We start from the raw sequence: 115,343 nt of genomic DNA on the forward strand, positions 1-115,343 counted from the left end.
CCCATGGCATTATTCATAGAAGGCATACCAAAAGGCCTTGTAGTCTCCATATTAGCTCTTTGTCTTGAATATCCTTCTGTATTAGCATTGGCTACGTTGTGACTTGTTACGTCTAGTGCTTTTTGTTGGGCACTCATGCCTCTTTTCGCTACATTAAAAGTTCCGAACAATCCTGACATTTCTTTCACCTCAACCTTATACTATTTTTTTACTTTACCATATGCATTGTAAGTCGCTACTTCTCTTGATGGATTTAATACATTTAATATTCTATTTGTAAAACTAAGTCCTTGTTTTATAAGTAACTCGTTTGTATCTTTTTGAAGTACAACTTCTTGTAATAAGTTGTTTATTTTAAAAAAATTCTTTTCAAGCTCTTTATCTTTAAATTCTTCAATTATGGACCTCATAGTTTTGCCTTCCGTAATTTTTCTTCGCTCAACTTCCATAAATGCTATATCTTTATTAGCTTTTTTAATCTTGTCTACGCAAGCTTCCATTCCAAAAATATCATTAACAACTATACATTTGTGTTGCTCTTCAAGTCTTAATAAAAGAGTTGTAATAGCTTCTATTTCATGTATTATGACGCTATTTAGTTTTTGCCTCATAACTAAACCTCTCTATCCTTCATAATGTCCATCATTCTAGTAGCCGTTAATTTTGAGTCCATCTTGTAGGTACCCTGCATTACTTCATTTCTGATAGCTTCTATCTTTGCCTCTGAATTAACTGATTTACTATCCAATGATAATGCACTTAAACTTTTTCCTACTGAGGATAATTCTATGGTATCTTTTTTTGTAGCTGCTACCTTTGATTCTGTTTTAGGTGTATTATTTTTATAGAAACTAACTACGTTATTTTTTACTCCATCTATTTTCATTCATAACCACTCCTAGCTTTTAATATCTTTATACTAAATTCACTTCTAGTTTGTTCTATCTATCTCTATTATCGTATATAATCTTTCAAAGTTTATACTCCATTTTGTTATTATCCAATATTAATAATTTGTTTACTATATGTATTTATTTTCATCTGCTTTTTCTAAGATATCATAAATATTTATAACACAAAAAAATAAAAAGGAATAAATTTTCTTTATTCCTCAAATAAAAAGGAATAAAGAAAATTTATTCCTTTTTATATCATATATATTTTTCTTTAATCTTTATTTTATATTCACTATTCAGCTATAACTTTAACTCTTTCTTCTCCACTAATTATACTAGTAATTCTAACTCCAAAATTTTCATCTACAACTACTACTTCACCGTAAGCTACCTTTTTACCATTTACTAAAATATCTACTGGTTCTTCTGCTAGCTTATCAAGTTCAATTAGTGATCCAGTTCCTAAATTCAAAATATCCCTAATGTTCTTTTTAGTTTTTCCAAGTACTACGGAAATTTCTAGTGGAACATCTAATATTAAGTCAATGTTTCTTGGAGAACTATAAACAGGAGCTTTTGTCAGCGGCGCAAAAGCTGCTTGCCTAACTTCTACTTGTGGCTGCTGTCTTTCAATAGGTTTTGCGTAGTATTCAGGTTGGGCCGGCACACTAGTATAAGCTGCTTCCTGCTCTGCAGATGTTTTAGCAGAAACCGGTTCTGGTTTTGGTGTTTTAATTTCGTTTTGCGTGTTCTCGACTTTAGGTGCCTCCGGAATTTCTTCTGTACCCATCATAATATCTACTATTTTTTTAGCAGTTTCAATTGGAAGAACTTGCATTATAGAACTATCAACTAAATCACCAATAGTCAATTTAAAAGCTACCTGAACAACTTGTTCATTTTCATCTATACTATCACTTAAGGGTGATGTATTATCATCCCATATCTTAGATTCGGGTGGTGAAATATTTACCGTTCTAGCAAACATTGTTGCCATAGATGTTGCCGCAGAACCAATCATCTGATTCATAGCTTCTGAAACAGCACTAATTTCGATTTCTGAAAGAGGTGGTGCACCTTCTATTTTCCCATCTCCACCCATCATTAAACTAGCTATAACTGCCGCATCAGTAGTCTGCATAACCAAAAGGTTTCCACCTGTAATACCACTTGTATACTTAACGTCTAAAGCAATATTAGGGATCTCATAGTTAGCTCTTAATTCTTTAAGTGTAGTTATTGAAACTACAGGCGTTGCTATATTTACTGGTTGGCCCGTTATAGTGGAAAGAGCTGTTGATGCTGAGCCCATAGAAATATTTCCAACTTCACCTAACAAATCTCTCTCAATTTCAGAAAGCTCAAATTTTTCTATAGGCTCTGAGCTCATGGCATTTTCAGAGCTTTCGCCTTGGCCTGAACTTTCGCCACCTCCATTTAAGAGAGCGTCGATTTCTTCTTGTGAAAGAAAGCCGTTACTCATAATTTTCCACATCCTTATCTATTATATCTAGTATCTCAATTCCTCTGTTTTTACCTATAATTCCAGGTTTACCTGTATAGCACAAATGTTCCTCTACAAATACTTTAATTGGACTGTCACTTGCATTATCCAATGTGATGACATCCCCCTCTGTTAATTGTAAAAATTCATTTACAGTGATGTTTGTAGAGCCTAGCATTCCTGTCATTGGAACGCTTACTATATTTAATCGATCTTTTAATTTATTTCTAGAATCATTTAGAATTTCTTCATTGTTTTCTCTAAACCAATATTGAACAACTAGTTTATCAAGTACTTTTTCAATACTTAAATAAGGTATACAAATATTTATAAATGTACTATTATTGCATAGTTCTACGGAAAAAGTAATTAGAGCAACTGGTTCATTTGGTGCTAATGTTTGATTAAGTGCAGGATTAGTTTCTACTGCCTCAATTTCTGGTTCTACTTCCAAAACATCTTCCCAAGCAAGTTTAAGATTAGCTATAAGCCCCGCATTTACATTTCTTAATATATTTATATCTATATCAGAAAACTCCTTGAGTTTAACTTTTCTAGTACCCATTCCTCCCAAAAGTATATCAATTACTTGAAAAGAGAACTGAGGATTAGTCTCAAATAATATAGACCCACTTAGTGGTGGCATTTTAAATATAGTTAAAATAGTAGGGTTTGGAATCGAATGAACAAATTCATCATAGGTTATTTGCTGAATACTTTCAATCTTAACCTTTACATTATTTCTTAGCTGTGCAGATAAATAACTTGATATTATTCTTCCATAATTATCGTGAATGAGCTCAAGAGTTCTCAAATGATCCTTTGAGAACTTTTGAGGGCTTCTAAAATCATATAACCTTATTCTATGTTTTTCCTCTTCACCCGGGAGCTGATCTGGTTCTATTTCCCCAGAAGAAAGGGCAGATAAAAGTGAATCTATTTCACTTTGCGATAATACTTCTGCCATATTCCTACCTCATTTCTCTGTATAAAGTATGATTAATATATATATATATTTCAGTAAGTGCTTACCATTTGGTAAGTGCTTACCATTTGGTAAGCTCTTATCTTTCGGTAAGCTCTTATCGTTCGATAAGCTCTTATCTCTCGATAAGCTTACCAATATCAATTAATGTAACTATTCTATCTTTAAAGTTTATAACCCCTTTAATATAGGTTTTTTTTCTGTCAGTTTCAACTTTTTCAATTAAATTTTCTTCAATTTCTAATACTTCATCAACTTGATCCACAGTTACCCCAACGGATTCTTCTTGTAGATTTAATATAATAATATTTTCTTGAGAGCCTACGCTTTTTTCAATATCTAAAAGGAGATTTATATCTAAGAGGGAAATTATATTACCTCTTAGATTAATTAAGCCCTTTATATAATCTGCGGATTTAGGTACCTTTGTAATTTCCATCATATCATTAATACTTTGAACAATAGACGCTTCTACTGCAAACTGTTCATCATTAACTTTAAATACAACTACTTGCATAATGTTATCCTCCTAGCCTATGACTTTTTTTATTGCTTCAAGTACTCTATCTGCCTGAAATGGCTTAACAATAAAATCTTTTGCACCAGCCCTTATTGCATCCATAACCATACTTTGTTGACCCATAGCGCTACACATGATTATTTTTGCAGTAGGATCAATTAATTTTATTGCTTTAACAGCTTCAATTCCATCCATATCAGGCATGGTGATATCCATAGTAACCACATCTGGTTTTTCTACTTTGTATAGTTCCACTGCTTTTAACCCATTGTTTGCTTCACCAATAACTTCAAATCCATTTTTTTCTAATATATCCTTTATCATCATTCTCATAAATGCCGCGTCATCAACAATTAATACTTTAGCCATTTTATATTACCTCCAATTAATTTACACCTAGTGAATTTAATATTTTTTCTAGTGATCCGGGCATCGGTATATAATAAAAATGCCCGCTTACCTTATGATTTTCTTGTAAAAACTGTGTTTCTAAATCAAGTACATACTCATCAAATTGACCTGATTCAATAAAAGTAGTAGAAAGTATTGCCCCCATCATGTCTACTGCAACAGCTGGCACAGAAGGCATAATAGCAAGATTGGTAAGCTTTGATATTGCATTCATAAAAGAGCTTGCAATAATATTTCCTATTTCACATAATGCCGAACTTCCAATTTCAGTTATCTCCTCCTGCTGCTCACGTAAAAGACTTGATATAATTTTTATTGCAGTTTCTTTATCTAGTGTAAACAGTATATTACCTGGTATATCTCCCAGGACTCTTACAATTACACCAATTACAACTTCTTCAACTCCATTTTTAGCAAAGATGTCATCAAAGGGAACAATATTTACTGCCGGCACGGTCATATCTACTTTTTCATTCAATAACTCAGATAAGGATGTAGCTGCATTTCCTGCACCAATATTGCCTACTTCTTGTAGTACGTCTAATTGCATAGCACTAAGCTCAGAATAATCCATATTATATCCTCCTATACTAAGGCAGCAGCATCTAGTATCAATGTAACTAGTCCATCCCCTAAAATAGTTGCGCCTATATATTCTGTTAATCCCTGCAGTGTTTTCCCTAGAGGTTTTATTACAATTTCTTGTTGTCCTAGAAGCGAATCTACTAACAGCCCTACTATTTTCTCTCCCACTCTTACAATAACAATGTATTTCTTATTTTTATTGGTAGTTTCTATTTGCAATTTTTTGCTTACCCTTACTAGTGGAATTACAGAATCATTGTAAACAATAACTTCTTTATTATTAGTTTTCTTAATCAGGTCCTCCTTGTAGTCTATTACTCTATCAATATAACCAAGAGAAATGGCCATAGTTTCATCACCAATTTTTATTAATAATGCTTGGATAATTTGTAGCGTCAATGGTAATCTTATAATAAAGGAAGTACCTTTGTCAATCTCACTTATAGCATCTACTGTTCCGCCAAGGGCAGCAATTTTAGTTTTAACAACATCCATGCCAACTCCACGTCCAGAAATATCTGTTACTTCCTCATTAGTACTAAAGCCTTGTGCAAAGATTAAATTCTTTATATCTGCGTCTGACATTCCTTCAGTATTTATACCAACTTTATTAGCCTTTGCCTTTATTTTATCAACAGCTAGCCCTTTACCATCGTCTTCTACCTTTATTATGGCCTTAGTGCCTTCTGCATAAGCTATAAGTTTAATCACACCAACAGGATTTTTCCCCTTAGCAATTCGTTCTTCACTAGATTCTATACCATGGTCTGCAGCGTTTCGAAGCAAATGGAGTAGTGGTTCACCTATTTCATCAATAACAGTCCTATCAAGCTCTGTCTCCTGTCCTTGTATTTGAAGATCCATTTCTTTTCCTAAATCTTTTGATAAATCTCTTATCATCCTTGGAAATCTATTAAATACTACTTCTAGAGGGAGCATTCTTATTTTCATAACTAAATCCTGCAGTTCTGAGGTAGCTCTTGCTACTTGTTCTAGTGTTTCATTTAAATCATTTAATTTATGAACACTACTTATCTGTTCTAGTCTTGTTCTATGAATTACAAGTTCTGAAACCATGTTCATAAACTTATCTAGTCTATCCAGTTCAACTCTCACAGATTGATGTGCTTTTTTGTGAACTACCGCTTCTTTTTTATCTTCTTTACCTTTAACCTCCATAGTTGCTATAGCTTTTGGAGATTCTTCTATACTTTTAATTTTCACTGATTTATCAGGCAAGTTATCATTACCAATTTCAACGTCAACATTTTCAACCATTACCTTTTCCACTTCAGAAATACTTAATAAATTATCAATAACTTCATCTTTTTCTTTATTAGTAATATAGATTAAACTTATTTCAAATTCAAAGTTTTCATTTTCTAAATCCTCAGCTCCTGGTATGGATTTTATTATTTCACCAAATTCTTCTAAGCTCTTAAAAATAAGAAACGCTCTTGCTGACTTAAGCAGGGTATTTTCACTTAGTAAAATCTTTATTTCATAGGCATTGTACATTTTATCCATAGCTTGTTTAATAACATTAATGTCATATTCATTAAGGGTAATTCGCTCAGCCCCATTATGATTACTATCCTTAGTTACAGCTATTTCTTTTTTCTGATTATCAGCAGTTCCACTTCCTTCTGCTATAGAATGTAGATCATCTATTATATCATCAATGGAAAGCTTCTCAGAAATCCCCTCTGATATATTATTTACCATTTTTTCTAGTGTATCTAGACATCTAAATAGAACAGTTACTACCTTTTCTGTTACTTTAAGCTCACCTTCGCGAAATTTAGAAAGAACATCTTCCATTTTGTGTGTTAATTCAGCCATTTGACTAAATCCCATAGTTGCAGCCATACCCTTTATGGTATGAGCTACCCTAAATATTTCATTTAGTTTGTCCATATCTTCTGGTTGTTGTTCTAAAATAAGAAGTGCTTCATTCAATGTCTGCAAATTTTCCATAGATTCTTCTAAAAACATTGACATATATTGTGATGTATCCATTTTTTCCCCTCCTTGTTGATTGTACTCCCCTTACATTTTTTTATAAATAAATGTTGATGCCTTTTCAAATCCATACTCTTTATAATTATATATACTCTCAGTGGCCCCAACGAAAAGTAATCCGCCTTTTTTTAATGACTCACTAAATTTTTTATATATTTTATCCTTAATATCTGCATTGAAATAAATAACTACATTTCGACACACTATTAAATCAAAATTATTTTCGTACTTATCCAGAATAAGATCATGTTTTTTAAAGTCCACCATTTTTTTTATGGCAGAATTAATGCAGTATTTATCCTCTTTAACTAGAAAATATTTTTCCATGAATTGTTTTGGCACGTTTTTAACTTCTGCACTGACATATTCGCCATTTTTTGCTTTTTGAAGTATTGTACTGTCTATGTCTGTAGCTACAATTTTATGATTCGCTCTTGGGTATAAATCATCCATAATCATAGCTAATGAATAAGGCTCAGCTCCAACAGAACAGGCAGCACTCCAAACTTTAAGCCCTCCATTACAGGTCAGTTCCGATTTAACTTTTTGTGAAAGTTCCTGGAATATTTCTGGATTTCTAAAAAATTCTGTTACGTTTATTGTAATGAAGTCTAAGAATTTTTGTTTTTGAAGAGGATCACTCTTTAATAAACTAATATACTCTTCTACAGACTTCGCCCCAACTCTTGACATTAAACTTAAAATTCGCCTATGTAATTGGTTAGATTTATAAGCGGCTAAATCTATCTTATATTCTTTCAAAACCCATTCTTGAAAATATATTAAATCCATTATTATAATCATCTCCCCATTACAATCTTATTAATTTCCTGCGCAACATTATCTAAGGGAACAACCTCATCTACTTTACCTGTTTCAAAAGCCGCCTTTGGCATCCCATATATGGTGCAAGTAGATTGGTGCTCTGCCATAGTTATGCCTCCATTGTCTTTAATTGCTACTGTGCCTTGCGCTCCATCTCGTCCCATGCCAGTAAGTATAACACTTAGTAGCTTCGGTCCATATACTGCGGTGGCGGACATAAAAAGTTTATCTACTGCTGGTCTAACACCCCAGATAGTAGGCTCTGTATTTAAATGTATCCTCTTATCTAATCCTACTTCCATATGATATCCACCAGGAGCGATATAAACTACATTTTTTAAAACTGCGTCGCCCTCCCCCGCTTCTATAACCTTCAGTGTACTATTTAAATTAAGTCTCTCTGCAAAAGCCTTTGTAAATCCCGTTGGCATATGCTGCACCACAAAGACTGGCACTCCTATATTATCGGGCAGTGCTGTTATTACTTTATATAGGGCTTTAGGACCGCCTGTAGAAGCTCCGATGACCACAGCCTCCACCTTGTGCATTTTGATGGCTTTATTGCCTGTAGTGGCCCCTATATTGGCAGTGTTTTTACCTTCTCTCTGCATAAAAGCCAATTTAATTTTTCCTACCAATTCACCTTTAACCTTAGCAATGTCTAGTGATATTGCTCCAGAGGGTTTTGCTACAAAATCAAAAGCACCTTGCTCAAGGCAGTCCATTGTAAATTCCGTACCACTTTTAGAACCACTACTAAGCATAATAACCGGTACATTAACATTGTTTTTTTTCAATTCCTTTAAGGTTTTTATACCATCCATTTGAGGCATTTCAATATCCATAGTTATTACATCAGGCATTTTACTGGTTATTTTTGTTAACAAGTCTTCACCATTTTTTGCTGTATCTATAACTTCCATTTCTGCCTCAGCATTAATCATATCAGAAATGATTTTTCTCATTAATGCTGAATCATCTACTACAATCACTTTAATTTTCTTTAACAATACATCACCTCATTAACTATGTATAAATCTAAATCTCTACGGTTCCCATACCTACTGTTCTAATAGCCAGCAGCCCACTAGCGGTATCAAATATTAAGGTTCTGCCTTTATTACCGCCAATGTCTTCTGAAAGTATTGGAATGCATAAAATTTTTAGAGCATTTTTTACTGCGATACCATTTCTACTGCCGATGTCCATTATTATACTTTTATCAGGGAAGTTAAACATTGAAGCTCCACCTGCTATTTTAGCCCTCATATTTTTAAGCTTTGCACCTTTTTTTATCATCTTCTCTACCAGGATTGGGATAGCTAAATCTGCAAATTTGATTTCGTTAGTTATTTTATTGAATTGGCTGCTATCTGGAAGCATTATATGTGCCAATCCTCCAATACCTATAGTTTTATCATAAATTGCAATGCCCACGCAAGACCCAAGCCCCACAGTTATTAATTTATCTGGCGAAAAAGTCACATTCAAATCCGAAATTCCTACTTTTATCTCATTATATTCCATATTTACACCCTATTTTATAATATTTCATTTTTTTCTTCTTCTGTTAATATAGCTGCAAGATTTAAATATATAATTATTTTACCATCAATCTTAATAAGCCCTTTGATATATCTTCTGGATATTCCAGAAATGATTTCTGGTGAATCTTCTATGCTATCTATCAATACATCCTTAACTTCAGAGACAAAATCAACTATTATACCTATTTTACTTTGGTCTTGTTTCGTAACTATTATCTTACAGCCTTCTTGTATTTCAGCTAGAGGCAAGTTAAATCTTTTTGACAATGCTATAACTGGCAAAATACTACCCTCATAATTTATGACACCTTCCACAAATTGTGGTGAATCTGGAACTTTAGTTGAATATTCATAATCCAGTATTCTTTCCACTTCCACAATATTTGTAGCATAATGCTCATTATTTATGCTGAAAATCAAAATCTTAATTTCTTCCTGCTTCATATTAAATCCCCCTACAACAGTAATTTATCAACAACTAGTTCTCTACTTTCATCTATATACGCATGAATGTTTTTGCTGGCAACATCTAGAATATATTCCCTAGTACCTATAGTAAACCTAGTATTGGGATAAGCGACTTCTGCCCATATATGGCCATGGTTTTCTACAATAAGTTTTGTTGCTACTCCACCCATTCCCCCAACTATTTTGCATTTAATTTCTTTTCCTGCTTTTATAACTCCACCCCTAGCTACGCTTTTATCCTTTTGAAATATTACGCTATCACTTGCTTCTATTTGTGATACGTATTGTCCAATACCGCTAAAGGTAATATTACCAGAACTCTTAATTATTGAGTCTTGGCAATAGTCTAGCGCTACATCCACAGGAAGAGTTAAATTCATAGATAGTAGAGAAATTTTATTATCAATAATTGACACTGCAGCATTTAGTTCCTCATAACTCTTGATATTAAGAGGACCAAGCTCCAGTATCCTATTTTTAATAATAAATACTAATTCATCTTCAGAATTTCCCAGCTTCAAAATTCTTTTAGCTACCTTAATAGAAGTTTGAGAGAGTTTTTTGAATTTAGTTTCCATTAAAGTTTTAATTAATTCACCATCACTAGTATTTCTTACTAAAAGATTCAAATCTTTTAATTGTTTTATGGAAGCTATTAATTTTGTTAGGTCGTCTTTCATGCAATTTAAATCACTTAAATGTTCTAAAATTAATACATCTTCTTTTCCAGCTGAAACGTTTGAGTGAATTACATTACCATTTATCACAACATCTCCATTAGCAGTAATTTCTGCTTCTGAAACATTGTTTTTAACTAAAATGCAATTACCAGACTCTACTTTCATGCCTTCCCGTACACTGCCATTTATAACTATATCCCCTACAAATTTAATATTTCCAGTTTTTAATTCCACATCTCCATTTATTTCATGAATTTTATAAACAAAAAACGTATTCCCCCTGGCTGAAGGTCTACCCTCGCTTGTAGCCACCACAGTAAATTCATCTTTAAGCGCACTACCCTCACCTGCACCTATAACTATTTTTTTCGCATTTTTAACTTTTATAATTTTACCTGTAATATCTATTCCATCTTCACCATTTTTTCCTGGATAGTGAATAGCTAGAACTTGTCCTATTTCTACTCCCACTACAGTACCTATAGCCTTGTAGTCTATAACCTTAACATTGTCATCTTGCAGGTCTTCTTTTTCATCTGTCTCATTATATTTAATATCCAACCTATCATCTATCTTGTCTATAGTTTTCTTCCCAGATGCTATAAGCAGGTCCGAAATTTCATCAGCCTTTGCACATTTAATAATGCTCATCTTCAAAATTCCATATTTTATATTGTGATTTAATAACTCATTTTTAATTTCTGATTCTGTAAATTTAGGCGGCATGATTTCTTCTTTTATGTCTATTGCCGTTGTCATTATGCTTGCTTTCTCAGCATCTTTTAATTTATAGACGGTACTGGGTTTGTATATAATACTAATGTACGCTTCCATCTTATCTTCACTTATTCTTAAGTTCATCTGCCTTTTAGCCTCATCTTCTTTAAACACAAATTCTATCTTGCTTTCCGAAGTGACAGGAGTACATTTATTAATCTTTTCCCCATTTATAATTATTGCAATGTTATTGCCTGAGGAAATTACTGCTGGTTTCCCACCTGGGCAAGGGTCTTTTACAATAATTCTACCCTGCTGAATTTCTATTGTTCCGTCTATTTCTTGCTGCTGAGCAGCTTTTTTAGAAACATCTTCTTTAAAAGCATCTTCTTCTTTAAGGTTTTCATCATCCAAAACCTCTATTTCATCCACAGAAATTATAGCATGTTTATTAAAAAAATGAGTTTTCTCCTCTAATATTGTATATTTTAACTTTTCTATTGGAACCCCCAAACTAAAACTTGCATCAGCTAAACATTCCTTTACATTCAAACCTTGGAATTTTTTTCCACATGCCTTAGTTACCAATTATACCACCCCTTTCTATAGAGAAATTATACCATATTTCTTCTATTCTTTTGCTTTACATTTCAATTGTTTTATTTGTTTATCGACCTATTTCCTATAAACTTTACAATTTTCTGTTTATCCTCATTTAATTCAGCTTGAAATCCCACTATTATTGAATTTATTATTGAATTTTTCGAGGAATTAAAAGAAAACTCATCCACACTTTTGATCGGCAGTACATTGGGTGAAGTTCCAGAAATAAAAAGTCCCGTTAAGGATTCAATGTCGCTTTCATGAACATCTCTTTCTTCAACTACTATATTTAACTTTTGGCAAGCTTTTATAATAAATTGTCTTGTTATACCAGGCAGAACATTCTCTACCTTGGAGGTTAAAACAATAGATCCTATAACCATAAAGATATTTGATCTACTACCTTCAGTAATAAAGCCAGCATCATCCACTAAAATTGCCTCATATGCGCCACTACTAGCAATTTTTTCGTTTACCTTGTCTCTGAACATATTATCCATAACTTTAGCATTGGGGTTATTACGTTCTACCTGATACATAATAGTTTTTACACCTTGCGCATATTGCTCTTTTGATGGATATGCATGAGGTATAAAATAGGCTAAGAACCTTTCATTTAATGTTTTATCCTTTTCACTATCAGCCACATTGGGCTGATAATTAATAACTAATTTTAGATTTCCATCACAAATATTATTCCTATCTATTAATTCAAGGATTCCATTTATTATTTTTTCCCTTGTAACACACAAATTATATTTCATAATTTTCGCAGAATTTTCTAAGCGGTTTAAGTGCTCCAGAAGAAAAATAGGTATTCCATCACTTATCCTTATAACTTCGTATAGTGATTTCCCTGTACTCACATTATAATTTTCAAATTCTTCCCTTGGCTTAAATTCCTCCCCAAATAAAAAGTATTCATTTATGCATTTGTCCATATATATCTCCCCCTTTTAATTTCGTGTATAGATATAATTTTCAGATTTTTATTTCCATCTTAAAATTTCAATTTTATGGTGGGTTTTCTTAAAATTTATTAAGTAAGGATGTCCTACCAAATTAAAAAGCGGCAAATCTGACAGAGAATCAGAAAACATATAAGAGTTTTCAAAGTCAACCACCATATTTTCCTTTTTCAAAACTGCTTTTAGTCTTTTTACTTTTTCTTCTCCCTTACAATTTTCCCCCAAGATTTCATTTCTATGTAAGCCATTCTCCAGGGTAAACCGCGTCCCTATTACTTTGTCTACTTCTTTTATGTTGTAGAGCTCATTTAAATAGAACTCAGCGGAGGCAGAAATTAAATAAATTTTGTATCCCTCTGCTTTCATTTTTTTTATCATTACAATAGCATCATTATATAATATTTTACTTAAACGTTTTTCATAAAATTCCTTGACAATTTTTTTCATTTCATTTTCCTCTATACCATCAATAAATCGTATAAAGGTTTTCTTTACTTTTGAAGCATCATGGATCTTCAAAGCGTAAAAAATAGATGAATATATACTTTTAGGTAGATATTTTAATAATCTAGGATTCTTTCTCATCATAAAAAAATAAAATTCTACCAGTGTCTCTCGTTTGGTTAGTGTGTAATCCACATCGAAAATAGCTAATTTTTCTTTCACAACGCATATTCTCCTTTAATTATACTTTTTTACCCATAGGCTACTCTTATTGTACTCTTATAATATTAATATTGTTACCATAAGTACACTATTAATTACTTTTTTTAAAATTAAAAAAAGCCGATGCAATTGCAACGACTCTTTTGTAAAACTATTTCTCTTCTTTAATCATTTCTTCATAATATGCAGTTACTTCTGCGAATTCTTCATCTTCAGGGATAATTAATTCGCCTGTTTCTTCATCTCCAATTACTTTGAAAAGATATATTGAATCGTCCTCAGGATTTTGAACTAATGCATATTCATTATCTTTATAAGTAAATCCATCTACTATTTCACATGGAACTACATTACCATTTTCATCTTCTAAATCTACAGTTAGTGCTTCTCCTTCTCCACAGCCGCAACCGCAACCCTCGTGTTCATCGTGATCATGACCACCACATCCACAGCCTTCATTTTCTTGGTCATTTGAACCACATCCGCAACCATGATTGTCTCCACATCCGCAACCTGAGTTTTCTTGGTCTACGGAAGGCATTTTTTTATCTTCATTCATAATGTGTTACCTCCTACATTTCAGTATATTCTATATTCTACCCTTAATTTGAAAATATTAAAAGAGTTTTTTCAAAATTTTAATGTTAAGTTATTGTTAAATCTTTTTTGTGTGTATTTTAATTACAAAAGAAGATGAAATTTAATTCATCTTCTTTTGAATTTGCAATTTTAAATAAAACCTTAAATACTATTTTTGGTCAGCAAGTCTTTTATAACTGTCTAATCTTTCCATAGCATCTTTTTCTGTTTTAACAAATAATGCTTCTGCTGTTTCTGGGTATATTTTTGCAAGTGAAGAATATCTTACTTCGCCCATTAAATATTCTCTAAATGAAGTAGTTGGTTCTTTAGAGTCTAATATAAACGGATTCTTTCCTGCTTCTTTAAGTTCTGGATTAAATCTATACATAGCCCAGTATCCAGATTCAACAGCTCTCTTAGTTTCAAATTGAGTACATCCCATACCTGCTCTGATACCATGATTAATACATGGAGCATAAGCAATTATAAGTGATGGTCCTTTGTATGCTTCTGCTTCTTTTATAGCTTTTAGTGTTTGATTTTTATCAGCACCCATTGCTATTTGAGCAACATAAACATATCCGTAACTCATTGCCATCATACCTAAATCTTTTTTCTTAGTTTTCTTACCAGTTGCTGCAAATTTTGCAATAGCTGCAGTTGGTGTAGATTTTGAAGATTGACCTCCAGTATTTGAATATACTTCTGTATCCATTACAAGAATATTTACATCTTCGCCAGATGCAAGTACATGATCAACTCCACCAAATCCTATATCATAAGCCCAACCGTCTCCACCAAATATCCATTGAGACTTTTTAACTAAATGATCTTTTTTACTGAATATTTCTTTTAATGCTTCATTATTGTCTTTTTCAGCTGTTAACAATGGTAACATTTTAGCTGTTGCAGTTTTTGAACCTTCTGCATCTTGTTTGTTTTCAATCCATTCATTAATAGCTGCTTTTAATGCATCACTTGTGTTTAAAGTTAAAGCTTTCACTGCTGACAATTCAACTCTATCTCTTAATTGAGTAGTTCCAAGGAACATTCCAAGTCCAAATTCAGCATTATCTTCAAATAATGAGTTAGCCCAAGCTGGTCCCTGACCACATTCATTAACTGTATATGGTGATGCTGGTGAACTTCCTCCCCAAATTGAAGAACATCCTGTAGCATTAGCTATGAGCATTCTATCTCCAAATAATTGAGTAATAAGTCTAGCATATGGAGTTTCTCCACATCCAGCACAAGCTCCACTGAATTCCATTAATGGTTTTTCAAATTGACTTCCCTTAACAGTTGCAGTAGTCATAGGGTTAGCTTTTTTAGATAATGATTGTTCGAATTTCCAATTTTTTATTAATGATGTTTGTGTTTCATATGGTTTCATAATTAATGCTTTTTCTTTTGCTGGACATACTTCTGCACAGTTACCACATCCAGTACAATCTTCTAAACTTATACCCATAGTGAAATTCATTCCTTCAAAATTCTTTCCACCAGTAGCTTTTTTACTTACATAACTTTCTGGAGCGTTCTTAAGTTCTTCATCTGTAGCTAAGAATGGTCTTATTACAGCATGAGGACATACATACGCACATTGATTACATTGTATACATTTATCTACTTGCCATTCTGGTACATTAACAGCAATACCTCTCTTTTCAAAAGCAGCTGTTCCTGGTTGTAATGTTCCATCTTCTATTCCCATAAATGCAGAAACAGGTAGTGAATCTCCTTCTTGTCTGTTCATTACATCAGCAATATTTTTAATGAAATCTGGTCTAGCTTCTTTTGAAGTATCCTTAGTGTCTACAGCTTTTTTCCAGCTTTCTGGTACATTAATTTTAACAACTGATTCAATTCCTTTATCTATTGCAGCATTGTTCATGTTAATAACTTTTTCACCTTTTTTACCGTAAGATGAAATAACTGCTTCTTTAAGATACTTAACTGCATCTTCTACAGGAATAATGTCTGCAAGTTTAAAGAAAGCAGATTGCATTATCATGTTTGTTCTTCCGCCAAGACCTATTGATTGAGCTATTCCAACTGCATCGATAATGTTGAAGTTAATATTGTGAGTCGCAATATATTTCTTCATTGATGCTGGTAAATGTATTTCTAATTCTTCTGGAGTCCATATACAGTTTAATAAGAATGTTCCATTGTCTTTAATCCCTTTTAGAACATCATATTTATATATATAAGATTGATTACCACAAGCAACATAGTTTGCAGCATTTATTAAATATGGTGATTTTATAGCTTTCTTACCAAATCTTAAGTGAGAAACTGTAATTCCACCTGATTTTTTAGAATCATATGCAAAGTACGCTTGAGCATACATATTTGTATGGTTTCCTATGATTTTTATAGCACTCTTGTTAGCTCCAACTGTACCATCTGATCCTAGTCCCCAGAATTTACATTCTTTAGTTCCTTCAGGAGTTGTTGTTATCTCAGGTCCTGTTACAAGTGAAGTATTAGTAACATCATCAACTATTCCTATAGTAAATCCATTTTTAGGAGAAGCTGCTTTTAAGCCTTCAAATACAGCAACAATTTGAGCTGGAGTAGTATCTTTTGAACCTAGTCCGTATCTACCGCCAACTATAACTGGTCTATTTTCTTTTTCATAATAAGCATTTCTAACATCTTGGAATAATGGTTCTCCAATTGATCCTGGTTCTTTTGTTCTATCTAATACTGATATCTTCTTAACCGTAGAAGGTATGTATTTGAAGAAATGATCCAGTGAGAATGGTCTGAATAAATGTACCTTAAGTACTCCAACCTTTTCTCCTTTTGCATTTAAATAATCTATAGTTTCTTCAATTGTGTCACAAACTGAACCCATTGCTATTATTATTCTATCTGCATCTGGTGCACCATAATAATTAAATAAATGGTAGTCAGTTCCGATTAATGAATTTATTTTTCCCATATATGTTTCAACTTTTGCTGGAAGAGCATCATAGTACGAGTTTGAAGCTTCTCTTCCTTGGAAATATATGTCTGGATTTTGTGCTGTTCCACGAGTTACAGGATGCTCTGGATTAAGTGCATGATTTCTAAATTCTTCTAGTGATTCTGTGTTTATAAGAGAAGCTAGAGTTTCATAATCCCAAGTTTCAATCTTTTGTATTTCATGAGATGTTCTAAATCCGTCAAAGAAGTTTACAAAAGGAATTTTTCCTTCAATAGCTGTTAAATGAGCCACTGGTGAAAGGTCCATTACTTCTTGTACGCTACCTGATGCAAGTAGTGCAAATCCTGTTTGTCTTGTAGCCATTACATCTTGGTGATCTCCAAAAATATTAAGTGCATGAGTAGTTAATGCTCTAGCAGCTACATGAAATACTCCTGGTAGTAACTCTCCTGCTATTTTGTACATGTTTGGAATCATTAATAATAATCCTTGAGAAGATGTAAAAGTTGTAGTTAATGCTCCTGTTTGAAGTGAACCATGAACTGCTCCTGCAGCTCCTGCTTCTGATTGCATTTCCATTATTTTAACTTTTTGACCAAATACATTTTTTGTTTCTTTAGCTGCCAATTCGTCACAATACTCTGCCATTGTTGAAGATGGTGTTATAGGATAAATTGCTGCCACGTCAGTATACGCATAAGCAACGTGTGCTGCTGCTGTATTACCATCCATTGTTTTCATTTTTCTCATAAATAAACCTTCTTTCATTAATAATATTATAAAAAAATTGTTACAAAGCATAACAAAGCTTGATAAAGCTTTATAAGCTATTTTTTACATTTTCTTGTTTAGTTTGACCCTAGGCCACTCTTTTATTCAAATTACAAACCAAGTAATCTATAAATGATTTATAAAGTTTTATAAATAACCTATAAATTACTTAGCTTTCAGATTTATATTATTTAACGTTATTTAACTAAATTTCTACCCATTTCTTCTGCTTCAACTAATTGCTCTTTAGAAGGAGCTTCATTAACGGTTAAGTTTTGTATAACATTAAACTCATAATCCTTCATTTGGCTTACCCATTTGTTCATAAATTCGCCATCATCCCATCCATAAGATCCAAATAATCCAGTAACTTTGTTGCTCAGTGGAAGTAATTTGAATTTATCAATGAAAGGTTGCATTTCCTTTTGTTCTATTCTATTGTTATCCATTGATGGACTTCCAAAAGCAACTGCATCTGCATTAGTTACATCTTCAACTTTAGCTTCACTAACTAGTTTAACTAGTACCTCAGCTCCGGCTTCTCTTGCACCTTTAGCTATACTATTAGCTAGAACTTCAACATTTCCATTATTGCTCCAATAAATTATTGTTAATTTTTTCATTACTATCACCCCATACTTTCATATTAATAGATAGTTTTAATTACCCCTTAATTATACATCAAAATGAAAAATATTCAAGTTCTTTGTTATGAATATTGTATAAATATTGCATTATACTATAATAATTACCAATAAACTATAAAAGCACTAATTTCCGCTATATTTCTTATAGTTTATATTTTTCCCCACTTTTAACAATTACCGAATAGTAAACTTTTGAATCTAATAGTTCCTTAAAACTTTTTTGAGCATCACTATCTCCATGTACAAGAAAAATACCTTTAGGTTTTATCTTCATATGGTCTATCCAATTAATTAAACCATTTCTATCCGCATGCCCAGAAAGTCCTTGCAAATTATATATTGATGCTGCTACGGAAATATCTTCACCAAAAATTTCAACCATTTTATTTCCATCCAATATTTTTCTACCTAGGGTTCCCTCAGCTTGATATCCTACAAATACTATAGAATTTTCACGAACCCATAAACTATGTTTTAAATGATGTTTTATTCTACCTGCATCACACATTCCAGACGTTGATATTATTATCATTCCCTTTTGAATGTCATTTAACTTCATAGACTCCTCTGCAGACTGAGTAAACTTAAGCCCCTCAAAACTCAGTATATTATTATCATGCTTTTCCATCTCTTTTGCCTCAGAATCAAAATATTCTCTATTATTCTCAAAAATTCTTGTTGCCTTTTCTGCCAAGGGGCTATCCACAACCACCGAGAGATTTTTAAGCATATCCTCATCAAAATAATTATTCAAGGCATATATTACCTCTTGGGTTCTACCTACTGCAAAGGATGGAATTATAACATTCCCTCCTCTGTCAAAAGTTTCTTTTACTATATTGGCAAGCTCCTTTAATACATCTTTGAAATTTTTATGTACTTTATCTCCATAGGTGGTTTCCATAATTACATAGTCTGCACACTCTATAAAGCTGGGATCATTTATAAGTGGAATGTTAACATTACCTAAATCGCCACTATAAACAAGTTTTACAGGCGCTGCACCTTTTTCTTCCAATTGCAGTTCTATAATAGCTGACCCTAATAAATGCCCTGCATCCACAAAGACAATTGTTAAGCCATCAAAAGGTTTTATTTCCTCATTGTAAGGATAACTTTTAAAAAGCTTTAAACACTCCTGAGCATCTTTTGAGGTATATAAAGGCACAACAGTTTGCAGGCCTTTTCTTTTAAATTTCCTATTCTTCCACGTAGCTTCCATCTCCTGAATATGACCACTATCTTGAAGCATCACAAGGCATAGTTCATTGGTAGCTTTTGTGCATATAATTTCACCTTTAAATCCATTTTTATATAGTAGTGGAATTCTTCCACTATGATCTATGTGAGCGTGGGATAATATCAATAAATCTATATCTTCCGGGTTAAATTCAAAATTCTGGTTATTACCCCCATCTCCATCGCGTCCTTGGTATAATCCACAATCTAATAAAACAGTTTTGTCTCCTACCTTTAGCATATGACATGAACCTGTAACACACTGGCAAGCACCAAAAAAATTAAGTTCCATCTTATTCCTCCTTTAATTTATATTATTATTTTTCTTAAATAATAAGCAAGGATATATTCTCATAATTACAGTTTACACTTTTTTTAGCTTTTCTATAAAATAAATAATATTTTAAATAGAAAAAGATGAAGAAATTTTACTTTCTTCATCTTTTTCTATATTTTTCTATTAAATCAACTATTAAATCAATGCTATCTTCTGCGTTACTATTTTTCATCTTCACAATATATTTTTCTGAGTCATTATACAATTCATCAATCTTCATTTGTAAGTATTCAGGTGTTAACTCCTCGTCTTGAATAACCATACTATACCCGCTTTTTTCAAAAGATTTAGCATTAAGTATTTGATCACCGCGACTTACCTTGGCAGATAATGGAATTAATAAATTAGGTTTTCTTAGTGCTAAAAGTTCAAATATTACATTTGCTCCTGCTCTTGCTACCACTAGATCCGCAGCAGCCAATAAATGAGGTAATTCATCCACTACATATTCAAATTGCGCATAGCCCATTTTGTTTTGCAGTGATTTTTCCATATTATCCTTGCCACAAATATGAATAATATTATATTTCAATATTAATTTTTCAAGCTTAGACCGTAGAGCTTCATTTATAGCTTTAGATCCTAAGCTACCACCAATCACTAGCAATATTGGTTTTTCATTTTTAAAGCCACATATTTCTTTAGCCTTTATTTTGCTTCCTAAAAATAATTCGCGACGTATAGGATTACCAGTTACTATCCCTTTTCCATTTTTTATTTCATTTAGGGCTTCTGGAAAAGTTACGCATACTTTTGTACAATAAGGCGCCGCAAGTTTATTCGCAAGTCCTGGCGTAATATCACATTCATGAGCAATTACTGGAATCTTGCAAAGGTATGCAGCAAGTACCACTGGTACAGAAACAAAACCGCCCTTTGAAAAAACAATATCTGGTTTTTCAATTTTCATTATTTTTTTTGCCTCAAAAAGTCCTTTAATTACTTTTAGTGGATCAGTAAAATTTTTCATATCGAAGTATCTTCGAAGTTTTCCACTTGAAATAGGATAATATTTTATATTTTCACCCTCTATTATTTCTCTTTCAATGCCCTCTTTTGTTCCAATATATTGGATTTCATAACCTAGCATTTTAAGTTTTGGTACAAGCGCAAGATTTGGTGTTACATGTCCTGCTGAACCTCCACCAGTCATTATTATTTTGTGATTTTCCACTTTAACACTCCTTTGAAAAGATGCTTTACTCAGTTTATTCTACATTATTATATACCAATTACAATAAAAAGTTCTACTGTTTATATAAAATGATGTTGTCCATAATTTTCTATACAGTATATAATTTTCAAAACTATCCTTGAACCCACTATAATAAAAATGCAATACCAGGATAAACTACTATCATACAAATAAACACAAAAATTTAAAGGAGGAATTAAAATGGCAAACAGAACATTAGTACCACAAGCTAGAGAAGGTTTAAACAAATTTAAAATGGAAGCTGCTCAAGAAGTTGGCGTTAGTTTGAAGAATGGTTACAATGGAGATCTTACTTCTAAACAAAACGGTTCTGTAGGCGGACAAATGGTTAAAAAAATGGTAGAACAATACGAAAAAAACCTTTAATTTAATGTTTTAAATCAGTTAAGAGGTATATGCTAGCCATATACCTCTTAACTCTGATATTTTATCTTATTCATATAACTATATTTTTTTAAATTCATAAAATAATAAAAATATGTTATTTTTTTTCATATAATTAAAGTTTTTCACATTATAACAAGTATTAATTTTAAATGATGCACTTGCCTTATTTCCCTTCAATATTCTATTATATATTTTAAATTTCTGCACAAGCTACTATCATAACACAAATAAAATATAGAAGGAGGTAATTAATAATGACAAGCAGAAACAGAGCATTAGTACCACAAGCTAGAGAGGGTTTAAACAAATTTAAAATGGAAGCTGCTCAAGAAGTCGGAGTTAATCTATCACAAGGATACAATGGAGATCTTACTTCTAGAGAAAACGGTTCTGTAGGCGGACAAATGGTAAAAAAAATGGTAGAGCAATACGAAAAAAATCTATAATTTTAATTAGTTTTTAAAGGATATATGCAAGGCATATATCCTTTAATTTTGCAGCGACCCAGAAGATGATTTAACCTGAATAATGGAAACACATATAATTTCTTTTAATTTAAAATTCACTTGCCTTAATTCCCTTCAATATTCTATTATATATTTTAAATTTCTGCACAAGATACTATCATAATAAAATAAAATATAAAAGGAGTGATTAACAAATGTCAAACAGAAAATTAGTACCTCAAGCTAAAGCCGGATTAAATAAATTTAAAATGGAAACTGCAAAAGAACTAGGTGTTAACTTTACAGATTACAATGGCGATTTAACTTCAAGGGAATGTGGTTCTGTTGGCGGAGAAATGGTTAAAAAAATGGTACAACAGTACGAAGAAAATTTATAATATAACCAAAATATAATATAGACACATAGACTTAAGTCTATGTGTCTATAAATATTTAACTGAGTTTAAATTCTATAATCTTTAATTGAATAGACTTTCGCCCATTGTACTCATTGATTTGAGGTGTAAAAATCAAATCTAGTTTCATGCTTCTTGGGTTATCAAAGTAGGTCATATAATCTTCTCCATAGGAATCTTTTAGCATTTCCATAAATTCCTCTACTCTGTTAAAAAATATTCCATCAATGGTTTTATTTGTTCCCGGCATTAAACACTTTATTTTTATTGTATTAGCACTTTTCCCTAATATATCTATTTTTAAAACGGGAATGTTTTTTTCGGCCAGCAGTGGTGAGGGATTACCTTTACCATAAGGCTCTAAAAGTTCCAATTCTTCAATTATCCCATAATTTATTTTAGTTAGTGGCATTCTTTCATCTATTCTTATTTTAGGTATAATATCTTCATCCGTTAGCTTGCAAATAGAATTTAACTTTTGCCTTAATTTTTCTATATTTTCCTCTTTGATAGAAAGACCTGCCGCCATTGGATGTCCTCCAAATTTTAAAAGTAGATCTTCACATTTTATTAATTCCTCAAATAAATTATATTCTTCAATAGATCTTGCTGAACCTTTAGGATTCTCTTTTCCACTAGTTAATATTATTGTTGGCACATTGAAAGTTTCCCTAACACGTCCTGCTACAATTCCTGCGATACTCTCATGGATAGTATCTTTATAAATCACTAATACTTTGTCATTTCTAAAAGTGGAATGCTCTACAAGTTCTATTACCTGCTGCACATTTTCCGTTGTCATATCTTGTCTTTTTTTATTAAGTTCATATAGTGTTTTAGCCAGTTCCACTGCTCTAGTTTCCTCTTCACATATAAGAAGTTCAACTGAAATAGCTGCTGATTCTAATCTGCCTGTAGCATTTATACAGGGTCCTATTTGAAACCCAACATGATAGGATTTCATCTCTTTATCCGCAATGTTTAAAATTTCTTTTAAACATTTTAACCCAAGATTTTTTGTATTTGTTAACATCTCTAAGGCATTTTTAGCAATTATTCTATTTTCATCAGTTAAATCTACCACATCACAAATAGTTCCTATTCCTGCTATTTCTATAAACTCTTTTACAGCTTCACTATTAATTCCAAGTTTTAAATATAGTGCTCCAACAAATTTAAGTGCAATACCCGCTCCACAGAGTTGTTTAAAGGGATAATTGCATTCTTTCTGTTTTGGATTAATAACTGCATCCGCTGGAGGAATCTTGAAGGTTCTCACTCCGCTGCTATCTTCCTCAAATGATAACTCATGGTGATCAGTTATTATAACAGTCATTCCTAGTTCTTTTGCTAGTTTTACCTGCTCCGTTGCGGCGATTCCATTATCGCAAGTTAAAATCACTTGAACACCTTCTGCGCAAAGTTTTCTTATCCTATCACTATTTATACCATAGCCTTCAAGTTCTCTATCAGGAACATAGTATTCTACCTGAGCACCACATTGTTTTAATGATTTATACATTATAACAGTACTAGTAACACCATCAGCGTCATAATCCCCATATACCACTATTTTTTTATTGTTTTCAATAGCGAGTTTTATTAACTCTGTAGCTTTTTCCATATCTTTCATTAAAAACGGATCATATAAATCCTCTAAACTAGCCCTCATAAATCTTTTTATATCTATTTCATTATGAAATCCTCTATTAATTAAAATTTTAGCTACAACCTCACTTACCCCAGATTTTTTTGCCAAGGTTTTAATGTCTTTAGAGGTATTTTTTATTAACCACTTTTTCTCCATACTTATCTCCTAATTAATTATTATTTCATATTTAGTGCTGAATTTTTTTAGCATCAAAACTCGCTGCCCACTATACCTTACTAGGCATCAAAACTTGAATAGTAGGATTAACTAAAACACTGTTTACTACTTTCATTATTTCAGCATCTTTTATGTTTTCCATCCCTTTAAATTCAGAAAAAATTACGGAGCCATCTCCATACATAATTTCATATACACATAAACTCATACTAGTTTGAATAGATTTCTCTAAGGCTAGCATCCTTCTTAATTTGTAGCTTTTACACAGTTTTAAAAGGCAATCCTTATCAAAATAGCCCTTTAACTTCTTAACTTCTTCAATTTGATTATTAATAATTTCTATGGTCTTATTTACATTTTCGTAGGAAGTACCTAAGGAAATAGTAAAAAGTTTTATTCCCGTCTCATTTTTAATTTTACTGTTTATATCATAAACAAGGCCTCTTTTAGTCCTAATTTCATCATATAGTATACTGCTTGTACCTTCTCCGAAGACTAAGTTAAATAGCTTTAGTGCACTAATTTCTCTATCATTTAAATCATGAATAGGGAAACAATATTGAATTTTTGCACCTTGCAAGTCATCTCTATATTGAAAGTAAGTTCCTGGATTATTATTTTCGTATATATACTGTGGCGTGTGGTCTAAATGATGCTCAGCATTAATTTCTTTATTGTTAAAATTACAAAGATATTTTTCCACTATGTCTGAAACACTTTTAAAACTCAAGGAAGATATTACGCTCACAACGCAATTATCTGAGGTATAGTGTTTATAATAAAAATTTTTAATTCTATCATTGGTTATGGAGCGAATTGCCTCCTCCGTGCCTATAATTAAATTTTTTATTCTTCGCATATTAAACCCATTATAAAGCAAGGAGTCTTCACAAAACTGGCTAGAATCATCTTTCCATTCTTTTAATTCGGCGCTGATTACATCTATTTCCTCTTTGAACCCCGCCCCTGGAAAAGTTGGGTTCAAAAGGATATCCGAGTAAATTTCAAAGCCTTTTTCAAAATCTTCATCTAAGGTGGTACCATAATATACTGCATAGGGATAATTAGTCATTGCATTACAAAATCCGAAGGTTTCATCACATAATTTATTAATCTGATATTCTGAGCGAGAAGTGGTACCTTTAAAAAGCATATGTTCTACCACGTGAGCAATTCCCAGTTCACTATTTCCCTCAATACCTGCTCCTGCATTAAACCCTACCGTAAAAGAAGTTAAATTATTCTCTGCTTTCTTATATAATAACTTCACTCCATTTTTAAGTACTATTTTTTCCATTTAATCACCTTCATTTTTATATTTTATTTATTTTCAATAAAAGGAAAACACGCTAAAACAAGTTTTATCTAACTTTTTATGCGTGTTTTTTATTTTTATTTAAAAGCATCTTTTACTTATTATTTTTGTGCAGGTGCTAAAGTAACATCCTCTACATAATCGTCTATAAGTGCATTGGTTAAGTTTTTACCTCTACCTGCTCTATTCTGAACGTTTATATCCTGAAGTCTTATAGTCTTCTTTTCACCTTTAAAGCAGCTCACGGTTAAGCTCATTTCTTCCTCAAATGTGATCGCTATTTCATTAGTATCTTCGGATTTTTTTGTTACCGCTGGTATTAAATCTACAAATATAACTTCATCATCTCTTAAGCTAATTCCTGTTACCCCTGAGGCAACTTTTCCCATAAAGTTAATAGTATTCACATTAAATCTTATACACATTGCCTTTTTTGTTACCATTAGTATATCTTTATCTTCATTATCCTTGTTAATTTTTACAGCGGTTAATTTATCTTCTTCTGTTTTTAGTTTATAGACCATTGCAGAGAAGAAATCACCTTCTAATTCACAAAGCTTAGTGCGTTTTGTAAAACCTTTTTTAGTAAAGAAATATATACTTATTTCTTCATTGAAATTATCGATTGACACAATATCTACTATTTTATCATCAATATTGAAATTGTCCAGTAGAGTGCTAATAAGTATACCACTCTTCTCAATATTCTGAATCATATAGCTAGGTAGCTTATGAACTGCACCTTTTTGCGTAAATATAAGCAGTGTAGAAGATGATTTAGTATAGGTGCTTAAATGTGTATTTGTCTTTCTACTAGATACTTTTATTGCTCCTTTTGCATTTAAACTAAGATAGAATTCTTTATAATCATAATCCTTAGCAAATTCTATTTTTACCACTTCATCCTCGCTTGTGAGATTAAATAACTGAGTACCAATTGTATTTCTATCAATATCCAAAAGCACTGGCTCTTCCACAGAAAATTCTAACCCTTCCTTTGTTAATACTTTGAAGAAATTTTCTTGCCTTTCCTTATCTATTAACCTAACATGAAGAAGTTTTTCATTTTCTCTTAGCCTTAAAGCAGATAATTTAGTATAACTCGTCATAAATTTATCCAAATCTGTTTTCTTTACATTCCCCTTATTAGTAAACAACATAAATTCCTTAGCCGCCGACAAATCTTCAGTTGAAAGTGTCTCAACAATTTTCTCTTTTGTTAAATCTATTCCGCGAATAAGGGTATCAAGTCTTTCACCTTTTTCCTTCCACTTATATTCTGGCACTAAATCGCCTCTTAATTGATACATATTTCCAAGGTCCGTAAAGATCATCAAGGTGTCTTTAGTACTTGTTCCAATTAAATATGTATTAAAATCTCCCTCCCTATACTCTATATCTTCTATATTAGTGTTAGACCTATTATAAGATTTCGTTGGCACTCTTTTTATATAACCATCGTTAGATAGTGTTATCATAATATCCTCTACCATAATTAACTCTTCTACATCTATTTTAGCTTCGTTATCATCCTCAATAATTTCCGAACGCCTAGGATCATTATATTTTTCTTTGATTTCTAAGATTTCTGTTTTTATTATTTTCAAAAGTTCCTTGTCATCTCCAAGAATTTTTTTATATCCCATAATTAGTGCTTCCAGTTTTTTATATTCCTTTAAGAATATTTTTATTTCAAGTCCCGTTAGCCTGTATAGCATAAGTTCAAGTATTGCATCACTTTGAATTGTAGAAAAATCAAACCTACTAATAAGATTTTCCCCAGCATCTTTTTTAGATTTTGACCCTCTAATTATCACAATAATTTCATCCATTACATCTACGGCCTTAATAAATCCTTGTACAATATGGAATCTATTTTCTGCAACTGCTAGTTCACTTTGAGTTCTTTTAGTGATAACATCCTTTTGATGATTTAAATAGTGCATTAATATGGTTTTAAGCCCCATAGTTTGAGGCTTTCCATTAGCCAGTGCTACCATATTAAAAGGTATATTACATTGAAGTTCTGTTTTTTTCATCAAGTATTTAAGCACCTTAGTAGCAGTTTCCTTATCTGTAGACTTTTTAAATTCAATTACAGATCTAAGTCCACTTCTATCAGACTCGTCTCTAATATCTACAATAGACTCTAGTGCTTTTGCATGTTTTTTATCCGCTGTCATATCAGAAATAGACCCAAGTAGCTTTGCCTTGTTTTTTCTGTATGGGAACTCCGTAATAACTATCCCAATGCGTCCACTTTCTAATGTTTCAATTTTCATTTTAGAACGTAGCGTTACCTTACCTTCTCCTGTCTCATAAGCAGCTTGTATAGCATTTTTTCCAATTAAAATGCCTCCTGTTGGTAAATCTGGTCCTTTAATATATTTCATAAGCTCTTTTGTTGTGATTTTCTCATTATCTGCGTAAGCGATTAGCCCATCAATTACCTCTCCTAGATTATGAGGTGGTATGTTTGTTGCTATTCCTACCGCTATTCCAAAGGTTCCATTTACCAGCAAATTAGGATATCTTGATGGCAATACGGAGGGTTCCTTCTCTGTATCAGAATAATTATCTACCATTTCCACAACGCCTTTATCAATGTCTCTTATCATTTCAAGAGCAATAGGTGAAAGCCTTGCTTCTGTATAACGCATGGCAGCCGCATTATCGCCATCTTGACTTCCCCAGTTTCCATGGCCATCTATTAGAGGCTTTCTTGTGGCAAAATCTTGGGCTAGTATTACCATGGCACCATAAACAGAACTATCTCCATGGGGATGGTATTTACCAAGAATATCTCCGACTATTCTTGCTGATTTATAATAAGGTTTGTCTGGAAAGGCCTTTAGCATATAAGCTCCATAAAGAATCCTTCTATGTACTGGCTTTAACCCATCTCGTACATCTGGCAAGGCCCTATCCCTGGCAACCTCCACGGCATATGGAAGGTAGTTATCTGGCATCGCTTCCTCTATAGGAGTCATTATTATATTATTGTCTTTAGGTACGTCAATTTTTTTTGCCATTTAATAAATCCTCCCTTTGTTAAAATTCAGCATATTTATACATGTAATTTTTTCTAGGTGCAACCACATCTCCCATTAGAAGCGAAACCATCTTCTCTGCCTTTGCTGCATCTTCTATAGTGACCTGCTGCAAAGTCCTAGTACTTGGGTTTAGTGTAGTATCCCAAAGTTGATCTGGATTCATTTCTCCAAGACCCTTATACCTTTGGATAAGAGCACCTTTTCCAATTTCTTTTTTGGTCTTAATTAGTTCTTCATCACTATAAGCATACTTAGCCACTTCACCATTTTTACCATTCTTATAAACCTTATAAAGTGGTGGCATCCCCATATAAAGGTGACCATTGGCGATGAGCGGTCTCATATATCTATAAATAAAAGTCATCCACAATGTTCTAATGTGATATCCATCAACATCTGCATCACTTAAAATAATTATTTTACCATATTTTAAATCTTTTTCCTTATAATTTTCTAAAACTCCTGTTCCAATGGCAGTATTGAATATTTTAAGTTCCTCGCTAGCTAGTACATTTTCTAGTTTTTGCTTTTCAGTATTCATAATTTTACCTTTTGAAGGCATAATAGCTTGGAATCTTCTATCCCTGGCTTGCTTGGCACTTCCACCAGCTGAGTCTCCCTCCACCACTATAAATTCTGTAAACTCTGAATCTTTTAATGTACATACTGCAATCTTCCCTGCAAGAGGAGCTGCTCCCTTACCTATTTTCTTTCTTTCAGCGTCATTAATCTTTTTTATTTTATCCCGTCTTGATGCAGCAGAAATAGCATTATTTATTATATTCGTTGCCATTTCTTTGTTGTCTTCTATCCACTCTGAAATTTTAGCAAAGCATAATTCATTCATCATGCTATAGGCCTCATTATTTCCTAGTTTGCTTTTAGTCTGACCCTCAAAGATTGGGTTGCTTATTTTAATTCTAGCGATAGCCGTCATACCTTCTCTTAAATCGTCACCCTCAAATTCCTTATCCTTCTCTTTTAAAAGATTAAGCTTTTTAGCACCTTCTTTAAAAGCCCTTGTCATACCTGTTTTAAATCCAGTTTCGTGAGTTCCTGATTCTGTAGTTGGTATATTATTAACGTAGCTCGCAATATATTCTGTAGTAGAATCTGTAAATTGTATGCACACTTCGCCGTATAATTGTATCCCATTTATTTCTTTTTCACCTTGAAAAAATATAGGGTCCTTATGCAAAACAGTTTTACTTTCATTTAAATAATCTATAAAATCTAGAAGACCCCGCTCTGAGTGATATTCTTTTGTAGGGTTCCCTTCTTTTCTATTATCTATAAATACCAGGGTAATTCCTTTATTTTGAAAGGCTAATTCTTGTAGCCTTTCATCAATAACATCTGTTTTAAATTCTAGCGTCGTGAATACATTTTTATCCGGCATAAAAGTAACTTTACTACCTGTATCTTTTGTTAACCCTACTTCCACCAGCTTGCTCACCGGTGTACCTGGCATAGGTCTTTTTAACTCCTTGTCATAAGAATATTCAAATCTTTGAGTGAAAACTTTACCCTTTTGACTTATTTCAACTAAGAGCCACTCCGATAATGCATTTACAACCGCAGCTCCAACACCATGAAGTCCGCCAGAAGTTTTATAATTCTTATTATTAAACTTTCCACCAGTATGAAGCTCAGTAAATACCATTTCCACACCAGATTTGTTTTTTATAGGATGTATTCCTGTAGGAATCCCTCTACCATTATCAACAATAGTAACACTTTTATCTTTATTTAATATTATTTCAGCTCTATCACCATAGCCATTAGCTATCTCATCTATAGCATTATCTAAAATTTCCCATATACAATGATGTAACCCTTTGCTACCTGTAGAACCTATGTACATACCCGGTCTTATTCTTACAGGCTCTAGTTTTTCTAGAGAAGTTAAGTCGGTTACATCATAGGTTTGAATTTCTTCCTTATCAAAACTCATATAAATCCTCCAGTAAAATTTTATTATCCATTTGTTATTTTATATGTTTACTTGCAAAAGGTAAAGGACTTTAAATAAAAAAACAGAACATTAGTTTCTGTTTTTTGGTATTTTTATTCTTTTATATAACTTTGAACCAATTTTCTATTTGCTCTGTGGCAGTTTTTATGTCTTCTACCATAATTTTTAATTCATAATCGTATTTACTCGCTGAATGCATATACATAGGATCATAATATTTAATCATAAGTTCGCTTACTACGACCTCATATTCTGATTTTAAAACGGCGCTGCAGTACATGTCAACATTTTTTTCTCCAATATGCTTTTCCAGTCTTTTTAAACAATCAACTATTTCGGTGTTACAGTTCCCAACTTTTGTATATTCATTAATAATAAGATTTGTTCTAAACTCAATATCTGCATCTACAAATATATGTCTACCACTTTTCATCTTTTGAAATACAAAATCAGGTATTGTAGTATTTCCTATACGTTTGCTTTCTGCTTCAATAAACACATAAGGACTTTTACAATCTCGTAACATATGATATATTTTAGATTCAAATGCCTTTTGACTAGTGGTTTTTCCAAGTCCTACTGTACCTAAAAGAGATCCTCTATGATTAGCAAAACCTTCAAGGTCTAAAACATCATATCCATCACATTCTAATTGTTTAAGTATTTCAGTTTTTCCAACACCAGTATTACCATGTAAAACAATATATTGGACACCATCATTAAGTTCAGGTAATTTTTCAATTACAAACTTTCTATATCCTTTATATCCCTCATTTATTCTCTCTGTATTTACACCAAGAGAACTAAGTAACATACCAAGTACACCACTTCTCATTCCGCCTCTAGCACAAAACAACACAATTTTATTGTATTGCTTATTAAGTTCTTTTATTTCGTCATAAATATGGAGTAACTTTTTAGATGCTACTTCTAGTCCAATTCTTTTTGCTTTATCAACACTTTCCCTTGTATATACGGTACCAATAATTTTTCTTTCTTCATCATCAAATAAGGGTATATTAATTGCCCCTTTTATTGTTCCTTCTTCAAATTCCCCTGGACTTCTTACGTCAACTAATACATAATTCCCCTCAAGTTCTCCATATTCTATGGTTTTTAACATTAATTTTCCTCCTTGGCTTGTTCCTTCTATTTGCACTATGCAATGGACAATGGACAGTTGAAAGTTGAGAGTTGAAAGTGGAGAGTTGATGAAATTTTCACTTTCGTAAAAATAAAATTCAACCTCCACTTTCCACTGCCTTCTGTCACCTGTCCACTGTACTCTGTCCCAGTCCACTGTACTCTGTCAACTCTCAACTGTCTTATTAGTTGCAGGAAGCATTGCTGCAGCTAATCTTATAATATATTTTATACTTTCTCTATCTATGTTGCTCTCAAAATTCAATAAACCAATAGCATCCTTTGCCATGTTAATAGCTTTTTCTTCTTTAAAGGTATTTTCGCTATTTTTATAGTTTGATTCTACATGCTGAACTATTCTTGAAACAATTCTAATAATTCTTTTTGCATTTTCAGGTGTAGACTCACTAGCAGATAGCCCACCAAGTATTACATAAGCAAGACCAAAATAGTCTTCCCTAAGATTTGTATCCCTATCCTTTAACAAGTAAACTAAATAGCCAAGGCCTAATACTAAAAGCAGTATTAAAACATATTGAATAACTATCTCTACCATCAAATCATCCCTCCTTCATTTGAATTTATACTACTTTATATGCCATTCAAATGCGAAAGGGTACATTTTTCAACTAAATATAAAAATAATTATGTTAGAGACATTAAAATAAATAACAAGTCAACTTTAATTTATAAAATCATCAACGATCAATGATCAATGTAACAATAATTATAATCTACTCCTGCTTATACGTCAACAGTGCTAACTTTTCATATATAAATTAATAAATAAGTTTATTCTTTCATCTACTCTATTTTTTTAAATCCTTATTTAGGTTACTGAAAACCCATTAAAAAGCATCTGTTGGGCAGATGCTTTTTATATTTAATATAAACTTTATATATTTAGACTAAGAATTATAGCCTTTTCCAATATACTAAAAGCTATATCAATTTCATTCTCAGTAACTATTAGCGGTGGATGCCAAGTTACACAATTCCCCGCCGATACTTTAAAGGATAGACCAAGCTCAAGCGATTTGTATAAAACCTTTTCTGTAAGTTCATCATACTTTTCTTTTGAATCTCTATTTTTTACAAATTCAAATGTAATTAATAAGCCTCGAATTCGTACTTCACCAATGCACTCATAAGTATTATATAACACGTCAGCCTTTTCTCTTACATACTTTGAAATCATCCTGCAATTATCCAGCAGATGATTTTCATCAATAAAATCTATAGTAGCACAGATAGCTGCACAGCCTACCGCTGGTTTTTCATGAGTATAATGCCCTAGAGAAATATCTCCAGCACAATCATACTTGGATTTTGTAAGCACAGCTGCTTGAGGTATTATACCTCCTCCAAGTCCTTTTCCAAGGACAAGTATGTCAGGCTCTACATCAAAATTTTGATGCACATAAAATTCCCCACTTCTACCCAGTGCTGTTGGAATTTCATCGAAAATTAGTAATATATCATTTTTATCGCATATTGCCCTAAGTTTTTGAAAATAACTTTTTGGAGGTATATGTGTATCTGTAGCTCTAATTGGTTCTAATAATATTGCGCCTATATCTCCCTCGTTTTTTATTATATATTCAATGTAATCCGTGCAAAACTTAGAAACACCATCTTCCCCTATATTTCCTAGTAGATTTCTATATCCATTATAAGGAATGGATCTTATGCACCCCGGCATAAGCGGTCCCATATCTTTCTTAAAAACATATTCTCCTCCCACAGAAATTGAGTCAAGTCCGGCTCCATGAAAGGATTCCCACATTGATATAACCTTATGTTTGCCTGTTGCTTTTCGTGCAATTTTAAGTGCTATACCTATAGCTGCACTACCTGATGGTGTAAATAACACCTTATAATCTTTTGATGTTGTCTTGTTTACTAATGCTGTTGCAGCGCGTACCACAACATCAGCTGTATATCTTCTTGGAATAAAGGGCAACTCTTCCATTTGTTTTTTAATAGCTTCAATAACATAAGAATTTTTATAACCTATTTGATGTATACTATTACCATGAAAATCTAAGTATTTTTTCCCTGACATGTCCTCTATATAGCATCCCTCTGCATTTACAATTACATTCATACAGGGGGTAGACATAGATTGTTTCATAAATACAGATTTATCAGCATTTAAAACCTCTTTACTGTTTTTATGGAGATCCATAATCCACTTTTCTCTATTCTGGCTAAAGTTCACATCACCTTCTCGATTTAATTCCACCTTATTTTGCATTTGGTCTAGTGCCAGCTGCTATTAAGTCATTAATTTTTCTGATTAACAATGGTAGTTCTTTCATAGAACTTATAGTAAAATCTGCGCCAACTTCTAAAAAACTTTCCTTTGTGCTTTTAATAATTTCATTTTTGTCGTTATCAGAAAGACTAATAAATTCCTCATAGTTTAGTCCCATCTGTGAGCTTCCAACAGCTATCCCAACAGACCAAACTCCAGCATTTACTCCTTCTTTAATATCTGCTACCGTGTCCCCTACCTTCACAACCTTCCATGAGGCTGAAAGTTTTAGTGCTTCAATATTTTTAAATATCATGTATGGATAGGGCCTACCAAAAGAGTTTGTAGAATCTGGTGTTACCCAAAAGTCTGGCTCGTACCCTTTTACCTTAGCACCCTCAACTACTATTCTCATCATTACATCTGTATATCCTGTAGTTGAACCAATTTTCATTCCCTGATCTCTCAGTAGTTTAACCGTATCTATAACTTCTGGAATTGGGTGCGTATACTCTTTTAATGAAGCTATAAGTAGGGGTTGAAATTCACCATATAAATCATCAATATCCACTTCATTAAAATCTCTACCATATTTTTCTTCCCACTGTTTCCTTATTCTAACCATTTCTAGAATAGCCACAATGTGATCTCTTTTAAGTATTCCCATAGGAGCTCTTGCTTCCTCCATAGTTACTTCTATACCAACTGCTTTAAATATATCTAAAAATATGTTAACAGGTGCAAAGCATCCAAAATCAACGGTGGTTCCTGCCCAGTCAAATATAACTCCTTCTACTTTGTTCATATTTTTATCCCCCTCATGTATTCTTGTATAATAAGGCATAACTTTTCCATATCTTCTTGGTATATTTCACCGATATTACCAATTCTAAATGAATCAACCTCTGTTAACTTACCAGGGTATAACACAAATCCTCTTTCTTTTACGTAATCATAAAAACTTTTAAAGTTAAAATCTTCACTGGGTAAAAGAAAGGTTGTTATAATAGGGGATTGAAGTTCTTCCTTTATGTATGAAGTTATTCCTATCTCTTTAAGCTTTTTTCTTAAAAGGTTATTGTTGTCCCTATAACGTTTGTTTCTACCTACAACTCCTCCTTCTTCTAATAGTTCATCTAAAGCCTTAGAAAAAGCAGCAACCACATGTGTTGGAGAAGTAAATCTCCACTTACCGTTTTTGTCCATATTTTTCCATTGGTCATATAAATCTAGCGATAAACTACTTGAATTACCTTCACACTTCAAAAGTTTTTGGACTTTGGCTATAATAAAGGAGAAACCTGGAACACCCTGAATACACTTATTAGCACTACTAATTAAATAATCTATGCCCAGCTCCTGAACATTAATCTGAATTCCTCCAAAGCTACTCATAGCATCTAGTATGAAGGTTTTATCATACTCCCCGCATAATTTTGCAATTTCTTCAATAGGATTCAATATACCGGTTGTAGTTTCTAAATGAACCATAGCTACATGAGTTATATCTCTATCACTAATAAGTATCTCTTTTATTTCAAAAGCTTTAGGAAAAGTATCATATTCCACCTTATAATTAACATAGTTAATTCCCATGCATTTAGCCATGGCTACAATTCTTTCTCCATAAGCACCATTGGTAATTATTAAACATTTGTCTTTTTTGCTAATAGCTGTATGGAGCACAGCTTCAACACCAAAGCTTCCACTACCTTGCATAAGAACTGTAGTATATACCTCAGGTGATGCTTCTGCTAAGTTAAGTATCTCCCTTCTAATTTTTTGAGTTATTCCATTGTATTCATCATCCCAAGTGCAACGGTCAAAGAGCATTTCCTCTTTAACTGTATTTGTAGTAGTTAGTGGTCCTGGGGTTAGTAGTTTATAATTTTTCATATTAAAAATCCCTCCTATTACTTATTTTGAAACTTTAAAAAATTCTTGATGTTTTGCAAGAAGTTCTACTGTTAATGGGCTTTCAAACTTTTTAGGATTTCCCGGTTTATTTAGCTTATCTATAGTCTCACCCGTGTAAAGTGCAACAGGATAATTTTTAATAAGTTCAGATCTTGATTTAGTTACTATAACCTTTGCCATTTCCATAGCAAGTTTTGTTATAGCTGTGTCTTTCTTTTTAACTACTGCTATTGATTCTGTAAGCGAATAATTCCCCTCTATTGGATCTATATAATCAATATCTTTTCCAGAAGTTTTATCAGCTACCGCTTGGTGACGAAGACCAAATCCCACTGCCGCTTCTCCAACTCTAACTTTTTTTATTGGACCTGATCCTGAAGTTTCAATATGGGGTCCACAATTTACAATAAGTTTATTGAATACAACGGTACCTTCTTTTTCCCCATATTCACTTATAATTGCCTGAATAAGAAGCCATGCAGTTGATGAATTCATTATGTTAGGGATTGAAACTAAACCTTTATATTCATCTTTAGTTAAATCTTTTATAGATTTTGGCATAGCAAGACCCTTTTCACTCATAACTTTTGTATTAACAAATATTGCACCTGTGTTTGCCAATATCGGTGTATAATAACTTGGATATTTTTCTAATGAATTAGTAGTAAAATTTAAGTTTTCAAACATATTGTTTTTTTTCTGTGCGCTGTCTATAAAATAAGAACTCATTGTTACCAAATTAGCTTCTATTTCATCGCCTTCAGCCATTAATTTTCCACCAAGTTCAGATGTTCCTTGAGTTTGTAATACGTATTTACCTTGGTATCCAGAGCTATCAAGACTTTTTTTCATAGATGCCACCGCTTCCTCGTCCGCATTAGTGTATATAACAACCTTTTGTGCACCTTTAGAACTACACCCAATAAGCGTAAACAACAATGAACATACCATTAAAGAAATTGCAATAATTTTAGAAGCTTTTTTCATAAAAAATCTCTCCTTTATTTTATATATTTATTAAATCTTCCACACTTATTTATGGATAGTTATTTTTTTATTAACTAAATTGCAGGCAAGTTTAATAAATATATTAGTTGAAAAAATAAGTATAGATAATACAAATACACCATTAAAATTTTGAAAATGTTGAAGTTCATTAATTTTGCTTGTTAAAAGAGATGTCCTTGCAGTGACCAGGAAAATAATAGCACTAATTGTAACCATTGAATTTATAAAATAATACCCAAACATTTCTACTATAGTGTTTATTGAATTAGGAATAATAACACGAGTTATAGTTTTAATCCAGTTATCACCCATTAATTCTCCTGTTGTTTCCCATGCAGGATTCATTTTAGAAAGGGAGTTTTTAGCCATTAGATAAGGTGTAGTAAAAAAATGTATTGTATTACAAATTACTATTATTGTGAAAGTTCCTTTTAAATCACTCTTATTAAAAAGCATTAAATAAGCTAGTCCTAAAACCATCCCTGGAACTGTATTAGTTATCATTGAAAATATATCTATTGCTAATTTAGCACTCTTACTCATATTAGAACGAGCATTTACAATAGCTGCACTATAACAAATTATAGTGCCAATAATTGCTGAAATAATAGAAACATAAAGTGAATTTCCATATACATCTAAAATGTCTCCTGATAAAACAGTATCTTTAAAAAGCCTAGGATTAAAGCTCATATCATAAGGATAGTTATTAACAAAGGGTGCTATAAACATTACTAAAAATATTAACATAATACCTACCACGGTGCTAACTGATACTAAACCAAAAGAAATGTCTCTGAATTTGTTTTTACTCAACTGGATTTCTGTAAATTTATCATAACTAAAATTATATCTTTCAATATAATTTAAGAAGAACACCGCGAAAACTGCAGGTATAAGCATGAGTATAGCTATTGCAGCGCCACCATTAAAATTAGGTATGGACCCCAGCATTACTTCATAAAGCTGTGTTGAAATTACACTATAGGTTCCACCTACAGAAGCAGGTATACCAAAATCTGTAAAGCTTAAAATAAAGCTAAGTACAAAGGCTCCTCCTAAGGTACCAATTAAGGGACGAAAGATTGTATTTATAAAACTTCTTAAAAAATTATCACCCATAAGCTTTGATACAACAATAAACTTTTTATCAATATACTCAAAAGAATTATTTATAAGAAGAAAAGCTGAAGGTAGTGTATAAATTACATAGCCTGTTAGAAGTCCATTGAAACCATAAATTTGAAATAACTCCCTTCCAAAAAGTTTTGTTAGAAGTCCTTGCCTGCCAAAAGAATATATTATAGCAAATCCATAAGTTATGGTAGGCAAAAGCATTGGTATAGATATTCCAATTTTTACAAAGTTTTTTATGGGACTAAATATTTTTGTACAGTTTACTCCGTAAGCTAGAATAAAAGCAGAAATTGTTGTTATTAACGCCGTAATCAAGGAAACTTTTATACTATTTCCTATGGCAATTAAAAACTCCTTATTATGAGTAACTAAATAATAATTAGAAAATCCCATACCATTTTCGCCCATAAATGAGTTCATTGAAAGTATTAGTAGCGGAATAAAAAGGAATGCTATAAAAAACAAGGTTATAACAGTAAAAATAATTTTTGTTTCAAGTTTTTTTCTATACATAACTCTCTCCAAACAAGTTATAAATATTATCTCTTTTTATTTTTAATTGGCGTAATATGAACTCCTCCACAAATTTATTTTTAGGTTGATGTACTACTTCCTTTGGCGAACCATATTGTGAAATCTTACCTTTCTCAATAATCAGCACCTTATCCGCCATAGTTAGTGCTTCTTCTGGATCATGAGTTACTATAATAGTTGTAAGCTTGTATTCCCTAGTAATAGCTTTAATCTTTTCCTTAATTGTCTCCTTTATAACTCCATCAAGAGCACTTAAAGGTTCATCTAAAAGAAGTATTTTAGGTTTTGTTGCCAGTGTTCGAGCTAATGCTACCCTTTGTTTCTGCCCACCAGATAATTCATGAATTTTTTTATATAAGTGAGTTTTTAATTCTAAAAAATCTATAAGTTCCTCAAGCTCTTTGGGTGATACTAAATTAGGTTTGTTTTTCAGACCATATACTATATTCTTATAGGCATTAAGATTAGGAAAAAGTGCATAGTCTTGAAAAACAATATTAAATCCTCGATCTTTCATGGATACTTTACTTATGTCAACGTCATTAAATATAATACTGCCACTATCCATTGGTATTATTCCTAGAATTATATTTAGCAAAGTAGTTTTACCACTTCCACTAGGTCCTAGCATAGACACAATCTCCCCATTTTCTATTTTTAAATTAATTTTATCTAATATTAATTTATCATCGAATTGCTTTGTTATATTTCTGAGTTCAAGCATTTAATTCACCTCCAAATTGTTTTCTTTTTTATTTCATCGCACTTTTAGTATACATTGACAAAGGTTAATACATATTATGAATAGGTTAAAAGTGTGTAAAGTATTACTATATGTTTATTATATTTATACTATATCACGACATACTTTGTAGACACATATGACAATTTCTTTGTTTATTCTCTAATACTTCCTTGTATATTGTCATGTTTTATGATAAGTTGTTTATATATTATGAGCAGAAAAATAAATAGACTAGTATACTTCCTTGGTGTTTATTTAAATGTTACACAATAAAAAACTATGTTAGGGTGATTTTATGCTACCAAGTGAAAGACAAAATAAATTTTTGGAATTACTTTCAACAAAAGATGTGGTTACAATCTCTGAATTCATGAGTGAGTTTGGCATATCTATAGAAACAGTTCGGCGTGACTTATCAATTTTAGAAAAACAAAATAAGATTGAAAAGGTATATGGAGGAGCAAAGATTAAAACTGCCACCTTAGGTGAATCAACTATGAAAAAAAGAATGTCTAATAAACTCCTACAGAAGGAATCTATTGGTAAGAAATGTAGTGAATTTATAAATGATGGTGACTGTATTTTTATTGACAGTGGTTCAACCACCTATCATATTGCAAAGAATATTATGAATAAAAAAAAGCTAACCATAATAACCAACTCCATTCCAGTTTTAAACCAATTATTAAATACCGAACATGAAATTATTATAATTGGTGGTAAGGTAAGGCATAATGAGAGGTCTATAGTATCTTATGACTATATCTTTAATTTTTCACAACTGAACATTCAAAAGAGTTTCATTTGTGCTGGTGGAATTACAATTGAAAATGGAATTTCTGATTTTAACATGCAGGAAGCAGTAATAAGAAAAACTATTATAGAAAGATCTAGAGAAATATTTGTATTAGCTGACAGTAGCAAATTTGGTAGAGATGTAACAATCAATATTGCTCCAATTAGCAAAATTAATTATATTATAACAGATTCTAATTTATCCAAAAGTACTATAAATAATTTTAATAAATTTAAATCAAAAATAATTATAGCTGAAGATTAAAATCTTCAGCTATTTTTTGTGATATACAAGATATTCTTCTGAAATATTAGTTTCTTTTTGCTGAAAATGCAATTGACTTGAACATACTATTAATCTTGAGATTTGTGAGGCCCCAAAAAAAGCATAGGTTATATTGCTCTTTTTAAGTTTGGTTGATTTCCGTTTAGTTTAGTGATCAAATCTATCTACTTTAAATAGGTTCATATCTTTATCTACTTCTCCAGAATATAATTTACTTAACATAATTCCACCTAGCATAGCAAATAATATTCCATTTGCCCCATAACCTAAGCAATACCATAATTTAGAATTAGTCGGATCTTTTCCTATAAAACCCAAATTATCTTGAGTAGATGCAAACGCTCCACAATATCTATATTCTATCTCTATATTTAAATTTGGAAATAAAGTTTTTAGCCTTTGTTCTAATATTTCATAACTTTTACTACATAATTTTTCATTATATATATCTGGTAAAAAGTTTATATCCTCCCCTCCAATTATAAACCTGTTATCTCTAGTTGTTCTAAAATAATTATAAGGAACTCTGTTATCTCTAATAACTACGTCTTTATAAATATCCTCAATGTTATCTATTGGCCTAGTTGCAATATTAAATGTAGTAGTTTTAGTTCCAAAGGCCCTTTTAGTGAAAAGCCCTGTATTATAACCTGTAGCTACAATAACAATTTTTCCTTTAACTTTATAACCGTACACAGTTTCTACAGTAACACCATCATTACAATATTCAACATCTATAACCTCTGTGTTTTCATATGCTCTTAACCCCTTTTTACAACTTACCTCAATTAGATGATGGGTAAATTTATAGGGATCAAATACAGCCCCTCCACCTTTACCTAATACACCACCCTTTACATCAAATAAAAATGGATTATTATCTTCATCAATAAATTCTACAGGTAATCCAGCCTCTTTTCTAATCTCATATTCTTCTTCCATCTCCTTCTTTTCTAATTTCTTAGCTGTATATAAAAAACTATCTACTCTTTTAAAATCACACTTATTCCCATATTTATCTATAAACTCTTGAATTTCATCTAATGCCTTTATACCCAACTTATATGATTTTATTATATTCTCCATACTTGTATGTGACTTTAGCTCTATAGCATTACTATCAAGCTCATATTCAAGTAATGAGGTTGTTATACTAGTACTGCCGTGACCTATTCTTGATTTCTCTAAAATAACACAATTAATATTATTTTTACTAAAATAGTATCCTAAAATTGCACCAGTGACTCCTCCACCTATTATTACTACTTCTGTCTCTATATTCTCTGTTAAATACTCATACTGTTTTATCGTTTTGTTGATTCTTGCAAATATACAATCTCCTTGTACATATTGTGTATTCATAATGACCACCTATCCTTTTACATATAATTTCAATTCACTACTAATTAATATTTTCTTTTACTGGTACCTCTAGGTAAGGTATATTTATTTTTTCCTAAATTTATCAAATATATTCTAGAACTACTAAAATATATTAAAGCTGTTCCATACTCTTTTTTAAATTTTAATAATTCATTAATACATATTATTTATACCTTTTCATGTAAAAAGGTATAAATAATATGTATTAAATGGTAATATAATAAACAGAATTAATATTTTGACAAAGGATAGTATATTAAACAAATAAATTTTTACATAAAATGTCGGTTATAACTATATTTACTATGAGCTTATCGATTATTCCGATTCACTCGTTTGGAGCTAAAAAAGAGATTAATAGGGCAAATGAATCCACATTGAAAGTGCTCAATTGTTTAAACAAATACCTCAAATAGAAAGGTGTGTTTAATTTGAAAAAAATCAAATTATCAATATTGATAATATTCTTTATAGTTTCGAATTTTTGGATACATGTCCTTCATTCTGAAAGCAATATAAACCGATTTGTTAAGGCGGGCGTTGCATCCACTACATCGACGATAATATTGGTGTTATGTTTTATTGTTTATTTTAAAAAGATTAAAAATTCATAAGTCCATTAACAATATTTAAACTTGGGACGAACTTATACTTCGTAAAAATATTTACCATTTTGATGAAAATCCTCTTGGACATAATAAAATTGCCACCATAAAATAATTTACGGTGGCAAATAGACAATTCAAATTAAATATTCACTTGTTAAACCCTGTTATACCTTCACTATGTCTACAATAGTCTCAATATGAGGTGTGTGTCTATATTTTGCATTTTATCTTATCTGTATATATTTTATAATACTCTGTGAGCATTGATATAATACCATATATGAGGTATATAATAATTTTCAAGCACTAAATTTATTTAATTATATCTAATCATATTTTATGTACCGGCGGAAAATGGTCGGAATTTCCACCACATCATTTAATTTTATGTATCTTTTAATCAATGCTTTTATATTAACTAATCCTATTTTAAACATAATAATTTCCTCCTATTATTCATTTGAATTATTTCTTTGTGAAAAAAAGTCTTAATCTTTTTAAACAAACTGTTAACTTTATAGTTTTAAAATTATAGACATAATAATATTTTTTTAATACCATTTCTAATAGTATCAATCATATTTAAATTAACCATTATTTCAAAAAATGAATTTTATTTAAAGAAATATTTCATAAAACTATTGACCAATTATAAAATACAAAGTAAAATGAAAGAAATGCAAAATTAAATATCATATAATCAATAGAAAAGCCTTGATGGGAAGAGTAGTTATTATGAGGTAGTCAAAGCGAATCAGTGGTGGTGAGAGACTGATACGAATCAAATAATGAAGAACATCCCGGAGCTTCCAAACGAAATTTATTAAGAGTAGTATTGGACGGAGCCAAACCGTTACAGCTTGGACAGTATCGAATTTATATTAATTCCGTGCTGATTAAAGTGAGCTTTATAAGCTAATTTAGGTGGCACCGCGGAAGTATAAGTCTTTCGTCCTATTTTTATAGGATGAGGGCTTTTTTTTGTATTTAAAATTAAGGAGGTATATTAATATGTGTACAATTATGTGTTATACAGGAACAGACATGAAACATGATAAATTTGCAGAAGCATTACAACGAACCGAATCGAGAGGACCAGATATGACAGAGATTCTTACTTTACCATCTGGTATTTTGGGGTTTCAAAGACTTTCTATTATGGATTTAAGTTTTAGCGGAATGCAACCATACACAAGGAATACAGATGCATCCATCTGTAACGGTGAAATTTACGGTTTCCGTGAAATTAAGAAAGACCTAATAGAAAAAGGACATAAGTTTATTTCTGATAGTGATTGCGAAATATTGCTTCCAATGTACTATGAATATGGGCTAGATATGTTTTCAAAATTAGATGCAGAATTCGCAACTATCATCTACGATGGAAAAAAGAACAGTTTCATTGCAGCACGAGATCCAATTGGAATCCGTCCTCTCTTCTATGGTTATTCCGAATCAGGTAAAATCATATTTGCAAGTGAAGCGAAAAATTTAGTTGGTCTTACATACAAAATTATGTCATTTCCACCAGGACATTATTATGCTGATGGCAAATTTACATGCTACTCTGATATCGCAGAAACTGAGGGTGATTATTGTAATGATGACTTAGAAGTTATCTGCAGCAAAATTCATGATAAATTTGTAACTGCTATAAAAAAACGTATGGATGCTGATGCTCCTGTAGGATTCTTGTTAAGTGGAGGCCTCGACAGCTCCTTAGTATGTTCAATTGCTCAAAAAATGCATCCTGGAAAACCAATTAAAACCTTTGCCATAGGTATGACAGGCGACGCAATTGATCTTAAATATGCACAGGAAGTTGCAGATTATATTCATAGTGATCACACCACTCTATATATGACAAAAGAAGAAGTGCTTGGATCACTTGAGCAGGTTATTAAACTTCTTGGGACCTACGATATTACCACAATAAGAGCAAGTATGGGAATGTATTTGATTTGCAAGAAAATACACGAGATTTCTGATGTAAGAGTGCTTCTAACCGGTGAAATTTCTGATGAGTTATTTGGATATAAATATACTGATTTTGCTCCAAATGCAGAAGAATTTCAAAAGGAATCACAAAAGAGAATAAGGGAACTTTATATGTACGATGTACTTCGTGCAGACCGTTGTATCAGCTCAAATTCTATAGAAGCAAGAGTACCATTCGGGGATTTAGATTTTGTAAAGTATGTTATGTCCATCGACCCTGAAAAGAAATTAAACAAATACAACATGGGTAAATACCTTTTGAGACATTCGTTTCAAGGAGATTATCTTCCAGATAATATTTTATATCGGGAAAAAGCAGCATTTAGCGATGCTGTAGGCCATTCTATGGTGGACTATTTAAAAGAATATGCAGAGTCATGCTATTCTGATGAAGAATTTGAAAAACTATGTAAAAAGTATAAATATAATTCTAAACCATTCACAAAAGAATCATTGTTATACAGAGAATTATTTGAAAAATATTATCCATTACAAGCAGAAATGGTAGTAGACTTTTGGATGCCAAACAAAGAATGGGAAGGATGTAACGTAAACGATCCTAGCGCCAGAGTATTGTCAAATTATGGTTTGAGTGGTAAATAATTAAGAAAATAAGGGTACCTTTTATAAACTGGTACCTATGTCAAGGACATTCTAAAAAAGAAGATTAAAAAACTAAGAAGCCCTGAACCTTCATGTACCTTTCCAGTATTTGTACCCCTATAATATCTTTCAAATATATGATTTAGCTCTTCCGTCTTAGCCTTATTTTATCTCTGTAAAGAAGTGTAGTAAAATTAGTTATTACTTAAAATTTATAAATAAACGCTATCATATCATACAATATAATAAGATGTTATGGTGAACTACCGTCTCAATGTGAGGAGTGTGTCTATATTTTGCATTTTATCTTATCTGTATATATTTTATAATACTCTGTGAGCATTGATATAATGCCATATATGAGGTATATAATAATATTTTGTGTAACGGTGGCAAACGGGTGGCATCGCCACCATAAAACTCAACTTTAATATTTAACCTACATACCATAGCTCAGCCCGTTGATATTTCTATATTTATACTTAATATTCTATAAAATAGAGCGTTCCCTTAATCAACAATAATTATAATCTACATCCTGCTTATACGTCAACAGTGTTAAATATAAATGATTCTGATAAATAAAGGTTTCATAAGGTAAGTTTCATTCCACTACTTTTCTATTATTAATTTTAAAAACCTTACCATCTATAGTAACTCCTTCTATTAAAGTTAAAGTTCGTATTAAATAAACAAAAAGTTTGTATATAACTTAATGAGGTTATGAAAGCTAGTAATATAGCCAAATTTCGTTTTTGCTTTGAAATACAAACTTTATAGATTTTAGTAGTTGAATATATTAAACCCTAATTAAGAGAGTAAAAAAAGGGTCTACTTATAGCACCTTTTTACTGATAATGTGTCCACATTCTTAAAATCTTAATTGTATTTTCTTTCTCATACACTTCATAAATTACTCTAACTCCCATGCCTAAAAGCAAGGGGTTCTTAGAAAGCTTTTTTAATAGTTCCATTTTCATTAAAGTTATTAGGATTATTAGTCCTACGTTGTCTATCTAATTTTCTTTGCAATATCATTTTTTCATGTTCAATATTTTCAACTTCTGGACATAATTCTAATAATTTCACTTCGTTTTTACTACTAAAAGCAATAGTTCTAGTTCCAATATCAATACCTACATTTCCTTCTCCTATTCTATGCCTAACCTCTCCAGTTTCTTTATTATATTTTTCAGGTGGAATTCCTTCTAAAATTAGTTGAATAAAATATTTGTACTTACCTCGAATGAACTTTCTAACTACTCTACAATATTTAATTTTATTTAATAATGATACATGTGCATATTCATCATTTTTATTTATAATTATATCTATCGCAAGTCCATTCCATATTAATTTATTATCTACAAATCTAAGTCCAGTTTTATTTGATTTACCCTAAACACTACTCATTTCGCCATATTTTTTGAAATAAACTTTATTACATTTATGAAGCATTAATTGCCCAAAAGCATTAAAACATCTTGTCGCTATTTTTTGTGTAGTGAAGCTATCTATATTATCTTTAAAATGTTTCTGTATAAGCTTAACGTACTTATGAAGTGAATATTCTGTCAAACCATTATTTTTATTTAATTTGTTAAATTCTTTATTACGTTCTTTGCCTTTTTTCATTTTAACTACTTTTCTATACTCTTTAGATTCTTTCATATAGTTATATCTTTTATATAATTCGCCTAGACAACTATTATAAATATTTCTACCTATTTCTAATCTTTTATCTAATATATCTTCTTGATATATTTCTGTAGCTAATTTTAATGTCAATATATAACTTGACACAATATTCACCTCTCTTCAACATTAGGTATTATTTTTTTCTTTTATATCTTGGACAAAATATAAAATTATAATTAATCAAAGATACAGTTGTTTTAGTTGTTCTATATTTATTTTTCATGAATTTATAATAGCATAGTTTATGTATTTTACAAATATATTATACACAAGCTATGCTATCCATCCCACACCTGAAGGAGTGGGCTTTCCGCACAAATATTGTAATAATTAGATATTATATGTTATATTCATAATATTTTTGTACACTTAATATATTAAAACCCACTTATTAAGACTCTTATCATTCCTCCATGTGCCACAACTGCTACATTTTCCAGGCCATTATTTATAATATCTTCAATAGCCTTTTTGGAACGGTTCCATACATCTCTACCACATACAACATAATAAAATGTTATGGTAAACCAAAATAAAGAACTATCTGAGCTCAGATAGTTCTTTATTTTGGTTTTAAGGTCCTTACATATAATTATTGATCTTATACAAATTATTGGTATACATTTTAAAAAACTTTTCCGACAGGCCTGAAGAACCGTCGGAAAAATTCATAATCTTATTAAGTTTTAAACATCTAAACCCTTGAACCTACTGATTTACCCTCACTATGTCTACAATAGTCTCAATGTGAGGTGTGTGTGGGAACATATCCATAAGTACTACTTTTTGAACCTTGTATCCGTTGTCCATCATTTCCTTCAAATCAACTACTAGACTTTTAGGGTTACAAGATACATATACTATATGTGGCGCATCAAACTTTATAACATAATCTAAGGCTACAGGATGAACCCCAGCTCTTGGCGGATCTAAAATAATACAATCTGGTTTATCCTTCACCTCTTTAATAACCTTTGCTATATCACCTGCTATAAACTCACAATTATCCAGACTGTTAATTTTTGCATTTTCATTTGCAGCATGGACTGCTTCTTCTACTAATTCAATTCCCAAAACTTTTTTTGCTTTAGCTGCAACAATTTGTCCAATAGTTCCAGTCCCACAATATAAATCAAACACTACTTTTGATTTAGCGCTCCCTAAGAAATCCCTAACTAAGCTATAAAGCTTTTCTGCACCATTTGTATTAGTTTGAAAAAAAGAAAAGGCATTTATTTTGAACTTAAGACCTAATAGTTCTTCCATGATATAATCTCTTCCGTATAATACGCAAGTTTTATCAGGGTGAACTGTATCTGCCAAGCCATCATTAAATGTATGTATTATTCCTGTGATGTTTCCAACGCATTTTAATTCCTTAAGCATATTAGTTATTTCACTAAAATCAAAATCTATCTGAGTTGTAGTAACAATATTAACTAATACTTCACCAGTACTTGTAGCTTTTCGAACAACTAAATTTCTTAGATACCCTGCATGCTCCATTACTTTATAGTGTGGTAACTTTAATTCTTTAAAATAGTTTAATACTAATTTTAAAATTTCTCTAAAATCACTATCTACAATTCTACAATCATCCACAGTAACTATACTAAAGCTTCTTCCTTTAAGATGCATACCTAGAGTTAATTCACCATCTTTTTGGAAGTCTCCAAAAGTAAATTCCATTTTATTTCTATATTCGAATTGATCTGGACTCGCCTCTATACCTAAAAACTCAAAATCTTTAATTTCTGCACCCTCAAACAACCTTAATACCTGCTGCTTCTTAAATTCTAGTTGTTTTTCATATGAAAGAAATTGATGACTACAGCCTCCACATAAATCTGTAATAGTACATTGCGGCTGAATCTTATAGTCTACATCCTCAAGGACACGTACAAGTTTCGCTTGAAATCCATCTGGTTTTTTCTTTAATACTCTACCAATTACCTTTTGGCCTGGTAGGGTATTTTTAATAGTAACTTTTTCACCTTCGTGAAATGCTATGCCCTGTGCTGGAAACTCCATATCTTCTATATAAAATTCATATTCTTTTCTTTTTTGCATAGTTTTTTCCATGTCTCCTATCCTTTTGTAATAATTAATCTAGATATTTTCTTACCAATGGTAGCGGATTTTTTACCACTTTCCATAATACTCATGTATAGTACCATAACCACCATAAAAATTATAAATCCCATTTGGAACTTTTGAGTTATAAAATATCCTGCTAATTTTAAAATTGCATCTGCCAAAAATACCCCTACTGCCGATATTCCGCCTATAATTACCAAATCTATTAGGTTAGCTTTTAGCGTATCTATAAAATTAGGTTTTATAGATTTGTACTCATTAGAATTTTGATTATTAACATCTGCACCTATTAATTCTTCGTTTTTTCCTACAGATTTATTATTTATATCATCTGATTCCTCAATAACACTTTTGTTTACATCTTTTTGTTCTAACATTGTAAATCCTCCTTCTCATTATACTATTATTTTTCAAAACCTTATTTTATTAAACGTAATGGGACAAATACATAAGATTTTTTACTCCCATCTATATATAATACGTACTTATGAAGTATAAATCAAGAGGCTATTATGTATTATCTAAAAATTTACAGGGTGTTTTTGTGTGATACCCTGACTTAGAGTGAATTTATATAGTTCTTTAATTTATATTCATAATCACTTATAATGATTATTAAACAATATATTTGCTGATGATTTAATAAAAATTAGGTAGGTGTTATATGATTACTAAAATTATTCTTCTATGCATGGCTGGTTTTTTAGCTTCTTTTGTAGATTCCATCGCTGGAGGTGGCGGACTCATAAGTGTACCAGCCTTTATGCTTGCAGGACTTCCACCTCATATGGTGCTTGGTACAAACAAATTTAGCGCCACTGCTGGTTCTTTTACTAGCTCTCTTGGATTTATAAAATCAGGTAAGGCAAATTTCAAACTTTTAAAATACCTTATTCCCTTTACTTTCGTAGGTTCAATGCTAGGTGTTAAAGCAGTACTAAATATAGACCAAAAATTTCTAAATACACTAGTATTAATTCTTATCATGTTTATCGGAATTTATACTCTTTTTTCCAAATCTTTGGGACTCCAAGATAAATTTAAGGGACTTACTAAAAAAAATGTACTCGGTGGTATTGTCCTCGCCCTTTCCCTAGGTTTTTATGATGGTTTTTTTGGTCCTGGAACTGGCTCTTTTTTAGTTTTTGGATTTATAAATATCTTCGGATTCAACTTTGTAGCCTCTTCTGCTAACGCTAGAATTTTAAACTTTGTAAGCAATGTAACAGCCCTAATTTTATTTGCCCTTAGCGGCAAAATAAATTATATGTTTGGAATACCAGTTGCAGTATCTATGATTTTAGGAGCTAAAATGGGGACAAGTATTGCCTTAAGTAAAGGTTCAAAACTTATAAAACCTATATTTGTAACCATGTCCCTGGCAGTTGCCTTGAAAATGCTTATAAATATACTTCAATAAATTACATAGAACAAACAAAAGTAGATGGCTAAATCAGGCCAACTACTTTTTTGTTGTTAAAGTTTATTTAAATGTATTTTTATGATTTCTCTCTTTTAATTTTTTATCTTAACTTGGCTAGGAAAGATAGGTTTCACTATGTTAGAATTCACCAGTTCAAATATTTTATCAATGTAATTGAATGCTATAAATTCACCATCACCTATCATTTGTTTAATTTGCTTTTCACTAGCCCATTTTGCATCTGCAACTTCTTCGTATTGAAGTTTTATTTCTTTCATATCAATATTTTGTCTTACAAGCCAAATATCCTCAAATCCACTAGAAAATTTAATAGTGAATAAAATCTCACCACTACTCATATCCAAATCAATGCCTAATTCTTCCTTTGTTTCACGTATTGCAGCGACTTTACTACTATCCCCAACTACTGCAGACCCAGCAGCAGAACCATCCCACATATTAGGCCAGCCCTCTTTCCAGGGTTGCCTCTTTTGAATTAGAAATTCTCCTCTATCATTAACAATCCAAACATGAACCACCAAATGATAATCGCCTTCCTTCACAGGAATACCTCTTTCATGTGTTCGTCCAGTTTTTTCTCTATGTTCATCATAAATATCCCATAATTCCATAAAAATCCTCCCCCTAACAAAAAGCAGATGATTTAACTCATCCACTTTCTTTCATTATTATATTTTTCCTTGTCTATAATATTCAGCCACAATTTTAAACCCTTGTTTTTCTAACTCCCTCAATACAAATTTTTGGATAATATCAGAATGAATACTATCCTTTTGATAATTTTTCAAGCTTTTTTCAATGTTCCTTGCTAAATTCTCAAGATCTGATTCATTAAGAGGTTGCCTAGCATCATCTGAAGCTCTATCTATGCTAGTTTTTATTTTACTTAAATCAAAATTTTGAAGTCTTCCATCGCTTTTGATAACTTTCATAATTATCATCTCCTATGCATAAATGTCACCTAATCATAATTTATGTTTATTACTACTATAATATAAGAAATTGTCGCAATTTTCAACCTTTTTTTCAATGTTTTCACGTGCAATGCACAATATAATTTAAGAATCCTCCCTAAACCCACTTATAGGAGCATAAAATGAATATTAAATTTCTCTTACTTGCCTTGCAAAAGAACTCTAAACTAGAAATTTGATTTAGAAATTCTAATTTCAACAGTTTTATCGTTTCTTATTGCAAGTCACTCCAGAGAAATTTAATATTCCTAATTCTGTTTTCATACGTCTGTTACCGTTAAAAATAATAGTAATTTTAGAATTATGTATTTTTTCTTAGATTATGCTAACAAAAGTATATATTGCGTAGAATGCGTTTGAACGTGCCTTAGCAATTCAAATTTATTTTATTTGCAGTTGCGTGAAGAAAAATACATGTTTGAGCGCTAGCGAGTTTGTATTTTTTAGCAACTGTGAATAAAATAAATTTTAGAATTACTTGGCAAAGTGAACGCATTTTAGCAATATATACTTGACCTTATAGCGTAATCTAAGAAAAAACTCTAAATCAAAATCATACTTAAAATTATTTTCCGATATCTGTTCTGTAGTACATTCCCTGGAACTGAATTTTTTTCATATCAGCATAAGCTATTTCCGTTGCAATTTCTAATGTCTCACCAAGACCTGTTATTCCTAGAACTCTTCCACCAGATGTCTTAAGAACACCATCTTCTTCTTTAGCCCCAGCTAAAAATAACTTACCTTGCAGTTTATCTTGCTCACTTATTTCAAATCCAGTATTGTAGCTACCTGGATAACCTTCTGATGCAGCAATCACGCAGCAAGAGTATCCACTATTCCATTGCAGCTCAAAGTTCTGGAGGTCCCCCTCTATAGCGCAAGTCACAAGCTCCACAAAATCACTTTTCATAAGCGGAAGAACAGCTTGAGTCTCAGGGTCTCCCAGCCTCACATTATATTCAAGGGAATATACCCCTTTACTAGTTATCATTATACCAAAAAATATTATGCCCTTATAATCCATTGCTTCTTCTTGAATTCCCTTAAGCGTAGGCCTTAATATATGTTTTTCAAACTCATCTAATACTTCTTTGCTGCAATAGGGATTTGGAGCTATAACGCCCATACCACCTGTATTAGGTCCAATGTCCCCGTTGAATATTTGTTTATGATCTTTTGATGATATAAAAGGAATTATTACTTTCCCGTCAGTTATAGAAAGAATAGATGCTTCTACACCTTCCAAAAACTCTTCAATTACAATTTTCTTACCGCTACCTTTAAATATATCCAATATCATAAAATCATTTATGCTATTTTCAGCCTGGATAAAGTCATTACAAATTACCACACCTTTTCCTGCTGCCAGACCATCTGCTTTAATTACTATTGGATATTCGCATTTTTTCAAATACTCTAAAGCTTTATCTTCATTTTCAAAGACTTCATAGGCTGCTGTTTTTATGCCATATTTCTTCATAAATTCTTTTGAATAAGCTTTACTTCCCTCAAGTCTGGCTGCCTTTTGACTAGGTCCTAATATTTTAAGTCCATTTTCTTTGAACTTATCTACTATACCTTGCACCAACAGTTCCTCTGATCCAACTATGGTAATATCTATTCTGTTTTCCAAAGCAAAAGATAAAAGCTCATCTATTTTTGTAATATTAATATTCTCACACTTATTTTCTCTCTGGGAGCCACCGTTGCCAGGAGCACAATACACCTTCTCAACAGAAGGATTTTCTGCAACTTTTGATACTAATGCATGTTCTCTTCCCCCAGAACCAATTATTAACACCTTCATAAAAACGCCTCCTAATATTTTTAATAAGCTCATGGTAGAATAACTATTATTCCACCATGAGCTTAATACCTACCAAAGTAGCTTAATGTTTAAAATGACGAATACCCGTAAACACCATAGAAATTCCATTTTTATCGCACATATCTATGGATTCTACATCCTTAATAGAACCACCGGGTTGAATAATGGATGTTATATTATATTTAGCAGCTAGCTCTACCACGTCTCCAAAGGGGAAAAATGCATCTGATGCCATTACATTTCCATTCCCGGCTCTTTCTAAGGCTTGCGTAGCTGCCCATATTCTATTTACCTGTCCTGCCCCAATTCCTTTAGTGACACCATCTTTTACTACTACAATAGCATTGGATTTAACATATTTAACAACTTTCATTGCAAATATCAAATCTTTCATTTCATCTTCTGATGGATTGTTTTGTGTAACTACTTTTATATCCTGAATTAATTTATCATCTGAGCTTTGTACCAGTATTCCTCCATCGACTTTAACCATTTGCATTTTATCAGTGGCACTATTTGAACATAGTATAACTCTTAAATTCTTCTTAGCTTTTAATATCTTTAAGGCTGCCTCGTCAAATTCTGGCGCAATAACCACCTCTAAAAAAATCTTTACAAGTTCATTTGCTGTTTCACTGTCTACCTTTTTATTAAAAGCAACAATGCCACCAAATATAGACATAGGATCGCAAGCGTAGGCCTTTTTATATGTTTCCAGTACATTATTACCTATAGCTACTCCACAAGGTGTATTGTGCTTTAAACCGCAACAAGCAGTTTCCTCAAAATCACATACTACCTTCCATGCAATGTCCATGTCTTTTATATTATTATAAGATAATTCCTTGCCATTTAACTGCTTAAAATCCTTCATAGCTCCATTTTCTGTTGTGTTAACATAATAAGCTGCACTTTGATGTGGATTTTCGCCATATCTTAAATCCATTTGTTTTTTATAAGAAACAGAAAGATACTGGGAATATGTATCTTCGCCAAGTAAGAAATTACTTATAGCAGCATCATAAGCTGATATTAAATTAAATACTTTACCTGCTAGGTATTTTCTAGTTTCAAAATCTACTTCTTCTTTAGCCTGCATTTTATTTATAATATTTTCATAATCACTAGTATCACTAAGTACAATAACATCCTTGAAGTTTTTAGCAGCAGCTCTTAGCATTGTTGGTCCACCAATATCGATAAATTCAACTTTCTCCTCAAAACTTATGTTTTCTGTTACTTTATCAAAGAAAGGGTAAAGATTAACTACTACCATATCAATAGGTTTTATTCCTTTAGCCTTGATAGTTGCCATATGCTCTTTATTATCTCTTATGGCTAAAATCCCACTATGAATAGTTGGATGTAGTGTTTTAACTCTTCCATCTAATATCTCTTCAAAACCTGTTATATCGGAAATTTCAACTACTTTTATACCATTTTCTTTTAAATATTTAAAAGTTCCACCTGTGGATATAATTTCTACCCCATTATTTGTGAGGGTTGTTGCAAGGTCTAATATATTTTCTTTATCAAAGACACTTATAAGTGCTGTTTTAATCATCCTTATTCCACCTCTCAAGTTAGGCACATTTATTTTCATGTGCCCAAGTAATAATCAAATACCTAGTACTTTTCTTCCAACAATTTTTATAGTTTTCTCACTTATATATTTAATAGCTTCTGAAAGTGCGATATGTTCTTGCTCTAAAACCCTTTTTTGAAGTTCAATAGCAGTATCTTCACCATAAACCTTTACAACCTTTTGAATTATAATTGGCCCAGAGTCTGTACCTGCATCTACGAAATGAACGCTGCATCCTGAAACTTTAACACCGTATTCTATTGCTTTTTCATGAACTTTTATTCCATACATACCTGGTCCGCAAAAACTTGGTATAAGGGCTGGATGAATATTAATTATTTTATTTTTATATACCTGAAGAAGATCCCCTTGAAGTATTGATAAAAATCCAGCCAGCACTATTAAATCTACATTCCCATCTAAAATTTTTAATATTTCATCTGAAATTTTTGCACCATATTGTTTTTTATCCACTACATAGGTTTTTATATTTTTGGCTTTTGCTCTTTCTATGCCATATACATTTTCCTTATCACTAATCACCGCTTCTATAGAGCAGTTTAAATATCCACTTTCTATATTATCAATTATAGCCTGAAGATTGCTTCCACTGCCTGATATTAATAGGGCTATTTTAAGCAAACTCCGCCACCTCCAGCTTCAACATGACCAATTTTATATGCTCTATCTCCTAAATCCTCAATGGTCTTTATAACCTTAAGTGTATCACTATTTTCAACACATAATACATAACCTATTCCCATATTATATGTATTGTACATATGCTGCTCAGTTACCCCAAGGGAAATAAGATGTTTAAATATATCTGGAGTGTTAAAACTATTTTTATCTACCACTGCTGTGAACTTGTCACTAAACATTCTTGGTATATTTTCATAAAAACCACCACCAGTTATATGTGCCATACCCTTTATATCAAACTTTTCTATAAGGTTTAGTACAGTTTTCACATAAATTTTTGTTGGGGTCAAAAGTGTATTCCCTATCTTATCTCCATTAAAATCAGTATCTAAATCTGGTATTAATTTTCTAACTAAGGAATAGCCATTACTATGAAGTCCCGAAGACTCAATTCCTATAAGGGAATAACCATCTTTAATAGCTGACCCGTCAATAATTTTATGCTTATCCACTATACCCACAGTAAATCCTGCCATATCATATTCGCCGTCTCTATAGAATCCTGGCATTTCAGCAGTTTCACCGCCTATAAGTGCACATCCAGCTTGAATACACCCTTCTGATACACCCCTTACTAGTTGTGCTGCAGTTTGTGCCTCCAGTTTTCCACAAGCTATATAATCTAAAAAGAAAAGTGGCTTTGCACCATGGCAAAGAACATCATTTACACACATAGCAACGCAATCGATTCCTACAGTGCCATATTTTTTCATCCTAAATGCAATATCAAGTTTAGTACCAACGCCATCTGTACCTGAGACTAAAACAGGATTTTTATAACCCTCACCTATTTCAAACATACCAGCAAAACTTCCTAAATGATTTAAAACACCCTTTGTAAAAGTACTTGCTGCTAATTCTTTTATTAATTTTACTGACTTGTAGCCTTCTTCAATATTAACACCTGCATCTTTATAAGTTATCATGAATATCCCTACCTTTCTAATCTATCTTTATCATTTTCAAAGGGAGCAGATACTGGGTATCTACCCTTAAAGCAACCTAAGCAAAATTCAGTATGGCCCAAGGATTCAAGAAGTCCCTCTATGCTTAGATATCCCAAACTATCTGCACCTATCTCTTGCCTTATTTGCTCTACGGATACATTAGCACCAATTAAATCTTTTCTATAAGGTGTATCTATTCCAAAATAACAAGGATATTTTACAACTGGTGAACAAACCCTAAAATGAACTTCTTTTGCTCCAGCTTTTTTTAATATTTCTACTAGTCTTTTGCTGGTGGTTCCCCGAACTATTGAATCATCTATGAGAATAACTCTTTTGCCTTCTACATTTATTTTTAATGCATTTAATTTTACAGATACTGCTCTTTCCCTAATTTCTTGAGTGGGACTTATAAAGGTTCTACCCACATATCTATTTTTTATAAGACCCATTCCAAAAGGTATTCCAGAAATTTTAGAATATCCTATAGCAGCCGCCATGCCTGAATCTGGAACCCCAACAACCATATCGGCGTCTACAGGTGATTCTTTAAATAATTGTTCTCCCGCCATCACTCTTGATGTGTACACATTAATTCCATCAATGGTACTGTCCGGTCTTGCAAAATATATATATTCAAAGGAGCAAGTTGCATTTTTAGTTTTTTCTGCGAAGTTTATTGATGTAAGCCCCTTTTCATCTATTATAACAATCTCACCAGGATTTACATCTCTTAAAAAATCTGCACCTACTGCGTCTAGTGCGCAACTTTCCGATGCAATAACATAACTATTTCCTATTGTCCCTAGACAAAGAGGCCTAATGCCATTTTGATCTCTAACCCCTATTAACTTTTCCTTTGTAAGCATTACTATTGCATAGGAACCTTTAATAGCTTGAATGGCGTCCACTACGGCCTTTTCCACACCTTTTTTTGCACCTCTAGCGATTAGGTTTAGTATAACTTCTGAATCTATGGATGTTTGAAACATGTGTCCACAATCTTCTAGTAGCTCTCTTATAACATCTGCGTTCACTAAATTCCCATTATGCGCAATAGCTATATCCCCTAGTTTAAATTTACTCAGTAGTGGCTGTGCATTTTTTAATTCGCTGCCTCCTGTAGTGGAATATCTAACGTGTCCAATGGCTGCATGACCCTTCATAGCTTTAATTTGCTTTTCATTAAAAACATCACATACAAGGCCCATCGCCTTTTCACAAACAAGGTTAACTCCATCTGAATATACTATTCCAGCACTTTCTTCTCCCCTATGCTGCAAGGCATAAAGGCCATAATAAGTTAAAGATGCTACATCTAAGTCTTTATCCGGTGAAAAAATACCAAACACACCGCACTCTTCTTTAAACTTATCTTCATCATTAATGGATACTTCATCTAAATTTATAATTTCATTCAAAGAAATTCCTCCTCGTTATTGCTCTCTAGCCTTTAGATATTATATCTTATTTACCACTAATTCTATTTAATATTTCCACATATGCCTCTGTAACATTGCCTAAATCTCTTCTAAATCTATCTTTATCTAATTTTTCTCCTGTTTTAACATCCCAAAATCTACAAGTATCTGGTGATATCTCATCCGCTAAAAGTATTTCTCCATTAAATCTTCCAAACTCTATTTTAAAATCTATTAAATTTATATCCTTTTGGAGGAAAACATCCTTTAGAATATCATTTATTTCCGAAGCTATATGGTATATCTCTAATAGTTCTTCAAAAGTTGCAAGTCCCATAGCTACTGCATGATAATCGTTTATAAGTGGATCACCTAATTCATCATTTTTATAGCTTAATTCAAAGACTGTTGTTTTTAGCTTTGTACCTTCTTCAATTCCATATCTTTTGGCCATGCTACCAGCTGCTACATTTCTTACAATTACTTCAAGAGGTATTATTTCAACCTTTTTACAAAGTTGTTCTCTGTCACTTAATTTTTTGATAAAATGAGTTCTTATACCTTTTTTCTCGAGTAATTCGAATAATGCAACAGTTATGCTATTGTTTAAAATTCCCTTATTCTCAATTTGAGCCTTTTTAACTCCATTAAAAGCTGTTGCATCATCTTTATAATATACTCTAATTTGGTCTTTATTATCTGTGCTGTACATTATTTTAGCTTTTCCCTCATATAACAATACTGAATCTCCCATTAATAACCACTCCTTAATATTTTTATTTTAAAATTCAACCTTTTCTTCATTCTCTGCTATAAATTTTTCTTTCATTTCTTTTCTATATTTTATTAATTTATTTTTAATTTCTGAGTCTTTAAGGGATAAGATTTGAACTGCAAGCATTCCAGCATTATAGCTATTATTAATGCCCACCGTAGCAACTGGAATAGCTTTTGGCATTTGTACAATTGAAAGTAGTGAGTCTATGCCTTCCATAGCCGCCTTAATTGGCACTCCAATCACCGGCATTACTGTCTGTGAGGCAATTACTCCTGGAAGATGTGCCGCAAGCCCTGCGCCTGCTATAATGCATTCTACACCTCTGTTTTCCATTTCCTTTATTACTTCTAATAATCTCTCTGGTACTCTGTGAGCTGATAAAATATGTACTTCGTACTCCACCTTAAATTCCTTAAGTACTATTGCTGCATTTTTCATTACCTCTTTATCTGATTTGCTTCCAAAAACAATTCCTACACTCATCTTTTTACCTCCAATTGAAATATAGTAATCACCTCTTATAATTTCCAATAAAAAAAGGACTATACCATAAAATATATTTATGAACTATTGTTATTTTATATTTTTATCTTAACATCTATTTTTTGCTAAGTCAATATATTAATCTTGATGTTGTTAATATTGTTCGTGTTTACATCTTCATATGTACAATTAATTAGTTATATCTTATTTATTGTTCGTGTTTTAAGGTTTTTGCTTGTCTCTTTTATGCTATTAATTTACAAAAAATTCAAAAGCAGTAAGTATAAAAGTACTATACTTACTGCTACTTCGTATGTTTCAAATTCTATTTAAAATAATTTACTCCTGCCTGGAATATTTTTTGATCTTTTTCACCAATAATGTTTTTCCCAATATTGGAGCCTACTCTTTCAGAGTGACCCATTTTTCCAAAAATTCTTCCGTCTAAACTAGTAATTCCTTCAATAGCCTGCATTGAACCGTTTGGATTAAAGTCTATATCATAACTTCGAGCGCCTTCAAAATTTACGTATTGAGTTGCTACTTGCCCATTTTCAAATAATTTTTTAATAACTTCGCCGTTCCCTACAAATCTACCTTCTCCATGGGATACTGGGATAGTATGAACATCTCCAACTTTCAAATGACTAAGCCAAGGAGACCTGTTTGAAACTACTTTAGTTTTCACCATACGCGATATATGTCTACCAATTTCATTGTAGGTTAAAGTTGGGCTATTTTCAGTTATCTCAGTTATTTTTCCATAAGGGAGTAGTCCAAGTTTTATTAAGGCTTGAAATCCGTTGCATATTCCAAGAATTAATCCATCTCTATTTTCTAATAACTCATGTATGCTTTCCTCTATTATAGGATTTCTAAAAAATGTAGCCATAAATTTACCGGCCCCATCTGGTTCATCACCAGCACTAAATCCTCCTGGAAGCATAACTATTTGGGAATTTCTTATCTTTTCTGCTATAACTTTTATAGATTTTTCAATATTCCCAGAGGATAAATTGTTTACTACCACTATTTCCACCTGCGCCCCAGCTTTTTCAAAAGCTTTCATAGAATCATATTCACAATTAGTACCAGGGAACACAGGAATTATAACTCTAGGCTTTGCAATTTTAATTGTAGCTTTAGATTTAGATTTAAACTCCCCAGCATTTACTTGAATTTTATCACTACAACTATTTATTTTTGCATTATTTACTTTTGTAGTAAATACACTCTCTAGCGTACCTTCCCAATTGCATAGCGCTTCCTCTAAACTAATAGTCTCTGAAAGCACCGTAATAACTGGCTCCTTTTGAGTATTTCCAAGTACTACAATATTTGCATTGTCTTTAATCAGCTCCTGAAGTACACTATTATCCATTTCCATTACTATACTGCCATAATCCTCTTTGAATATGTCCTCCACCTGAATATCCCTTGCAAATTTAAACCCTACGTTATTACCAAAACACATTTTTGATATTGCCTCTGCCAGGCCTCCAGTTCCTACTGCATAAGTTGATAAAACCTTCCCATTATCTATTAATTTCTTTACTAATTTAAAGTTTTGACCAAGCTTTTCAAGATCAGGTAATCCATCTTCGCAAATATTTGCATAAATTAAAACTACCTGACTATCATGCTTTTTAAACTCTGGAGATATAACCTTGTCTGTATTTACAAGGTCTACTGCAAAAGACACCAAGGTTGGTGGTACATTCATATCATTAAAAGTACCGGACATACTATCTTTTCCACCAATAGCTGCAATACCAAATTGTTTTTGCACATGGCAGGCTCCAAGTAATGCTGAAAATGGTTTACCCCACTTTTGTGGGTCTTTTGATAATTTTTCAAAATACTCTTGGAAGGTAAGTTTAACATTTGTATAATCTGCACCATTTGCTACTACCTTTGTTACAGAATCTATTACCGCATAGGCAGCTCCGTGAAAAGGACTCCATTTAGATAATTTAGGGTTGTATCCATAGGACATTATCGTACCAGTATTTGTATTTCCAAGGAGTACAGGTAATTTTGCTACCATAGCCTGAATTGGTGTTTTCTGAAACTTTCCACCAAAAGGCATTAAAATTGTCCCTGCTCCTATAGTACTATCAAACCTCTCCACTAAACCCTTTTGACTACAAACATTAAGATCTTGTAAAGTCTCATTCCATAATTTTTTTATTGATTTTTCAGAATTTATTTTTGTGTGTTTTGAAAAGTAGTATTCACTTTCACTTGGGGCTGATACTTTTACGTCTGAACACTGTTTAACTCCATTGGTATCTAGAAAGCTTCTACTTACATCAACTATAGTTTTTCCCTTCCATATCATTTTAAGCCTGTTGTCATCAGTTATTTTTGCTACTTCCACAGCTTCCAAATTTTCCTCTTCTGAAAGTTTTATAAATAACGCAGCATCCTGGTGTCTAACAACAACAGCCATACGTTCTTGAGATTCTGATATGGCAAGTTCTGTGCCATCTAGGCCATGGTATTTCTTTGGCACAGCATCTAAATTAATTATAAGTGCGTCTGCCAGTTCCCCTATAGCTACAGACACTCCACCTGCACCGAAATCATTACATCTCTTTATAAGTTTTGTAACCACTGGATTTCTAAATAGTCTTTGAATTTTTCTCTCTGTAGGTGCATTACCCTTTTGAACTTCTGCTCCTGAAGTTCGTAATGAACTATCACTATGCTGCTTAGATGATCCTGTAGCTCCACCACACCCATCTCGACCTGTTTTTCCACCAAGAAGTATAACGCTGTCACCAGCTATCGGCGTCTCGCGAACCACATTTCCATAGGGCACTGCTCCAATAACTGCTCCTACTTCCATTCTTTTAGCAACAAAATCTTCATCATAGACCTCAGAAACTAGTCCTGTAGCAAGCCCTATTTGATTTCCATAAGAACTATATCCATGAGCAGCTTCAAGAGTTATTTTTCTTTGAGGAAGTTTTCCTTTTATGGTATCTGAAATCCGGCCTCTTGGATCACCACAGCCTGTAACACGCATCGCCTGATACACATAGCTCCTACCTGATAATGGATCTCTTATGGCCCCACCAAGACAAGTAGCCGCCCCTCCAAAAGGTTCTATTTCAGTTGGGTGATTGTGAGTTTCATTTTTAAACATTACTAGCCACTTTTCCTTCTCACCCTCAATATCTGCTTCTACAATTATGCTGCATGCATTGATTTCGTCTGAAACATCCAGGTCCTGTAACTTTCCTTTTTTCCTTAACTCTTTCATTCCAATTACTGCCATATCCATCAATGTTACAGCTCTAGGGGTCTTACCGTAAACAAATTGTCTAGTATCTAAGTATTCCGCGTAAGCCTCTTTAATTGGTTTAGAATACTTACCTTCTTCTATATAAACATCCTCAATTACAGTATTAAAGGTAGTATGCCTACAGTGATCTGACCAATAAGTATCTATAACTTTTATCTCCGTTATGGTTGGGTCTCTCTTTTCAGTTTCCCTAAAATATTCTCTGCAATATTTTAAATCTTCAAAGCTCATAGCAAGACCCTTGTCATTTAAAAATTCTCTTAAATCCACCTCAGTCATATCAATAAAAGATTCTACTATAGCTACTTTCTCTGGTTCATCAAAAATTTGCTCTAAATCACTTTGCTTTTCTAGTCCTGTTTCTCTAGAGTCTACAGCATTTATGCAATATTCTTTAATCTCATCTATTTCACTTTTAGTAATATTACCTTTTAATATTATAATTTTTGCTGTTTTAACTATAGGTTTATCCTTTTGAGTTAAGATTTGTATACATTGAGCAGCTGAATCCGCCCTTTGATCATATTGACCTGGCAAATATTCAATAGCAAACACGCTTTCTCCCTGGCATACATTTAGCTCTTCATCATAAACCTCATCTACTGTAGGTTCTGAAAATATTGTATTTCTTGACTTTTGATACTGATTTTCTGATATTCCCATAATATCATATCTATTAATTAATCTAAGTCCTGTAAGGCCCACTATACCCAAATTTATTACTATATCCCTTAATAATTTTTCACCTTCAACATTATAGTTCGCTTTTTTCTCTACATATAACCTATATATCTTATTTTCCATGATTAATACCTCCAAAATATAAATTTATACGAATATTAAGCATTAAATGTTTTTTATAATTCGTTATATTTATAGTATAGTATATTTTCTCTAATTATAAAAGCTTATTTTACTATAATTCCATACTTTTATGATTTTAATGCCTTTTATAAGATATAATATAATGCAAAAACAGGATGGCACAAATATGCCATCCTGTTTTATTTTAAAAATTTCTATTACAAACTTTAGTTTTTCTTTTCAAAATCATCTTCATAATCATCTAAAGACTTTTTAACTAAAGCTCTAAGTCCTAATAATGCCAATAAATTTGGTATAACCATTAATCCATTAAATGTATCTGCCAGTTCCCAAACTAGTTCAACCTTTAGAGCGGAACCTAGTACTATAAATATAACAACTAAAACTCTATAAGGCGTTAATGCTTTTTTACCAAATAAGTATTTAACGTTAGCTTCTCCAAAGAAATACCAAGCTACTATTGTAGAAAAAGCAAAGAAGAATAGTGCTATAGCTATAAACGGACCTCCAAAACTTCCCATTCCATTACTGAAAGCCTTTTGTGTTAGTGCTATACCAGTAGTTTTTCCATCTAATGCTCCTGTAGTTAATATAACCATTGCAGTTAATGTTAAAATTATAAATGTATCAATAAATACACATACTATTCCAACAAGTCCTTGCTCTGCTGGGTGTTTAACCTTTGCAACTGCATGTGCATGCGGTGTAGAACCCATTCCAGCTTCATTAGAGAATAATCCTCTTGCAATACCATATCTCATAGCTTCTTTTACCCCAACTCCCATTACACCACCAGTAATAGCTTGAGGATTAAAGGCTCCTACAAATATCATTCTAAACGCTTCTCCTATATGAGCATAATTTACTAATATAATTCCCAAACTACCTACTATATAAAATAGGGCCATAACTGGGACTACTTTTTCAGTAAAGGCAGCAATTCGACCTACTCCCCCAATAAAAATCATTGCAGCTAATGCTGCAACAATAACACCAACCACTATACGAATATTAGTATTTTCACTTATTGCTGCACCTATAGAATTAGATTGTACCATGTTACCTATAAATCCCAAGGCAATTATTATAGTTACTGAAAAAAATGCTGCTAGCTTTTTGCTTCCAAGACCTTTACTAATATAGTAAGCAGGCCCTCCCGTAACTTCACCATCAACTGTCTGTTTGAATTTTTGCCCAAGCACTGCTTCTGCAAAAATGGTTGCCATGCCAAAGAAAGCACTTATCCACATCCAAAATATAGCTCCAGGTCCTCCTGATACCATGGCAGTTGCGGCTCCCGCTAAATTTCCTGTTCCTACTTGAGCCGCTATTGAGGTTGTCATAGCTTGAAAGGATGACATTCCATCTTTTCCTGCTTTATGTCCAAATTTAACTCCTCCAAACGTCTTTTTAAAGGCAGCTTTAAATTTTCTAATTTGAACAAATCTTAGAGTTACTGTAAAGTAAATTCCAGTACCACATAGTAGGAATATTAATACATACCCCCACAAAACACCGTTAATGCTTTTAATAATTGATAATAAGTCCATAAATACACGTCCCTTCTAGTTGTTTAATTTTTGCATAAAAAATTTATTCAATAAAAAATTTTATACTAATTAATATACTGTGAGACCATTATACTTTTAAAGCACACTAAAATAGAGATCAAAATGAAATGACCTTTTTGAAATAACCCTGTCCTTTTACCTGAGAGCTTCACTATTCAGAACTCAATCACATACAAATAATATGTAATTAAATAAGATTTAGCTTTCTCCTTCGGTGCTATAAAAGTCTCTCCAGAGGTTTGTCCAATATTAGTACTTTTCCAAATGGATACCTGAAAGCTTAACTTCTTCGGTGGATGTTATGGATTAAGTTTTAATTGTTAAATTACTTTTAAACTTAATTCCTTATACATCTCTCTCCTAATATTTTCATCCAATTATTAATTTGTAATCATTTACACTATTATACCATATTTCTCATGTTTGTTTCATTTTTTTTACAAAGTAATTGAAATTTCTTTATTTTCTTAATTTATATAATATATATACAACTGTATATATATTGTTTTTCATTTTTACACTTAATATATTTAAATTTATACTTTTCTATACAACAAAAAAAACATCCACTATAAAGTGAATGTTTTTTATTGGTACGAGCAAGTCTATAAGCCGAGTTCTGTATTAGACAATCATCTATCTAGGCCTATTGTTACCAATAGGCTCAAGCGATACACCCGAGAACGAGACGGGCAGTCCCATAATGTTCTCCTATTCGATCTTGCTCCAGGTGGGGTTTACATAGCCGCAAAGTCGCCATTGCGCTGGTGAGCTCTTACCTCGCCTTTCCATCCTTACTAGTATATTCAAAAGTTTAGCAAGCTAAACTACTAGAATACCTTTAGCGGTATATCTCTGTTGCACTGTCCTTAAAGTCGCCTTCACTGGGAGTTACCCAGCACCCTTGCCCTATGGAGCTCGGACGTTCCTCTCCGCAATATTGCGCAGCGATTGTCTGGCTTACTCGCAAAGTAATAATACCATACTATTAGATGAAATGCAAATGGTATTTTATACTACATAGTTTTATATGGATCTTGTGATATTTGAGAGATTATAACCTCATTATCGTACCCATTTTCTAATAATTGTTTTTTCAGTTTTCCTGCGAATATCTGTAGCGGCCTCCACTCTGTTGCAAAATGTCCCGCATCAATTAACGCTATATGTTCTTCTTTTAAATCGCAAGCACCATGATACTTAGTATCACCTGTAATAATGCAATCTGCACCTAATTTCACACTTTCATAAAAAAAGTCTTCTCCACTGCCATTTATAATAGCAATAGTTTTTATTAAATCATCTTGGTCACCTACATATCTTATAAATTCTGCATTAAATGCTTTTTTAACATTTTCACATAATTGACTCAGCATAATAGGATCATCTAAGCATACTAATCTACCTATACCCGAATGGCCATCATCATAATTAGAGTTTTTTTTCGGCTCAATAATCTTGAATTTATTAAACCCTAAAATCTCAGTGGCAATATCATTTAACCCGCCTTTAGCAGAATCTAAATTGGTATGACTAGCGTATACATTTATACCACTTTTAATTAGCTCAATAATTTTTTTCCCAACTAGGTTATCCCTAGTAATAGTTTTAGGTTTAATGAAAAGAAGAGGATGATGAGTCAATATAAAATTGCATTCCTTATCAAGGGCTTCTGAAATTACATCCATTGTGCAATCTAATGCAATTAAAATTTTTGTAACTGTTGCATCACTGTCCCCCACCATTAGTCCTACATTATCATAATCCTCTTTTAACCTAGCTGGGGCATACACTTCCATAATATCTTCAATAGTTTTTACTTTTAAAAACATTTTAAAAACCCCTTAAGTTTTTGTATAACATCATAAAGTTGAAGTTTCCTATTTTTAGATAGAATCGTATCATCATTTAAACTATAATACACTTTTGAATATTTCAGTAATTTATACTCTATAAAACTTTGCATTACTGCATTTTTCTTATCTAATAATATTTTGCTTATCTCATAATATATACTATCCACTGCTACAGGTCTAGTGTCATATTTGACCTTAATAATTTCATAAAACTTACCATCATCATTGCAAATTTCTTCATCAATGATATTATATCCTTTGATATACAAATACTCTCTTAAAACCTCAGCATTTTGAACTGGTTGAAGTATCATATACTTAAATTGTTTAACCACATCTAAGTCAGCTTCTAAGATATCTCTTATTAAATTACCACCCATTCCTGCAATAATAGCTATCTGGGCTTCTCCTATATTAACTGTAGATAATCCACTTCCCTGTCTACAACTAATTTGCGCAGGTAGATTACTTAGACGTACATTATTTTTGGCCTTCTCAACGGGACCTCTATTTATATCAGAGGCAATAGCACTTTTTACTACACCATTTTCCACTAAATATATAGGAACATACCCATGATCCGTTCCTACATCGATAGCACTCTCACATTCTTCTATCATACTTACAATTGCTTTTAATCTTATACTAAGATCCATAGTTTTCATCCTTATCTAAAGTTAATTAATATTTTAAACTGCATAATTAAAAATATCATGGCCACAACTAGTGACAAATAAATAAATTTATAGGCTGATTTTCTATCATATTTGGAACTAAAATAGCTTGCATAATACATACAAAATAGCAATGCCATATTTAATACCCCGTAAATCATCTGAGTAAATGCAAATTGTTTGCTTGTTCCCATTTTTATCGGGTTGAAATTTGCATCAAAGTTTAAGGGCATAATATTAGGTATCATATTTTTTAAATATAATATAAATGGATTCAAGGTTAAAATTATAGTTAATATACTAACTACCATTAAGGGTAAAATGAACTGTTTGTCTTTATGAAGATTATAGCTATTATTCACTTTATATTTCCACTCTACTCTATTTACATTGTGATATGCTAGTGCTCCCTCAAATTTTTCATAATCTACAGGAGATATGGCGTAATTCATATGCTCAGTTTTCAGATAAAAAACTTTCTTGTTATCTGTAACAAACATTCTAGATATGCCAATTTTATCAATTACAAATCTCCCCATGGCAAAGTTACTTGCGGCTATGCCATTAAGCTTGATCCCTTTAATTGTACCACTTGATATAGTATATCCTTCAATTTGATTTAAGGGTATAATCACTTTTTTTAAGGACCCAATAGCATAAATGCCAAGATTTTGGTCATCAATAGTGCATTTAAGTGATGAGTAAAGCAACATGTAGTATACTTGATATATATTACATGACACTAATATAAGCTTTAACAGGCTAGCTACAATGTATGAATTGGTAAATTTTAGTAATGTTAAGACTAGTATATTGTATAATGCGGTCATGAGCAACATAAACCAGAGCCCATGTCCTTCCTTAGATATATAACTATCCATTAAATCACCTTCTCAATCACATTATATCATATTTAAATCCACCTTGTAAATATTTATCCATAATTTTACACAGGAAAAAACACCTTAAATAAGGTGTTTAATCTAAATAATCTTTTAATTTTTTACTTCTACTTGGGTGTCTTAATTTACGTAGTGCTTTGGCCTCAATTTGCCTTATTCTCTCGCGTGTTACATTAAACTCTTTTCCAACTTCCTCGAGAGTCCTTGCGCGTCCATCATCTAGTCCAAATCTTAATCTTAAAACTTTTTCTTCTCTAGGAGTCAATGTATCTAAAACGTTGATTAATTGCTCTTTGAGCATTGTAAATGCAGCAGCTTCTGCTGGTGCTAGTGCATCATCATCTGGAATAAAATCTCCTAAATGACTGTCTTCTTCTTCACCTATAGGAGTCTCAAGTGATACTGGTTCTTGTGCAATTTTCATTATTTCTCTAACTTTTGCCACGGGCATTTCCATTTTTTCAGCAACTTCATCTGGCTGAGGCTCCCGTCCAAGTTCTTGAAGGAGTTGCCTAGAAACTCTAATAAGCTTATTTATAGTTTCAACCATATGCACCGGTATCCTTATTGTTCTTGCTTGGTCTGCTATTGCGCGAGTTATTGCCTGCCTAATCCACCAAGTAGCATAAGTACTAAATTTAAAGCCTTTTCTATAGTCATATTTTTCTACTGCTTTTATTAGTCCTAAATTACCTTCTTGAATTAGGTCTAGAAATAGCATTCCCCGTCCAACGTACCTTTTAGCTATACTAACGACTAGTCTTAAATTAGCCTCTGCTAATCTTTTTTTCGCAACCAGGTCGCCTTCTTCATTTCTTTTAGCAAGTTCAATTTCCTCAGCTGATGATAATAATGAAACTTTTCCAATTTCTTTTAAATACATTCTAACAGGATCATCTATAGATATACCTTCTGGTATACTCACATCAAGCTCTTCAGTTTCTGGCTCAACCTCTGCTTGAGCTCCTGTAGCAGGTGCAGCAGCTTCATTCATATCCCCAACAACATCTATTTCCATTGATTCTAAAACTTCATAAACCTTTTCTATTTGTTCTGGACTTAAATCTATTTCATAAAGTTCATCCATTACTTCTTTATAAGTTAATGATCCTTTTTTCTTGCCTTTTTCAATAAGTTTCTTGACTATAGTCATTTTTGAGCTTTTATCCTTCATCATATTACCTCCTTTCTAATTACTATAATTGTTTTATATCTTTTTGCACTTCTATAAGTTTTTGGGCAAGTTTTATAGATTCTTCTAGCAAGCCTTTTGATTCATACTTTTTGATTTTATTCATAATTTCTTTTTTCGACTCCTCTAACTTGAATTTTTTAAGTTCTTTTATGCAGTCATTTATAAGTTTTTTATGATCATCTTCATCTCCACTAAACTTAATTTCCATAGTATTTATCCATTCTTTTGTACATTCTATATCATTACATCTAAATTCGATGTTTTTAATTTTTTCATCTCTTGTTAAATTTTTATATTCAACAATTAATTTATATATAGTTTTATGACTTTCAAGTACTAATTGATCTATGGACATAATTTCTGTAATATAATCACAATTCTCGACCTTTATAAACATGAATTTCAATAAATTTCTTTCAGCCTTAATATAAGCTGGTTCTAAATATAATTTTTGTCCAAAATCCTGTTGTGTATTCATTTTTTGCGTTTTTTTTGAATTTTTGTTAATTTCTTCTCTTAATAAGTCATATATTGCTTGTTCTTTGATTCCCGTTCCTTCAGAAATCTTTTTTATATGAACATCTTTTTCAACAGGGTCTAAGTCTACAATAATTTCAGTAACCTTTTTTACATACTTTATTAGCATTTCACTATTTGAAAAATTTATTCCATCACTTGCTCTTTTAATTCTATAATCTATTATAGGAAGAGCATCATCCACTAATTTTTGAAAAGCCTGCTGTCCATTATTTTTTATATATTCATCAGGATCCTTACCTTTGGGGACTACTAGTACTCTAAGATCAAAGCCTTCATTCCTTAATGTCTCTAGACCCTTTAAAGTTGCTGCTTGACCTGCAAAATCAGCATCATATGAAATAATGACTTTATCTACATATTTTTTTAATAATTTTGCTTGATTAATAGTAAGCGCCGTACCAAGGGATGCAACAACATTTGAAAAACCATATTGATGAAGTGAAATACAATCCATGTATCCCTCTACAATTATTATTGTTCGAGATTTATTATTTTTGATTACAAAATTTAATCCATAAAGATGATACCCTTTATGAAATAATGTGGTCTCAGGTGAATTTAAATACTTGGGTTTCGAATCGTCTAAAACCCTTCCTCCAAATCCAATGACCTTTCCCTTATAATCAAACACAGGAAACATAATTCTATTTCTAAATCTATCATAATATGAACCTTTAGGACTTTTAATAATTAATCCTATATTAAGTAAATCCAGCTCAGAGTAACCTTTCTTTTTTAGATATAATAGCAAGCCATCCCATTTATCAAAAGAAAAACCTAAACCAAATTTCTTCATAGTAGTTTCAGATATTCCTCGGTTTACGAAATATGCTTCTGCTTTCTTATCCTTTCTTAAATTGTCATAAAAATACCTAGCCGCTTCTACATTAATATTGTACATTTTATTATACATGTTTTTTTGTACATTATTCTGGTCACTTTCTAGTTCTATACTGATATTTGCTCTTTCAGCCAGAACCTTTGCAGCTTCGGGAAAAGTTACATTCCTCTCCTTCATAATATAACTAATTACATTCCCAGCTTCACCACATCCAAAACATTTATAAATTTGCTTGTCTTGAGACACAGTAAAAGAAGGACTCTTCTCATTATGAAAAGGACAAAGGCCAATGTAATTTCTTCCGGTTCTTTTAAGCTTAACACTTTCAGATATTACATCCACAATATCATTTTGTTCCTTTATTTTTCGGATGACATCTTCAGCAATCAATAGATTATTACCACCTTACTTATATAAATTCACAATGTATTTTTATTCGACAAAAAAGTGTATTATCCTTCTTTTAAACCACTTTTCTTAATAATAATTATGCTTGCACTTTATATATTCTTTATAAATTACAAATTTCCTTCATTATTTGTGTTTTTTTATTTTTTTATTTTTTTATTTTCAAATTAAAAATTAGTTAATTTTTCTGGAAGGGTTTATAAGTTTATTCTTATATTTTAATAAATGACAACTTTAGGCAAGTATATATTATTAAACAGCATTAAACAATAATCATCACTCATACCTGAAATATAATCTGCTACTCCTATATCTAATCCTTCATCCTGAACTATGCACTTATAAAAGTTTGGCATTGCCTCTGGGTTCTTGTGGTAGTATGTAAAAACTTGCGTTACAACAAATTGAGCTTTTTGCCTTTCTTCCTTTAATATTTCACCTTTGTATATATTTTGGAACATAAAATTTCTTAACTCACCCAATGCGCCGGAAACAACTTCGCTAAGCGATACCTCTATCTTATCCTCATCTAAGTTATTTAATGTATTATAAATACAATCTTTTACTAAAGTATCTATTCGCTTGCCATGATTTGCACCTAAAACTTCTATTGCATCAATGGGTAACATTGATTCTTTTAATAATCCTGCTCTTATGGAATCATCTATGTCATGATTAACATATGCAATTTTGTCACTATACCTAACCACCTGACCTTCTAGCGTTTCCGCCTTTCCAATTTTGGAAGATAGTCCACTATGATTGAGAATTCCATCTAATACTTCCAGGCTTAAATTAAGTCCCGCACCTAATTTTTCAATTTTTGTGAGCACTCTAATGCTATTTTCGTTATGCCTAAATCCTCCTGGCAAAATATCATTAAGTACCTCTTCACCATTATGAGCAAAGGGAACATGCCCTATATCATGACCTAGTGCTATAGCTTCTATTAAATCTTCATTTAAGCCTATACCCTTACCTATAGTTTTAGCTATTTGTGCAACTTCTAGGGTATGTGTAAGTCTTGTTCTATAGTGATCACTACTGGCCTTTATATATACTTGAGTTTTGTGCTGCAGTCTCCTAAATGACTTACTGTGTGTTATCCTATCTCGATCTACCATATAGCAAGTTCTTACATCATCTAACTCTTCTGATACTTTTCGTCCTTTTGATTTTATGGACAAGGCCCCATAGGTCATAATTGTATTGGCTTCATTAGTTTCTATTTTTTGGCGAATGTTCATAAATACCCCCCTAATTTTTTTTAGTTGCCTTACTTAGTATTCTACAAATTAAATTAATTACCCTTTTTTAATATTAAACGTATATTATTAAAGTTTGATTAATATTCTAATAATGTAATAATTTTTTAGGAGTGATATGATGCCCTCCACGGCTAAAAACATAAATAACATAGATTTATTATCTGAAGAAAATGTAAAAAAACACATCCTACCTCAATATAACTTAACTAATGCTGATATATCACAAATTAAATTTAAGGATACTGATAAACAAAGAGCCGTATATAAAGTGCAATACTTCGATGAATGCTATTGTTTAAAAAAAGTTTATTACTCTGTAAAAGATCTGTTATTTGTGTATTCCGCTATAGAATGGTTATATAGAAATAATATCAATGTGCCTCGAATCCTTAAAACAAAAACCAATAGCAGATTTATAAACTATAATAATATGTTATTTATACTTACCCCTTGGGTTGATGGCATTAAATGCGACTACGATAATATAGATCATATACTAGCGTGTAGTACCAATCTTGCAAATATGCATAAGGTAAGTATGAGCTTTACACCTATATGCGGTAGTAACATAAAAGAGGGCTTTGGCACTTTGGGCACTTCCATATATAAGCATTATGAAAGCCTTCTTAATTTCTCCAATTTAGCTTATAAATATGATGATGCTTTTTCGAGACTCTATCTTAAGCATTTTGACTCAAGTATTCAGCTAGCTCAGTATTCTACAAACATGGCTTATGGTATGAACCAAGATAATCTTACAAAATCATTGTGTCATCTTGACTATGTTAATAAAAATATTATCTTTGACAATAATAATGAAATATGGGTAATTGATTTTGATAAATGTAGAAATGACTATTGTGCCCACGATATTTCATATTGTTTAAGGCGACTGTTAAAAAGAGACAATACAAAATGGGATTTAGAGCTGGCAATAAGCTTTTTAAAATTATATGATAAAATTCTACCTTTAACCTTGGATGATTATAAATATATTCTTATTTATTTAGCCTTTCCCCAAAGGTATTGGAAAATCTCAAGAGATTATTATGGTAATATTAATAAATGCAATAAAAAAGCCTTCTTAAATCTACTAAATAATTCAACTAACAAAAATGAATATCAATTAAATTTTGTTTTCGGCCTTAAATCTTATATGGAAAATAAATTTAAGACAATTTTATAATTTGTTAATAATTAAAAAGCCACTGCAAAGCAGCGGCTTTTTTGAATTAATCTATTAATTACATAATCTTGAAAATGCTATTTTTTTCTTGGATTATTTACTTCTGCTTGAGCAGCTGCAAGTCTTGCAACTGGAACTCTGAATGGTGAACATGATACATAATCAAGTCCCACATTATGACAGAATTCAACAGAAGAAGGATCTCCACCGTGTTCTCCACATATTCCAAGTTTTATATTAGGTCTAGTTTTGCGTCCAAGTTCCACAGCCATTTTAATAAGTTTGCCTACGCCAACTTGATCTAATTTTTGGAATGGGTCAAATTCGTAAACTTTCTTTTCATAGTAGTGTTTTAAGAAAGTTGCTGCATCATCTCTTGAGAATCCAAAAGTCATTTGTGTTAAATCATTTGTTCCAAATGAGAAGAATTCAGCTTCTTTTGCTATTTCATCAGCGGTAAGCGCTGCTCTTGGTATTTCAATCATTGTACCAACCATGTACTTTAAATCACTACCACTTTCAGCTATGATCTGATCAGCTATTCTTACTACTATATCTTTAACATATTTTAATTCTTTAACTTCTCCAATTAGAGGAATCATTATTTCTGGAACAATATTGTATCCTTTTCTAGTCTTAACGTCTATAGCAGCTTCAATAACCGCTCTAGTTTGCATTTCAGCTATTTCTGGATATGATACTGCAAGTCTGCATCCTCTATGTCCCATCATTGGATTGAACTCATGTAATGATTCAACAGTAGCTTTTAGCTCTTCAAAAGTTATTCCCATATCAATGGCGAGTTCCTTTATATCTTGGTCGTCATGTGGTAAAAATTCATGTAGTGGTGGATCTAAAAATCTGATTGTAGCTGGCCTTTCAGCAAGTTCTTCATAGATTCCTATAAAGTCTTCTCTTTGCATTGGTAATAATTTTGCAAGGGCCACTCTTCTTTTTTCTTCATCTTTAGCAACGATCATTTCTCTTATGCCCATTATTCTATCAGCATCAAAGAACATATGCTCTGTTCTGCATAAACCTATACCTTCAGCTCCATATTTAACTGCTTGAGCAGTGTCTTTTGGAGTATCTGCATTAGTTCTAACTTTTAGGCTTCTTATCTCATCAGCCCAGCCCATAAATGTTTCAAAGTAACCGCTTATTTCAGGCTCAACTGTTTTAATTACTCCAGCATATACATTCCCTGTACTTCCATCCATTGAAATAAAGTCGCCTTCATTATATGTGATTTCACCAATTTTAAAGTTTTTCTCTTTTTCGTTAACTTTTATATCTCCACAACCAGCAACACAACAAGTTCCCATTCCTCTTGCAACAACCGCAGCATGAGAAGTCATTCCACCTCTTACTGTTAATATACCTTCTGAGGCAATCATACCTTCAATATCTTCTGGTGAAGTTTCAAGCCTTACAAGAACAACTTTTTCTCCAGCTTCGTGTTTAGCTTTTGCATCTTCTGCTGTAAAACAAACTTTTCCAGAGGCCGCTCCAGGAGATGCTGGCAAACCTTTTGCAATTACTGTAGCGTTCTTTAAATCTTCTACATCAAAATTAGGGTGAAGCAATGTATCTAGTTGTTTTGGGTCAACCTTCATCATAGCTTCTTGTTTTGATAACATTCCATCTTCAACCAGTTCCACAGCAATTTTGAGTGCAGCCTGCGCTGTTCTCTTGCCGTTTCTTGTTTGCAGGAAGTATAATTTCCCATCTTCAATTGTAAACTCCATGTCTTGCATATCTTTGTAGTGAGTTTCAAGAGTATTAACAATTGCCATAAATTCGCCATATACTTTTGGCATATCTTTTCCAAGTTGTGATATATCTTGTGGTGTTCTTATTCCTGCAACAACGTCTTCACCTTGAGCATTCATTAAGTACTCAGCATATATTCCTTTTTCTCCAGTGGATGGGTTTCTTGAGAATGCAACACCAGTTCCTGATGTATCTCCCTTGTTACCAAATACCATTTCTTGAACGCTTACTGCTGTTCCCCAGCTCCCTGGAATATCATTTAATCTTCTATACACGTTAGCACGAGGATTATCCCATGATCTAAATACTGCTGTAATAGACTCTATTAATTGACTTGTTGGATCACTTGGGAATTCCGCGCCTTTATCTTCTTTATAGAATTCTTTAAATTGTTTAACTAATTTTTTTAAATCATTAGCATCTAGCTCAGTATCGAATTTTACGCCTTTTGCTTCCTTCATATTATCCATAATGTTTTCAAAGTTTCTTTTTTCAACGCCCATAACAACGTCAGCAAACATTTGGATAAATCTTCTATAAGAATCATAAGCAAATCTTGGGTTGTTTGTTAGTTTTGCCATAACTTCTACTGTTTCATCATTTAATCCAAGATTTAAAATTGTATCCATCATACCAGGCATTGATGCTCTTGCTCCGGATCTAACTGATACAAGCAATGGATTTTCTAAACTTCCAAATTTCTTTCCTGTAATTTTTTCAAGATCAGCCATTTTAGAATGTATTTCACTAACAATCTCAGATGCAATTAATTGTCCGTCTTCATAATATTTATTACAAGCTTCAGTAGTTACTGTAAATCCCTGTGGTACTGGGATTCCAAGTGTGGTCATCTCTGCAAGGTTTGCACCTTTACCACCTAGAAGATTTTTCATTGAAGCATTCCCTTCACTAAAAAGATAAACATATTTTTTATTTTCCATTCCATACAACCCCTTCGATTATAAATTATATATGATAATGGGTTTAAAGTGTCCAACCTAGAACAAACAGTACCCACTTTCACTCACTTTAGTTAGCACTCACTTTAGTTATTTAGCCATTTTCGCCCATTTTTACAAATAATCTTGTGATATTAGTTTTGGATATTTTACCTACAACTTGAAATATTTCTTTACCACTTTCAAATTTTCTTTCTACCACAGGTAGACTGTCTACCTCGTGCTCTATAATCTTTTGTGCGGCTAAATAAATACTATCTTCTTTTTCAACAAGCACTATATTGGGCATTCTAGTCATTATAATACCTACAGGTACTTTGTGCATATCCGTACCACCCATAGCCATTTTAAGAAAGTCTTTTCTTGATACGGCTCCAACTAAATTGCCATTACTATGTATAAATAAAGTACCTACATCATTCAAAAACAAATGTACTATAGCATCATAAACCATTGTTTCTTCTGTTGCCATTACAGGTTTAGACATTACATCTTTAACTTTAATATTTCTTATATAATCATAAACTAAACTATAAGAGGGTTTCTTTGAATACATATATCCTACCTTAGGCCTTGCGTCTAAAATACCTGTCATTGTTAGTATTGCCAAATCTGGCCTTAGTGCAGCCCTTGTTACTCCTAGCTTATTTGCTAAGCGTTCACTGGTAATAGGTGGATTTTCTTTAACTAATCTTATAATCTCTTCTTGTCTTGGTGTTAGTTTAATTTTTCCCACCCTCTTTCTATTTAACTTACTAAACATGATATATAATTTCTATATTTGTTATATTTCTAATATTGGAAATACAAACGATTGCATAATGTATTATTATACTAGAATTTTACATACCATTTTTAACATTGTAACACATTTTAAATACATATTGTAGGGTTTTTCAAGGATTTTTTGTTTAAAACTATAAAATATTCCTATATTATTAATTTCTCATTAATAATATTTGGATAAGTTATACAAATAGTTAAATTTCCCCTTATATAAAGTGTGCAACTATTAGCTGCTCCCTTTATATAAGGGGAAATTTTATTGGTAGAGCTTCTAAAAGGTTAAAAATAAAATAACATCATTGTTTATATTATTTTTCCTCTTCTTGGTCTTCTTTTTCCTTATCAAATTTCACAGTATATTGGTATACATTTTCATCACTACCATCTTTACTGCTTTGGGTAAAAGTATCTTTTGTGTCATTTAATTTTTCTTTTACATCGGAGCTCATATCGCTCATTCTACTTCTTACGTCTTCAACTGTATTTTTAATAATAGTATTAACTACTTCTACAGTACCATCTACTTTAGTTATCTCAATAGTAACCTTTGTAAGTACTGCTGTTAATAATCCAAGGCCAATTAGCGCAGGTACAAACCATCCAGCAAGTACTCCTGCTGCAATACCAGCATTAACAGGTATGTCCATAACTACATTTTCATCTTTTTTTACTTTTATTCTCGATACATTTCCTTTTCTAACAATATCCTTTATAGCTGCCATGAACTCATCCTTAGTGGCATACATTTCTTCCATATTGAATTTATTAGATTTTTTTTGCTTTGATTCGATATAAATAAGGGCATTAACTACATCACTATCACATTCCTCTAAGGCTTCTTTAGCCTCAGTATATGATACTCCTGTTCGCTCTTTGATGATGTCAATCTTTTCAAGTGTAATTTCTGACATTAAAATCATCCTCCTTATATTTTTTCTTGGGTAGAGACCATTTACTAGTTATTATATTCCCCTAAATAATTAAACATCTCTAGGCTCTTTGGCTTCCTCGTATAATTTTGAGAAATGATAATAGATAAAATTTTGTATAGCTCAATCTTTGTTGATTGTGAAACACTTATTCTATTAATTTTATCCATACCAAAATTATTTAAGAATTTTAATGTATTATATGTTGGGTTTGATATATATATACTATTTACCTTTTCACATTCTTTACAAATAGGACCATAAGATTGTAAATCAATATTATTAGATATTGTTATTTTTTTTCTGCATCTAACACATTGTTCAAAATTCATTCCATAACCTGTGGCCTTTAAAAGTTTGGTTTCAAAGGCTCTTGCTAGAACTTCTATATCCATAACGTCATTTTTTATAAAATAGAAAGCACTAACAAAATCCTTAAAAAGTTCACTATTAGCCTCTTCATTTTCCATGGCAATATCAATTAATTCATTAAAATATGAAGCATAAGTAATTGTCTCCAGATCCCGTAATAGTTGCTGAAAAGAGTCTATAATCGTAACTTCATTTATTGTATATAAATTTCGCCCTTTGAAAAGTATAAACTCGCCATAAGAGCAAGGTAGTGTGGATGATACATATTTACTTTTATTTTTTCTGGCTCCCTTTGCTATTGCTGTTATTTTACCAAATTCTTCAGTAAAAAGCCAAACTAGCTTATCAGATTCTTTAAATTCTTGAGTTTTTATGACAATAGCTCTAGTTTTTAAAATTGACAGAAAATCATCCCCTACTTATACCCTAATTCCTTCAAAATACTTGAAGTATCTCTCCACTCTTTCTTTACCTTTACCCATAATCTTAGGTTTACTTTTTCGCCTAAAAATTTCATTACATCTTGTCTTGCATAAGTAGAAATTTGCTTAAGTGTTTTTCCACCTTTTCCAATTATTATACCCTTATGGGAATCTTTTTCACATAGCAAATTAGCTTCAATATGATACATGTTTCTATCATCTCGTTTCATAGAAATGATTTCTATTGCTATTCCATGAGGTACTTCTTGGGATAATAGCTTCAAAGCCTTTTCTCTTATGATTTCAGTAATAATAAATCTTTCTTGTTGGTCTGTAATCATATCCTCTGGGTAATATAGTGGTCCCTCTGGAATATTATCCACTACAAGTTTAGTAACTATATCAACATTTTTACCTTTTATAGCAGCTATAGGTATTATTTCTTTAAAGTCAAAATACTGAGAATAACTCTGAATAGTTTTAGCTACTCTCTCTTGGGTGTTTTCATCAATCTTATTAACTAATAAAAACACTGGAATTTTACTCTCTTTTAGTTGTTCTAGAATATGCATATCACCTTTGTCAATTTCATCTCCTGGTGTAGTTATAAATAAAATCACATCTACTTCACTTGTAGATTGCTGCGCTACTTTAACCATATATTCTCCTAGTTTATGTCTAGGTTTATGCATTCCTGGAGTATCTACAAATATTATTTGAGAATCTTTAGTTGTCAAAATAGTTTGTATATTGTTTCTTGTAGTTTGGGGTCTATTAGACACAATTGATAATTTTTCCCCCATAATGTAATTTATTAATGTAGATTTACCTACATTAGGTCTTCCTATAATAGTTACGAATCCCGATTTAAACATATATCCTCCTTCTGGTTATCTTAAGTAGATAGTAATTAAGAATCTTTTTCTATCTTACTTTAATAAATCTTCTTTAGTAAACGCGCCTGGTAATATTTCTTCCATAGTCTTTATTATATAATCATCTTCACTTTTTACTAATATAATATCAATATCTTTTGTGGCAAATTCTACTATAACTTGTCTGCAAATACCACATGGATAGGTATGGGTGGACATATCACCAACTATAGCAATAGCTTTAATTTTTTTATGTCCCTCGGATATAGCTTTAAAAATTGCAGTTCTTTCGGCACAATTAGCAGCACCATAAGAAGCATTTTCTATGTTGCATCCAGTATATATTGAATCATCTTCTGTAACAACAGCTGCACCAACTTTAAATTTTGAATATGGCACATAAGCATTTTCTCTAGCATCTATTGCAATTTTAGCTAACTTTTTATAATCCATTAATACACACACCCCTAAATAATTAATTTTAGATCACATGATAATAAATAACAATTAGAAATCACGTATATCAATTATATCATTAAATATTAGTATTTCAATAATATTATGTTATATATATATATGCAACTGAAACCGACTATAATATTATCCTAAAACTTTAAATAATAACAGGGTTAATAAAGTTCCAAAAATACCTCCAAAAAACACTTCTAAGATAGAATGAATTTGTGAATCCACTCTACTTTGCGCAACAATTACAGCTAGCAAATAAGATAATACCATAATCAAGGGTTCAGTAGTTAATATTGTTATAGCTGTTGCTACTGAAAAAGCTATTGTACTGTGACCACTTGGCATTCCCCCCCTAAATGGAGTTCCCTCATCATAAATTGACTTAACTACTACTGCTGCAATACAAACTATAACTAATATAAAAAATATCCTGTCAGGGTTAGATTTTTTAAGTTTTGCCATCATCGTTCTATTTAATGGAGTTAATCTATCCCAAAATATAACATAGCCTACTAGTACTGAATTTATAGCAGTTACTAGCACTGCACCTGCGGCAACATTCTTAGCAATTTTCGCTAATGGGTGATAAAAATTTGTTGTAGCATCTATAGCGCATTCTACTGCAGTATTTATCATTTCAGCCACTATAACCAAGGTTATAGTTATGGTTATAATCAAAAGTTCTATTCTTGACAAATCATAAAAAAAAGTGGCAGACAGCACTATTATTGCAGCTATCATATGTATCTTCATATTTCTCTGCGTTCGAATGGAATATATAATACCTTCAATAGCATAATTAAAACTATCAACCATTTTTTTCACTTTCATACCTAACCACCTTTGAAAATATTGTAGGTCACCCTCGTCATTTTAAATAATTATTAATGTACTCTATCTAAATATTTTGAAATTACTCAATATTTCCTCTTCTCTTTTTCTCATAAGGTTTTTTTGAGATTCCTCCATGTGATCATACCCTAACAAATGTAAAATTGAATGCACTGTAAGATATGCACATTCACGGATAAAGGAATGCCCAAACTCTTCACTTTGCTCTTTAGATTTTTCTAGTGATAATGCCACATCCCCAATTACTAATCTTTCATCATTTAAATCACTTTGGTCAAATTTATAATCTATATACACATCTTTAAACACCTTGTTTTGTGGATAATCCAGCATTGGAAAGGATAGCACATCCGTTATTTCATCTATGCTACGATACTTTGAATTTATTTTTTTAATTTCATCGTTGTCAATTAATATAACGCTTACTTCATTATCTATAATAAGCTTTTCCTCGAAAAGCGTATATTCAATGACCTCTTTTATAGCAGTTTCCAGCTCCTTTGTAACTGCTATCTTATTTTGCCTATTATCTATAAAAATCATACTTGTTTTACTCCTTTATTATCTTTTTCCCATTTATCCAAGGGATATTCTATTCTCTCATGGTATATTCCTGAAAACACTTTTAAAAATGCCTTTCGTATTTTCTCTAAATCTTTTAGCGTTAGATCACAATTATCTAATTGCCCATCATTAAGTCTGCCTTTTATTATATTATTAACCATTTCCTCAATTTTATTTTTTGTATGATTTGGAATTGATCTCACAGCTGCCTCCACTCCGTCCGCCAGCATTATAATTGCAGCTTCGCGGCTTTCAGGATTTGGTCCCTGATATCTAAAATCCTCTTCCTTAATTTCCTCTGGAGCATCGCTAGAATTTTTCATAGTTACATAAAAATATTTAACTAAAGTTGTACCGTGATGTTGTTGTATAATATCTTGAATCGCCATAGGCACTTTATATTCCTTTGCAAGATCTAGGCCATCCTTTACATGTGAAATTATTATAAGTGTACTTAGATTAGGGGTTATCTTATCATGAGGATTATCATTTCCCAATTGATTTTCTTTGAAAAAATAAGGTCTCTTTATCTTGCCAATATCATGATAATAAGCAGAAACTCTCGCAAGCACAGGATTAGCACCAACTACTTCCGCTGCCACCTCTGAAAGATTCGCCACAAGTACAGAATGATGATAAGTTCCTGGGGCTTCTAAAAGCAACCTTTTTAACAGTGGGTGATTTGGATTTGAAAGTTCCAAAAGCTTCACTGTAGTCACTATATCAAAAAAACTTTCGAAAAATGGTAAAAACCCAATGGTAAGTACTCCAGATATAAGACTTGCAAAAGACACCATTCCCGCCTTTTTTAAAACATCAACTATACTATTGCTTAGTAAAAATCCCATAGAAAGATAAAGCGCCAAGTTTATCATTGCAATATATATAGCTGAATATAATATATCGTTCCTTTGTTGCATTTTCTTGAGTAACATAACTCCAGTAATAGAGTTTAGCACAGCTAGTACAGTAATTTCAAAATTAAAATTAACTGCAACGCTAATTAGAATACAATTAAGAATATTTAAGCCTATGGATACCTCATCATCAATTAAAATAGCCATGAGCATAGGTATACAAGCTAGTGGAATTACATACAGTGAAATTATACCTAGTATTCTAGCAAGCAATATAGCTATTATATTAAGAATATTAAGCATAATTAATTTTTTTATATCCTTAAATATTTCTGGTTGATACTTATATAAATAAAACCATTGAAGTAGAATAACTAAACATACAAGCCCTGCTAAACTTAAATATAAGGACCATTCAAAATTATTTGTATTATCTAGGAGCCCTAATGATTCAAGTAGCGCCTTTTGTTCAAAAGTTATTGGAGATCCTTCACTTACAATTATTTGGTCCTTCTTAATCATGATAGGTTTAACGCTTTTTCTCGCCGCTTCTATTAGAATCTCCGTTTTTTCTTTATCATAAATTGTATTAGCACGAACTTCTACATTTGCAATAGCCATTCCTATTTCTCTTATATCCTTTGTAAAATTCGAGTCATTAAAAGCTGTAGCAATAAGACCCTTAGCCATTATAATTTCTTCAGGCTTATCTTCATTAATTATAAATGAAGCATCAAGGGTAGTCATTGTTTCTTTAAGAAATTTCTCGAGTTCAACAGCTTTTTTCTGATCTAATTTTATTAATGCCTGATATTTTTCATAGGTAAAATCAGTGATAGGATTACTTTCCTTGAGTGAAGATATTTTTTCCTTTTCTGTTAATACTTTTTCATTTGAATTACTTGAATTTAACTTGTTTACTGCAGAAAATAATTTTCTAAAATTTTCTATAGCCTTCTCATTCACTGGAGCTTTAATTGTTTTTTTCTCTACATTTCCTACAGCCTTAGCTATGCTGACTTCTGTAGATACTTCATTTTCAACTTCTCTAGGAGCTTTTATATCTATTTTCGCAATATCTCCCACATTTAATGTATATTTTTTGGGAACTAAAGCTGTTACTAAAATTGAACACATAACAACTGCCGTAATTATAAAAATCAAATATGGCTTTGCTTTATTAAGCGTCATTAGTTCTCTAATATTTTTCATATGCCATCCCCACCTTTTTTTCGCAAGTATTCTAAAAAATATACTGATTTTCATTTTCCTTAGAATTATTATTTTTCTTCGCAAGCAATATTTTCTTCAGCAACAACTAATACTTTTATAGAATATTTATCTTTGTCTTTTTTTGCATCTTCAATCTTGTCTATAATCTTTACATTTTTTTCTAAATTTCTCAATATATTAGAATAAATTTCCTTTATTACCTTAGTAGGATCCACAAGTATATTTTTTTCTTGGATTTCATAATAGGTTTCTTTATATATAAATTTATTGTTAGTTTCTATTTTATCATAATTACCATAGGGAATTAAGCTATTTTTGAGATAAACTTTTTTATTTGCAAATTTAATGTATGAATTACTTATAATGTTTCCTGTTTTGATCCTTGTTTTACTGGATAATGGAACTTCTTTAATCTCCTCGTAAAAAGTTTTTGCTATAACTTCTCCCTGGGCATGTACAGCGTATACACTTCCTTCTTTACCTTGCTCACCCTTAACTAATAGATCACCCTTTTGTATTATATCTCCCTCTTTAACAACTGCTGTGCCTTCCGTGGTAAATACTCTAACTACTATACCGTCTTTACTGGCTATTAAATCACAAGGTGTTTTGTCCACAATTATAATAGGCGGTGATTGTCTTTCTATTACATCAACTTTTAGCTTAACGCCTTCAATCCTAGCTTTTACCCACATTATCTCATTATTGCTTCTTAGAATTTTTTTTTCAATGTCGTACACATCTATACTTTTCTTTCTGAGACCAGCTGAAATCCCAAACCCTTTAATTTGATTACGTAATTCATATGGGCTTATATAATGCTCTGTATTAATTTCTATATTCCATACAAATGTAGATAAATAATATATTATGCATGCAAATAAAATCATTCCCAGTAATAGCGTAGACCGATTTCTTACTTTCATTAAAAAAAAGGATAAGCCCTTCCTTCCTATAATCACAATTTTAGTATCTGTTTTTTTTGCTACTTTGCTAATTTCAACATAATCGCATAATTTAACCTCCAGCACTAAAGTTGTTATATTAATTTTTTTTATGTTTTTAACCGTAATACCATTTCCCCATAATAAATTTATAAATTTTTCCGGCATAAATGATTGAATTTCCATTGTTATAGTACCTTTTTTGTATTTTTTTAAATTATTCATCTCCTTCATACACAACAGATTTAAAGTTGCCACTTAAAGTTATTGTGTTTCCTCCTATAAATAATATTTCTAAATTTTTTCCATATATAGAAATGAGTCCCACATTGGAGTTTATCTTTATCTCTTCTTCTTCAAAAATTATTACACCTTTATGGTTTTCTATATTTATTTCATTATTAGCCAAAATAGTTATTTTTGGCAAATCTAATATAATATCTCTTGGCAAATCTAACTTAATAGCTATAGTTTCCTTTGCTCTAGAAAATTTTTTTTCCATATATCCACCTCATAAAATACTTCATATTAAATTTATGAAAAAAAAACACAAGAAATTACAGTTTTTAAATTTTATAATTTTTAAATAAAAAAAAAGACTCAGCATATGCTGAGTCTTTTATTTATTTAAATATTGTTTTACTATTTCAAAAGCAAATTTACCATCTACGTTGCTTATAACTTACAGCAACTCGGCAAATATAATTTTTTTCACGTTTTTCATGCTATTAGCTCCCAATTTTACTACTGTTTCTCTGAATGTCTCTAAAATTTACAACTTATTTACTGCTGAGGAAGGTATTCTAACAAAATTTTATTTTATCTGTTTCCATATTCAAAAATTCTATTTGAATTTTCTCTTTCTTGCAGCTTCTGATTTTAATTTCTTTTTAACACTTGGTTTTTCATAGTGCTCTCTTTTTCTTACTTCTCCAAGCACTCCACTTCTTGCACATTTTTTCTTAAACCTTCTTAAAGCGTTCTCAATGGACTCGTCTGCTCCAACCTTAATTTCTGACATCATTATCCCTCCCTCCGCTAGCTCAATTCAATTTAAAAACAGCTAATGCGGGGCCTAAATAGCACAGTTTTTATTATACAACACAATTTTACATAATGTCAACATTTTCATTACTATTTTATTATATATAATGCATTTAGTTGCACTATATACGCTGCAATTTAACATTCAGGAAATTAGTTGTATGAGAAATCCAACTAAATAGGCTGGCATATTGGTTTGCTATTTAGTTTAATTTTCCTATTAACCAGGTGGCCACTGTAGCATTCTGCCCCCCAATAAATGAAAATGTACATGGTGAACAGTTTGACCCCCTTGCTCCCCACAATTACTAACAATCCTATATCCACTTTCAGCAATTCCTAAGGTTTTCGCAATTTTCCCAGCAACCATAAATATATGACCTACGAGCTCTGATGACTCTTGTTTTAAGCAATTTAAGTCATCAATATGTTGCCTTGGAATAATTATAACATGCACGGGTGCCTGAGGGCTTATGTCATTAAATGCTATAACTTTATCATCTTCATAAAGCATCTCACAGGGAATTTGCTTTTTTATGATTTTACAAAATATACAGTCTTCCACATAATCACCTCCCATCATTTCAATGAGCAATGTACAAATGCTCATTACTTATTAATATACTATTCAACATAAAATTTTATTCTCCTGCTAGATATATTTATCATTGCATAATTATTCTGAGTCTTGTACTTCTCCAAGTATATAATCACCCATAGCTTCTGTGAGTTTAGTCATATGAAATTCACCTGCTATATTTTTAGAGGATTTTCCTACAACCTTTACATAGTTGTCAGTGTAGCCTTCATATTCATCTTCACTATTTTTTAATTTTTGCTCGTATAGTACATTCATGCATTTTCCAGCGAAGGTGTTTATATGTTTTTCTTCTAGCATATTGTTAAGTGTAATAAGCTTGTGACTTCTCTCTTCTTTTATATTTCCATCAATCTGCTCTTTTATTCCAGCAGCTTTGGTGCCTTTTCTCGGACTATACTTGAAAATGTGCATTTTTGATAATTCTAAGTCTTTTAAGAAATCATAGGTTTCATTAAATTCTTCCGTGGTTTCTCCAGGAAAACCTACAATTACGTCTGTAGTTATAGAAACGCCCTTTATATTTAGCCTTAAATTTTCTACTACAGTTTTATACTCTTGCGCTGTATAATGCCTATTCATTCTTTCAAGAGTCTTATCGCATCCGCTTTGAAGTGAAAGATGAAAATGGGGACATAGCTTCTTAAATGACATTATTTTATCGATAACACCCTCTGTAAAGAAGGTTGGGTCTATTGAGCCTATTCTTATCCGCTCTATTCCAGGAACCTTATCCACTGCCTCTAAAATCCTCACTAAATTCCATCCGTCTTCTAAATCTAATCCAAAAGATGCTATATGTATACCAGATAAAAGAATCTCTTTAAAACCATTTTGGGCTAATTCATTAACTTCTGATATGATTTTTTCAGGCGGTTTACTACATACTGCTCCTCTTGCATAAGGTATTAAGCAATAAGAACAAAATCTATTACAACCATCTTGAATTTTTACAAAAGCCCTAGTTCTATCTTGATATTCGCTAATATTTAAGTCTTCAAATACCTTGTTTTTTAAAACATCACTAACTTCTACTACTTGCCTCGACTCTTGGCGAGCTCTATTTACCCAATAAACAATATCACCTTTGTTTCGGCTACCTAAAACTACATCAACGCCTTCAATGCTTGCTACCTCATTAGGCGCTATCTGTGCATAACAGCCCACCACTGCAATAATAGCACTTTCATTTGCTCTTCTAGCGCGTCCTATCATCTGTCTTGATTTTTTATCACCCATATTAGTAACGGTACAAGTATTAATAACATATACGTCAGAAAAATCATGAAATTCAGCCACTTCATATCCTTCGCGAATAAATTTTTCTACCATCGCTTCTGACTCATACTGATTTACCCTGCACCCTAAAGTAGAAAAAGCAACTTTCATTATATAACCCCTCCCAAATCTCCCAGTTCATACATTATCAAACTTAAACAAGTAAAACCTGCAGTCTCAGTTCTAAGTATTCTGGGTCCCAAAGTGATGATTTTTGATCCTATTTCTTTAAGTTTTTGAATTTCACTTTCTTCAAATCCACCCTCTGGTCCTATGACAATACCAACTTTAACAATAGTCTTTTTTTCTATGTTGTTCATTAATTTCTTTATACCATAGCCTTCTTCATTTTCATAGGGAACCACCACTAAATCCATATGTTTTAACTCTTCTAATAAATGATCAAATTCTATAGGTACATTAATTTGAGGCACCAAACTTCTTTTGCACTGCTTACAAGCTTCAAGTGCTATCCTATTCCATCTATCTACTTTTTTGAATTCGCTAAGCTCAGTTTTAACTACTACTCGCTCTGTAATTATAGGTGTTATTGCCTTAACCCCTAGTTCCGTATTTTTTTGAACTATTAAGTCCATTTTTGTTGACTTAGGCATTCCCTGAAATAAATATACTTCAATAGGGCTTTCATTATTTATAGAGCTTTTTTCTAATAGATTTATAGTTACTGATTTCTTATCTATTAAAGTTATTTCCCCTAAATATTCACTACCTTCACAGTTGTTTACACTAACCACATCACCAATTTTAAGCCTTAATACCTTATATATATGTTTTACATCTTCGCCATCTATAATGGCATTATCACCATCTATGTTTTGCTTTGGCACAAAAAATTTATGCATTATTTATTCTCTCCTCAGCTAGGCATCTTTAACACAATATATTTTAAAGATGCCTTATATAGTTAATTGACTATAACTTTGCAACTATGCAAACCCATTCACCCTCTATATTAATCTCTTGAATTTCAAAGCCACATTGGGTTAACTTATTTATTACCTCATCTTTTTTACTTAGGATGATTCCCGAGGAAATAAAATATCCACCCTCTACTATAAATGCCTTAACCTGCTCAGTCAAAAACATAATTATATCAGCCATTATATTAGCTATAACAATGTTAGCTTTTCCTTTAACAACTTCCATTAAGTCTCCGTATACTATCTCAATGTTATTTAAATCGTTATAACTGACGTTCAGCGAAGCAGAATCTACTGCTACTGGGTCCAAATCAACCCCTATGGTTTTCTTTGCCCCAAGTTTAGCCGCAGAGATAGATAATATACCTGACCCTGTTCCTATATCAAAAACAACCGACTCTGCCTTAACGTGCCTCTCAAGTGCTTTTATACACATTCTAGTAGTCTCATGAGTTCCTGTTCCAAAAGCCATACCCGGGTCAAGCTCTACAATTATTTCACCAGGTTTTTTATCGTATTTTTCCCATATAGGTTTTATAACTATCTTTTCTCCTACCTTTATTGGTTTATAATACTGCTTCCAATTATTTTCCCAATCTTGTTCCTTTACATCAGTTGCCGTTACAGTTCCTACACCCATATCTAAGCCAAACTCTGGTAATTTTTTTACCCCTGTTTTAATCTCTTCTAAGTAACCCTCAAATTTTTCATCTCTTTTATAATATCCTTTAACTACAACCCCGCTATTTGTATCTATAATAGTTTCATCAAAATAGTCCCAATCAGTAGTATGATCTCGCCTGTAAATCATATCTAGTGGATCTAAAATAGAAACCCCTTTTACACCAGTATTATATAACATAGCAGATACCGCCTCAACTGCCTCACTACTTGTTATTATAGTTACTTCAACCCAATCTTTATTCATTGTTATCCTCCTTGTTTATAATAAAAAACTCCGTTTTATAAACGAAGTTTTTTAGTTATTATTTACCTAATATTTTATCCACAAAAGACTTTTTATTTTCGTCTAAAAAATCAACACTTTCACCACTTGCTTCCATAAAGAGTTTTAAGGCTACCTTTTGCTTATCATTTAAGGTTTTTGGAATATCAACAATGACTTTTACGTATTCATCGCCTCTTCCATGTCCATTAACTCTAGGTATACCCTTTCCCTTAAGTCTAAACACGGTACCAGATTGTGTGCCTGCTGGAACTTTATATTTAACGTCCCCATCCACAGTTGGAACCTTAATTTCAGTTCCTATAGCTGCATATCCAAAGCTTATATGAGATTCTATATGAATATCAATTCCGTTCCTTTTAAAAGTTTTATGAGGAGTTACTCTGATATTTATATACAAGTCTCCTGATGGGCCACCTTTTTCACCTGGTTCTCCTTGCCCTCTTAAAGGCATAACATTTCCAGTATCAACTCCACCTGGAACATTAATCTTAATTTTTCTATTTTTTCTCTCTTTTCCAGAGCCATGACAAGTTTTACATGGTTCAGAAATTATTTGACCACGCCCTCCGCACTTATCACAAGTGCTCATGCTAGCAAAGCTACCAAAAGCAGTATTTCTCTGAACTTTTATCTGTCCATTTCCGCCACACTTATCACAAGTTTTAGGAGAAGTACCAGCTTTAGCACCACTACCACTACAATCATTACATTTTTCGTTTTTTGTAATAGACACCTCTTTTTCGACGCCAAAAACAGACTCCTCAAAGCTTAAATTTAAATTGTATTCTAAATCCGCACCTTTTTTAGGACCATTTTGATTTCTTGAAGAGAATCCGCCGCCAAATATGTCTCCAAATATATCTCCAAAACCACCAAAGCCTGAAAAATCAGAGCCAGCGTCAAAGCCTGCTCCAGCATCAGCTGTTCCATATTGATCATATCTTGATCTTTTATCTGAATCAGATAAGACCTGGTATGCTTCATTTGCTTCTTTAAATTTGTCTTCTGCTGCTTTATTGTCTGGATTTCTATCTGGATGATATTTTAATGCAGCCTTTTTAAAGGCCTTCTTAATCTCTTCTTCACTAGCACCTCTTTCAATGCCAAGGGTCTCATAATAATCTTTTTTTGCCATGCTGTTTTTACACCACCTAAAATATATATGCTTTTATTATATAGTTTTTCTACACTTATTGATATAATTTACTTAAAATAAATTAAGGGAAGGGTAATTACCCCACCCTTAATCTAATGGTATTACTAATTATTTATCTTCTTTTTTTTCATCTTCGTCTACTTTAAAATCAGCATCTACTACATTATCATCATGTGGAGCCTCTCCGCCCATGTTTCCTGGTTCTTGAGTTCCTTGAGCTTGCTCAGCTTCTGCTTGGTATATTTTTGTAGTTACTGCGTAGAAAGCTTCAGTTAATTCTTCAGTAGCTTTCTTTATAGCTTCTGTGTCTTCTCCATCTTTAACACTTTTAAGTGCTTCTAATTTCTCACCAATAACTTTTTTATCTTCTTCTGAAACTTTTTCTCCCAGGTCAGTTAAGCTTTTTTCAGTTTGGTATACTAACTGCTCTGCATTATTTTTAACTTCAATTGCTTCTTTTCTTGATTTATCTTCTTCAGCGAATTTTTCTGCTTCTTTTACTGCTGCATCAATTTCAGAATCACTTAAATTAGTTGATGCTGTAATTGTTATTTTAGCTTCTTTTCCTGTTCCTTTATCTTTAGCTGATACATTAACTATACCATTAGCATCTATATCAAAAGTAACTTCTATTTGTGGAATTCCTCTTGGTGCTGCTGCTATTCCAGAAAGAGTAACTCTTCCTAGTGTCTTGTTTCCTGCAGCCATTTGTCTTTCACCTTGAACAATGTGAATTTCAACGGATGTTTGACCATCTGCTGCTGTTGAGAATACTTGACTCTTTTTAGCAGGAATTGTAGTATTTCTTTCAATTAGAGCAGTAGCAATTCCACCTAGTGTTTCAATTCCTAGTGTTAATGGAGTTACGTCAAGAAGTAAAACATCTTTAACTTCTCCAGTTAATACTCCTGCTTGGATTGCTGCACCTAATGCAACACATTCATCTGGATTTACTCCCTTTGAAGGTTCTTTTCCTGTAAAGTTTTTAACTACATCTACAACTGCTGGTGTTCTTGTTGAACCACCTACAAGCACAACTTTATCTATTTCACTAAGTGATAAACCTGCATCTGCAAGAGCTTTTTTCATTGGCTCTATTGTAGCATCCACTAAATCTTGAGTTAATTCATTAAATTTAGCTCTTGTTAAGTTCATCTCTATATGCTTTGGACCTGTTGCATCTGCAGTAATAAATGGTAGATTAATTGTTGTTTGCATTGATGATGATAATTCTATTTTTGCTTTTTCAGCAGCTTCTTTTAATCTTTGAAGAGCCATCTTATCATTTCTTAAATCTATTGCATTATCAGCTTTAAAAGTTTCAGCTATATAATTTACTACCTTTTGGTCAAAATCATCTCCACCAAGTTTAGTATTACCATTAGTTGACTTAACTTCAAATAAACCATCGCCAAGTTCTAATATAGATACGTCAAATGTACCGCCACCTAAATCATATACTAATATTTTCTGATTAACATCCATCTTATCTAAACCATAAGCTAGAGCTGCTGCAGTTGGCTCATTTATTATTCTTTTAACCTCAAGTCCAGCTATTTTTCCTGCGTCTTTTGTTGCTTGTCTTTGACTATCATTGAAATATGCTGGTACAGTTATTACCGCTTCAGTAACTGCTTCTCCTAAATAAGCTTCAGCATCAGCTTTTATTTTTTGTAGAACATAAGCTGAAATTTCTTGTGGTGTATGTGATTTTCCATCAATATCTATTTTATGATCAGTACCCATTTCTCTTTTAATTGACATTATTGTTCTATCTGGATTTGTAATTGCTTGTCTTTTAGCTACTTGGCCTACTAGTCTTTCTCCATTAGCTTGAAATGAAACTACAGATGGTGTAGTTCTTGCACCTTCTGAATTAGAGATTACAACTGGTTCTCCACCCTCCATTACTGCTACACATGAATTTGTTGTACCTAAATCTATTCCTATAATTTTTCCCATTATTATTTCCTCCTTGTATTCCTTTTAGTTTATAGCATTTTAACTGCTAGGTTTTTATATTTTTTTATAATATAAATCATTAATTTGCAACTTTAACCATACTATGTCTTAATACCTTATTTGCTCTTTTATATCCCTTTTGGAACACTTCAACTATTTCATTAGTTCCATACTGTTCATCTTCAACATGCATCACTGCATTGTGAAAATTCGGGTCAAAGGCGCCTTCTGGGGATAGTTCTTCAACTCCTAATTTATTAAAAGCATCATTAAATTGTCTTACTGTCATTTCTACTCCAGTTCTTAGATCCTCACCGCAGCCTTCAACTGAAAGCGCTCTTTCTAAGTTATCTAGTACTGGTAAAACTTCTTTTAAAACATCGGCACAAGCATCAGTGTATATGCCTTCTTTCTCTTTGGCTGTTCTTTTTCTAAAATTCTCATATTCAGCCATTGTTCTTAAAAATTTATCTTTAATAGCAATAACCTCATCCTCAAGCTTCGTGTTTTCTTCTTGTAGTTTTTTAATTTTTTTACTCATATTTTTTTCATTTTCACTTTCTAGAAGTTCTATAGGATCTACTTCTTCTACTATTTCAGCTTCCTCTGGTGTTCCTTCTATTATACCTTCATTTTCTTCTGAATCACTTGAAGTTTCTTCAAGTTCAATTTCATCAGCTGAGCTTGAATCTTCAAAAGGCATTTTTTCTTCTTTTAAAACTTTTTCATTTTTACTATTATTTGTATGCACTCAACTATTCCTCCATTCCAGGCTCAAAGCAAATCTTTTAATTCAAAATTTTATCTATGATCATCATAAATTTGAGCTATATTGTCATTTAATTCTTTAACTATTTCAGTTAACACGGATATAACTTTTCCATAGGGTATTCTTGTTGGCCCTATAACACCAATAGATCCAAGGGGCGTTCCTGCTGCGCTATAGACTGCCGTTATAATACTGCATTCTCTAGCACACTCAACAAAATTTTCACCACCAATTTTTATTGTAATATTACCAGTAATGTCCTTAGCATTTAGTAAACTATTTATACTCTCTTTATTATCTACTAAAATTAGAAACTCCCGTGCTTTAACAATATCGTTATATTCTGAGTAATTAAATATATTTGCAGCACCCTGAATATATATTTCTGAAGTTTCCACGCCAGACAAACTATCATATAAAGCTGGAATAATACCATCAAAGATTTCTTCATAAGAAGCTAAATTATTTTTTAAATTGTTAATGACCTCTAAATTTATTTGTTCAATTGTAAGCTTTCCTAATCTAAAATTAAGTATCTGGGTGAGTTTTTCTATGGTAGCACCGTTAATAGGTTTACTAACCTTAATAACATTGTTTTTGATTATGCCACTGTCAGTGATAATTACAAACAAGACACTTCCCGCATCTAAATTCATTAGCTGAATATACTTTATACAACTCTTTTGAACAGAAGGTGCTTTAACTATAGATGTAAGATTTGTAAGATGCGAAAGCACAAGGGTTGCTTGTTTAACAATTTTATCAACCTCATATAGTGCAACATTAATAAGGTGATGCTTAATCATATATTGTTCCTCAGTTGATAATTCTGTTATTTGCATGAGTCTATCAACATATAATCTATAGCCCTTATCTGATGGTTTTCTACCAGATGAAGTATGGAGCTGCTCAATATATCCCATCTCTTCCAAATCTGACATTTCATTTCTTATAGTAGCTGAACTAATACCTAAATCATACTTTTTAGCTATGGTTCTGGACCCCACAGGCTCACCATTATTTATATAATCTGTAATTATAGCCTGAAGTATTTTAATTTTTCTTTCATCCATTTCCATAATATCACCTCTTTTATTAGCACTCACTACCATTGAGTGCTAACGAGTATGTATTAAAAGTATCATTTACTATTGTATTTGTCAATAACCCTTAATTTTAAATATAGCCATTTTATAGTCATTATAGCAGTTTAAATTTGATATACTCCATTTATCTTTAATTTCTAAGCAACTTCATAAAAGTTGAAGTTCCCTACTGTATATAAGTTTCAGTATATACGGAAGTCTATTACAAAAGAAATTCTGCCATAATTACATTAGATACTTCTATACCTTCATAAGTTAAAAAAATATTATCATCATTTTCCACCATGAATCCAGTACTTGTATATTTATTTATTACTTTATCATAAACACTGTGTATATCTATATTAAATCTTTTTTGGAATTGACTTTTTCTTATACCTACTATCTTTCTAAGTCCCATAAACATAAACTCTTCCATGTCGTCTTTAGTGGAATTTTTCTTTCTTTCTACTATTGCACTGCCAGAAACATTTATTTTCTCCATATAAGCTTCTACATTTTCTTCATTTTTATGCCTAAAACCATCAATATATGAATGAGAAGCAGACCCGCAACCAATATACTCCTCCATTTCCCAGTATACTAAATTATGTCTACAGGACATTTTATCTTTTGCAAAATTTGAAATTTCATATTGAATATACCCTTTTTTTCTTAAATATTCTATTGTTTCATGGTACATAGCTCGATCTACTTCCTCATCAGGAAGATTTAATGTACCCTGCTGGAATTTTTTATAAAAAGCAGTTCCCTCTTCCACTATTAAACTATAGCAAGATAAATGTTCTGGCTTAAGCTCAGTTAAATTTTTCAAGGTCTCCTGCCATTGCGTAAGGGTTTGACTCGGCAAACCAAACATTAAATCTACATTAATATTATTAAAGCCTAAATTTCTAGCCATTTCAAAACTTTGCTTAAAATCTTCTATAGTATGAATTCTCCCAAGGCTTTTTAAGAGCGTATCTTGAAAGGCTTGAAGCCCAATACTAAGCCTATTTACTCCCATTTTTTTAAAAAACTTTAATTTTTCCATTGTAAATGTTCCCGGATTCCCTTCCACTGTAAACTCTAAATCACCGGCGGTGTCTAATTTATCAATACTTTCTTTTATGATTTCCCAGCCCTCTAAAGATAAATAGGTGGGAGTACCCCCACCTATAAATATAGTTTTTATTTTTTTATTTTTTATACTACTTATTTCTTTTGCGAGAGCTGCGCAGTAATGGAGCATATGTTCCTCTTTACCTGCAAAAGATGGAAAATCACAATATAAACACTTTTGTTTGCAAAAAGGAATATGTATATATAACGCCACGCTTTTCATTATTTAAGCCCTCTTTCTCCACTTATAAAAATTGAGAATTAAGAGTTGAGACTTAATATTTTTCCTAACTCTCCATTCTCTATTCTCAATTTTTAAAATTAATCTACTTTTAATATAGCCATAAATGCTTCTTGTGGAACTTCTACACTTCCAACTTGTCTCATTCTCTTTTTACCTTCTTTTTGTTTTTCTAGTAATTTTCTCTTTCTTGAAATATCTCCGCCATAACATTTAGCTAAAACATCTTTTCTCATTGCTTTTACAGTTTCTCTTGCAATTACCTTGGCGTTTATAGCTGCTTGTATTGGAATTTCGAACATTTGTCTTGGTATATGCTCTTTTAGTTTTTCACACATAACCCTTCCTCTATGGGAAGCTGTTTCCTCAGGAACAATCATAGAAAGAGCATCAACCTTTTCTCCTTTAAGCAAAATATCTAATTTTACAAGATTTGCCTTGATGTATCCTTTTAATTCATAGTCAAAAGATGCATAGCCTTTTGTTCTTGATTTTAAGGCATCGAAAAAGTCATATACTATTTCATTAAGAGGCAATTCATAATTTACAACCACTCTAGTGGTTTCTATATAGTTCATATCAATGTATACGCCTCTTTTTTGTTGGCATAACTCCATAACTGTTCCTAAATGTTCCGATGGTGTTATAATTGAAGCTTTAACTATTGGTTCTTCCATATAATTAATTTCTGTAGGCTCTGGAAGGTTTGTAGGATTTGTTATTTCAATTAATTCCCCATTAGTTTTCATTACTTTATATATAACTGAAGGAGCTGTAGTAATAATATCTAAATTAAATTCTCTTTCTACTCTTTCTTGCACTATTTCCATATGCAGAAGACCTAAGAATCCACATCTAAATCCAAATCCTAAAGCAATAGATGTCTCTGGTTCAAAACCTAAGGCTGCATCATTTAACTGAAGTTTTTCTAATGCTTCTTTTAATTCTCCATATCTAGAACCATCTACAGGATAGATACCACTAAATACCATGGGAACTGCTGGCCTATATCCCTTAAGTGGCTCTAGCGCTGGTCTATCAGCCTCTGTTACTGTATCCCCAACCCTAGCATCTCTAACATTTTTTATTGAAGCAGTTATATATCCAACATCCCCAGCTCTTAGCTCAGGTACAGGCAGATAATTTGGAACAAAAACTCCAACTTCTACTACATCATAGATTTTATTAGTATTCATCAGCTTAATCTTTGTTCCTGGTCTAACTATGCCATCCCTAATTCTTACATAACACACAACGCCTTTATAGCTATCATAAGAAGAATCAAAAATTAGCGCTTTAAGTGGAGCTTCTTCATCACCACTAGGTGGTGAAATCTTTTTTACTACGGTTTCTAAAACATCTTCTATATTAAGTCCAGTCTTAGCTGAAATTAGCGGAGCATCCTGAGCTTCAATTCCGATTACATCCTCAATTTCCTTAATAACCTCTTGTGGCCTTGCACTAGGAAGGTCTATTTTATTAATAACTGGTGCAATATCAAGATTATTATCTAAGGCAAGATAACAGTTTGCCAGAGTCTGAGCTTGAATTCCTTGAGATGCATCAACTACAAGCACTGCTCCTTCACAAGCAGCTAAACTCCTTGAAACCTCATAATTAAAATCTACATGTCCTGGAGTGTCTATAAGATTTAATATGTATTCTTCGCCATTATCTCTTTTATAAACAAGCCTAGCTGGCTGAGATTTTATAGTAATACCTCTTTCTCTTTCTAAGTCCATAGTATCAAGTACCTGTTCTTCCATTTCTCTTTTAGTTAAAGTACCTGTCTTTTCTAGTAGCCTATCCGCAAGAGTAGACTTGCCGTGATCTATATGTGCAACTATGGAAAAATTTCTTATGTATTTTTGTCTATCACTCTGCATTAATTTTTACCCCCGTTATTGTATATGAATTTAGCATAACCTAAGTATACTTTATATTCCACTTTTTATCATTGCCTTGTGCCACAAAATATATTGGTTTTTACAAAACAACTTAAATTATATCATAAATGTCTATAACTTTGTCAATACAAAGTACTCTTCCATAGCGATTTATTTAGCTGAAAGTATTAATATTATTATTATTTTGAAAAAATGCCATTATATTTTTCTTTAATCTTATCAATAACCTTATTATTTACATAAAAAACATAATCTTCAGTCTCTATTTTTAAATCAATTGGTTTTAATGTTAAATCTATTGTAAACTTTGACTTTTTTCTCAAATCTTTTGTTTTAGTAATGTTAATTTTAAAAAATCCATAGATAAGTATAGAAAAACAAAGAAAAATCACAATAGTATATTTAATTCTACCTTTTTTTCGCATAAAAGTGCCTCCTAAGGTTCTAAGAGATAAATAATATTTACTAATTATTATCTTCTCCTTAGTAAGGATGCACTTTTAAAAATATATTATTCACTTTTTCCATTTAATTGCTCTGCAATTATTCTTGCTAAATATTTACCAGTATTTTTCGCTTCTTGAATGGTATTACTATCTGAGCCTACTTCAATTAGCAAAGCATTATCACTTCTATTCTGATTAAAAAAGCCCATACCGTAATCATAAGGATAGATTTCTCTGGGCTCTAAAAGACCTGGAAATAGTTTATTTGATGTTCCTATCATGGAATCTATTAATTTCTTTTGCTTTACATATCTAGGGTTTTTCTTTGTCACTACAAACATAAACTTAGCAACATCTTCTCCATTTAATTTTGCAGTTACTGCCTTTTTACTATCTCTATGTAAATCTATAATCAATTTAAAATCTCCATATTCCTTTAAATACTTATCTAAAGTAATACCGGATTTTTTGTAGGCCCCATAATAATCACCTTTATCGTTCACCGTCTTATCATGTATAACTGCAATTCCATAATTCTTTTCTAGTTCCTCTTCTATTACAGCTCCTACAGCCGTTACATTTTTTGTTCCATCCGGACTATCACTAGCTTTAGTTTTATCCTTGTCTGAGGCTAAATAAGCTTCCGAAGTATGAGAATGATATATAAGTACTTCTGGCTTCGCATTATTTAGATTTTTTTTCAATTTAGAATTATAAAGGTTTGCAATGACATTAGATTTCTCTGTTGTAGCTTCAGTCTTACTTATTTGTTTTTCTCCTAAATTAAAGGGATTAAGAATAAACGTTTTTAAATTGTTTACTTGATTGCTATCATTTTTTACATTTATATCTCCACTAATTTTATTTTCATTCAAATATGCAATTTCTTTTGTTATTATTGATATAGGATTGGAAATGTCTATCCCTAGAAATGATAGTGTTTGTAATTTCAAACTACTTTCACTTTTATGGGGCTCTTCTTGCGTGCCCACAGACTTAAATACAGATAATGTATTATTAATAGCCTTAACATAAAAGTAATTTAGATAATTTCCTTCACTGTAGGCCACAGCATTTTTAGGTAAAATGATTCCAAATAAAAAAATAATTAGTAATGTGAAAATACTAAAAGCAATTCTCACATTACTATTCTTTTTAATAGTACATTTTGAAAAATTCATTTTTATCCCCCCTGTTTTTACAATATATATGAGGGAATATATTAATTTATGACTAGTTTAAGAACTTGTTTATGTCCTCCAGGTCCAGTGCTGGTTGCAAGGCTATATTAAGGCCGCTGGCAATTATTTTAGAAAGAGAATTTATAACCATATCAATTTCCTTTGGTGTAACTACAAGATTACCAACATATGGGTTTAATATTTCAGTTATCATCTTTTGTTTTTCCTGCTTATCAATGGCTTTAAGCATATTGTAAAATTCGCCACCTGAATTCGCAGTTCTAATCATCTCATCAAGTACTAAATCAATGGTATCATTAGCTAGCGTTGCTGCATCCACTACTGTTGGCACTCCAATAGCTATAACCGGCACTCCCAGTGTTGCCTCGCTTATTTGCATCCTCCTATTTCCTATTCCAGCTCCTGGAGAAATTCCAGAAGTCCCTATTTGTATAGTTCTATTTACTCTATCCATCTTCCTTGACGCTAATGCATCAATGCAAATTACTAAATTGGGTTTAATTTTCTCAACCACGCCCCTAATAATTTCGCCTGTTTCCATACCAGTTATTCCTAGTACCCCCGGTGATATAGCACACACCGGCCTTATGCCTTCATCTATAGAATCCGGCACTAATTGTTTTAAATGCCTAGTCACCATTATTTTGGAAACAACTTTTGGACCTATAGCATCAGGAGTAACGTTCCAATTACCAAGCCCAACCACAAGGGCTGTCATATTATCTTCGAGTTTTATTAAGGGCTTCAATACCTTTCCCATTACAACACTTACCCTGTCCATAGCCTCGCCATCATAGTGAACAAATTCCGGGATATCAATAGTTATATATGTACCTTTTGGTTTTCCCATCATTTTTTCTCCAACATCACTCACTATTTTTACATTAGTGATTTTAATATCACCCTCACTATACTCCTCTACATCAACACCAGTCAGCTCACCATTGCTTTCTGCACTGTATATCTCTTTAGCTTCCACTGCTAAATCGGTTCTTATACTTATCATAATTTCACCTCAACTAAATTTTAATATTAGCTTTTCCTAATAGTCTTTCCCTATTCTTATAAAAATATTTATTTAAATTTAACATTTCTATAAAATTTAACATTATTTAAAATTTCTATATGTAGGATAAGTTTCACTTGAAGTGCTTTAATTTTAATGCTATAATATCAATTGTCTATTGTCTATTAAATAGACTCGTATGCAGTTTTCCCCAAAACTGCTGATACGGATTAAATACAAAGGGGGGTGAAAATGAATGGCAAATATTAAATCAGCAAAAAAGAGAATTAAAGTTACTGAAGTTAAGACATTAAGAAATACAATGATTAAATCAGCTTTAAAAACTAAGGTAAAGAAATTCGAAGCAGCTATCGTTAGTGGTAATGTTGAAGAAGCTAAAGTTACATATGCAAACGTGGTTAAAGCTTTAGATATGGCTGTAACAAAAGGTATTCTTCACATTAATAAAGCAGCAAGAAGAAAATCAAGACTCGCAGCGAAGTTAAACAACTTAAGTTTAACTGCATAATAAACAACCGGTGATGTCCACCGGTTTTTATTTTTTTTGCTACATAACAGTCTTTATCATAAAGACTTCCATATTTATCTTATTATCAGTAGAAGTACTTTTCAGTGTTTTTTCCGTATCAACGCATAGTTCAATATTTCTCCTTAGCCCTTTTAAAGTAAATTTCGCACTCTGTGATATCATTTTTTCACAGATATAAGGATGAAGCTTTAGCTCACCCGCCAAAATCTCTTTTGATTTCCCGCTATCAATACCTAATTTAATATTAAATAAAAGATTAAATTGCCTGGCTATCATAAATAGTATAAGCGGAATCTTCTCCCCCCTATATATAAGTTCATTTAAAATATCTAGAGCTCTCTTAATATTTTTCTGAGACAAATAATCAACTAAATTAAAAATATCATTTTCACTCTTTTGAGGCATCATAGCCAAAATATCATCTTTTGTAATGTCTCTTCCCTCTGCATAAGAAACTAATTTTTCTACTTCATTAACTACGATATCCATATTATTGTCTACTTGGCTACAAAATAGTGCAAGTTCGGCTTTCCCTATTTTGCTACCTGCACCTTGGAACAAATCCATACATTTTTTCTGGAGAACCTCACCTCTTAATTTATCAACTTTTATAACGCAGGCTTTTTTGTCTAATTTTTTAATTTTATTACTTGGTTTCTCTCTGTCACTTGAAAACACATAATATATAATTAAAACGCAATGAGGCGCGGGATTCTTCAAATATTCATTTAACAAGTGGAAATTCTCACTTTTCAAATCCCCGGAACTTTTACTTCCGCCACTATCATCTAAAAATGACGCTCTATATACAACTACTACTTTTTTATCACTCATAAAGGGCATAGTTTCACAAGATTCAATAATTGTCTCAAAATCAGCTTTGTTACCATCAAATTTTGAATAATTCAAATCCATGAAATCACTTTTTAACACCTTATCAGTTACAAATTTAACATGGTGTTTTATTAATTTTTCATCTGATCCGCAAAATACATAGCAATTATCTAATTCATTTTTCTTTAACTTTTTCTCTAAATCCGTAAAATTAATCAAAATATTTCCACCAACCCCTGTTAAAATTTCAAAACTTTATTTCCTATAATTGTGTATTTATTTATTATTGTACCTTTAGGCGTATAAATATCATCCTTTTTTAGTTTTATATTTTTTTTATATGTTGTAATTTCACTACCGGTATTATTAAAAACCTCCAGATTAGGTTTTATGTTTGATTTTTCTAAAAAACACACTTGTGCTTCTAATTTATTACCATGACTGATTAACCTAATAATACATCTATGGGAAAGCTTTATAGTTGAATCTCCTCGGTACCCTCTAAAAACATTATCTACTTTTACAGGCACTTTTAAATCGAGCGCATTGATGTTACCTGTGGTAACTGCAATTGTATCACTTTTATATTGTATTAAAACTATATCATTATTATTTACACTTATATAACTGATCTCTGGAAAAACTTTGTAATTTTGATATGCAAAAACAAAAATAACACATAGGGGAACATACTTAAATTGCCTATGTCCACTTTTAATTCCAAGATAACATAGATATAACCCAAATACAACTAAACTTTCTATACAAGAAAAGTAAATTATTTCTGGTAGCATTATGCATAAATTTTTTTGAATAAATTCTATAATTATTAAAATGGTATACAACCCATAATTTATTAAGTTGAACAATTCATAAAAACCGCTAAGGACCAATCCTATATTACCTAAAACCACAACTACAGTATAAAAAGGCAATAGCAGTAAGTTGCTAAAAAGAAATCCGAAACTAAAAGTCTTCAGTGCAAAAACTGCATAAGGCAATGAAAATATTTGAGAACTTATGCTTAAGCTAAAAGATTCATTTAAAGCTTTAGGAAGTTTATATAATACCTTTTTTATTTTTTTATTAAACAATATAATCCCAAGAACACAAAGAAAAGAAAGCATAAACCCAATATCAAGAATATAGAAAGGTCTAAATAACAATAGTATAATTGCAGCTAGGCTAATAGAGGAAAGACTATCGTATTTTTTATAAATTTTACTTGCTATTTTTAATATAAAAATCATTATAAATGCTCTTATAGTAGATGCTTTTCCTCCTGTAAATATCATATATACAAAAGAAAATAAAAGAGCAATTTTATAGCCACTAATAATTTCTAATGCTTTATATACTATTGACATGTGTAGTCCTGATACGCTTATAACATGGCTAATACCTAACTTTTTAAAGTCTTCCTTTTGCGTCTTTTCAATAAAGCCGCTATCTCCAAAACATACAGCCATAACTAGTGCAGTTTTTTCTTTTCCTAGTACTACTGAAAATTTTTTATATAAATCCCTTCTAAAACTTTCAATCTTTGATATTAAATCCTCATTACATATTTTATAATCATTAACTATGTAGGTTCCAACTATACCTCTTTCATAAACTGCCATTTTTTTAAAATTGCCCCTTATCCAAACATTCCTTCCTTCCGTTAATCCAAAGATATTGCCCTTCAAAATAATTTTCTTGTTACTGGATTTTGCATAGCAATAATAATTATTTTTGTCTGAAATTCTTACTTTCAACTTTTGCGACTTTGGTAAGTTAATATTAAAATAAGCATAATAATTTATAGCAGAAATAATAAAAAAACAAACTATCAGATAAAAGAATTTTTTATCTATAGTAAAATACATAACAGCTAAAAAAGATGCAGCTATAACTGCACCTAAAATAGGATTACTAATTAAAATTAAACAAATAAGGCATCCCATAAAAATTGACACTGCATAATACACTAAGGGTCTAGCCATAATAAACTGTAGTACTTGAAAATTTATTTATTAAAAAGAACATATTAATTTGTTCCATCCTTTTCTATTTCTATTATAATCTCAACATTGTGGATATTAGGAATTGCATGAATATGTTTTACATGAGGTATTCCAGATTTATTTCTTATTTTAAAATAATTATAAGTAATCTCCTGTGCCGCTTCTTGTGATAAATTATTATAATTTATAAAATACTCTCCTTCTGGTATATCTAAAAAAATTGTGTTACTTCCTATTACCTTTGTTTCAAATATATTTTCAAGCATTTTCACACCTCCACAATTTTATTTTATCCAATAAATATTCAAATTAAACAGGTTATTTTTGCTTATTTTTCATTTTTCCAGCTAGCTTATAAACCTTATGGAAGCTCTTGTTCTTTTTTCAAATTAACTAATAATATTAAAAAGGTACATCATAATAAATATACACTGCAATACCAAATTAATAAGTAATAAACTGTAAGAATTTTTATTTTTCAAAAAATGCTTTTCAGATATTATGGTTATGCAAAATAAATTTTGGTATAAAACAAAAATAATAAATCCAATATGCACTGTGTTTATAGTAGTAAATTTACCCATTAAATATAAAATCAAAAAATATATGCCGCTAGTTATAAATGCATTTCTTACTGAAACTCTTTTTATATACTTAAAATTAATATTTTTCATATCTTTAACCCTATTTCTATTTTGCAATAGAATTGACATCCCTGAGCAAGGTATAATTATAAAATTCAAATATAAGATTTCAATAAGCGTAAATGGCATGTGCCCCTTAGCAATTAAACATATTAATATTATAAGGATTTCACTAAGCCCTACCGCACTTAGGAATAAACCTAATTCACTTATAAAGTTAATAATCTTTTTACTATGGTGAACTAAATTGATTATTTCACTTAAATCATTTTCTTGTAAAAATAAGCTTGATAGTTTTCTTACTACATTGCTACATTCATTTCCTGTTGAAATGGATATACGTGAATTATTAAGATATTCCAAATCCGTTAACCTATCCCCAACTGATGCTATAGAATGGCCTTTGGAATTTAGGCAGTTCACAATTTCACTTTTATGTTTAGGCGAAATTTTAGAGAAAATGCTAACGCCCTCAATATTTTTTTCGAATTCTTCTTTGTCCATATAATCTATTTCTATTCCTGATAAAACTTCTTCTTTTTTATGAGTAAGTCCTATTCGCTTCCCAAAAGCTAAACAAGCTAGTTTATTATCTTCTTCATCTATAATAAGCCTAATGTTTTTGTCTATACAGTTTTGCACTGCTGCATAGGAATTATTTTTAATAGGATTCTCAAAGCCCATTAGACCTACAAAAACTAAATTACTTTCAATATTCTCATCAATGCTGGGTTCATAATTGAAATTCCTGTATCCAAACCCTATAACAGCATAAGCACTATTAGACATTCCTATATGAGCATTTATAATGGTTTTGATATCGCTTTCTTTAATTTCTTTTTCTATCCCATTAATTAAAATATGAGTACACCTGTTTAATAGACTATCAAGACCCCCTGATACATTAGCTCTATATCTATCCTCAATCTTATTCAGAACAGTTTTTATCAACCTATCAGAATCATAGGGTATTTTAAAAACTCTTTCTTGTTGCATTTCTAATCTACTTTTTTCTGAAAATTCTTCACTACAAAATTTAAGAATTGCATATTCTGCTAAGTTCTCAATAGAATTATCATTTCCACTATAAGACGCTCCCCCACTTTCTAGTTTAGCATCATTGCAAAGTAATGCTATACTGATTATTCTTTCCATAGTAGCTTCCATAGTAATGCTTTGTTTTTGTACATCAACAAGCATATTATCGCAATATACGTGTCTAAAGATAAGTACATTCTCCGAAATACAACCAATCTTCTTTGTAAATATTGTAGTAATGCTGGCAAGAAAGTATATAGCAGAAATACCCTTTATGTATATATTCTTCTTCTTAAATCCCTGGAATATAATATTAAAAAATGTAAATAATATTATAATATAAATCGGAAAATAAAATGTCATAAAAACATATATAAGAGCATTTATAATTTCATAGACTAAAAATTTATTATATAGGGTAAAAAGTAAAGTTATTGCGCCTGCTATCATAGTAACTTGTGCTGCTCTATTTGCAATTTTATTTAAATTTTTAGTAAAAATCCTATTGTCATTTTTATATTCCAGCAGTGCACTTGCAATTTTACCAATTTGTGTATCCATTCCAGTAGCAACAACTATACCTAGGCCAGATCCTCCAGTAACAATAGAAGATTTAAAAACCATATTCTTTATTTGAGAAAGATTTATTACCCCTCCCTCTATCTTCATAGAGTACTTTTCAACTTCATATTTTTCACCTGTTACAGCAACTTCACGTACCTTAAGATCTTCGCATTCTATTATTCTAATATCAGCTGCCACATAGCTACCCTTTTCTAAAAAAAACATATCTCCAACAACTATTTCTTCACAAGCTATTTTGCATCTCTTTCCATTTCGCAATACGTAAGAAAAAGCTGTGTTTAAGTTATCAATTGCCATTAAACTTTTTTCTTCTTTATAGTCTCCATGAATTAACATTACAAGACTTGTTATCATTATAAAAGCTACGATGCATGCTATAACATATAACTTGTTGTAAAATAACATGGCTATAAAAATTAAGGATATAACCATCCATAATTGTCTTATTTCTTCAATAATCAAAGTTAAAAGACTTTCAGTTTTAGGCTTTAATATTAGGTTTTCGCCATATGTTTCCCTCATATGCTTGATTTTATTTTCAGTTAGCCCCAAACTAATGTCTGAATCTAAAATTTTCACTACTTTTGTCATTGTTTTTCCATACCACTTCTTCATATTACCAACCTATCCTTTTGCATTTTTTATACCTTATATTCTTCGTTGAATAAATTGGAGACTTTAGCATAAATAGCTAAAGTCTCCAATTTTAAAGCACAATATAGCAACGAGCTTTACCTTATCAATTGGTTGCTTTTAGATTGTCCCATGACAATTTCTCCATCAGCGTATATGTACATTCCTTGGCCTTCTCTTTCATCATTTACCCACTGACCTATATATTTATCTCCAGTAGCCCAAGTATGGATTCCTTCCCCCTGTCTAAGTCCATCTTTCCAGCCCCCTACATAGATATCTCCATCTGGCCAATTACAAATGCCTTGACCGGATTTTTCACCATTCTCCCAATCTCCTATATATCTTTCACCATCTGCCCAGGTATATATTCCACTTCCGTGTTTTTCATCATCACTCCACTCACCTACATATTTTTCTCCACAGGCCCAAGTGAGAGTTCCCATGCCATGCATTTTATTATTTTTCCAAAGACCTACATATTTACTTCCATCCGTATAAATAAAAGTCCCTTGGCCATTTTTTACGCCATCAAGTCTTTCTCCCTCATAGATTCCTCCGTGAACATGTTCTTTTTGTGCAATTGTCACCTTATCTAGCTTAACATTTTGCATAGTAATTTTGCTCATATTAGCTTTACTTAGTTTTACATTTTTCATATGATCCTAGCTCCTTTTCCCTGGGCATACTTCTCTTGTCATTTCATTTGCCTCATCTACAATATACTATATCATGCTTTGCCTAAAATTATACAATATTTTTTTGCAAAATAAAAACCTGTAGGAATTAATTCCTACAGGTATTTTTTATTAGATAAAATTATCTTTGAAATCCTCTATTGTTTTGTTGTTTTTTAGCTCTTCTACAATCAGGACATCTTTGTGGTTCATTTTCGAATCCTTTTTCTTTGTAAAATTCCTGTTCACCCTCAGTGAATACGAATTCTTGTGAACAATCTTTGCATATTATAGTTTTATCTGCCATTTAAACATTTCTCCTTTTTAATTATATTAAGATTTAAGAGCTGATTTACTTTATATGCCTAAAAAGGTAATGTTTAAATCATATTAAATCTTGATGTTAATGATTTTGCAATCTCAACTCATTTAGAATAACATATATATTATTGATTTGCAATACTTTTCTTCAAAATACTTATAAAAACACTGAATATTTATTATTTATTATTTCTAGCTAAAGCTAAATTAATGGTTCCTTTAACAAGATCAATGGCTTGTAGTTTGCTATGTCCTTTATGTTTTATTTCTTCTTCTTCTTTTCTTGCTATTGCCTTAAATGGATATTCTTTCTCTTGATTTTCAATAACTTCTATTACATAGCCTCTGTATTCTTCCATATTCCACCTCTTATTATTTATTTAAAATGTTGTTCTTAATTATATACTTCACATATATCATTTAAAACCAAACAGTAATTTATCTTAAAACTTTCAAACAACTAACTCTTTAATTTATTACCCCTAAATTTTCTTTTAATGTTACAATTTTACCCTCCTTTTCTAAATTCATTATAACACATTTAGAATAATTTGAATATTCTTTTATTAAATTAACTTTTGGTGAATTTTATTGCTAGTTAAATAAAAATAACGTGTACCTTTAACTAAGTACACGCCCTACTATTATAATTTCAAGTCTTTAATTCCAGTGCTAATCTTCTTTTCTATGTTTCTTTTTCACTACTTTTAACCTAAAAAAATCTTCTCTTTCTTTTTCTTCTAAAACTTCTGTAATAAATTTTACTATTTCCTCATATTTAGGAATCTGTATATTTTGAAGTGCATTTGCTCTCTTTTGGGTTTTCTTTACTTCCATGGCTAATCTGTATACAGCATTTTCTACTTCTGCTAACTCGTAGGTTAAGTATTTTACATTGTTAAACTCTTTCATTGCCTCATCAATAGACGCGCTACTTCTGTAAAATCCATACTTTGGTTCTATTTCTTTTCTCTCGAAAATAATTTTTGGTACTTCTACGCCCATAACACTTTTAAACAAAATTTCATAATCTTTTGCTTCTTCCACCGACATAGCTATATCTTCCATCTTAGTTATTCCTGAATTTATATTTGCAGATTGTAAAGCCTTATAGGCCTTGGAAAAAGTTTTATTTACCTGCTCTTGAAGAACCCGTGCCTTATCTACATAAGACATCATTTCTCTTATTAATACATTTCTTTTTTTATCTAATAGTTCAAAGCCTTTTTCAGAAAAGTCCAAGGAATTTTTAGCAGCCATTAAGGTAGATTTAGTTGGCGCAAGGGTTTCCATATTACTTCACCACTGCTTTATAATATTTTTCTAAAATTTTAGGTGAAACCCTATCTAGCTCATTCCTGGGCAATATGCCAAGAATTTCCCAAGCTAAATCTAAAGTTTCTGTCATATCCCTATTTTCATCATAGTCCTGTTTTAAAAATCTTTCTTCAAAGGCTCTACCAAAGTCCATATACACCTTATCTATTTCTGAAAGCTCATCTTCTCCTATAACTTGTGCTAGAGCTATTACATCTTGTACCCTAGAGTATGCTGCAAATATTTGATTTGATGCATCCCCATGATCTTCGCGAGTAAAACCTTCACCAATACCATCTTTCATAAGTCTAGAAAGAGATGATAAAATATTTACTGGCGGATATATGTCCCTTTGCTGGATCCCTCTACTTAAAACAATTTGTCCTTCTGTTATGAAGCCTGTAAGATCTGGCACTGGATGCGTTATATCATCGTTAGGCATAGTGAGTATTGGTATTTGAGTTATACTACCTTTTTTTCCTTTCATCATGCCAGCTCTTTCATATAGCGACGCTAAATCAGAATATAAATATCCTGGATAACCCTTTCTACTTGGAACTTCTTCTTTTAATGAAGATAGTTCTCTTAGTGCTTCACAATAATTAGTCATATCTGTAAGAATTACAAGTACATGCATATCTTCTTCAAAAGCTAAGTATTCTGCAACAGTAAGCGCACATCTTGGAGCTATTATTCTCTCAACTATAGGATCATCTGCTAAATTCGTAAACATAACTACCTTTTCCAGCACTCCCGCTTCTTCAAAGCTTTTCTTAAAATAATTAGCATCGTCATACTTTATTCCCATAGCTCCAAATACTATACAAAATTTTTCATCTGCCTCACTAGAAACTTTGGCTTGCCTTACTATTTGCGCGGCTAGTTCATTATGAGCCATACCATTTCCAGAAAATATAGGAAGTTTTTGCCCTCTAATTAATGTAGCAAGACAGTCTATAGAGGATATCCCTGTTTGTATGTAATCTCTAGGGTATCTTCTAGCCACAGGATTCATAGGTCTTCCATTTACATCATATTTTTTTGAAGAATAAACTTCTCCACCATTATCGCGCGGATCTCCTATTCCATTAAATTCTCTCCCTAATATATCCTTTGTAATAGCTATTTTAAAGGATTCCCCTTTAAAATGCACTGAGGTATTAGTAACAGACATCCCCGTTGTTGTTTCAAAAACTTGTACTATAGCCTTGTCTTTATAAATTTGAACAACCTTGCCTTTTTTTTTGTATTTTCCCTCCACCAATATATCAACGATTTCATCATAGGCTACGTTTTCCACATTAGAAAGTATAATTAAAGGCCCTTGGACTTTGTTTAACATCAAATATTCTTTCTTCATAGCTGCTTATACCTCCTCACTAGTTTCTGTAGGTATATATTATTATCTACCTATCTATATCTTTCTATAAGTTCCTCAAAATATCTTGCCAGTTCACTTTCTAAATCATCTATTAGTTCTGGTTTATCATTGGGTACATTGTATTTCATTTTATAAAGCTTTTCCATTAATTCTTTATTCATAATAACGGAAATTGGTATGGATGCTTTTACTGCCCTACTTCCATTATCATAAAAGGATTCTATAGCTTTAAGCATCTTATATTGTTTATCTAAAGGTACAAAAGTATCTACAGCATTATAGGCATTTTGTTGAAGGAATGCAATCTTAAGGCATTTAGCTACCTCTATGATAAGCCTTTGTTCGTCTGGTAGCACATCTTCACCTACCAATTTAACTATCTCTAGAAGCTTATTTTCTTCATATAAAAGCTTAAGCATCTTTGATCTTAAATCCATTACGTCTTCCGCCACGTTTTCCTCATACCAGTCCTTTAAAAGTGAAGTGTAGCCGCTATAACTAGATAGCCAGTTTATTGCAGGATAATGCCGCGCATAAGCTAATTTTTTATCAAGACCTAAAAAAGCAGAAACAAATCTTTTAGTGTTTTGAGTGACAGGTTCTGAGAAGTCCCCCCCTGCAGGCGAAACTGCACCAATTACAGTAACAGAACCTTCGCTGCCGTTTAAGTTTTCTACGTAGCCTGCTCTCTCATAAAACTCTGCAATTCTAGATGGAAGATAAGCTGGATATCCTTCTTCAGCTGGCATCTCTTCAAGTCTTCCTGAGATTTCCCGCAGTGCCTCTGCCCATCTTGAAGTTGAGTCTGCCATTATAGCAACATGATATCCCATATCCCTAAAATATTCGGCTATTGTAATACCCGTATAAACACTTGCTTCTCTGGCAGCTACCGGCATATTAGATGTATTAGCTATAAGTACAGTCCTATTCATAAGTGGCAGGTTTGTTCTAGGATCTATAAGTTTCGGGAAATCTTCTAGAACTTCTGTCATTTCGTTTCCTCTTTCTCCACAACCAATATAAACTATAATATCTGCATCAGACCATTTGGCAAGTTGATGCTGGGTTATAGTCTTTCCAGTACCAAATCCTCCAGGAATTGCGCAAGTACCGCCTTTTGCTATTGGAAAGAATATGTCTATTATTCTTTGTCCTGTGATAAGAGGTTTAAAAATAGTTTTTTTATCTTTTACTGGTCTTGGATTTCTTACAGGCCAATATTGGTAAAGTTTAAGTTCATGAATTTTTTCACCTTGTTTTAATTTAACTATTGTGGTTTCTATGTTGTAGTTTCCATTTTCACACACCTGGATTACTGTCCCAAACACCCCTGGTGGAACCATTATTTTATGCATAATAGATTCAGTTTCTTGAACACTTGCATATATAAATCCTTCTTTTAATTCATCTCCAAGAGCTACGTTAATATCTACATACCAAAGTTTTTCTTCATCAAGAGATATTAGACCTATACCCTCAGGTAAAAAGCCATAAGACATTTCATTTATTTTTTCTAGTGGCCTTTCAATCCCATCAAATATATTTCCTAGTATTCCTGGTCCCAGTTTAAGAGAAAGAGGACTTCCAGTAGAAATTACAGGTTCACCTATTTTAAGTCCACTAGTTTCTTCGTAAACCTGAATAGTTGCGAAGTCGTCTTCCAATATTATGATTTCACCGATGAGCTTTTTATAGCCTACCATAACCATTTCTCTCATTTTAAAGCCCTTCATATGCTCAGCTTTTATAACTGGACCATTTACTCCCATTATATTTCCTTCCATGTTTTTCCTCCCATTCATAAATCAGTGGACATAACAGATGTCAATTGGCCCACATTTCCATAACTCGAAGGCCAATTATTTCCATGCTTTCTTCCAATTTGGAATATAGACTATTATCTATTTTAAATTTCCCTTTAATGTCTTTTAGTATTATGCCACCTATAAAGTCTCCCTCTGAAATCTTCATTTCCACATTTCGATCACTGTAATTACTGAGTATCACTGCAATTTCGCTTTGGAATTTCTCATAATCCCTTTTGAGTACTATAATATAGTACTCTCCACTATCTATTTCCTTTAAAGTATTTTCCAATATACTTAGAAAATAAGGTTTATATTCCGGTAAAGAGACAAATTCTGCAAGCCTTTGTCCTACATTTTCTAGAGCCTCTTTAATAAGTTTTTCCTTAAGAAATAATATTTCTCTTTGCTTATTAAGCCTTTCTTTTGCCACTATCCCATTTGCTTTTATATTTGATTTTTTTGCCACTTCTCTTTTAAGATCCCGCCGCATTTCTTCTATCTTTTCTTTTTCCACATTTATTCTTTTTTTAGCCTCCAAACTGAAGGCTTCTAGCCGTTCTTCTTTTTCGTCATTTACCTTGTCATATATTATTTTAGAAAACAAACTTATCTTATCTTCAATGGTGGTCATAACCAAACCTCCTGCAAATTCTTATGCTCTTATTATAATTTAAGCCCTATAGCCTCTTTAACGTATTTTAATATAGCGTCACTACCCTTGCTCCAACCATGTCTGTCAGGAATTTCTACCAAAAGAGGTCTTTCCTTTGACAGCTTTATGCTTCTTACCTCATCAGGGATTTTCGCCGCAATTTTCTCTGTTATTATTATTATTCCTATTTCCTGGTCTTTTCTTAATTCTTCTATTTTTTTAACTATTTCTTCTTTTTCATGAAGAAGAACGCCTTCTAGTCCTGCCATTTGCATACCTACAAATGTATCAACATTATCACTTATTAAATAACTTCTCATAAGTCTCTCTCCTAAAAAATTATAATTTTGAAAGTATCATTATAGATATAATAAGTCCATATATAGCAATACCTTCTCCAAGACCAACAAAGATTAGAGTTTTACCAAGTATCTTAGGATCTTCAGATACTGCGCCTAAGGCTGAAGAGCCAACTGCACCTACAGCATAGCCTGCACCAATAGTTGCAAGTCCTGTAGAAAGTCCAGCTGCTAAATATCCAAGTCCTGCAGCAGGGTTCGTAGCTACTGCTCCTGCAGCGTGAGCCACACTTGGAATATTTACTATTAAAGCCCCCGTCATAACTGGAATAAACACCCCTAAATTTATTTTAAGTGCCTTTTTAATTTTTTGTTTTCCTAAAAGATCTATTTTACTTTGCTGAACAACTCCGTAAGTAATAGTAGCTATAACAACACAAAATGTTAACATTAATAATATAGTCATAATCGTTATTCCTCCTCAAATGTCAAATGCGCTAACTTGCACACTCGTTAATTTTATACAATAAATACTTTTTTATATGCGTTACTTAAGTTCCACCTTCACAGGCTCAAAACTAACCCCGCCACCTTCATAATACTTGCTGAATAATTCATAATATTCCAGTCTTAACCCTTGTATAAATACTATGAGCCCTTCAAGGCATATAATTATTACATTTCCAAGTATTAGTATTAGCACAGATGCAAATCCGCTTTTAGTCATAGATGCCATAGCAGAAAATGCAACAAATAGACCAACATGATTTAAGGCAAAGGCACCTACTCTTATAAATGACAGGGTATTAGAAAACATAGATAAAAGCGTTTCTACTACCTCAAAACTTGATTCTATAAAATAATCCTTAGCTCCATTTTCAAATAATATTTTTTTACCTAAGATAATATTTGCTAGTGGCTGCTTTAACAATATCAATAATAAAAAGAAAATAAAATATATTATCCAAACAGCTTCCGGTAATAATGGTTTTTTATAAACTACAGATACTATTAATGTTAAAACTCCAATATAGAACATAAAACCCGCTAGTCCTTCCTTTCCAAAAAATCCGCGTTCTATATCTTTTCGCCTTACACTGTTAGTAATTCCTAATATAAAACCTAAAATAAGGAAACCGCATCCAAATATTATTGCGGCAATTAATATATCATTAATATGATCCATCGGCCTAATTAGAATAGCTGGAATTACTGTTTCAGAGCCAAATACACTTCCATATAGAAATCCAAATACTATAGAACTTAGCCCGATCCTTTCAAAAACTCCGCCTAAATTATTTCTACCTAGCTTGTTCTTAAGTAAAAAACCAGCTAAAAACAATATTAATCCTTGACCTACATCTCCAAACATAGCACCAAACATTAATGTATACGTTATCGCCAAAAACATAGTGGGATCGATTTCATCATAACTAGGAACACCGTACATGTAAACCATACTCTCAAAAGGTTTAAACAATTTATTGTTTATTAGCATTGTTGGTGGAGTTATATCTTTATTTGTTCTTTCATTAGGATCCTTTTTAATGGTCAATATTCTACCATCAAAACCCGAAAGTAACTTATTAAAGTTCGCCATAAAACTTTTAGGTATCCAACCTGAAAGATAAAAAAATTCATTTGTGCAAGCTGCACTTTTTTTTATTTCTCCAGACTTTTGCTCTAATTCGTAACTGTTTTGAATGTTTTTTATTGTTTTATAATTTTCATCTAGGAAACCATTAAGCTGTTTTTGAATTTCCACTGTAGATTGTTGCACCTCATTTATTTCGGCGCGAACTGTCACTGACACGTCCCTTGGAACTCCAGTGTAATGCTCAGGCACTAGAATTTTTTCGCAATTTGCAGATTTAAAAATTCTTTCCGTCTCTACTATCAAAAGCATTGGAGTAAATGCTATAAATATAACAAAATCCTTTTCCTTATAGACAGATTGGATTACTGAGGGTATATTTTCATAGTTGGCTTTTATTTTAAGCATGTTTTGCTCTGGCACTTTGTATAATCCCATTTGGAAATTTTTCATATTAGTAATGTCTTCCATAGGAAGCGATACATTCTTTAAAAATTCTAAGGCCTCATAAGTATTTTTAAGATAATGCTCTTTTTCTTTTAAATCCTCTAGTTCTGTGTTTAAAACCTTATATTTGCCATAGACTTCCGAAAGCTGTTTTTCCATAGTATCAAAATCAAAAATCATCTCACAAGTGTAATCAAAGCTTTTACCAAAGGTCTTTTCAGCGTCCACAAGTTTCTCAATATGTTTTAAACTTATATTATATTCTTTATCATATAAATAAGGCCTTATGTAACTTACAT

Annotated in this window: 103 protein-coding genes, 1 other RNA gene, 1 pseudogene, 1 riboswitch and 1 other annotated feature (2 of these 107 running past the window's edge); of the genes and pseudogenes, 8 read left to right on the top strand and 97 right to left on the bottom strand. The window is 31.8% G+C overall.

From position 1 onward, the window contains the following. The 21 genes from flgK to murG all read right to left on the bottom strand — a co-directional run. Positions 1-179, bottom strand: the 5' end (the start) of a protein-coding gene (gene flgK, locus ACREV6_RS22945; protein WP_431580509.1) for a flagellar hook-associated protein FlgK. 1,552 nt of this gene lie to the left of the window's left edge; only the first 179 of its 1,731 coding nucleotides appear in the window; its start codon is at positions 177-179; the stop codon falls past the left edge of the window. Positions 180-200: 21 nt separating this feature from the next. Continuing rightward, complete coding sequence (locus tag ACREV6_RS22950) at positions 201-611, bottom strand: flagellar protein FlgN (RefSeq protein WP_431580364.1); 411 nt, start codon at positions 609-611, stop codon at positions 201-203. 2 nt (positions 612-613) lie between these two features. Continuing rightward, positions 614-886: a flagellar biosynthesis anti-sigma factor FlgM gene (gene flgM / locus ACREV6_RS22955; RefSeq protein WP_431580365.1), complete on the bottom strand. Its 273-nt coding sequence runs from the start codon at positions 884-886 to the stop codon at positions 614-616. Between the two features lie 302 nt (positions 887-1,188). Continuing rightward, positions 1,189-2,379 (bottom strand): flagellar motor switch phosphatase FliY, encoded by a 1,191-nt coding sequence (gene fliY / locus ACREV6_RS22960; RefSeq protein ID WP_431580366.1) that lies wholly within the window; start codon positions 2,377-2,379, stop codon positions 1,189-1,191. After that, positions 2,372-3,367, bottom strand: coding sequence for a flagellar motor switch protein FliM (fliM, locus tag ACREV6_RS22965; RefSeq protein ID WP_431580367.1), 996 nt, complete (start codon positions 3,365-3,367; stop codon positions 2,372-2,374). Before fliM ends, fliY begins: the two co-directional genes overlap by 8 nt. A 133-nt stretch (positions 3,368-3,500) precedes the next feature. After that, positions 3,501-3,902, bottom strand: a complete 402-nt coding sequence (locus ACREV6_RS22970) for a chemotaxis protein CheW (RefSeq protein WP_431580368.1) — start codon at positions 3,900-3,902, stop codon at positions 3,501-3,503. Positions 3,903-3,914: 12 nt separating this feature from the next. Beyond that, positions 3,915-4,274, bottom strand: a complete 360-nt coding sequence (locus tag ACREV6_RS22975) for a response regulator (RefSeq protein ID WP_431580369.1) — start codon at positions 4,272-4,274, stop codon at positions 3,915-3,917. Positions 4,275-4,290: 16 nt separating this feature from the next. Continuing rightward, on the bottom strand, positions 4,291-4,890 hold the full coding sequence (locus ACREV6_RS22980; protein ID WP_431580370.1) for a chemotaxis protein CheC: 600 nt from the start codon (positions 4,888-4,890) through the stop codon (positions 4,291-4,293). Positions 4,891-4,901: 11 nt separating this feature from the next. After that, positions 4,902-6,920 (bottom strand): chemotaxis protein CheW, encoded by a 2,019-nt coding sequence (locus ACREV6_RS22985; RefSeq protein ID WP_431580371.1) that lies wholly within the window; start codon positions 6,918-6,920, stop codon positions 4,902-4,904. A 30-nt stretch (positions 6,921-6,950) separates the two neighbouring features. Beyond that, a complete protein-coding gene (locus tag ACREV6_RS22990) occupies positions 6,951-7,715 on the bottom strand; it encodes a CheR family methyltransferase (RefSeq protein WP_431580372.1) in 765 nt (254 codons plus the stop codon). A gap of 8 nt (positions 7,716-7,723) precedes the next feature. Continuing rightward, positions 7,724-8,713 (bottom strand): protein-glutamate methylesterase/protein-glutamine glutaminase, encoded by a 990-nt coding sequence (locus ACREV6_RS22995; RefSeq protein WP_431580510.1) that lies wholly within the window; start codon positions 8,711-8,713, stop codon positions 7,724-7,726. Between the two features lie 73 nt (positions 8,714-8,786). Further along, complete coding sequence (locus ACREV6_RS23000) at positions 8,787-9,275, bottom strand: chemotaxis protein CheD (RefSeq protein WP_431580373.1); 489 nt, start codon at positions 9,273-9,275, stop codon at positions 8,787-8,789. Between the two features lie 14 nt (positions 9,276-9,289). Next, a complete protein-coding gene (locus ACREV6_RS23005) occupies positions 9,290-9,739 on the bottom strand; it encodes a chemotaxis protein CheW (protein ID WP_431580374.1) in 450 nt (149 codons plus the stop codon). Positions 9,740-9,750: 11 nt separating this feature from the next. Continuing rightward, positions 9,751-11,748, bottom strand: a complete 1,998-nt coding sequence (locus ACREV6_RS23010) for a flagellar assembly protein A (protein WP_431580375.1) — start codon at positions 11,746-11,748, stop codon at positions 9,751-9,753. Between the two features lie 71 nt (positions 11,749-11,819). After that, positions 11,820-12,704 (bottom strand): aminotransferase class IV, encoded by an 885-nt coding sequence (locus tag ACREV6_RS23015; protein ID WP_431580376.1) that lies wholly within the window; start codon positions 12,702-12,704, stop codon positions 11,820-11,822. A gap of 48 nt (positions 12,705-12,752) precedes the next feature. After that, positions 12,753-13,397, bottom strand: a complete 645-nt coding sequence (locus ACREV6_RS23020; protein ID WP_431580377.1) for an HAD-IB family hydrolase — start codon at positions 13,395-13,397, stop codon at positions 12,753-12,755. Positions 13,398-13,548: 151 nt separating this feature from the next. Then, on the bottom strand, positions 13,549-13,938 hold the full coding sequence (locus ACREV6_RS23025) for a DUF1292 domain-containing protein (RefSeq protein ID WP_431580511.1): 390 nt from the start codon (positions 13,936-13,938) through the stop codon (positions 13,549-13,551). A gap of 207 nt (positions 13,939-14,145) precedes the next feature. Next, positions 14,146-17,664, bottom strand: coding sequence for a pyruvate:ferredoxin (flavodoxin) oxidoreductase (gene nifJ / locus ACREV6_RS23030; RefSeq protein ID WP_431580378.1), 3,519 nt, complete (start codon positions 17,662-17,664; stop codon positions 14,146-14,148). 218 nt (positions 17,665-17,882) lie between these two features. Beyond that, positions 17,883-18,308, bottom strand: coding sequence for a flavodoxin (locus ACREV6_RS23035; protein ID WP_431580379.1), 426 nt, complete (start codon positions 18,306-18,308; stop codon positions 17,883-17,885). Positions 18,309-18,474: 166 nt separating this feature from the next. Continuing rightward, a complete protein-coding gene (locus ACREV6_RS23040) occupies positions 18,475-19,863 on the bottom strand; it encodes an MBL fold metallo-hydrolase RNA specificity domain-containing protein (protein ID WP_431580380.1) in 1,389 nt (462 codons plus the stop codon). Between the two features lie 145 nt (positions 19,864-20,008). After that, the gene (gene murG / locus ACREV6_RS23045; protein WP_431580381.1) at positions 20,009-21,082 is read right to left on the bottom strand and encodes an undecaprenyldiphospho-muramoylpentapeptide beta-N-acetylglucosaminyltransferase; all 1,074 of its coding nucleotides are present in this window, start codon (positions 21,080-21,082) and stop codon (positions 20,009-20,011) included. A gap of 222 nt (positions 21,083-21,304) precedes the next feature. Here murG and ACREV6_RS23050 point away from each other — a divergent pair, with 222 nt between their 5' ends. The 3 genes from ACREV6_RS23050 (at position 21,305) to ACREV6_RS23060 (ending at position 22,355) form a co-directional block, all read left to right on the top strand. Continuing rightward, positions 21,305-21,490 carry an alpha/beta-type small acid-soluble spore protein gene (locus tag ACREV6_RS23050; protein ID WP_431553554.1) on the top strand — a complete coding sequence of 62 codons (186 nt, stop codon included), beginning with the start codon at positions 21,305-21,307 and terminating at the stop codon, positions 21,488-21,490. 275 nt (positions 21,491-21,765) lie between these two features. Beyond that, positions 21,766-21,957 carry an alpha/beta-type small acid-soluble spore protein gene (locus tag ACREV6_RS23055; RefSeq protein ID WP_431580382.1) on the top strand — a complete coding sequence of 64 codons (192 nt, stop codon included), beginning with the start codon at positions 21,766-21,768 and terminating at the stop codon, positions 21,955-21,957. 215 nt (positions 21,958-22,172) lie between these two features. Continuing rightward, on the top strand, positions 22,173-22,355 hold the full coding sequence (locus ACREV6_RS23060) for an alpha/beta-type small acid-soluble spore protein (protein WP_124998100.1): 183 nt from the start codon (positions 22,173-22,175) through the stop codon (positions 22,353-22,355). 55 nt (positions 22,356-22,410) lie between these two features. Here ACREV6_RS23060 and recJ read toward each other — a convergent pair whose 3' ends face one another. The 12 genes from recJ to ACREV6_RS23120 all read right to left on the bottom strand — a co-directional run bounded on the left by recJ (position 22,411) and on the right by ACREV6_RS23120 (position 39,264). Continuing rightward, positions 22,411-24,180, bottom strand: a complete 1,770-nt coding sequence (gene recJ / locus ACREV6_RS23065; RefSeq protein ID WP_431580383.1) for a single-stranded-DNA-specific exonuclease RecJ — start codon at positions 24,178-24,180, stop codon at positions 22,411-22,413. Between the two features lie 70 nt (positions 24,181-24,250). Beyond that, positions 24,251-25,498, bottom strand: coding sequence for a M16 family metallopeptidase (locus tag ACREV6_RS23070; protein ID WP_431580384.1), 1,248 nt, complete (start codon positions 25,496-25,498; stop codon positions 24,251-24,253). A gap of 119 nt (positions 25,499-25,617) precedes the next feature. After that, positions 25,618-28,548 carry a DNA topoisomerase IV subunit A gene (locus tag ACREV6_RS23075; protein ID WP_431580385.1) on the bottom strand — a complete coding sequence of 977 codons (2,931 nt, stop codon included), beginning with the start codon at positions 28,546-28,548 and terminating at the stop codon, positions 25,618-25,620. A 19-nt stretch (positions 28,549-28,567) separates the two neighbouring features. Then, a complete protein-coding gene (locus ACREV6_RS23080) occupies positions 28,568-30,523 on the bottom strand; it encodes a DNA gyrase/topoisomerase IV subunit B (RefSeq protein WP_431580386.1) in 1,956 nt (651 codons plus the stop codon). A 121-nt stretch (positions 30,524-30,644) separates the two neighbouring features. Then, positions 30,645-31,667 (bottom strand): tRNA 2-selenouridine(34) synthase MnmH, encoded by a 1,023-nt coding sequence (mnmH, locus tag ACREV6_RS23085; RefSeq protein WP_431580387.1) that lies wholly within the window; start codon positions 31,665-31,667, stop codon positions 30,645-30,647. Between the two features lie 186 nt (positions 31,668-31,853). After that, positions 31,854-32,246, bottom strand: a complete 393-nt coding sequence (locus tag ACREV6_RS23090; protein ID WP_431580388.1) for a hypothetical protein — start codon at positions 32,244-32,246, stop codon at positions 31,854-31,856. A 336-nt stretch (positions 32,247-32,582) separates the two neighbouring features. Further along, positions 32,583-33,944 (bottom strand): (R)-1-hydroxy-2-aminoethylphosphonate ammonia-lyase, encoded by a 1,362-nt coding sequence (gene pbfA, locus ACREV6_RS23095; protein ID WP_431580389.1) that lies wholly within the window; start codon positions 33,942-33,944, stop codon positions 32,583-32,585. Beyond that, complete coding sequence (gene phnX / locus ACREV6_RS23100; protein ID WP_431580390.1) at positions 33,934-34,749, bottom strand: phosphonoacetaldehyde hydrolase; 816 nt, start codon at positions 34,747-34,749, stop codon at positions 33,934-33,936. Before phnX ends, pbfA begins: the two co-directional genes overlap by 11 nt. Then, positions 34,746-35,840, bottom strand: coding sequence for a 2-aminoethylphosphonate--pyruvate transaminase (gene phnW / locus ACREV6_RS23105; protein ID WP_431580391.1), 1,095 nt, complete (start codon positions 35,838-35,840; stop codon positions 34,746-34,748). Before phnW ends, phnX begins: the two co-directional genes overlap by 4 nt. A gap of 21 nt (positions 35,841-35,861) precedes the next feature. Further along, positions 35,862-36,848: an extracellular solute-binding protein gene (locus ACREV6_RS23110; protein ID WP_431580392.1), complete on the bottom strand. Its 987-nt coding sequence runs from the start codon at positions 36,846-36,848 to the stop codon at positions 35,862-35,864. A 45-nt stretch (positions 36,849-36,893) separates the two neighbouring features. Continuing rightward, positions 36,894-38,519, bottom strand: coding sequence for an ABC transporter permease subunit (locus ACREV6_RS23115; protein ID WP_431580393.1), 1,626 nt, complete (start codon positions 38,517-38,519; stop codon positions 36,894-36,896). After that, the gene (locus tag ACREV6_RS23120; protein ID WP_431580394.1) at positions 38,512-39,264 is read right to left on the bottom strand and encodes an ABC transporter ATP-binding protein; all 753 of its coding nucleotides are present in this window, start codon (positions 39,262-39,264) and stop codon (positions 38,512-38,514) included. The genes ACREV6_RS23115 and ACREV6_RS23120 overlap by 8 nt, the downstream gene beginning before the upstream one ends. 316 nt (positions 39,265-39,580) lie before the next feature. Here ACREV6_RS23120 and ACREV6_RS23125 point away from each other — a divergent pair, with 316 nt between their 5' ends. After that, the gene (locus ACREV6_RS23125; protein ID WP_431580395.1) at positions 39,581-40,345 is read left to right on the top strand and encodes a DeoR/GlpR family DNA-binding transcription regulator; all 765 of its coding nucleotides are present in this window, start codon (positions 39,581-39,583) and stop codon (positions 40,343-40,345) included. A gap of 168 nt (positions 40,346-40,513) precedes the next feature. Here the strand turns inward: ACREV6_RS23125 and ACREV6_RS23130 are convergent, their stop codons facing one another. Beyond that, positions 40,514-41,728 carry an NAD(P)/FAD-dependent oxidoreductase gene (locus ACREV6_RS23130; protein ID WP_431580396.1) on the bottom strand — a complete coding sequence of 405 codons (1,215 nt, stop codon included), beginning with the start codon at positions 41,726-41,728 and terminating at the stop codon, positions 40,514-40,516. Between the two features lie 1,334 nt (positions 41,729-43,062). Beyond that, positions 43,063-43,317, top strand: a binding site (T-box leader). Positions 43,318-43,368: 51 nt separating this feature from the next. Here ACREV6_RS23130 and asnB point away from each other — a divergent pair. After that, the gene (gene asnB / locus ACREV6_RS23135; RefSeq protein ID WP_431580397.1) at positions 43,369-44,958 is read left to right on the top strand and encodes an asparagine synthase B; all 1,590 of its coding nucleotides are present in this window, start codon (positions 43,369-43,371) and stop codon (positions 44,956-44,958) included. A 948-nt stretch (positions 44,959-45,906) separates the two neighbouring features. On the opposite strand, the gene ACREV6_RS23140 is transcribed toward asnB, so the two are convergent. The 6 genes and pseudogenes from ACREV6_RS23140 to ACREV6_RS23165 form a co-directional block, all read right to left on the bottom strand. Further along, positions 45,907-46,047, bottom strand: a complete 141-nt coding sequence (locus ACREV6_RS23140) for a hypothetical protein (RefSeq protein WP_431580398.1) — start codon at positions 46,045-46,047, stop codon at positions 45,907-45,909. A gap of 309 nt (positions 46,048-46,356) precedes the next feature. Next, positions 46,357-46,761: a hypothetical protein gene (locus tag ACREV6_RS23145; protein WP_431580399.1), complete on the bottom strand. Its 405-nt coding sequence runs from the start codon at positions 46,759-46,761 to the stop codon at positions 46,357-46,359. A 34-nt stretch (positions 46,762-46,795) separates the two neighbouring features. Continuing rightward, a pseudogene (locus tag ACREV6_RS23150) lies at positions 46,796-46,879 on the bottom strand (IS200/IS605 family transposase); the annotation flags it as partial. Positions 46,880-47,033: 154 nt separating this feature from the next. Further along, the gene (locus tag ACREV6_RS23155) at positions 47,034-47,324 is read right to left on the bottom strand and encodes a histidine phosphatase family protein (RefSeq protein WP_431580512.1); all 291 of its coding nucleotides are present in this window, start codon (positions 47,322-47,324) and stop codon (positions 47,034-47,036) included. Between the two features lie 40 nt (positions 47,325-47,364). Further along, complete coding sequence (gene rlmD, locus ACREV6_RS23160) at positions 47,365-48,726, bottom strand: 23S rRNA (uracil(1939)-C(5))-methyltransferase RlmD (RefSeq protein WP_431580400.1); 1,362 nt, start codon at positions 48,724-48,726, stop codon at positions 47,365-47,367. Between the two features lie 17 nt (positions 48,727-48,743). Beyond that, positions 48,744-49,130 carry an RDD family protein gene (locus ACREV6_RS23165; protein ID WP_431580401.1) on the bottom strand — a complete coding sequence of 129 codons (387 nt, stop codon included), beginning with the start codon at positions 49,128-49,130 and terminating at the stop codon, positions 48,744-48,746. A gap of 287 nt (positions 49,131-49,417) precedes the next feature. Between ACREV6_RS23165 and ACREV6_RS23170 the strand changes: the two genes are divergently transcribed. Then, on the top strand, positions 49,418-50,173 hold the full coding sequence (locus tag ACREV6_RS23170) for a TSUP family transporter (RefSeq protein ID WP_431580402.1): 756 nt from the start codon (positions 49,418-49,420) through the stop codon (positions 50,171-50,173). Positions 50,174-50,268: 95 nt separating this feature from the next. Here ACREV6_RS23170 and ACREV6_RS23175 read toward each other — a convergent pair whose 3' ends face one another. The 18 genes from ACREV6_RS23175 to ACREV6_RS23260 form a co-directional block, all read right to left on the bottom strand. Beyond that, entirely contained in the window at positions 50,269-50,808 is a 540-nt protein-coding gene (locus ACREV6_RS23175; RefSeq protein WP_431580403.1) for an NUDIX hydrolase, read from the bottom strand. A gap of 57 nt (positions 50,809-50,865) precedes the next feature. Further along, positions 50,866-51,129 (bottom strand): ATP cone domain-containing protein, encoded by a 264-nt coding sequence (locus ACREV6_RS23180; RefSeq protein ID WP_431580404.1) that lies wholly within the window; start codon positions 51,127-51,129, stop codon positions 50,866-50,868. Positions 51,130-51,736: 607 nt separating this feature from the next. Next, the gene (gene purD / locus ACREV6_RS23185; RefSeq protein WP_431580405.1) at positions 51,737-52,981 is read right to left on the bottom strand and encodes a phosphoribosylamine--glycine ligase; all 1,245 of its coding nucleotides are present in this window, start codon (positions 52,979-52,981) and stop codon (positions 51,737-51,739) included. An 82-nt stretch (positions 52,982-53,063) separates the two neighbouring features. After that, the gene (purH, locus tag ACREV6_RS23190; protein WP_431580406.1) at positions 53,064-54,566 is read right to left on the bottom strand and encodes a bifunctional phosphoribosylaminoimidazolecarboxamide formyltransferase/IMP cyclohydrolase; all 1,503 of its coding nucleotides are present in this window, start codon (positions 54,564-54,566) and stop codon (positions 53,064-53,066) included. A 54-nt stretch (positions 54,567-54,620) separates the two neighbouring features. Continuing rightward, positions 54,621-55,229 carry a phosphoribosylglycinamide formyltransferase gene (purN, locus tag ACREV6_RS23195; protein WP_431580407.1) on the bottom strand — a complete coding sequence of 203 codons (609 nt, stop codon included), beginning with the start codon at positions 55,227-55,229 and terminating at the stop codon, positions 54,621-54,623. Beyond that, positions 55,217-56,215: a phosphoribosylformylglycinamidine cyclo-ligase gene (gene purM, locus ACREV6_RS23200; protein ID WP_431580408.1), complete on the bottom strand. Its 999-nt coding sequence runs from the start codon at positions 56,213-56,215 to the stop codon at positions 55,217-55,219. The genes purN and purM overlap by 13 nt, the downstream gene beginning before the upstream one ends. 8 nt (positions 56,216-56,223) lie before the next feature. Beyond that, positions 56,224-57,663: an amidophosphoribosyltransferase gene (gene purF, locus ACREV6_RS23205; protein ID WP_431580513.1), complete on the bottom strand. Its 1,440-nt coding sequence runs from the start codon at positions 57,661-57,663 to the stop codon at positions 56,224-56,226. A gap of 40 nt (positions 57,664-57,703) precedes the next feature. Further along, positions 57,704-58,411, bottom strand: coding sequence for a phosphoribosylaminoimidazolesuccinocarboxamide synthase (purC, locus tag ACREV6_RS23210; RefSeq protein WP_431580409.1), 708 nt, complete (start codon positions 58,409-58,411; stop codon positions 57,704-57,706). Between the two features lie 27 nt (positions 58,412-58,438). Next, positions 58,439-58,918, bottom strand: a complete 480-nt coding sequence (gene purE, locus ACREV6_RS23215; RefSeq protein WP_431580410.1) for a 5-(carboxyamino)imidazole ribonucleotide mutase — start codon at positions 58,916-58,918, stop codon at positions 58,439-58,441. 325 nt (positions 58,919-59,243) lie between these two features. Continuing rightward, complete coding sequence (locus tag ACREV6_RS23220) at positions 59,244-63,032, bottom strand: phosphoribosylformylglycinamidine synthase (protein WP_431580411.1); 3,789 nt, start codon at positions 63,030-63,032, stop codon at positions 59,244-59,246. Positions 63,033-63,259: 227 nt separating this feature from the next. Next, positions 63,260-64,603, bottom strand: a complete 1,344-nt coding sequence (locus ACREV6_RS23225) for an alanine/glycine:cation symporter family protein (RefSeq protein WP_431580412.1) — start codon at positions 64,601-64,603, stop codon at positions 63,260-63,262. 138 nt (positions 64,604-64,741) lie between these two features. Beyond that, positions 64,742-64,869: riboswitch (glycine riboswitch) on the bottom strand. Between the two features lie 347 nt (positions 64,870-65,216). Next, an RNA gene (gene rnpB / locus ACREV6_RS23230) (RNase P RNA component class A) lies at positions 65,217-65,591 on the bottom strand. Positions 65,592-65,640: 49 nt separating this feature from the next. Continuing rightward, complete coding sequence (locus ACREV6_RS23235; protein WP_431580413.1) at positions 65,641-66,456, bottom strand: Nif3-like dinuclear metal center hexameric protein; 816 nt, start codon at positions 66,454-66,456, stop codon at positions 65,641-65,643. After that, a complete protein-coding gene (locus ACREV6_RS23240; protein ID WP_431580414.1) occupies positions 66,447-67,136 on the bottom strand; it encodes a tRNA (adenine(22)-N(1))-methyltransferase in 690 nt (229 codons plus the stop codon). The genes ACREV6_RS23235 and ACREV6_RS23240 overlap by 10 nt, the downstream gene beginning before the upstream one ends. A gap of 11 nt (positions 67,137-67,147) precedes the next feature. Next, positions 67,148-68,035, bottom strand: coding sequence for a PH domain-containing protein (locus ACREV6_RS23245; RefSeq protein WP_431580415.1), 888 nt, complete (start codon positions 68,033-68,035; stop codon positions 67,148-67,150). 97 nt (positions 68,036-68,132) lie between these two features. Then, positions 68,133-69,230: an RNA polymerase sigma factor RpoD gene (gene rpoD, locus ACREV6_RS23250; RefSeq protein WP_431580514.1), complete on the bottom strand. Its 1,098-nt coding sequence runs from the start codon at positions 69,228-69,230 to the stop codon at positions 68,133-68,135. 22 nt (positions 69,231-69,252) lie between these two features. Then, positions 69,253-71,022: a DNA primase gene (dnaG, locus tag ACREV6_RS23255; protein ID WP_431580416.1), complete on the bottom strand. Its 1,770-nt coding sequence runs from the start codon at positions 71,020-71,022 to the stop codon at positions 69,253-69,255. 236 nt (positions 71,023-71,258) lie between these two features. Next, positions 71,259-72,287 carry a deoxyguanosinetriphosphate triphosphohydrolase gene (locus tag ACREV6_RS23260; RefSeq protein WP_431580417.1) on the bottom strand — a complete coding sequence of 343 codons (1,029 nt, stop codon included), beginning with the start codon at positions 72,285-72,287 and terminating at the stop codon, positions 71,259-71,261. A 139-nt stretch (positions 72,288-72,426) separates the two neighbouring features. On the opposite strand from ACREV6_RS23260, the gene ACREV6_RS23265 reads away from it, so the two are divergent. Further along, a complete protein-coding gene (locus ACREV6_RS23265; RefSeq protein WP_431580515.1) occupies positions 72,427-73,494 on the top strand; it encodes a CotS family spore coat protein in 1,068 nt (355 codons plus the stop codon). A 77-nt stretch (positions 73,495-73,571) separates the two neighbouring features. On the opposite strand, the gene ppdK is transcribed toward ACREV6_RS23265, so the two are convergent. From ppdK to gpr, 25 genes are all read right to left on the bottom strand, one after another. Then, positions 73,572-76,208, bottom strand: a complete 2,637-nt coding sequence (ppdK, locus tag ACREV6_RS23270; protein ID WP_431580418.1) for a pyruvate, phosphate dikinase — start codon at positions 76,206-76,208, stop codon at positions 73,572-73,574. A 112-nt stretch (positions 76,209-76,320) separates the two neighbouring features. Continuing rightward, positions 76,321-76,953 carry a transcriptional regulator CcpN gene (ccpN, locus tag ACREV6_RS23275; RefSeq protein WP_431580516.1) on the bottom strand — a complete coding sequence of 211 codons (633 nt, stop codon included), beginning with the start codon at positions 76,951-76,953 and terminating at the stop codon, positions 76,321-76,323. Between the two features lie 367 nt (positions 76,954-77,320). After that, positions 77,321-77,923, bottom strand: coding sequence for a DUF4342 domain-containing protein (locus ACREV6_RS23280; protein WP_431580419.1), 603 nt, complete (start codon positions 77,921-77,923; stop codon positions 77,321-77,323). Positions 77,924-77,967: 44 nt separating this feature from the next. Further along, positions 77,968-78,717: a DNA repair protein RecO gene (gene recO / locus ACREV6_RS23285; protein ID WP_431580517.1), complete on the bottom strand. Its 750-nt coding sequence runs from the start codon at positions 78,715-78,717 to the stop codon at positions 77,968-77,970. A gap of 11 nt (positions 78,718-78,728) precedes the next feature. Further along, the gene (gene era / locus ACREV6_RS23290) at positions 78,729-79,610 is read right to left on the bottom strand and encodes a GTPase Era (protein WP_431580420.1); all 882 of its coding nucleotides are present in this window, start codon (positions 79,608-79,610) and stop codon (positions 78,729-78,731) included. Positions 79,611-79,664: 54 nt separating this feature from the next. Then, a complete protein-coding gene (locus tag ACREV6_RS23295) occupies positions 79,665-80,063 on the bottom strand; it encodes a cytidine deaminase (protein WP_431580421.1) in 399 nt (132 codons plus the stop codon). Positions 80,064-80,210: 147 nt separating this feature from the next. After that, the gene (locus tag ACREV6_RS23300; RefSeq protein ID WP_431580422.1) at positions 80,211-80,909 is read right to left on the bottom strand and encodes a diacylglycerol kinase; all 699 of its coding nucleotides are present in this window, start codon (positions 80,907-80,909) and stop codon (positions 80,211-80,213) included. 63 nt (positions 80,910-80,972) lie between these two features. Further along, positions 80,973-81,473, bottom strand: a complete 501-nt coding sequence (gene ybeY / locus ACREV6_RS23305; protein ID WP_431580423.1) for an rRNA maturation RNase YbeY — start codon at positions 81,471-81,473, stop codon at positions 80,973-80,975. Further along, entirely contained in the window at positions 81,470-83,563 is a 2,094-nt protein-coding gene (locus tag ACREV6_RS23310) for an HD family phosphohydrolase (protein WP_431580424.1), read from the bottom strand. The genes ybeY and ACREV6_RS23310 overlap by 4 nt, the downstream gene beginning before the upstream one ends. A 68-nt stretch (positions 83,564-83,631) precedes the next feature. Next, the gene (yqfD, locus tag ACREV6_RS23315) at positions 83,632-84,753 is read right to left on the bottom strand and encodes a sporulation protein YqfD (RefSeq protein WP_431580425.1); all 1,122 of its coding nucleotides are present in this window, start codon (positions 84,751-84,753) and stop codon (positions 83,632-83,634) included. After that, the gene (gene yqfC / locus ACREV6_RS23320) at positions 84,746-85,030 is read right to left on the bottom strand and encodes a sporulation protein YqfC (protein WP_431580426.1); all 285 of its coding nucleotides are present in this window, start codon (positions 85,028-85,030) and stop codon (positions 84,746-84,748) included. The genes yqfD and yqfC overlap by 8 nt, the downstream gene beginning before the upstream one ends. Positions 85,031-85,372: 342 nt before the next feature. After that, the gene (gene rpsU / locus ACREV6_RS23325; RefSeq protein ID WP_124998347.1) at positions 85,373-85,549 is read right to left on the bottom strand and encodes a 30S ribosomal protein S21; all 177 of its coding nucleotides are present in this window, start codon (positions 85,547-85,549) and stop codon (positions 85,373-85,375) included. A gap of 243 nt (positions 85,550-85,792) precedes the next feature. Continuing rightward, entirely contained in the window at positions 85,793-86,137 is a 345-nt protein-coding gene (locus ACREV6_RS23330; RefSeq protein ID WP_431580427.1) for a histidine triad nucleotide-binding protein, read from the bottom strand. Between the two features lie 111 nt (positions 86,138-86,248). Beyond that, complete coding sequence (gene mtaB, locus ACREV6_RS23335) at positions 86,249-87,559, bottom strand: tRNA (N(6)-L-threonylcarbamoyladenosine(37)-C(2))-methylthiotransferase MtaB (protein ID WP_431580428.1); 1,311 nt, start codon at positions 87,557-87,559, stop codon at positions 86,249-86,251. Then, positions 87,559-88,311: a 16S rRNA (uracil(1498)-N(3))-methyltransferase gene (locus ACREV6_RS23340; RefSeq protein ID WP_431580429.1), complete on the bottom strand. Its 753-nt coding sequence runs from the start codon at positions 88,309-88,311 to the stop codon at positions 87,559-87,561. Before ACREV6_RS23340 ends, mtaB begins: the two co-directional genes overlap by 1 nt. 70 nt (positions 88,312-88,381) lie before the next feature. Next, complete coding sequence (gene prmA / locus ACREV6_RS23345; RefSeq protein WP_431580430.1) at positions 88,382-89,317, bottom strand: 50S ribosomal protein L11 methyltransferase; 936 nt, start codon at positions 89,315-89,317, stop codon at positions 88,382-88,384. A 58-nt stretch (positions 89,318-89,375) separates the two neighbouring features. Continuing rightward, positions 89,376-90,494, bottom strand: a complete 1,119-nt coding sequence (gene dnaJ, locus ACREV6_RS23350) for a molecular chaperone DnaJ (RefSeq protein WP_431580431.1) — start codon at positions 90,492-90,494, stop codon at positions 89,376-89,378. A gap of 129 nt (positions 90,495-90,623) precedes the next feature. After that, positions 90,624-92,477, bottom strand: coding sequence for a molecular chaperone DnaK (gene dnaK, locus ACREV6_RS23355; RefSeq protein ID WP_431580432.1), 1,854 nt, complete (start codon positions 92,475-92,477; stop codon positions 90,624-90,626). A 79-nt stretch (positions 92,478-92,556) separates the two neighbouring features. After that, positions 92,557-93,180: a nucleotide exchange factor GrpE gene (grpE, locus tag ACREV6_RS23360; RefSeq protein WP_431580518.1), complete on the bottom strand. Its 624-nt coding sequence runs from the start codon at positions 93,178-93,180 to the stop codon at positions 92,557-92,559. 98 nt (positions 93,181-93,278) lie between these two features. After that, positions 93,279-94,325: a heat-inducible transcriptional repressor HrcA gene (gene hrcA / locus ACREV6_RS23365; RefSeq protein WP_431580433.1), complete on the bottom strand. Its 1,047-nt coding sequence runs from the start codon at positions 94,323-94,325 to the stop codon at positions 93,279-93,281. A gap of 229 nt (positions 94,326-94,554) precedes the next feature. Beyond that, positions 94,555-95,679 carry a radical SAM family heme chaperone HemW gene (hemW, locus tag ACREV6_RS23370; protein WP_431580519.1) on the bottom strand — a complete coding sequence of 375 codons (1,125 nt, stop codon included), beginning with the start codon at positions 95,677-95,679 and terminating at the stop codon, positions 94,555-94,557. A gap of 95 nt (positions 95,680-95,774) precedes the next feature. Further along, a complete protein-coding gene (lepA, locus tag ACREV6_RS23375; RefSeq protein ID WP_431580434.1) occupies positions 95,775-97,580 on the bottom strand; it encodes a translation elongation factor 4 in 1,806 nt (601 codons plus the stop codon). A 200-nt stretch (positions 97,581-97,780) separates the two neighbouring features. Next, a complete protein-coding gene (locus ACREV6_RS23380; RefSeq protein WP_431580435.1) occupies positions 97,781-98,026 on the bottom strand; it encodes a hypothetical protein in 246 nt (81 codons plus the stop codon). A gap of 86 nt (positions 98,027-98,112) precedes the next feature. Continuing rightward, positions 98,113-99,228: a stage II sporulation protein P gene (locus ACREV6_RS23385; protein ID WP_431580436.1), complete on the bottom strand. Its 1,116-nt coding sequence runs from the start codon at positions 99,226-99,228 to the stop codon at positions 98,113-98,115. A 52-nt stretch (positions 99,229-99,280) separates the two neighbouring features. Then, on the bottom strand, positions 99,281-100,255 hold the full coding sequence (gene gpr, locus ACREV6_RS23390) for a GPR endopeptidase (RefSeq protein ID WP_431580437.1): 975 nt from the start codon (positions 100,253-100,255) through the stop codon (positions 99,281-99,283). Between the two features lie 256 nt (positions 100,256-100,511). On the opposite strand from gpr, the gene rpsT reads away from it, so the two are divergent. Beyond that, a complete protein-coding gene (gene rpsT, locus ACREV6_RS23395) occupies positions 100,512-100,784 on the top strand; it encodes a 30S ribosomal protein S20 (protein WP_431580438.1) in 273 nt (90 codons plus the stop codon). 39 nt (positions 100,785-100,823) lie between these two features. Here the strand turns inward: rpsT and holA are convergent, their stop codons facing one another. The 14 genes from holA to ACREV6_RS23465 form a co-directional block, all read right to left on the bottom strand. Then, complete coding sequence (gene holA / locus ACREV6_RS23400; RefSeq protein ID WP_431580439.1) at positions 100,824-101,858, bottom strand: DNA polymerase III subunit delta; 1,035 nt, start codon at positions 101,856-101,858, stop codon at positions 100,824-100,826. Between the two features lie 20 nt (positions 101,859-101,878). Beyond that, positions 101,879-103,585 (bottom strand): ComEC/Rec2 family competence protein, encoded by a 1,707-nt coding sequence (locus tag ACREV6_RS23405; RefSeq protein WP_431580440.1) that lies wholly within the window; start codon positions 103,583-103,585, stop codon positions 101,879-101,881. 83 nt (positions 103,586-103,668) lie between these two features. Then, positions 103,669-103,911 (bottom strand): hypothetical protein, encoded by a 243-nt coding sequence (locus ACREV6_RS23410; RefSeq protein WP_431580441.1) that lies wholly within the window; start codon positions 103,909-103,911, stop codon positions 103,669-103,671. Between the two features lie 123 nt (positions 103,912-104,034). Further along, positions 104,035-106,527 (bottom strand): P-type ATPase actuator domain-containing protein, encoded by a 2,493-nt coding sequence (locus ACREV6_RS23415; protein WP_431580442.1) that lies wholly within the window; start codon positions 106,525-106,527, stop codon positions 104,035-104,037. Between the two features lie 116 nt (positions 106,528-106,643). Then, positions 106,644-107,204, bottom strand: a complete 561-nt coding sequence (locus tag ACREV6_RS23420; RefSeq protein WP_431580443.1) for an MORN repeat-containing protein — start codon at positions 107,202-107,204, stop codon at positions 106,644-106,646. A 160-nt stretch (positions 107,205-107,364) separates the two neighbouring features. Beyond that, positions 107,365-107,529: a zinc-ribbon domain-containing protein gene (locus ACREV6_RS23425; RefSeq protein WP_124998203.1), complete on the bottom strand. Its 165-nt coding sequence runs from the start codon at positions 107,527-107,529 to the stop codon at positions 107,365-107,367. 193 nt (positions 107,530-107,722) lie between these two features. Next, positions 107,723-107,902 carry a hypothetical protein gene (locus ACREV6_RS23430; protein ID WP_431580444.1) on the bottom strand — a complete coding sequence of 60 codons (180 nt, stop codon included), beginning with the start codon at positions 107,900-107,902 and terminating at the stop codon, positions 107,723-107,725. A gap of 313 nt (positions 107,903-108,215) precedes the next feature. Continuing rightward, positions 108,216-108,836: a V-type ATP synthase subunit D gene (locus ACREV6_RS23435; protein ID WP_431580445.1), complete on the bottom strand. Its 621-nt coding sequence runs from the start codon at positions 108,834-108,836 to the stop codon at positions 108,216-108,218. 1 nt (position 108,837) lies between these two features. Next, on the bottom strand, positions 108,838-110,220 hold the full coding sequence (locus ACREV6_RS23440) for a V-type ATP synthase subunit B (RefSeq protein ID WP_431580446.1): 1,383 nt from the start codon (positions 110,218-110,220) through the stop codon (positions 108,838-108,840). A gap of 50 nt (positions 110,221-110,270) precedes the next feature. Continuing rightward, positions 110,271-112,028: a V-type ATP synthase subunit A gene (locus tag ACREV6_RS23445; protein WP_431580447.1), complete on the bottom strand. Its 1,758-nt coding sequence runs from the start codon at positions 112,026-112,028 to the stop codon at positions 110,271-110,273. A gap of 40 nt (positions 112,029-112,068) precedes the next feature. Then, on the bottom strand, positions 112,069-112,683 hold the full coding sequence (locus ACREV6_RS23450; protein ID WP_431580448.1) for a V-type ATP synthase subunit E: 615 nt from the start codon (positions 112,681-112,683) through the stop codon (positions 112,069-112,071). A 32-nt stretch (positions 112,684-112,715) separates the two neighbouring features. Beyond that, on the bottom strand, positions 112,716-113,024 hold the full coding sequence (locus ACREV6_RS23455; RefSeq protein ID WP_431580449.1) for a V-type ATP synthase subunit F: 309 nt from the start codon (positions 113,022-113,024) through the stop codon (positions 112,716-112,718). 19 nt (positions 113,025-113,043) lie between these two features. Then, a complete protein-coding gene (locus ACREV6_RS23460; protein WP_431580450.1) occupies positions 113,044-113,469 on the bottom strand; it encodes an ATP synthase subunit C in 426 nt (141 codons plus the stop codon). 81 nt (positions 113,470-113,550) lie between these two features. Beyond that, a protein-coding gene (locus ACREV6_RS23465) for a V-type ATP synthase subunit I (RefSeq protein ID WP_431580451.1) crosses the window boundary here: on the bottom strand, positions 113,551-115,343 show its 3' portion. It continues 175 nt past the right edge of the window; the window shows 1,793 of its 1,968 coding nt (coding positions 176-1,968); its start codon lies beyond the right edge, outside the window; its stop codon occupies positions 113,551-113,553.

It is taken from the genome of Clostridium sp. (genome assembly GCF_050717515.1).
In the GTDB taxonomy this organism is placed as follows: domain Bacteria; phylum Bacillota; class Clostridia; order Clostridiales; family Clostridiaceae; genus Clostridium_AD.

Bases quoted from the DNA above. Each gene is read 5' to 3' on its own strand.
- ACREV6_RS22950 (WP_431580364.1), bottom strand. From the start codon at position 611: ATGAGGCAAAAACTAAATAGCGTCATAATACATGAAATAGAAGCTATT.
- flgM (WP_431580365.1), bottom strand. From the start codon at position 886: ATGAAAATAGATGGAGTAAAAAATAACGTAGTTAGTTTCTATAAAAAT.
- fliY (WP_431580366.1), bottom strand. From the start codon at position 2,379: ATGAGTAACGGCTTTCTTTCACAAGAAGAAATCGACGCTCTCTTAAAT.
- fliM (WP_431580367.1), bottom strand. From the start codon at position 3,367: ATGGCAGAAGTATTATCGCAAAGTGAAATAGATTCACTTTTATCTGCC.
- ACREV6_RS22970 (WP_431580368.1), bottom strand. From the start codon at position 3,902: ATGCAAGTAGTTGTATTTAAAGTTAATGATGAACAGTTTGCAGTAGAA.
- ACREV6_RS22975 (WP_431580369.1), bottom strand. From the start codon at position 4,274: ATGGCTAAAGTATTAATTGTTGATGACGCGGCATTTATGAGAATGATG.
- ACREV6_RS22980 (WP_431580370.1), bottom strand. From the start codon at position 4,890: ATGGATTATTCTGAGCTTAGTGCTATGCAATTAGACGTACTACAAGAA.
- ACREV6_RS22985 (WP_431580371.1), bottom strand. From the start codon at position 6,920: ATGGATACATCACAATATATGTCAATGTTTTTAGAAGAATCTATGGAA.
- ACREV6_RS22990 (WP_431580372.1), bottom strand. From the start codon at position 7,715: ATGGATTTAATATATTTTCAAGAATGGGTTTTGAAAGAATATAAGATA.
- ACREV6_RS22995 (WP_431580510.1), bottom strand. From the start codon at position 8,713: ATGAGAAAAATCATTTCTGATATGATTAATGCTGAGGCAGAAATGGAA.
- ACREV6_RS23000 (WP_431580373.1), bottom strand. From the start codon at position 9,275: ATGGAATATAATGAGATAAAAGTAGGAATTTCGGATTTGAATGTGACT.
- ACREV6_RS23005 (WP_431580374.1), bottom strand. From the start codon at position 9,739: ATGAAGCAGGAAGAAATTAAGATTTTGATTTTCAGCATAAATAATGAG.
- ACREV6_RS23015 (WP_431580376.1), bottom strand. From the start codon at position 12,704: ATGGACAAATGCATAAATGAATACTTTTTATTTGGGGAGGAATTTAAG.
- ACREV6_RS23025 (WP_431580511.1), bottom strand. From the start codon at position 13,938: ATGCCTTCCGTAGACCAAGAAAACTCAGGTTGCGGATGTGGAGACAAT.
- nifJ (WP_431580378.1), bottom strand. From the start codon at position 17,664: ATGAGAAAAATGAAAACAATGGATGGTAATACAGCAGCAGCACACGTT.
- ACREV6_RS23035 (WP_431580379.1), bottom strand. From the start codon at position 18,308: ATGAAAAAATTAACAATAATTTATTGGAGCAATAATGGAAATGTTGAA.
- ACREV6_RS23040 (WP_431580380.1), bottom strand. From the start codon at position 19,863: ATGGAACTTAATTTTTTTGGTGCTTGCCAGTGTGTTACAGGTTCATGT.
- ACREV6_RS23050 (WP_431553554.1), top strand. From the start codon at position 21,305: ATGGCAAACAGAACATTAGTACCACAAGCTAGAGAAGGTTTAAACAAA.
- ACREV6_RS23055 (WP_431580382.1), top strand. From the start codon at position 21,766: ATGACAAGCAGAAACAGAGCATTAGTACCACAAGCTAGAGAGGGTTTA.
- ACREV6_RS23060 (WP_124998100.1), top strand. From the start codon at position 22,173: ATGTCAAACAGAAAATTAGTACCTCAAGCTAAAGCCGGATTAAATAAA.
- recJ (WP_431580383.1), bottom strand. From the start codon at position 24,180: ATGGAGAAAAAGTGGTTAATAAAAAATACCTCTAAAGACATTAAAACC.
- ACREV6_RS23070 (WP_431580384.1), bottom strand. From the start codon at position 25,498: ATGGAAAAAATAGTACTTAAAAATGGAGTGAAGTTATTATATAAGAAA.
- ACREV6_RS23075 (WP_431580385.1), bottom strand. From the start codon at position 28,548: ATGGCAAAAAAAATTGACGTACCTAAAGACAATAATATAATAATGACT.
- ACREV6_RS23080 (WP_431580386.1), bottom strand. From the start codon at position 30,523: ATGAGTTTTGATAAGGAAGAAATTCAAACCTATGATGTAACCGACTTA.
- mnmH (WP_431580387.1), bottom strand. From the start codon at position 31,667: ATGTTAAAAACCATAGAATATGGAGAACTTGAGGGGAATTATGTATTA.
- pbfA (WP_431580389.1), bottom strand. From the start codon at position 33,944: ATGCAAAATAAGGTGGAATTAAATCGAGAAGGTGATGTGAACTTTAGC.
- phnX (WP_431580390.1), bottom strand. From the start codon at position 34,749: ATGAACAAAGTAGAAGGAGTTATATTTGACTGGGCAGGAACCACCGTT.
- phnW (WP_431580391.1), bottom strand. From the start codon at position 35,840: ATGAAAAATTATAAACTACTAACCCCAGGACCACTAACTACTACAAAT.
- ACREV6_RS23110 (WP_431580392.1), bottom strand. From the start codon at position 36,848: ATGAAAAAAGCTTCTAAAATTATTGCAATTTCTTTAATGGTATGTTCA.
- ACREV6_RS23115 (WP_431580393.1), bottom strand. From the start codon at position 38,519: ATGTATAGAAAAAAACTTGAAACAAAAATTATTTTTACTGTTATAACC.
- ACREV6_RS23120 (WP_431580394.1), bottom strand. From the start codon at position 39,264: ATGCTTGAACTCAGAAATATAACAAAGCAATTCGATGATAAATTAATA.
- ACREV6_RS23125 (WP_431580395.1), top strand. From the start codon at position 39,581: ATGCTACCAAGTGAAAGACAAAATAAATTTTTGGAATTACTTTCAACA.
- ACREV6_RS23130 (WP_431580396.1), bottom strand. From the start codon at position 41,728: ATGAATACACAATATGTACAAGGAGATTGTATATTTGCAAGAATCAAC.
- asnB (WP_431580397.1), top strand. From the start codon at position 43,369: ATGTGTACAATTATGTGTTATACAGGAACAGACATGAAACATGATAAA.
- rlmD (WP_431580400.1), bottom strand. From the start codon at position 48,726: ATGCAAAAAAGAAAAGAATATGAATTTTATATAGAAGATATGGAGTTT.
- ACREV6_RS23165 (WP_431580401.1), bottom strand. From the start codon at position 49,130: ATGTTAGAACAAAAAGATGTAAACAAAAGTGTTATTGAGGAATCAGAT.
- ACREV6_RS23170 (WP_431580402.1), top strand. From the start codon at position 49,418: ATGATTACTAAAATTATTCTTCTATGCATGGCTGGTTTTTTAGCTTCT.
- ACREV6_RS23175 (WP_431580403.1), bottom strand. From the start codon at position 50,808: ATGGAATTATGGGATATTTATGATGAACATAGAGAAAAAACTGGACGA.
- ACREV6_RS23180 (WP_431580404.1), bottom strand. From the start codon at position 51,129: ATGAAAGTTATCAAAAGCGATGGAAGACTTCAAAATTTTGATTTAAGT.
- purD (WP_431580405.1), bottom strand. From the start codon at position 52,981: ATGAAGGTGTTAATAATTGGTTCTGGGGGAAGAGAACATGCATTAGTA.
- purH (WP_431580406.1), bottom strand. From the start codon at position 54,566: ATGATTAAAACAGCACTTATAAGTGTCTTTGATAAAGAAAATATATTA.
- purM (WP_431580408.1), bottom strand. From the start codon at position 56,215: ATGATAACTTATAAAGATGCAGGTGTTAATATTGAAGAAGGCTACAAG.
- purC (WP_431580409.1), bottom strand. From the start codon at position 58,411: ATGGGAGATTCAGTATTGTTATATGAGGGAAAAGCTAAAATAATGTAC.
- purE (WP_431580410.1), bottom strand. From the start codon at position 58,918: ATGAGTGTAGGAATTGTTTTTGGAAGCAAATCAGATAAAGAGGTAATG.
- ACREV6_RS23220 (WP_431580411.1), bottom strand. From the start codon at position 63,032: ATGGAAAATAAGATATATAGGTTATATGTAGAGAAAAAAGCGAACTAT.
- ACREV6_RS23225 (WP_431580412.1), bottom strand. From the start codon at position 64,603: ATGGACTTATTATCAATTATTAAAAGCATTAACGGTGTTTTGTGGGGG.
- ACREV6_RS23235 (WP_431580413.1), bottom strand. From the start codon at position 66,456: ATGTTTTTAAAAGTAAAAACTATTGAAGATATTATGGAAGTGTATGCC.
- ACREV6_RS23240 (WP_431580414.1), bottom strand. From the start codon at position 67,136: ATGGATCTTAGTATAAGATTAAAAGCAATTGTAAGTATGATAGAAGAA.
- ACREV6_RS23245 (WP_431580415.1), bottom strand. From the start codon at position 68,035: ATGGATAGTTATATATCTAAGGAAGGACATGGGCTCTGGTTTATGTTG.
- rpoD (WP_431580514.1), bottom strand. From the start codon at position 69,230: ATGAAGGATAAAAGCTCAAAAATGACTATAGTCAAGAAACTTATTGAA.
- ACREV6_RS23260 (WP_431580417.1), bottom strand. From the start codon at position 72,287: ATGAACATTCGCCAAAAAATAGAAACTAATGAAGCCAATACAATTATG.
- ACREV6_RS23265 (WP_431580515.1), top strand. From the start codon at position 72,427: ATGCCCTCCACGGCTAAAAACATAAATAACATAGATTTATTATCTGAA.
- ppdK (WP_431580418.1), bottom strand. From the start codon at position 76,208: ATGGAAAATAAAAAATATGTTTATCTTTTTAGTGAAGGGAATGCTTCA.
- ACREV6_RS23280 (WP_431580419.1), bottom strand. From the start codon at position 77,923: ATGTCAGAAATTACACTTGAAAAGATTGACATCATCAAAGAGCGAACA.
- era (WP_431580420.1), bottom strand. From the start codon at position 79,610: ATGTTTAAATCGGGATTCGTAACTATTATAGGAAGACCTAATGTAGGT.
- ACREV6_RS23295 (WP_431580421.1), bottom strand. From the start codon at position 80,063: ATGGATTATAAAAAGTTAGCTAAAATTGCAATAGATGCTAGAGAAAAT.
- ACREV6_RS23300 (WP_431580422.1), bottom strand. From the start codon at position 80,909: ATGAAAGTGAAAAAAATGGTTGATAGTTTTAATTATGCTATTGAAGGT.
- ybeY (WP_431580423.1), bottom strand. From the start codon at position 81,473: ATGATTTTTATAGATAATAGGCAAAATAAGATAGCAGTTACAAAGGAG.
- ACREV6_RS23310 (WP_431580424.1), bottom strand. From the start codon at position 83,563: ATGAAAAATATTAGAGAACTAATGACGCTTAATAAAGCAAAGCCATAT.
- yqfD (WP_431580425.1), bottom strand. From the start codon at position 84,753: ATGAATAATTTAAAAAAATACAAAAAAGGTACTATAACAATGGAAATT.
- yqfC (WP_431580426.1), bottom strand. From the start codon at position 85,030: ATGGAAAAAAAATTTTCTAGAGCAAAGGAAACTATAGCTATTAAGTTA.
- rpsU (WP_124998347.1), bottom strand. From the start codon at position 85,549: ATGTCAGAAATTAAGGTTGGAGCAGACGAGTCCATTGAGAACGCTTTA.
- mtaB (WP_431580428.1), bottom strand. From the start codon at position 87,559: ATGAAAGTTGCTTTTTCTACTTTAGGGTGCAGGGTAAATCAGTATGAG.
- ACREV6_RS23340 (WP_431580429.1), bottom strand. From the start codon at position 88,311: ATGCATAAATTTTTTGTGCCAAAGCAAAACATAGATGGTGATAATGCC.
- prmA (WP_431580430.1), bottom strand. From the start codon at position 89,317: ATGAATAAAGATTGGGTTGAAGTAACTATAATAACAAGTAGTGAGGCA.
- dnaJ (WP_431580431.1), bottom strand. From the start codon at position 90,494: ATGGCAAAAAAAGATTATTATGAGACCCTTGGCATTGAAAGAGGTGCT.
- dnaK (WP_431580432.1), bottom strand. From the start codon at position 92,477: ATGGGAAAAATTATAGGAATAGATTTAGGTACAACAAATTCATGTGTA.
- grpE (WP_431580518.1), bottom strand. From the start codon at position 93,180: ATGCCTTTTGAAGATTCAAGCTCAGCTGATGAAATTGAACTTGAAGAA.
- hrcA (WP_431580433.1), bottom strand. From the start codon at position 94,325: ATGGAAATGGATGAAAGAAAAATTAAAATACTTCAGGCTATAATTACA.
- lepA (WP_431580434.1), bottom strand. From the start codon at position 97,580: ATGCAGAGTGATAGACAAAAATACATAAGAAATTTTTCCATAGTTGCA.
- ACREV6_RS23380 (WP_431580435.1), bottom strand. From the start codon at position 98,026: ATGCGAAAAAAAGGTAGAATTAAATATACTATTGTGATTTTTCTTTGT.
- ACREV6_RS23385 (WP_431580436.1), bottom strand. From the start codon at position 99,228: ATGAATTTTTCAAAATGTACTATTAAAAAGAATAGTAATGTGAGAATT.
- gpr (WP_431580437.1), bottom strand. From the start codon at position 100,255: ATGATAAGTATAAGAACCGATTTAGCAGTGGAAGCTAAAGAGATATAC.
- rpsT (WP_431580438.1), top strand. From the start codon at position 100,512: ATGGCAAATATTAAATCAGCAAAAAAGAGAATTAAAGTTACTGAAGTT.
- ACREV6_RS23405 (WP_431580440.1), bottom strand. From the start codon at position 103,585: ATGGGATGCCTTATTTGTTTAATTTTAATTAGTAATCCTATTTTAGGT.
- ACREV6_RS23410 (WP_431580441.1), bottom strand. From the start codon at position 103,911: ATGCTTGAAAATATATTTGAAACAAAGGTAATAGGAAGTAACACAATT.
- ACREV6_RS23415 (WP_431580442.1), bottom strand. From the start codon at position 106,527: ATGAAGAAGTGGTATGGAAAAACAATGACAAAAGTAGTGAAAATTTTA.
- ACREV6_RS23420 (WP_431580443.1), bottom strand. From the start codon at position 107,204: ATGAAAAATGTAAAACTAAGTAAAGCTAATATGAGCAAAATTACTATG.
- ACREV6_RS23425 (WP_124998203.1), bottom strand. From the start codon at position 107,529: ATGGCAGATAAAACTATAATATGCAAAGATTGTTCACAAGAATTCGTA.
- ACREV6_RS23430 (WP_431580444.1), bottom strand. From the start codon at position 107,902: ATGGAAGAATACAGAGGCTATGTAATAGAAGTTATTGAAAATCAAGAG.
- ACREV6_RS23435 (WP_431580445.1), bottom strand. From the start codon at position 108,836: ATGGAAACCCTTGCGCCAACTAAATCTACCTTAATGGCTGCTAAAAAT.
- ACREV6_RS23440 (WP_431580446.1), bottom strand. From the start codon at position 110,220: ATGAAGAAAGAATATTTGATGTTAAACAAAGTCCAAGGGCCTTTAATT.
- ACREV6_RS23445 (WP_431580447.1), bottom strand. From the start codon at position 112,028: ATGGAAGGAAATATAATGGGAGTAAATGGTCCAGTTATAAAAGCTGAG.
- ACREV6_RS23450 (WP_431580448.1), bottom strand. From the start codon at position 112,683: ATGACCACCATTGAAGATAAGATAAGTTTGTTTTCTAAAATAATATAT.
- ACREV6_RS23455 (WP_431580449.1), bottom strand. From the start codon at position 113,024: ATGAGAAGTTATTTAATAAGTGATAATGTTGATACATTTGTAGGTATG.
- ACREV6_RS23460 (WP_431580450.1), bottom strand. From the start codon at position 113,469: ATGACTATATTATTAATGTTAACATTTTGTGTTGTTATAGCTACTATT.